The organism is Duganella rivi, assembly GCF_009857435.1.
Classification (GTDB): domain Bacteria; phylum Pseudomonadota; class Gammaproteobacteria; order Burkholderiales; family Burkholderiaceae_D; genus Rugamonas; species Rugamonas rivi.
On record NZ_WWCK01000003.1, the window covers coordinates 741,384 to 856,726 of the forward strand.

Annotated in this window: 95 protein-coding genes and 1 pseudogene (2 of these 96 cut by a window edge); 32 read left to right on the forward strand and 64 right to left on the reverse strand. The window is 61.7% G+C overall.

The features are described 5' to 3' along the window. The 7 genes from GTP45_RS11980 to GTP45_RS12010 all read right to left on the reverse strand — a co-directional run. Window positions 1-463: the 5' portion of a TonB-dependent receptor gene (locus tag GTP45_RS11980; protein ID WP_161014074.1), read on the reverse strand. The gene continues 2,429 nt to the left of window position 1, outside the view; 463 of the gene's 2,892 nt are visible here — the first part of the coding sequence; its start codon is at window positions 461-463; the stop codon falls past the left edge of the window. A 123-nt stretch (window positions 464-586) separates the two neighbouring features. Beyond that, on the reverse strand, window positions 587-1,393 hold the full coding sequence (locus tag GTP45_RS11985) for a CsgG/HfaB family protein (RefSeq protein ID WP_161014075.1): 807 nt from the start codon (window positions 1,391-1,393) through the stop codon (window positions 587-589). A 104-nt stretch (window positions 1,394-1,497) separates the two neighbouring features. Further along, window positions 1,498-2,295, reverse strand: a complete 798-nt coding sequence (locus GTP45_RS11990; RefSeq protein WP_161014076.1) for a TatD family hydrolase — start codon at window positions 2,293-2,295, stop codon at window positions 1,498-1,500. Between the two features lie 3 nt (window positions 2,296-2,298). Next, window positions 2,299-2,991 carry a lipoprotein-releasing ABC transporter ATP-binding protein LolD gene (gene lolD / locus GTP45_RS11995; protein WP_161014077.1) on the reverse strand — a complete coding sequence of 231 codons (693 nt, stop codon included), beginning with the start codon at window positions 2,989-2,991 and terminating at the stop codon, window positions 2,299-2,301. After that, window positions 2,984-4,249 (reverse strand): lipoprotein-releasing ABC transporter permease subunit, encoded by a 1,266-nt coding sequence (locus GTP45_RS12000; protein ID WP_161014078.1) that lies wholly within the window; start codon window positions 4,247-4,249, stop codon window positions 2,984-2,986. The genes lolD and GTP45_RS12000 overlap by 8 nt, the downstream gene beginning before the upstream one ends. 127 nt (window positions 4,250-4,376) lie before the next feature. Then, the gene (locus tag GTP45_RS12005; protein ID WP_217363345.1) at window positions 4,377-5,141 is read right to left on the reverse strand and encodes a PEP-CTERM sorting domain-containing protein; all 765 of its coding nucleotides are present in this window, start codon (window positions 5,139-5,141) and stop codon (window positions 4,377-4,379) included. 33 nt (window positions 5,142-5,174) lie between these two features. Beyond that, a complete protein-coding gene (locus tag GTP45_RS12010) occupies window positions 5,175-11,354 on the reverse strand; it encodes an SdrD B-like domain-containing protein (protein ID WP_161014079.1) in 6,180 nt (2,059 codons plus the stop codon). Window positions 11,355-11,614: 260 nt separating this feature from the next. Between GTP45_RS12010 and GTP45_RS12015 the strand changes: the two genes are divergently transcribed. From GTP45_RS12015 to GTP45_RS12035, 5 genes are all read left to right on the forward strand, one after another. Beyond that, window positions 11,615-12,649, forward strand: a complete 1,035-nt coding sequence (locus tag GTP45_RS12015) for a hypothetical protein (protein WP_166454591.1) — start codon at window positions 11,615-11,617, stop codon at window positions 12,647-12,649. Beyond that, window positions 12,646-14,340 (forward strand): single-stranded-DNA-specific exonuclease RecJ, encoded by a 1,695-nt coding sequence (recJ, locus tag GTP45_RS12020; protein ID WP_161014081.1) that lies wholly within the window; start codon window positions 12,646-12,648, stop codon window positions 14,338-14,340. The genes GTP45_RS12015 and recJ overlap by 4 nt, the downstream gene beginning before the upstream one ends. A 61-nt stretch (window positions 14,341-14,401) precedes the next feature. After that, window positions 14,402-14,836 carry an antitoxin Xre/MbcA/ParS toxin-binding domain-containing protein gene (locus tag GTP45_RS12025; RefSeq protein WP_161014082.1) on the forward strand — a complete coding sequence of 145 codons (435 nt, stop codon included), beginning with the start codon at window positions 14,402-14,404 and terminating at the stop codon, window positions 14,834-14,836. After that, on the forward strand, window positions 14,837-15,532 hold the full coding sequence (locus tag GTP45_RS12030) for an RES family NAD+ phosphorylase (protein ID WP_161014083.1): 696 nt from the start codon (window positions 14,837-14,839) through the stop codon (window positions 15,530-15,532). Window positions 15,533-15,534: 2 nt separating this feature from the next. Continuing rightward, window positions 15,535-15,852 (forward strand): DUF2288 domain-containing protein, encoded by a 318-nt coding sequence (locus GTP45_RS12035; protein ID WP_161014084.1) that lies wholly within the window; start codon window positions 15,535-15,537, stop codon window positions 15,850-15,852. On the opposite strand, the gene GTP45_RS12040 is transcribed toward GTP45_RS12035, so the two are convergent. From GTP45_RS12040 to GTP45_RS12085, 10 genes are all read right to left on the reverse strand, one after another. After that, entirely contained in the window at window positions 15,844-17,190 is a 1,347-nt protein-coding gene (locus GTP45_RS12040) for an 8-oxoguanine deaminase (RefSeq protein WP_161014085.1), read from the reverse strand. The two genes, GTP45_RS12035 and GTP45_RS12040, sit on opposite strands and share 9 nt — an antisense overlap. After that, complete coding sequence (locus GTP45_RS12045; RefSeq protein ID WP_161014086.1) at window positions 17,187-19,226, reverse strand: alpha/beta hydrolase domain-containing protein; 2,040 nt, start codon at window positions 19,224-19,226, stop codon at window positions 17,187-17,189. Before GTP45_RS12045 ends, GTP45_RS12040 begins: the two co-directional genes overlap by 4 nt. A gap of 42 nt (window positions 19,227-19,268) precedes the next feature. Next, window positions 19,269-19,724 carry a YbaK/EbsC family protein gene (locus GTP45_RS12050; protein ID WP_161014087.1) on the reverse strand — a complete coding sequence of 152 codons (456 nt, stop codon included), beginning with the start codon at window positions 19,722-19,724 and terminating at the stop codon, window positions 19,269-19,271. Between the two features lie 8 nt (window positions 19,725-19,732). Continuing rightward, complete coding sequence (locus GTP45_RS12055) at window positions 19,733-20,803, reverse strand: DUF4272 domain-containing protein (protein WP_161014088.1); 1,071 nt, start codon at window positions 20,801-20,803, stop codon at window positions 19,733-19,735. 208 nt (window positions 20,804-21,011) lie between these two features. Next, complete coding sequence (locus tag GTP45_RS12060; RefSeq protein WP_161014089.1) at window positions 21,012-21,734, reverse strand: ABC transporter ATP-binding protein; 723 nt, start codon at window positions 21,732-21,734, stop codon at window positions 21,012-21,014. Between the two features lie 12 nt (window positions 21,735-21,746). After that, window positions 21,747-23,684 (reverse strand): branched-chain amino acid ABC transporter ATP-binding protein/permease, encoded by a 1,938-nt coding sequence (locus GTP45_RS12065; RefSeq protein WP_161014090.1) that lies wholly within the window; start codon window positions 23,682-23,684, stop codon window positions 21,747-21,749. Window positions 23,685-23,687: 3 nt separating this feature from the next. Then, window positions 23,688-24,578, reverse strand: a complete 891-nt coding sequence (locus tag GTP45_RS12070; RefSeq protein WP_161014212.1) for a branched-chain amino acid ABC transporter permease — start codon at window positions 24,576-24,578, stop codon at window positions 23,688-23,690. Between the two features lie 75 nt (window positions 24,579-24,653). Beyond that, window positions 24,654-25,811 (reverse strand): ABC transporter substrate-binding protein, encoded by a 1,158-nt coding sequence (locus GTP45_RS12075; protein ID WP_161014091.1) that lies wholly within the window; start codon window positions 25,809-25,811, stop codon window positions 24,654-24,656. Between the two features lie 164 nt (window positions 25,812-25,975). After that, the gene (locus GTP45_RS12080) at window positions 25,976-26,491 is read right to left on the reverse strand and encodes a tetratricopeptide repeat protein (protein WP_161014092.1); all 516 of its coding nucleotides are present in this window, start codon (window positions 26,489-26,491) and stop codon (window positions 25,976-25,978) included. Then, window positions 26,488-28,500, reverse strand: a complete 2,013-nt coding sequence (locus GTP45_RS12085) for a bifunctional 2',3'-cyclic-nucleotide 2'-phosphodiesterase/3'-nucleotidase (RefSeq protein WP_161014093.1) — start codon at window positions 28,498-28,500, stop codon at window positions 26,488-26,490. Before GTP45_RS12085 ends, GTP45_RS12080 begins: the two co-directional genes overlap by 4 nt. 161 nt (window positions 28,501-28,661) lie before the next feature. Between GTP45_RS12085 and prfB the strand changes: the two genes are divergently transcribed. From prfB to lysS, 3 genes are all read left to right on the forward strand, one after another. Next, a protein-coding gene (gene prfB, locus GTP45_RS12090; protein ID WP_161014094.1) for a peptide chain release factor 2 occupies window positions 28,662-29,766 on the forward strand; the annotation gives its coding sequence in 2 pieces (ribosomal slippage) (window positions 28,662-28,742 and window positions 28,744-29,766; 1,104 coding nt in all). 3 nt (window positions 29,767-29,769) lie between these two features. Next, window positions 29,770-30,441, forward strand: coding sequence for an HAD family hydrolase (locus GTP45_RS12095; protein WP_161014095.1), 672 nt, complete (start codon window positions 29,770-29,772; stop codon window positions 30,439-30,441). A 27-nt stretch (window positions 30,442-30,468) separates the two neighbouring features. Beyond that, window positions 30,469-31,998 (forward strand): lysine--tRNA ligase, encoded by a 1,530-nt coding sequence (lysS, locus tag GTP45_RS12100; protein ID WP_161014096.1) that lies wholly within the window; start codon window positions 30,469-30,471, stop codon window positions 31,996-31,998. Window positions 31,999-32,001: 3 nt separating this feature from the next. On the opposite strand, the gene GTP45_RS12105 is transcribed toward lysS, so the two are convergent. From GTP45_RS12105 to ppnN, 3 genes are all read right to left on the reverse strand, one after another. Beyond that, complete coding sequence (locus GTP45_RS12105; protein ID WP_161014097.1) at window positions 32,002-33,069, reverse strand: GGDEF domain-containing protein; 1,068 nt, start codon at window positions 33,067-33,069, stop codon at window positions 32,002-32,004. 114 nt (window positions 33,070-33,183) lie between these two features. After that, complete coding sequence (locus GTP45_RS12110) at window positions 33,184-35,784, reverse strand: winged helix-turn-helix domain-containing protein (protein ID WP_161014098.1); 2,601 nt, start codon at window positions 35,782-35,784, stop codon at window positions 33,184-33,186. 139 nt (window positions 35,785-35,923) lie between these two features. Then, the gene (ppnN, locus tag GTP45_RS12115; RefSeq protein ID WP_161014099.1) at window positions 35,924-37,294 is read right to left on the reverse strand and encodes a nucleotide 5'-monophosphate nucleosidase PpnN; all 1,371 of its coding nucleotides are present in this window, start codon (window positions 37,292-37,294) and stop codon (window positions 35,924-35,926) included. A gap of 226 nt (window positions 37,295-37,520) precedes the next feature. On the opposite strand from ppnN, the gene GTP45_RS12120 reads away from it, so the two are divergent. Continuing rightward, complete coding sequence (locus GTP45_RS12120) at window positions 37,521-39,026, forward strand: peptide MFS transporter (RefSeq protein WP_161014100.1); 1,506 nt, start codon at window positions 37,521-37,523, stop codon at window positions 39,024-39,026. A 1,095-nt stretch (window positions 39,027-40,121) separates the two neighbouring features. Here the strand turns inward: GTP45_RS12120 and glpD are convergent. Then, window positions 40,122-41,654 carry a glycerol-3-phosphate dehydrogenase gene (gene glpD, locus GTP45_RS12125; protein ID WP_161014101.1) on the reverse strand — a complete coding sequence of 511 codons (1,533 nt, stop codon included), beginning with the start codon at window positions 41,652-41,654 and terminating at the stop codon, window positions 40,122-40,124. Between the two features lie 105 nt (window positions 41,655-41,759). Here glpD and GTP45_RS12130 point away from each other — a divergent pair, with 105 nt between their 5' ends. Continuing rightward, window positions 41,760-44,156 carry a penicillin-binding protein 1A gene (locus GTP45_RS12130; protein ID WP_161014102.1) on the forward strand — a complete coding sequence of 799 codons (2,397 nt, stop codon included), beginning with the start codon at window positions 41,760-41,762 and terminating at the stop codon, window positions 44,154-44,156. A 7-nt stretch (window positions 44,157-44,163) separates the two neighbouring features. Here the strand turns inward: GTP45_RS12130 and GTP45_RS12135 are convergent, their stop codons facing one another. Continuing rightward, window positions 44,164-44,844, reverse strand: a complete 681-nt coding sequence (locus GTP45_RS12135) for a TetR/AcrR family transcriptional regulator (protein WP_166454592.1) — start codon at window positions 44,842-44,844, stop codon at window positions 44,164-44,166. 156 nt (window positions 44,845-45,000) lie between these two features. Here GTP45_RS12135 and GTP45_RS12140 point away from each other — a divergent pair, with 156 nt between their 5' ends. Both GTP45_RS12140 and GTP45_RS12145 read left to right on the forward strand, forming a co-directional pair. Beyond that, on the forward strand, window positions 45,001-45,915 hold the full coding sequence (locus GTP45_RS12140; protein WP_161014103.1) for a lipase family alpha/beta hydrolase: 915 nt from the start codon (window positions 45,001-45,003) through the stop codon (window positions 45,913-45,915). Then, a complete protein-coding gene (locus GTP45_RS12145) occupies window positions 45,915-46,841 on the forward strand; it encodes a lipase secretion chaperone (protein ID WP_161014104.1) in 927 nt (308 codons plus the stop codon). Before GTP45_RS12140 ends, GTP45_RS12145 begins: the two co-directional genes overlap by 1 nt. Here GTP45_RS12145 and GTP45_RS12150 read toward each other — a convergent pair whose 3' ends face one another. The 3 genes from GTP45_RS12150 to GTP45_RS12160 all read right to left on the reverse strand — a co-directional run bounded on the left by GTP45_RS12150 (window position 46,842) and on the right by GTP45_RS12160 (window position 50,460). Further along, the gene (locus GTP45_RS12150; protein WP_161014105.1) at window positions 46,842-47,321 is read right to left on the reverse strand and encodes a hypothetical protein; all 480 of its coding nucleotides are present in this window, start codon (window positions 47,319-47,321) and stop codon (window positions 46,842-46,844) included. A gap of 123 nt (window positions 47,322-47,444) precedes the next feature. Next, window positions 47,445-49,202, reverse strand: coding sequence for a methyl-accepting chemotaxis protein (locus tag GTP45_RS12155; RefSeq protein ID WP_161014106.1), 1,758 nt, complete (start codon window positions 49,200-49,202; stop codon window positions 47,445-47,447). 124 nt (window positions 49,203-49,326) lie between these two features. Continuing rightward, entirely contained in the window at window positions 49,327-50,460 is a 1,134-nt protein-coding gene (locus tag GTP45_RS12160; RefSeq protein ID WP_371874439.1) for a GGDEF domain-containing protein, read from the reverse strand. Window positions 50,461-50,605: 145 nt separating this feature from the next. On the opposite strand from GTP45_RS12160, the gene GTP45_RS12165 reads away from it, so the two are divergent. From GTP45_RS12165 to serB, 3 genes are read left to right on the forward strand one after another with little or no spacing between them, the layout of a single operon-like run. Next, window positions 50,606-51,535, forward strand: coding sequence for a 5'-nucleotidase (locus GTP45_RS12165; RefSeq protein WP_161014107.1), 930 nt, complete (start codon window positions 50,606-50,608; stop codon window positions 51,533-51,535). A gap of 23 nt (window positions 51,536-51,558) precedes the next feature. After that, window positions 51,559-55,008 carry a transcription-repair coupling factor gene (mfd, locus tag GTP45_RS12170; RefSeq protein ID WP_166454593.1) on the forward strand — a complete coding sequence of 1,150 codons (3,450 nt, stop codon included), beginning with the start codon at window positions 51,559-51,561 and terminating at the stop codon, window positions 55,006-55,008. Between the two features lie 36 nt (window positions 55,009-55,044). Then, on the forward strand, window positions 55,045-55,887 hold the full coding sequence (gene serB, locus GTP45_RS12175; protein ID WP_161014216.1) for a phosphoserine phosphatase SerB: 843 nt from the start codon (window positions 55,045-55,047) through the stop codon (window positions 55,885-55,887). Here the strand turns inward: serB and GTP45_RS12180 are convergent. After that, a complete protein-coding gene (locus GTP45_RS12180; RefSeq protein ID WP_161014108.1) occupies window positions 55,884-56,852 on the reverse strand; it encodes a sensor domain-containing diguanylate cyclase in 969 nt (322 codons plus the stop codon). The genes serB and GTP45_RS12180 overlap by 4 nt on opposite strands. A 31-nt stretch (window positions 56,853-56,883) precedes the next feature. Further along, window positions 56,884-57,369 carry a low molecular weight protein-tyrosine-phosphatase gene (locus GTP45_RS12185; protein WP_161014109.1) on the reverse strand — a complete coding sequence of 162 codons (486 nt, stop codon included), beginning with the start codon at window positions 57,367-57,369 and terminating at the stop codon, window positions 56,884-56,886. A 54-nt stretch (window positions 57,370-57,423) separates the two neighbouring features. On the opposite strand from GTP45_RS12185, the gene GTP45_RS12190 reads away from it, so the two are divergent. Together GTP45_RS12190 and GTP45_RS12195 are read left to right on the forward strand one after the other, a co-directional pair. Then, the gene (locus tag GTP45_RS12190) at window positions 57,424-58,317 is read left to right on the forward strand and encodes an alpha/beta hydrolase family protein (protein ID WP_161014110.1); all 894 of its coding nucleotides are present in this window, start codon (window positions 57,424-57,426) and stop codon (window positions 58,315-58,317) included. A 33-nt stretch (window positions 58,318-58,350) separates the two neighbouring features. Further along, window positions 58,351-58,713: a DUF4870 family protein gene (locus tag GTP45_RS12195; RefSeq protein ID WP_161014111.1), complete on the forward strand. Its 363-nt coding sequence runs from the start codon at window positions 58,351-58,353 to the stop codon at window positions 58,711-58,713. Here the strand turns inward: GTP45_RS12195 and GTP45_RS12200 are convergent. The 3 genes from GTP45_RS12200 to GTP45_RS12210 are packed head-to-tail and all read right to left on the reverse strand — an operon-like array spanning window position 58,685 to window position 63,044. Further along, a complete protein-coding gene (locus GTP45_RS12200) occupies window positions 58,685-60,127 on the reverse strand; it encodes a UdgX family uracil-DNA binding protein (protein WP_161014217.1) in 1,443 nt (480 codons plus the stop codon). The two genes, GTP45_RS12195 and GTP45_RS12200, sit on opposite strands and share 29 nt — an antisense overlap. Beyond that, complete coding sequence (locus GTP45_RS12205; RefSeq protein WP_161014112.1) at window positions 60,124-61,356, reverse strand: putative DNA modification/repair radical SAM protein; 1,233 nt, start codon at window positions 61,354-61,356, stop codon at window positions 60,124-60,126. The genes GTP45_RS12200 and GTP45_RS12205 overlap by 4 nt, the downstream gene beginning before the upstream one ends. Before the next feature lie 50 nt (window positions 61,357-61,406). Beyond that, window positions 61,407-63,044, reverse strand: coding sequence for a methyl-accepting chemotaxis protein (locus GTP45_RS12210; protein WP_161014113.1), 1,638 nt, complete (start codon window positions 63,042-63,044; stop codon window positions 61,407-61,409). 99 nt (window positions 63,045-63,143) lie between these two features. On the opposite strand from GTP45_RS12210, the gene GTP45_RS12215 reads away from it, so the two are divergent. Both GTP45_RS12215 and GTP45_RS12220 read left to right on the forward strand, forming a co-directional pair. Next, window positions 63,144-64,139: a TauD/TfdA family dioxygenase gene (locus GTP45_RS12215; RefSeq protein ID WP_161014114.1), complete on the forward strand. Its 996-nt coding sequence runs from the start codon at window positions 63,144-63,146 to the stop codon at window positions 64,137-64,139. A gap of 50 nt (window positions 64,140-64,189) precedes the next feature. Next, entirely contained in the window at window positions 64,190-65,566 is a 1,377-nt protein-coding gene (locus tag GTP45_RS12220; protein WP_161014115.1) for an MFS transporter, read from the forward strand. Here GTP45_RS12220 and hisC read toward each other — a convergent pair. From hisC to rimO, 5 genes are all read right to left on the reverse strand, one after another. Then, entirely contained in the window at window positions 65,547-66,605 is a 1,059-nt protein-coding gene (gene hisC, locus GTP45_RS12225) for a histidinol-phosphate transaminase (protein ID WP_161014116.1), read from the reverse strand. The genes GTP45_RS12220 and hisC overlap by 20 nt on opposite strands. Continuing rightward, window positions 66,605-67,771, reverse strand: coding sequence for a cystathionine beta-lyase (locus GTP45_RS12230; protein ID WP_161014117.1), 1,167 nt, complete (start codon window positions 67,769-67,771; stop codon window positions 66,605-66,607). The genes hisC and GTP45_RS12230 overlap by 1 nt, the downstream gene beginning before the upstream one ends. Beyond that, a complete protein-coding gene (locus GTP45_RS12235) occupies window positions 67,768-68,997 on the reverse strand; it encodes a YncE family protein (protein WP_161014118.1) in 1,230 nt (409 codons plus the stop codon). The genes GTP45_RS12230 and GTP45_RS12235 overlap by 4 nt, the downstream gene beginning before the upstream one ends. After that, window positions 68,994-69,830: a creatininase family protein gene (locus tag GTP45_RS12240; RefSeq protein WP_161014119.1), complete on the reverse strand. Its 837-nt coding sequence runs from the start codon at window positions 69,828-69,830 to the stop codon at window positions 68,994-68,996. The genes GTP45_RS12235 and GTP45_RS12240 overlap by 4 nt, the downstream gene beginning before the upstream one ends. A 79-nt stretch (window positions 69,831-69,909) precedes the next feature. After that, window positions 69,910-71,301, reverse strand: coding sequence for a 30S ribosomal protein S12 methylthiotransferase RimO (gene rimO, locus GTP45_RS12245; protein ID WP_161014120.1), 1,392 nt, complete (start codon window positions 71,299-71,301; stop codon window positions 69,910-69,912). Between the two features lie 104 nt (window positions 71,302-71,405). On the opposite strand from rimO, the gene GTP45_RS12250 reads away from it, so the two are divergent. The 4 genes from GTP45_RS12250 to GTP45_RS12265 all read left to right on the forward strand — a co-directional run bounded on the left by GTP45_RS12250 (window position 71,406) and on the right by GTP45_RS12265 (window position 74,153). Beyond that, window positions 71,406-72,413 (forward strand): LacI family DNA-binding transcriptional regulator, encoded by a 1,008-nt coding sequence (locus tag GTP45_RS12250; RefSeq protein WP_161014121.1) that lies wholly within the window; start codon window positions 71,406-71,408, stop codon window positions 72,411-72,413. A gap of 106 nt (window positions 72,414-72,519) precedes the next feature. Next, window positions 72,520-72,993, forward strand: a complete 474-nt coding sequence (locus GTP45_RS12255) for a TspO/MBR family protein (RefSeq protein WP_161014122.1) — start codon at window positions 72,520-72,522, stop codon at window positions 72,991-72,993. Window positions 72,994-73,012: 19 nt separating this feature from the next. After that, window positions 73,013-73,717, forward strand: coding sequence for a GTP cyclohydrolase I (folE, locus tag GTP45_RS12260; RefSeq protein WP_161014123.1), 705 nt, complete (start codon window positions 73,013-73,015; stop codon window positions 73,715-73,717). Between the two features lie 13 nt (window positions 73,718-73,730). Then, complete coding sequence (locus GTP45_RS12265) at window positions 73,731-74,153, forward strand: BLUF domain-containing protein (protein ID WP_161014124.1); 423 nt, start codon at window positions 73,731-73,733, stop codon at window positions 74,151-74,153. 14 nt (window positions 74,154-74,167) lie between these two features. Here the strand turns inward: GTP45_RS12265 and GTP45_RS12270 are convergent, their stop codons facing one another. From GTP45_RS12270 to phaC, 11 genes are all read right to left on the reverse strand, one after another. Further along, the gene (locus GTP45_RS12270) at window positions 74,168-75,445 is read right to left on the reverse strand and encodes a DASH family cryptochrome (protein WP_161014125.1); all 1,278 of its coding nucleotides are present in this window, start codon (window positions 75,443-75,445) and stop codon (window positions 74,168-74,170) included. Window positions 75,446-75,552: 107 nt separating this feature from the next. Continuing rightward, the gene (locus tag GTP45_RS12275; RefSeq protein ID WP_161014126.1) at window positions 75,553-77,970 is read right to left on the reverse strand and encodes a TonB-dependent receptor; all 2,418 of its coding nucleotides are present in this window, start codon (window positions 77,968-77,970) and stop codon (window positions 75,553-75,555) included. A gap of 117 nt (window positions 77,971-78,087) precedes the next feature. Continuing rightward, complete coding sequence (locus GTP45_RS12280; protein WP_161014127.1) at window positions 78,088-79,173, reverse strand: ABC transporter ATP-binding protein; 1,086 nt, start codon at window positions 79,171-79,173, stop codon at window positions 78,088-78,090. Between the two features lie 4 nt (window positions 79,174-79,177). Continuing rightward, entirely contained in the window at window positions 79,178-80,155 is a 978-nt protein-coding gene (locus tag GTP45_RS12285; protein WP_229258422.1) for a carbohydrate ABC transporter permease, read from the reverse strand. After that, entirely contained in the window at window positions 80,152-81,036 is an 885-nt protein-coding gene (locus tag GTP45_RS12290; RefSeq protein ID WP_161014128.1) for a carbohydrate ABC transporter permease, read from the reverse strand. The genes GTP45_RS12285 and GTP45_RS12290 overlap by 4 nt, the downstream gene beginning before the upstream one ends. A 3-nt stretch (window positions 81,037-81,039) precedes the next feature. Further along, window positions 81,040-82,281, reverse strand: a complete 1,242-nt coding sequence (locus tag GTP45_RS12295; RefSeq protein ID WP_161014129.1) for an ABC transporter substrate-binding protein — start codon at window positions 82,279-82,281, stop codon at window positions 81,040-81,042. 51 nt (window positions 82,282-82,332) lie between these two features. Further along, window positions 82,333-83,691: a GH1 family beta-glucosidase gene (locus GTP45_RS12300; RefSeq protein WP_161014130.1), complete on the reverse strand. Its 1,359-nt coding sequence runs from the start codon at window positions 83,689-83,691 to the stop codon at window positions 82,333-82,335. A gap of 148 nt (window positions 83,692-83,839) precedes the next feature. Next, a complete protein-coding gene (locus GTP45_RS28665; RefSeq protein WP_229258423.1) occupies window positions 83,840-85,618 on the reverse strand; it encodes an NF038120 family PEP-CTERM protein in 1,779 nt (592 codons plus the stop codon). Between the two features lie 35 nt (window positions 85,619-85,653). Then, on the reverse strand, window positions 85,654-88,749 hold the full coding sequence (locus tag GTP45_RS12315; RefSeq protein ID WP_161014131.1) for a S8 family peptidase: 3,096 nt from the start codon (window positions 88,747-88,749) through the stop codon (window positions 85,654-85,656). Window positions 88,750-89,218: 469 nt separating this feature from the next. Further along, a complete protein-coding gene (phaR, locus tag GTP45_RS12320; RefSeq protein WP_161014132.1) occupies window positions 89,219-89,776 on the reverse strand; it encodes a polyhydroxyalkanoate synthesis repressor PhaR in 558 nt (185 codons plus the stop codon). A 214-nt stretch (window positions 89,777-89,990) separates the two neighbouring features. After that, entirely contained in the window at window positions 89,991-91,697 is a 1,707-nt protein-coding gene (gene phaC / locus GTP45_RS12325; protein ID WP_161014133.1) for a class I poly(R)-hydroxyalkanoic acid synthase, read from the reverse strand. Between the two features lie 29 nt (window positions 91,698-91,726). Between phaC and GTP45_RS12330 the strand changes: the two genes are divergently transcribed. Then, complete coding sequence (locus GTP45_RS12330) at window positions 91,727-91,912, forward strand: hypothetical protein (protein WP_308494601.1); 186 nt, start codon at window positions 91,727-91,729, stop codon at window positions 91,910-91,912. A 4-nt stretch (window positions 91,913-91,916) separates the two neighbouring features. Here the strand turns inward: GTP45_RS12330 and pgeF are convergent, their stop codons facing one another. Next, window positions 91,917-92,705, reverse strand: coding sequence for a peptidoglycan editing factor PgeF (pgeF, locus tag GTP45_RS12335; RefSeq protein ID WP_161014134.1), 789 nt, complete (start codon window positions 92,703-92,705; stop codon window positions 91,917-91,919). Then, the gene (locus GTP45_RS12340) at window positions 92,705-93,715 is read right to left on the reverse strand and encodes an RluA family pseudouridine synthase (protein WP_166454594.1); all 1,011 of its coding nucleotides are present in this window, start codon (window positions 93,713-93,715) and stop codon (window positions 92,705-92,707) included. The genes pgeF and GTP45_RS12340 overlap by 1 nt, the downstream gene beginning before the upstream one ends. Window positions 93,716-93,802: 87 nt before the next feature. Here GTP45_RS12340 and GTP45_RS12345 point away from each other — a divergent pair, with 87 nt between their 5' ends. Beyond that, window positions 93,803-94,618, forward strand: a complete 816-nt coding sequence (locus GTP45_RS12345; RefSeq protein WP_161014136.1) for an outer membrane protein assembly factor BamD — start codon at window positions 93,803-93,805, stop codon at window positions 94,616-94,618. Window positions 94,619-94,723: 105 nt separating this feature from the next. Here GTP45_RS12345 and yaaA read toward each other — a convergent pair whose 3' ends face one another. Next, window positions 94,724-95,494 (reverse strand): peroxide stress protein YaaA, encoded by a 771-nt coding sequence (gene yaaA / locus GTP45_RS12350; protein WP_161014137.1) that lies wholly within the window; start codon window positions 95,492-95,494, stop codon window positions 94,724-94,726. Between the two features lie 38 nt (window positions 95,495-95,532). Here yaaA and GTP45_RS12355 point away from each other — a divergent pair, with 38 nt between their 5' ends. Genes GTP45_RS12355 through GTP45_RS12365 form a run of 3 tightly spaced genes read left to right on the forward strand, consistent with a single transcriptional unit; the run spans window position 95,533 to window position 98,170 of the window. After that, on the forward strand, window positions 95,533-95,967 hold the full coding sequence (locus tag GTP45_RS12355; protein ID WP_161014138.1) for a putative toxin-antitoxin system toxin component, PIN family: 435 nt from the start codon (window positions 95,533-95,535) through the stop codon (window positions 95,965-95,967). Between the two features lie 26 nt (window positions 95,968-95,993). Beyond that, window positions 95,994-97,172, forward strand: a complete 1,179-nt coding sequence (locus GTP45_RS12360; protein ID WP_161014139.1) for a pyridoxal phosphate-dependent aminotransferase — start codon at window positions 95,994-95,996, stop codon at window positions 97,170-97,172. 14 nt (window positions 97,173-97,186) lie between these two features. Next, complete coding sequence (locus GTP45_RS12365; protein WP_161014140.1) at window positions 97,187-98,170, forward strand: HD-GYP domain-containing protein; 984 nt, start codon at window positions 97,187-97,189, stop codon at window positions 98,168-98,170. On the opposite strand, the gene GTP45_RS12370 is transcribed toward GTP45_RS12365, so the two are convergent. The 15 genes from GTP45_RS12370 to GTP45_RS12440 all read right to left on the reverse strand — a co-directional run bounded on the left by GTP45_RS12370 (window position 98,171) and on the right by GTP45_RS12440 (window position 111,354). Beyond that, window positions 98,171-99,184, reverse strand: coding sequence for a tetratricopeptide repeat protein (locus GTP45_RS12370; RefSeq protein WP_161014141.1), 1,014 nt, complete (start codon window positions 99,182-99,184; stop codon window positions 98,171-98,173). It lies immediately after the preceding gene. Beyond that, window positions 99,181-100,077 carry an ExeA family protein gene (locus tag GTP45_RS12375; RefSeq protein ID WP_161014142.1) on the reverse strand — a complete coding sequence of 299 codons (897 nt, stop codon included), beginning with the start codon at window positions 100,075-100,077 and terminating at the stop codon, window positions 99,181-99,183. The genes GTP45_RS12370 and GTP45_RS12375 overlap by 4 nt, the downstream gene beginning before the upstream one ends. A gap of 2 nt (window positions 100,078-100,079) precedes the next feature. Then, window positions 100,080-101,858 carry a pilus (MSHA type) biogenesis protein MshL gene (gene mshL / locus GTP45_RS12380; protein ID WP_161014143.1) on the reverse strand — a complete coding sequence of 593 codons (1,779 nt, stop codon included), beginning with the start codon at window positions 101,856-101,858 and terminating at the stop codon, window positions 100,080-100,082. A gap of 15 nt (window positions 101,859-101,873) precedes the next feature. Further along, complete coding sequence (locus tag GTP45_RS12385) at window positions 101,874-102,194, reverse strand: MSHA biogenesis protein MshK (protein ID WP_229258424.1); 321 nt, start codon at window positions 102,192-102,194, stop codon at window positions 101,874-101,876. Then, window positions 102,191-102,997 (reverse strand): type II secretion system protein M, encoded by an 807-nt coding sequence (locus GTP45_RS12390; RefSeq protein WP_161014145.1) that lies wholly within the window; start codon window positions 102,995-102,997, stop codon window positions 102,191-102,193. The genes GTP45_RS12385 and GTP45_RS12390 overlap by 4 nt, the downstream gene beginning before the upstream one ends. Further along, the gene (locus tag GTP45_RS12395) at window positions 102,994-103,650 is read right to left on the reverse strand and encodes a hypothetical protein (protein ID WP_161014146.1); all 657 of its coding nucleotides are present in this window, start codon (window positions 103,648-103,650) and stop codon (window positions 102,994-102,996) included. Before GTP45_RS12395 ends, GTP45_RS12390 begins: the two co-directional genes overlap by 4 nt. Next, entirely contained in the window at window positions 103,647-104,537 is an 891-nt protein-coding gene (gene pilM / locus GTP45_RS12400; protein ID WP_161014147.1) for a type IV pilus biogenesis protein PilM, read from the reverse strand. The genes GTP45_RS12395 and pilM overlap by 4 nt, the downstream gene beginning before the upstream one ends. A gap of 172 nt (window positions 104,538-104,709) precedes the next feature. Then, on the reverse strand, window positions 104,710-105,171 hold the full coding sequence (locus tag GTP45_RS12405; RefSeq protein ID WP_161014148.1) for an agglutinin biogenesis protein MshP: 462 nt from the start codon (window positions 105,169-105,171) through the stop codon (window positions 104,710-104,712). After that, window positions 105,168-106,064 (reverse strand): type II secretion system protein, encoded by an 897-nt coding sequence (locus GTP45_RS12410; protein ID WP_161014149.1) that lies wholly within the window; start codon window positions 106,062-106,064, stop codon window positions 105,168-105,170. The genes GTP45_RS12405 and GTP45_RS12410 overlap by 4 nt, the downstream gene beginning before the upstream one ends. Further along, the gene (locus tag GTP45_RS12415; protein WP_161014150.1) at window positions 106,061-106,711 is read right to left on the reverse strand and encodes a type II secretion system protein; all 651 of its coding nucleotides are present in this window, start codon (window positions 106,709-106,711) and stop codon (window positions 106,061-106,063) included. Before GTP45_RS12415 ends, GTP45_RS12410 begins: the two co-directional genes overlap by 4 nt. Beyond that, complete coding sequence (locus tag GTP45_RS12420; protein ID WP_161014151.1) at window positions 106,701-107,303, reverse strand: pilus assembly FimT family protein; 603 nt, start codon at window positions 107,301-107,303, stop codon at window positions 106,701-106,703. The genes GTP45_RS12415 and GTP45_RS12420 overlap by 11 nt, the downstream gene beginning before the upstream one ends. Window positions 107,304-107,330: 27 nt before the next feature. Further along, window positions 107,331-107,855, reverse strand: coding sequence for a type II secretion system protein (locus GTP45_RS29180; protein ID WP_308494602.1), 525 nt, complete (start codon window positions 107,853-107,855; stop codon window positions 107,331-107,333). 18 nt (window positions 107,856-107,873) lie between these two features. Beyond that, window positions 107,874-108,401 (reverse strand): type II secretion system protein, encoded by a 528-nt coding sequence (locus GTP45_RS12430; protein ID WP_161014152.1) that lies wholly within the window; start codon window positions 108,399-108,401, stop codon window positions 107,874-107,876. A gap of 7 nt (window positions 108,402-108,408) precedes the next feature. Continuing rightward, a complete protein-coding gene (locus GTP45_RS12435) occupies window positions 108,409-109,641 on the reverse strand; it encodes a type II secretion system F family protein (RefSeq protein ID WP_161014153.1) in 1,233 nt (410 codons plus the stop codon). 3 nt (window positions 109,642-109,644) lie between these two features. Continuing rightward, the gene (locus GTP45_RS12440; RefSeq protein WP_161014154.1) at window positions 109,645-111,354 is read right to left on the reverse strand and encodes a GspE/PulE family protein; all 1,710 of its coding nucleotides are present in this window, start codon (window positions 111,352-111,354) and stop codon (window positions 109,645-109,647) included. Window positions 111,355-111,468: 114 nt separating this feature from the next. Here GTP45_RS12440 and GTP45_RS12445 point away from each other — a divergent pair, with 114 nt between their 5' ends. From GTP45_RS12445 to GTP45_RS28175, 4 genes and pseudogenes are all read left to right on the forward strand, one after another. Then, window positions 111,469-112,185: an ABC transporter ATP-binding protein gene (locus GTP45_RS12445; RefSeq protein ID WP_161014155.1), complete on the forward strand. Its 717-nt coding sequence runs from the start codon at window positions 111,469-111,471 to the stop codon at window positions 112,183-112,185. 8 nt (window positions 112,186-112,193) lie between these two features. Next, complete coding sequence (locus GTP45_RS12450; protein ID WP_161014156.1) at window positions 112,194-113,093, forward strand: ExeA family protein; 900 nt, start codon at window positions 112,194-112,196, stop codon at window positions 113,091-113,093. 46 nt (window positions 113,094-113,139) lie between these two features. Beyond that, on the forward strand, window positions 113,140-115,023 hold the full coding sequence (mshL, locus tag GTP45_RS12455; protein ID WP_161014157.1) for a pilus (MSHA type) biogenesis protein MshL: 1,884 nt from the start codon (window positions 113,140-113,142) through the stop codon (window positions 115,021-115,023). After that, window positions 115,020-115,343: pseudogene (locus tag GTP45_RS28175) on the forward strand (tetratricopeptide repeat protein) (its annotated part continues 132 nt past the right edge of the window); the annotation flags it as partial. The gene mshL (GTP45_RS12455) and the pseudogene GTP45_RS28175, both read left to right, overlap by 4 nt.

Below are 115,343 nucleotides of genomic sequence, written 5' to 3' on the forward strand. Positions count from 1 at the left end.
GGCGCACCAGCGTCGATGGAATGTCCTGCAGCGCGACCTGGGTGCCGGATGCGGTAAAGATATTGCGGCCGTTCCAGGTGGTTTGAACGTCGGGCAGACCACGGATGGATATGGTGCCGACTTCGCCGCCGGCACGGTTGGTGACCTGGATACCCGTCACGCGCTGCAACGCTTCGACAACATTATTATCGGGAAGCTTGCCGATGTCTTCGGCAACCACCGATTCCACGACCTGATCGTTGGTGCGCTTGATCGCCAGGCTCTTGATCAGCGAGGCCTTGACGCCGGTGACGACCACGGTGGTATCAGCCGGCTCTGCGGCAACTTCCGTCTTGTCGGCAGCCGCTTGCGCCCACACCGAGGCGCTGCTGAGCAGGCCGACGCTCAGCAATGCTGTGACAGACAATTTCAGATTGAGTGGGCGTGCGAAAGTCGCCGCGCTGCGGATGGATTGGTCGTGCATGTTGTCTCCCTTGTAGTTTTTTCGATGCAGTTTTAACACCGCTCGAAAATCATCTTATGGAGATCGCAACAACCAATCCAATCAATTTATTTCGCTGTTTGATATTGTTTTACATATCACCGCTTACTTAACGCTGACGTCGGTCGCCTTCACTGCCACGTGTTCAGTGATGTTTTTCGCGGCGATAGTCTCGGTCAAAAACGAGGTCGATTTGACCAGCAGGTCACGCGCCACCTCTTCCAGCGGCGAGCCGCTGATGCTGGCGTGGCTGCCGCCCAGCGCGGTGCCGCCGCCCCAGCCCAGCGCCGAGATGCCGAAGCCGTTCTTCTCGTTATTTGCCTGGAAGGTCTTGGACGCGATGATCTTGGCGCGCTTGACGTCGACCACGCGGATATCCATGTTCATGTGCACCTTGGATTTTTTGAAGTCGACCGAGCCGGCCAGCAGACCCAGCGGGCCTTTCAGGAAACTCATGCCGCCGAGGCCGGTCGAGCTTTGCTCGAAGCCCAGCGAGGTGATCGAGCCGGTGATCATGTAGTCAGCCGCTTCGGCTTCCACCTTCTTGCCGACCAGCGCCAGTTCCTTGTTGATTTCGTCCAGCGCAGCGCGCTCTTGCACGTCGAAGCAGCCGGTCTGGGTCAGCGCCGTGGCCAGCATTTCAGTCATGCCGGTGCCAACGCCAGTGTAGGTCGGCTGCGACACTTTGCCGCTGTGTTCCCACCAGCGGTACTGGCGCGGATCCTGCTGGCCGGCGCCCGACGAGCAATCGGCCGATTTGCATTTGAATTCGGTGAACACCACCTTGGCGGCCGGTGCAGCGCACTTTGGCACGTCAATCGAGCGCTCGGAGACTTCGCTTGGTTCGGCAAAGCTGAAGGCAGGAACAAGCAAAAGGGCTGCGATGCTGCTGCTGAGGACGTGGGGTTTCATTCGGCGCTCCGTTGGTGAGGTATCAAGATTTAAGATTATGCACTGTTAGGCAATTGTTAAATCTATCCGAATCTCACAATACGGAATTTATTTCCAATAGGAAATTACATCAAAACCGGCATACGGGGCAATACAGCCTTTGCGTTGGCGCTGGTGGCAGCAGCCACCTGCTCTACCGCCATGCCGCGCAATTCAGCCAGTACGGCGCCGATGCGCGGCACTTGATCCGGGCTATTGCGGCCCGGATGCACCCACGACGGCGAAATATCGGGCGCATCGGTCTCCAGCACGATGGCTTCTAGCGGCAGCTCGGCCGCCAGGCGGCGGATTTGCAAGGCGCGCGTAAACGTCATCGCTCCGCCGAAACCGAGTTTAAAACCGAGATCGATATAGCCCTTGGCTTGCTGCTCGCTGCCATTGAAGGCGTGGGCGATGCCGCCGTTCGGACGAATCTGGCGCACGTGCTTGAGCACCACGTCCTGCGAGCGGCGCACGTGGGTCAGCACCGGCAGATCGAAATCGCGGGCGATCTTGAGCTGCTCGCGGAAGAAGTAAATCTGCTTCTCGCGCATGGCCGGCTCGGTCAGCATGGGGATGAAAAAATCGAGGCCGATTTCGCCCAGCGCCACGAAGCGCGGGTCGTCCATGGCGGCGGCCACCTGCTCGCGCAGCACGCGTAAGTGGTCTTCCTCGGCGTGCGGTACGTAGATCGGATGGATGCCCAGCGCGTAGCAGGCATTATCCACGCTGGCCGCCAGTTGCGCGACGATGGAAAAGTTGGCCACCTCCACCGCCGGCAGCACGATCATGCCGACACCCTGCTGCCTGGCCAGCGCGGCCTGCGCCACGGACTCGTTGCCGAATTCGTGCGCATCCAGGTGGCAATGGGTGTCGATCCACATGGCTTACGCCTCGTCCGGCTGCAACCCTTGATCGGTCATGCGCAGCACGCGGTCGCAGCGGCGCGCCAGTTCGATATCGTGGGTGACGATGACGAAGGCCGTGCCCAGGGTACGCGACAGCTCCAGCATCAGGTCGAAGATCTGCTGCGCGGTGGCGTGATCAAGGTTGCCGGTCGGCTCGTCGGCCAGCACACAGGCCGGCTGCGTGACCAGCGCGCGCGCCAGCGCCACACGTTGGCGCTCGCCGCCCGACAGCTCGCCCGGCACGTGCGTGATGCGCTTGCCGAGGTTGACGCGCTTGAGGATCTGCTGCGCCACCGAGGTCGCCTCGCTGCGCTTGACGCGGCGGATCATCAGCGGCATGGCGACGTTATCGAGCGCGCTGAATTCCGGCAGCAAGTGGTGGAACTGGTAGACAAAGCCCAACGCTGCGTTGCGCAAATCGCCGCGCGCCGTTTCGCTCAAGCTGGCGAAGTCCTTGCCCTGCAAGGTCACGCTGCCGCTACTTGGCGTGTCGAGCCCGCCCAGCAAGTGCAGCAGGGTCGACTTGCCGGAGCCGGAAGCGCCGACAATCGCCACGCGCTCGCCGCGATGCACATCGATATCGATCCCGGCCAATACCTTGACCGAGTACGCGCCTTGGGTGAAGGTCTTGCCGAGGTTGCGGCAGGACAGAACGACTGGTTCCTTATTCATAGCGCAGCGCCTCCGCAGGTTTCACGCGGGCGGCCCACCAGCTTGGATACAAGGTCGCAACGAAGGCCAGTACCACGGCCACGCCGCCGATCTTGAACACGTCCGGCCAGCGCAAGTCCGACGGCACGGTGCTGATGTAGTAGATATCTTTCGACAAGAACTGCACTCCCAATAAATGTTCAATAAACGGCACGATGACGTCGATGTTGAGCGCCACCAGCACGCCCAGGCTGACGCCGATCAGGGTGCCAAGAATGCCCACCAGCGCGCCCTGAATCATGAAGATCTTCATTATGGAGCGCGGCGAAGCGCCCAGCGTGCGCAGGATGGCGATGTCGGCCTGCTTGTCGGTCACGGTCATCACCAGCGTCGACACCAGGTTGAACGCGGCCACCGCGATAATCAGCGTCAGGATGATGAACATCATGCGCTTCTCGGTCTGTACGGCGGCGAACCAATTGGCGTTGAGCTTAGACCAGTCGCGCACGAACAGGTCGCCCGTCATGGAATTCTTGAGGTCTTGCGCCACTTGCGGCGCGCGGTGCATGTCTTGCAAACGCAGTCGCAGGCCGGCCGGCGCTTCAATGCGCAGCAGCTTTTCCGCGTCGGTCAGGTGGACGAAGGCCAGCGCCGAGTCGAACTCGTTATGGCCCGCTTCAAAGATGCCGACCACCGTGAACGAGCGCAAACGCGGCAGCACGCCTGCCGGCGTGGTCTGGCCTTGGGCCAGCGCCAGCGTCACCTTCTCGCCGAGGTTGACGCGCAGCGCGCGCGCCAGCTCAATCCCAAGCACGATGTTGTAAGCGCCAGGCTGCAGCGCGCTGAAGCTGCCACGCTTGGTCTGCTTGGCCACGTCCGAGACTTTCGGTTCTTCTTCCGGCAGCACGCCGCGCACGATGGACGGGCGCAGCACGTCGTCGCGCATCAGCATGCCCTGCGTTTCGGCGAACGGCGCGGTGCCGATCACTTCCGGGTTTTTGCGCGCTTGCGCGGCTTCCTGCTGCCAGTCCGGCATGGCGCCGCGGGCGTCGAAAATCTCGACGTGGGCCAGTACCGACAGCATGCGGTCGGTCACTTCTTTCTGGAAGCCGTTCATCACCGACAGCACGACAATCAGCGCCGCCACGCCGAGGCCGATGCCGGCCATCGAGATCAGCGAGATAAACGAGATAAAACTATTGCGCCCGCTACGCTTGCCGGCGCGCGTGTAGCGCAGGCCGACCAGCCATTCGAACGGTAGATTTTGGATAATGCTCATGGGCTCCCGGAGGGTTCAAACTCAACAAGCCCGCAGTGTGCCATAAAAAAGCCGCGCCGGGCAGCTTAGCTACCGGGCGCGGCGTTCATGTTTAACGATTAAGTTAGGAACAGAACTTAAGAACAAATTAAACGGCGAATTTCTCGCTCTCGTCGGATTGACGGCGGCGGCCCATGAAACCGACCAGGCCCAGGCCCACAACCATCATGGCCCAGGTATCGGCTTCCGGCACGGCCGACACGCTCAGCAGCATCTGCGATTCGTGGCCACCGCTCACGCCGGTGAACTTGGTGTAAGCGTAGCTATTGGTGCTGACCACGGTCTCGCTATTGGTCAGCATGCCTTGGGCCATGCTCAGGTCGAGATCGACCAGGTCGCCATCGTACTCAACCTGCGCGTAGCTGGCGCCGTTGACGTACTGCAGGCCGTGAGTGTTGGTCAGCGAGCCGTCGTCCGCCACCAAGTCCCACAACGCGATCTGGAACGACACGCGCTTCTGGATTTTTTGCAGATCGGTGCCGGTCGACAGGCTGGCGTAGTTCTGCTCGAACAACGAGTGGATGCGGGCGGCGCGGTCAATGCCGACATCCGCTGGGAACAGATCCGCCAGCACGACGCCGCTGTGCTGGGTGTACACGGTGTCCGGGCCTTGCGTCACGGTAGGCTGGATGCAGAATGCCAGGATGTCGGCGCCCAGCGTGGTGTTACCCAGCGTGTACACCGGCACGGTCTGCTCGCCGAACATATCGCCTGGGTTCAGCATGTGGCCGCCATCCCAGATAATGCCGACTGCAGTCGAGTTGTAGGTAATCGTATCAGCGGCGTGGCTGGCGCCGGAGAAGATCAGGGTGGCGGCAACGGCGGCGGCTTTCAGTGCGGATTTGATTTTCATGATGTATTTTCTCTTTAGTCTAAATGTGATGAATTACGCGTGTACCGTGGATTGCCCCACCAGTTCTGCGAGGGTCGCCGTGGTGATACCGGCCGCTGCTGCATCGCCTGCCGCGACGTTGAAATACACGTCGGTCATATCAGCCGTCTTGCCGTTGCTCAGCGTGACGCTGCTGCGCTCCAGGTGCAGGTTGTTGTTGGCGTCGATGAACGGCAGCTCGGTGTAAGCCACGTTCAAGCTGGCCACGCCGGCCTGTGCCAGGCTGATCAGTTCGCCCGCATCGGTCTTACCGTTGCTGTTGGCGTCCTGCCAGATCTTCAGGGTCGAGAACAGCGCGTCGCAAGCGTTGACCACGCCGTCGCCATTGCTGTCGTAGCTGGCCAGCTTGGCGAAGCCCGAACCTTTGGACACGCCGCCAAACAATTCGCTGATGTCGTCGATCTGGCCGTTGCCATTGTTGTCGACCGCGAGGAAGCCATCGGCCTTGGACAGCCAGCCGGTCTGGATCGCCTTGCCGGTGCCCAGCAGGTCGAAGCTGCCGGTCATGTCTTCGCGGGCGATGGTGTGGATGCCGTCGCCGTTCAAGTCGATCGCAATCGGCGTGATGGTGGCGTCCCAGCTCATATCGTTCTTGCCCGACGTGATGGTGATGGTGTCGGTCTTGGTGATATTAGTCAGCGCCTTGCCGTCGCCAGCCACATCCGAGTCGATCTGGTCGTTGGTGCCGGTGTTCTTCACGCCCCACTTCCAGTTGCTCATGTTGTAGGTGCCGAAGCCCGAGGCGAAGTTCACCACCACGTCGGTCTTGTCGAACTGCAGGTAGTAGGTGCCCGGCGTCAGGTCGGCAAATTTGTAGTTGCCGTAGGCGTCGGTCTTGATGGTCGAGCCCAGCTGCTTGCCGGTCACGGCGTCGAACAGCGACACACGGATGCCCGGAATGCCCTCTTCGCCCGAGTCCTGAATGCCGTTGTGGTTACCGTCGCGCCACACCTTGTCGCCGATGGCGCCCTTGCGGTACAGGCCGGCATCCTCGGTGTTGATGTTCTGGCCGTAGCCGAGCGAGATCGCGCCGGTCTTGCCGCTGCTGCCCGAGATGGTGGTGATGTCCGAGTCGGTCGCATCGGTGCCCATGCCGCCCTTGGTGAAGTAATAGCCGCTCGGGGTAATCACTTCCACCTTGTAGCTGCCGGCCGCCAGGTCGTCGAACAGATACTGGCCGCCATCGTGGGTGGTGGTGGTGCCTTTCAGCGCGCCGGTGTTGGCGTCGTACAGCTTGACGGTGACGCCATCAACGCCCTTCTCGCCGCTATCCTGCACGCCGTTGTAGTTCATGTCTTCCCACACCTTGTCGCCGATGCTGCCCAGCTTGACGAGGCCGGCATCGCGGGTCTTGTCGACTTGGCCCGAGGTGAGCGAGAACCACGAAGTCGTGCCGTTGACATCGGCATCGCTGTCCTTGGCGTCGTCGCTGCCCACGTCCTGCTTGGTGAACTGGTAGCCGTCCGGCGCGTTGAACTTGACCTGGTACTTGCCCGGCATCAGGCCGGTGAACGAGTACAGGCCGTTGGCGTCGGTGGTGTCGCTAGCAATGGCCACGCCCTTTTCGTTGTACAGGGTGACTTTGACGCCGCACACGCCGCCTTCGCCGCTTTGCTGCACGCCGTCGCCGTTCAGGTCGCACCAGACTTTGTCGCCGATTTCAGCTTTTTGAACCAGGCCGGCATCCATATTGGTGACGTTGTCGCCGGCAGCAACCGTGACCTGGCCCAGGTTGCCGCTGCTGTCGGCATCGCTGTCCTTGGCGTCGTCGCTGCCCACGTTCTTGGTGGTGGTGTAGTAGCCGCTAGGCGCCTTGACGTTGACGGCGTAGGTGCCGGCCTCCACCGAGAACTTGTAGTTGCCGTTGTTGTCGGTGGTGGTGGTCTTGATGACTTTACCGGTGCTGTCTTTCAGTTCGACGGTGACGCCGGACTTGCCGGATTCATCGCTGTCCTGCAAGCCGTTGCCGTTCTTGTCGATCCATACGCGGTCGCCGATGGTGGCGGCCGCCAGCACGCCGGCATCCACGGTCTTGTCGACCTGGCCCGAGGTCAGCGTGAAGGTATGCGACACGCCGGCGGCGCTGACGTCGGAATCAGCCGCGTCGTTGCTGCCTTGGTTGGCGCTGGTAAAGACCATGCCTTCCGGCAGCGTCGACTTGTCGAACACCACGGTGTAGCTGCCCGGCTTCAGGTTGTTGAACATGTAGTTGCCGTTGGCGTCGGTGGTCGCAATGGCGCCCACTTGCTGGCCGTTGGCGTCCAGCAGCTTGACTTTAACGCCGCCCACACCGGCTTCGCCACTGTCCTGGATGCCGTTTTTGTTGGTGTCCAGCCAGACGCGGTCGCCGACCGATGCCAGCTTGTACAGGCCGGCATCGACGCTGGTGTTGTTATCGCCGGAGGCCAGCACCACGCTGTTGCTCTGGCCGGTGGCGCCAAAGTCGCTGTCCTTGGCATCATCGCCACCCAGGTCTTTGCCGGTGAAGCTGTAGCCGGCAGGTGCGGTCACGGAGACGGTGTAGGTGCCAGGATCGGCGGTGAAGCTGTACTTGCCGTCGGCACCGGTGGTGGTGGTTTGCACCACGGCGCCGGCGGCGTTTTTCAGCTGCACGGTCACGCCCGAGATGCCGGCTTCGCCGTTATCCTGCACGCCGTTGCCGTTGGTGTCTTCCCACACGCGGTCGCCCAGCTTGGCTTGCACGACCACCAGGCCGGCGTCCAAATCGTTGTTGACAGCGCCCGACTGCAAGGTCACTTGCGAGGTCTTGCCGGTGTTGATGTCGGCGTCCGAATCCTTGGCGTCGTTGCTGCCCTGGTCGGCGTTGGTGAATACGTAGCCGGCCGGCAGCGAAGCCTTGTCGAACTGCACGCTGTAAGTGCCCGGCTTCAGGTTGGTGAAGCTGTAGTTGCCGCTGGCGTCAGTGGTGGCGGTAGCGCCGGTTGGATTGCCGCTGGCATCCAGCAGCAGTACCTTGACGCCGGCTACGCCCGCTTCGCCGCTGTCTTGCACGCCGTTGCGGTTGCTGTCGATCCAGACTTTATCGCCCAGTGCTGCGCCCTTGTAGAAGCCGGCGTCGACGTTGTTATTGGTTTGGCCGGCAGCCAGCGTCACCAGATCGCTCTGGCCGGCGCCGTTGATGTCGCTGTCCACGCCGTCCGCGCCGGTGTGCTGGCCAGTGGCGGTCATGCCGGCTGGTGCGGTAACCGAGATCGAGTACTTGCCCGGATCAACGGTGAAGCTGTATTTGCCGTCGGCGCCGGTGGTGGTGGTCTTGACGACGTTGCCGTTCTCGTCCTTCAGATCAACCTTGACGCCGACGATACCGGCTTCGCCGCTATCCTGCACGCCGTTGCCGTTCTTGTCTTCCCACACGCGGTCGCCCAGCGTGGCTTGCTGAACCACCAGGCCGGCGCGCAGCGTGATGTCGTCGCCGGAAGCCAGCGTGACTTGCGCGGTCTTGCCGGTGCCGGTGTCGGCGTCGGAACCGACGCCGCCCGGGCCGCCTTGCGCGGCGGTGGTGAAGTCGTAGCCGGCCGGCAGCGAGGTCTTATCGAACTGCACGCTGTAATTGCCCGGGGCCAGGTTGGTGAACTGGTAGTGGCCTGCGGCGTCGGTGTAAGCGACTGCGCCCGGTACAGGGTTGCCGCTGCCGTCGAGCAGGATCACCTTGACGCCCGCAGCGCCGCTTTCGCCGTTGTTCAGGCGGCCGTCGCGGTCAGCATCGAACCAGACGATCTGGCTCAGCGAGGCTGGACGATACACGCCTGCGTCGATGTTGGGATTGTTCTCGCCTGCGGCCAGCGTGACGGTGGCTTCGCCTGCGCCGTTGACATCGCTATCGAGCGCGCCGTTGCCGCCCTTGCCTGCGGCGGTGAAGCTATAGCCGGCCGGTGGTGCGACCGACACGGTGTAGGTGCCAGGATCGACGGTGAAGCTGTACTGGCCGCCGTCGTGGGTGACCACGGTGCCGACCACGTTGCCGTTGCTGTCCTTGAGCGACACGGTGGCGCCATCGACGCCCTGCTCGCCGCTATCCTGCACGCCGTTGCCGTTGCTGTCTTCCCACACGCGGTCGCCCACGGTGGCTTGCTTGATGACGATGCCGGCGTCCAGATCGTTGTTGCTGGAGCCCGAAGTCAGCGTCACTTGGCCGGTTTTGCCGTTGACGGCGTTGGCGTCCGAATCGGTAGCGCTGGTGCCTTGGCCGGTGCTGGTGAAGCTGTAGTCGGCCGGCAGCGTAGCCTTGTCGAACTGCACGCTGTAGGTGCCCGGTTTCAGGCCGTCGAACACGTAGTTGCCGTTGGCGTCGGTGGTGGCGGTAGCGCCGGTTGGAGTGCCCGAGGCATCCAGCAGGATCACTTTCACGCCGGCCACGCCGCCTTCGCCGCCGTCTTGCACGCCGTTGCGGTTGCTGTCGAACCAGACTTTGTCGCCCAGCGAGGCCAGCTTGTAGAAGCCGGCGTCAACGTTGTTATTGGTCTGGCCCGGGGTCAATACGATGGCGCCGGTGTTGCCGCTGCTGTCGATGTCGCTATCGGTGGCGCCGTTGCCGCCCTGGCCCGCGCCGGTGGCGACGTAGCCTGCCGGTGCGCTCACCGACACCGAGTAGGTACCCGGATCAACGGTGAAGCTGTACTGGCCGCCGTCATGGGTGACCACGGTGCTGACCACGTTGCCGTTGCTGTCCTTGAGCGAGACGGTGGCGCCATCGATGCCCTGCTCGCCGTTATCTTGCACGCCGTTGCCATTGGTGTCTTCCCACACGCGGTCGCCCACGGTGGCTTGCTGGATGACGATGCCGGCGTCCAGGTGCTGGCTGGTCTCGCCCGAGTTGAGCGTGACTTGCGCGGTCTTGCCGGTGTTGACGTCGGCGTCCGAGTCCTTGGTGGCGTCGCCGCCCTGGCCGGCGTTGGTGAAGTAGTAGTTGGCTGGCAGCGTGGTCTTATCGAACTGCACGCTGTAGGTGCCCGGTTTCAGGTTGCTGAACTGGTAGTGGCCGTTGGCGTCAGTGGTGGCGGTGGCGCCTGCCACTGGGTTGCCGGAGGCGTCCAGCAGCGTGACCTTGACGCCCGCCACGCCTGCTTCCGTGCCGTCTTGCACGCCGTTGCGGTTGGTGTCGTACCAGACGGTGTCGCCCAGCGAGACTGGACGATACAGGCCTGCATCGACATCGTTATTGGTCTGGCCCGGGGTCAGCACGATGGCGCCGCTGTTACCGCTGGCGTCGATATCGCTGTCGGTGGCGCCATTGCCGCCTTGGCCCGCCTGCGAAGCGGCGTAGCCGGCCGGCGGCTGCACGTTGACGGTGTAGGTGCCGGCATTGACGTCGAAGTGGTACTTGCCGCTGGCATCGGTGGTGGTGGTTTGCACCACGTGGCCGTCCGCGTCTTTCAGTTGCACGGTCACGCCAGCGATGCCGGCTTCGCCGCCGTCCTGCACGCCGTTGCCGTTGGTGTCTTCCCAGACGAAATCGCCGAGGTGCGCTTGCGGCACTTTGAAGGTCAGGTAGTTGGGCGTGACGCTGGTGTCGGCGGCATTGCAGCCGACCAGGCCGCCCGCATCACGTACCTTGAAGCCGATGTCAAAGCTGCCCGAAGTGGTCTGGCTAGGCTCGAAAGCCAGCTTGCCGGCGGCGATGTCGGCAGCGGAAATTTCCGCGCCCATGGCCACGGCCACACCGTTCAGGGTCAGCTTGCCGGCCAGCGGCAACGAGGTGATGATGATCGATTGGAAGGCATCGTGCTCTACCGCGTCGACGAAACCGAAATCGTTTTGCGCCAGCACGACCGGGGCGCCATTGTTCAGATTGAAGACCTTGTCGGCGCCAGTCGGTGCATCGTTGACAGGGTCCACCACCACTTGCAGGCTCAGCGAAATGGTATTGGAGTTGCCGTTGCCAGATTCCAGCACCAACTCAAACGTGCCGAACTGGCCGTTGTAGTTGGGCGCCCATGCGCCTGGCTTGGCGAATATGGTATCAGCGTCGATCTTGCCGAACATCGGCGTGCTGGTGGTAACGGTGCCGTCCGGCAGCGTTACGCGCATGGCAGAAATTTTCAGCGTGCTGGTGTCGGCGGGATGGCCAGCGGCAATAAGGATGTCGCGGATGTCGAAAGTACCGTAGGTATCTTCACAAATGTGAATACTGGTAGAAATACTGATAGCGCTCATACATGGGCCTTCAAAAGTCGTTTTTTGGAGTTATCAATCGGGCCGGCACGTCTGCTACGCGGATTGGGTAGACAGTGGCTGGTACAACCTGAGGCATCACGGGGACTGGAGGTGATGCCTTTAGTACATTTTAGTTGTCGCAATTATAGCGAAGATTTACTTATAATAATTAAGATTTTTCCTATTTTGTGGTGTTTTCGAAACTTTTATTTCCAGAAAGAATTTCATCGCCGATCGGCGGGATGGCCTACAATCTCGCCATGACCGAAATTTCCCTTGTACTCCCCTTTGCATTGCCTCCACCCGAGCTGGCCAACGACCTGATCCGGGCCTTGCAAACGCCTGCACTGGCCGCGTTGTTGACTCGCCACAGTCACTTCCAACATAGCATTTACGACAATGAAAGCCGCGTGCTGCCGCACGAGGCATGGCTGGCGCACGCGCTTGGTCTGGCCAGCGCTCCCAGCCAGCCGGATACCGGCGCTCCGCTAGCCACCTCCGTGATGCGCGGCTGCGGCTTGGCGGCCGAAGCCGCCGAGGGATACTGGTTCATGCTGCAGCCGGCCCATGTGCAGATTTCCCGCACCCACATGCTGCTGTCCGACTTGCGCGGATTGCAACTGAGCGAGGCCGAATCACGCGGCCTGTACGAGATCGCCCGCCCGTTTTGCGAGGAAATCGGCAAGCCGCTGCTGCATGGCGCGCCGGGCCTGTGGTTCCTGCGCGCCGATGACTGGTCCGGCCTGCGCACCGCCTCGCCGGACGCCACCAGCACTCAGAGCATGAGCGATTGGCTACCAGAGGGCGACCGCGCACGCGACTTCCGCAAGCTGCAAAATGAAATCCAGATGCTGTGGCACGAGCATCCAATCAACGAAGCGCGCCAGGCGCGCGGCCTGCAAGCGATCAACTCCTGCTGGCTGTGGGGCGGCTCCGGCCCAGCCACACCGGCCGGCCGCGTGGCGATCGCCGGCGGCACGCAGTGGATGGACGCACTGGCAGCCGGCGTGCAGCCGAACGTAGAACAACTGATCGCCCAGCCCGGCGCCGTCATGCTGGCCGACCTCATCGCCCCGGCGCAAGTAGGCGACTGGGCCGACTGGCTGGCCCGCATGCAGCGCATCGAGCAGGAATGGTTTGCACCGCTGCTGGCTGCCTTGAAGGGCGGCCGCATCGCGCGCGTTCAACTGATCCTGAGCCACCGCAACGGCTGGACCACCGTCGCCAGCACCGGCGGCGCGCAACGCAAGTTCTGGCGCAAGCCAACCCTGAATTCCCTGTTGAAGCAATCATGACCCGCATTAGCACCCGCCCCTGCCCGTTCCGCGAATCCGAAATGCTGCGCCAGAACGGCGTTCACCCGGTGCTGGCGCGCCTGTACGCGTCGCGCGGGCTGACCGATCCGAAAGAGCTGTCGAGCGAACTGGCGGCCATGATTCCGCCATCGGGCCTGCTGCACATCGACGCTGCCGCCGTGTTCCTGGCCGATTCCATCGCCGCCAACAAGCGCATGGTGATCGTGGCCGACTACGACTGCGACGGCGCCACCGCCTGCGCCGTGGCCCTGCGCGGCTTGCGCGCCATGGGGGCGAATATCGACTTCATCGTGCCGAACCGCTTCGAGTACGGCTACGGCCTGACGCCGGAAATCGTCGAACTGACAGCGCGCGAAAAGCAGCCGGACATCATCATCACGGTCGATAACGGCATCGCCAGCATCGACGGCGTGGCCGAGGCCAACCGCCGCGGCATCGAAGTGGTGGTGACCGACCACCACCTGCCGGCCGACACCCTGCCCGCCGCGCGCGTGATCGTCAATCCGAACCAGCCGGAATGCGGCTTCCCGAGCAAGCACATTGCCGGCGTGGGCGTGATGTTCTACGTGCTGCTGGCCTTGCGCGCCGAACTGCGCAAGCGCGGCGCGTACGAAACGCAACCGCAGCCGAAACTGGATAATTTGCTGGACTTGGTGGCGCTGGGTACCGTCGCCGACGTGGTGCGCCTCGACGCCAACAACCGCATCCTGGTCGCCCAAGGCCTGAAGCGCATGCGCGCTGGCCGCATGCACGCCGGTGTGGCCGCGCTGTACCGCGTGGCCGGCCGCGATCCGCGCAACGCCAATCCGTTTGACCTCGGCTTCGCGCTCGGCCCGCGCCTGAACGCGGCCGGCCGCCTGGAGGACATGTCGCTCGGGATTGAATGCCTGATCACCGACGACGAAGGCCGCGCATGGCAACTGGCGCAGCAACTGAACGACATCAACCTGAAACGGCGCGAGATCGAAGCCGATATGCAGGATACGGCCATGCTGCACCTGGACGAGTTTGAGCCGGCCGAAAGCAGCACCATTTGCGTGTTTGACGAATCGTGGCACCAGGGCGTGATCGGCATCGTCGCCTCGCGTCTGAAAGAAAAATTCTACCGCCCGACCATCACCTTCGCACCCGGCGCCGATGGCTGGATCAAGGGCTCCGGCCGCTCCATCCCCGGCTTCCACCTGCGCGACGCGCTGGACCTGGTCTACAAAAAAGCACCGTCGCTGATCGACAAATTCGGCGGCCACGCCATGGCGGCCGGCCTGACCCTGCGCGCCGACGCGTTTGACGCCTTTGCCAAGGCATTTGAAGAAGTCGGCCGCTCGTGGCTCAGCAAGCAGCAACTGGAGCGCGTGATCGAAACCGACGGCCCGCTGGAAGATGCCTACTACACCACCGCCTTCATCCAGGAGATGGACGGCCAGGTGTGGGGCCAGGGCTTTGCGCCGCCGGTATTCTGCGACGAATTCCGCGTGGTGAGCCAGCGCATCCTGAAAGAGCGCCACCTCAAACTGCTACTGGAAAAGAACGGCGCCCGCTACGACGCCATCTGGTTCGGCCACATCGACTCATTGGGCGAGCGCGCCCGCGTGGCGTTCCGGCTGGATGCCAACGAGTACAACGGCGTTACCAAAGTGCAACTCTTGGTGGAGCACGCGGAACCGGCTTAATTGAAAACGGATAGCATTTAATCCGAAATCGGAGTATATTGAATCCAACAACGGAGGATTTATGCTTACCTATGCCTACCCCCGCAGCCGCTTCGAACCAACCGTCATGGTGGATCTCAACGCCAAGGCGGAGCGCGAGCGCCTGTCCAAGTCGGCCCTGAAGGGCTTTTTCAAGCTGGTCGCCACCTGGAAGGTGCGCGATGAAGACGCGCGCCAGCTGCTCGGCGGCCTGTCCAACAGCGCCTACTACGACTGGAAAAAGAACCCGGAGCGCACGCTGGAAGTCGACTGCATCACGCGCATTTCCTACCTGCTGGGCATCTATAAGGCGCTGCACATCATCTACGGCGACAAACTGGCCGATGAATGGGTCAGCCTCCCGAACACCAATCAAATTTTTGAGGGCCGCACGCCGCTGGCCTACATGCTGGGCGGCGGCCTGCTCGCCATGCAGATCGTGCGCCAGTTACTGGACGCCCGCCGCGGAGGACTGTAAGTGCCGGTCAGCCTCGTTCCATCCCTGCCCCTCACCACGCTGCGGCAGTTCGACACCTGCCGCCTGCTGCCCTCGCGCTTTGCGGATCTGGAGGATTCGGTGCTGTCGCCGCTGGCCGATAGCGACGACCATCTGCACGACTTATTCGACCTCGATAACGCCACCAACGCGCGCCTGCGTACCCAGAACGGCGGCGCGGCCGGCATCAGCGTCGATGAACTGGTATTCGGCGTGCCCAACTTCCGCATCGTGAACGCCGCCTTTACCTACGCCCGCCCCGAGGGCAGCCGCTTTAACGACGGCTTGCGCGGCGCGTGGTATTGCGCGTTCGACGTGGAGACCGCGCTGGCCGAAGTCAGTTTTCATAAAGCCGTGGAATACGCGGAAATCAGCCGCTTCGACGACAGCGTGCAGTATCAATGCATGCTGGCCGATTTCACCGCCAGCTTCCATGACCTGCGCGAACAGCCGCACTTCGCCAACTGCCTGGCGCCGGATAGCTACGTCGCCTCGCAAACGCTGGCCGAACGGCTGCTGGACAGCGGTTCGCTGGGCGTGATCTACCCAAGCGTGCGGCACGCAGGCGGCACCAACCTCGCCTGCTTCCGCCCCGCGCTGGTGGGCAATGTTCGCAAAGGGGCGGCCTATCGGTTAACATGGCAGGGTAGCCCAGTACCGAAGATAGAAATTATTTAACCATGCAAACCAAACCAGAAAAAGATATCGAACTCCGCACCAAGGTCAATCGCGAAACGGCGCGCCTGCCGTGGACGGAGCTGCTCAAACACTTCGCGCAGGGGAACGTGGTGTGGGTCGCCAACTCGCTGGACCTGGTCGATGTCGCCGTGCGCATCTCGCACGATGACAAGGCCAACATCAGCCAGTGGATGAACTCCGGCCTGATCGCCAAGGTCAATGATCAGCAGGCGCAGTCGTGGCTTGAGGCGAACGCCGAGCTGTGGGCCTGCGTAGTCAGCCCGTTCATCCTCGTGCAGGAACAGAAAGCCTTAAACTAAGCTCGCCGCCAGTGCGTTGTGGCGCTCGATGACGACCGGCAGGTCGATCGTGCACAGTTGCCCTTCGCGCACCACCACCTTGCCGTTGATGATGCTGTAGGCGACATTCGGCGGGGTGCAGAACACCAGCGCCGCCACTGGATCGTGCAGCGCGCCGGCCATGCCGATACCATCCAGCTTGAACATCACGATGTCCGCCGACATGCCGGGCTTGATCGCGCCGATGTCGTCGCGGTTAAGCACCTTGGCGCCGCCCAGCGTGGCCACTTCCAGCGCTTGGCGCGCCGTCATCGCGTCCGGGCCAAAGCCGACGCGTTGCAGCAGCATCGCTTGACGGACTTCGCCCATCATGTGGCCAGCGTCGTTGGAGGCGCTGCCGTCCACGCCCAAACCTACTGATACGCCGCGATCCAGCATCTTGCGGATCGGCGCGATGCCGGAAGCCAGCCGCATGTTCGAGCATGGGCAATGGGCGATGCCGGTGCCGGTGCGGGCGAACAGGTAGATACCATCGTCGTCCAGTTGCACGCAGTGGGCATGCCATACGTCCGGGCCTACCCAGCCACAGTCCTCGGCGTATTCGGCCGGCGTCATATTGAATTTTTCGCGGCTATAGGCGATGTCGTTGACGTTTTCCGCCAGGTGCGTGTGCATGGAAACGCCGTAGCCGCGGGCCAGCTTGGCCGATTCCTTCATCAGATCTTGCGACACCGAGAACGGCGAGCATGGCGCCACCACGATGCGCTGCATGGCGTGGCGGCTGGCGTCATTGTAGGTTTCGATCAGGCGCTGGGTGTCCTTGAGGATGGCGCCCTCTTCTTCCACCACGCGATCCGGCGGCAAGCCGCCTTTCGACTGGCCCACGCTCATCGATCCGCGCGAGGCGTGGAAGCGCATGCCGATTTTATGCGCTGCTTCGATGCTGTCATCGAGCTTGCAGTCGTTCGGGTAGATGTAGAGGTGATCGCTGCTGGTGGTGCAGCCGGACAGGATCAGCTCCGCCATCGCCGTCAGCGTGGAGACGTGCACCATTTCGGCGGTGAGGCCGGACCACAGCGGATAGAGATTGGTCAGCCAGTTGAACAACTCGCCGTTCTGCGCGGCGGGAATCGCGCGCGTCAAGCTTTGGTACATGTGATGGTGGGTGTTGATCAGGCCCGGCATCACCACGTGGTTGCTGGCATCGATGATTTCGTCGGCGGCCTGCGGCAGGTCTGCGCTGACGCCGACTTGTTCGATCACGTTATCGCGGATGAAGACCGCGCCGTTGGCGATCTCACGGCGCGTGTCGTCCATCGTGACAAGGACGCGGGCATTCTTGATTAACAGTGTTTTCATTGTGCGAACAGGTAGTTGCAGCTTTGGTCGGATGGATCGCGGGCGAGGATGCGGTCGTACAGGCCGAGGTTTTCCTTCATCGTGCGTTCGACGTCTTCTTGCAGCAGCAGCCCGGCAGCGACCTGGCGCTCGGCGGCGGCGCGCACGGCGGCCGCGTAGGCGTCGCGATTGGCGTAGCGCGCTTCGAGGCTAGGACGCGGATCGCCCGCTGCCACGCGCTCCGCTTCGGTGCGGGCGAATGGCACGAAGCTGCCGTCGAAGCGCGAGGTGGCCCACGCGAAGCCGGTTTCCGGTGCGCGCAGGTTCCAGCCGGTGTGGGTGCCGAGTGGCGCTTGCAGCTCCACCAGACGCACGCCGCCCTTGTCGTTGCCGTCCGCGTCCGGCGTTGGCACGCGCGTTTCATAGTCGTCGCCGTGTCGTGGCGGGACGATATCGGCGATGCCTTGGGTGGCGTAGCGGCGGCCGAAGTCTAGGCGCGGCTCGCGCAGGTTCTGCTCCGGCGGAGTGAGGCCGAAGCCTTTCGGGAAGATGGCGCGATAGTCGGCCACCGTCGTCAACGTGCCGTCGGCCAGTTGCGGGTAGGCGCTGGCTGGCGGTTGCTTGCCCCTGGTGGTCCAGTCGTCCAGCGCGACGATCAGCGCGCGCATCGGCAGATAGTGGTCGCTGGTCGATACGCAAGCGGTGAACGGCGCGCGCGTCTTGGAGCGGCCAACGTAGTGCTGCGCGCCCATGAAGCCGTAGATGCGCACGTTGTCCGCTGGTGCGACGTCGCGCTCGCCGTCCGGCGTGGTGGCGATCAGCGAGGCACCGCGATTCCAGAACTCGGTGGAAGTGTTCGCGTAAATCAGCTTGGGCAGATTGCCTTGCTTGTCGCGGGCCTTGTCCAAGGTGGACGCGGTCTTGCCTGTGACCTGGTCGCGCGATGGCGCGGCAGTGAACGGGAAAGCATCGGCTGGATAATCGTGTTCCTCCATCATTGATGGATGGCGGGTCGGCTGGGCGAAGCGGCTGTTGAAGCCCGCCGAGCCGCCGGCGCCCGGCACTTGCAGGTAGGCGCCGTTGAATACCAGCTTGCCGCTTTCGTCGACGTTAAGGCCATCAGTCATCATGCGTCCAATCACGCGGCCCGACTGGCTGATGCCGAACATGAGCACATTGCGCGGCGCGGCTGCGCCTTCAAATGGATGGTCGCGGAAGTAGGACAGCAAATCGCGGATGCCAGCCAAGCCAGCGCCAGTCACGTACGGATCCTTGGCGACATAGGTAATCTCGTAAATCGTATCGGGCTTGAAGCCGCCGTCCAGCTGCACGCGGCCCGGGCCGCCCTTCAATTCAGGCTCCACGAAACGCCATGCGCTGCGCGGAATCGGCTTGCGCTTGTCGCCTTGACGCGCACGTTCAGTCAACTGGGCGTGCGGATCGTTAGGCGTTGCAGGCTCGTAGGTCAAGCCGCGCATGCCTGCGTAGGTGACGATGTCGGTTGGCGCGTTGACGGTGAACTCGTTCTGCACCTTGCCCTTCACGCCTTTCGCGACAGGCGGTGCAAACACCAGCGGGCGTCCGCCGGCAACGCCGGTCGGCGCAACGTCCCACGTCCACGCGGAGAACAGCAGCGAAAAGCCATGGCGCATCAGGAAGCCATCGCCGGCGTCGGCAGCGGTGGTTGGATCGTTGTGGGCTGGACTGCGGCCATTGACTTGGCCGAGAATAGCGATGTTGCCACGATTGTTCACATCATAGAGCAGCGTGGTTGGCTGCGCGCCGGTTGGACGCAGCAGCACAAACTCGCTGGAGAACAGTACGCGGCCTTGCTTGTCGCGCGGGGCTTTTTTAAGATCGACGATGGCGGCGTTGGCTGCGGCTTTTGGATCGAGCGCATAGTAAGCGACGCCGCGTATCTTTTCGTACGCGCCGAATTCGCCGAAGGTGACGCCGGGAGCGAACGGCACACGTTCAACTACTTGAATGCGCTCGACTGCGGCGTGCGCCGTTGTTACCGCTGCCGCCATCGCCAACAAAGCCAACTTGCGTTTCATCCCATGCCCCCGATAGCTTAAACGCCTATCGTAGCAAGCCCCTTAGCAGACGTCTACCCACTTCCCTTCGGTGACGGAGGCCAGCAACGCGGGCGTGATGCGGATCGCGCTGTTGATCGAGCCAGCGGCGGGCAGCACTTCATCAAAGTTGTTCAGCGAGTGATCGAGATAAATCGGCAGCGGCTGCGGCAGGCCGAATGGGCAAACGCCGCCGACCGGGTGGCTGGTCAGTTCCACGACTTCTTCCGGCCCGAGCATCTTGCCCTTGCCGAAAGCCTCCTTGAACTTGCGATTGTCTACGCGCGCGACGCCACTAGCGACCAGCAAAATCACCTTGCCATCGGCGACGCGGAACGCCAGCGTCTTGGCAATGCGGCCCGGCTCCACGCCGTGCGCTTCGGCCGCCAGCGCCACGGTGGCGGTGCTGGCCTCGGTCTCGATGATAGGCAGCTGGATATCGCGGGAATGGAAAAATTCACGTACCGATTGCAGGCTCATAGGATTCTTCAGGTTGGCGTATCGACATCGTCCCACTCGCGGTCTTCAAAGCGCACCAGCCAGTTCAAGGCGTGGTGGCGCTCTTGCAGCACGCCGTCGTTGAGGTTTGCCGGGACCGGCGTCTTTTTCAGGATGGCTTGGCGGCTGGCCCAGTGCTGGCGATAGTGCAGGTCCAGCGCATCGAGCAACTCCGACGCGGCGCGCGCGACCGGCTGCTTGCGCAAGCCTTCCGTGCCGCGATCGATCACCGTGCTGGAGATCGACGACACGTCGCAAATCGCATCCGCGAACGGCAGCTCCTCTTGCAAGCCAAGCGCCCATTGCAGCACGAGGATGGCCTCATAACGCCACAGGAATTGCGTGATGGTCTGTTCGTCCGGCGCTTCCTGCGCAAGGAAATCGCGCTCGGCGTCGGTGAGGCCGGCGAAGGCTGGCGGGAAGCGCTGCTGCAAATCAGCGACCGTGATCGGCGTTTTGCTATTCAAGGATTCAGCGCGGATGGCGACCACGAACAGCGCCAGCATGCGGCGCAGAATATCTTCCGGTGCGCGCTGGCGCAGCTCTGGCTCGGACACCAGCGGTGGCAAATCCGCCGGCACGATGATCTTGCGGGCGGCCAGTTGTTCCTCGCTGCGCGCCTTGCGCTGCCAGGCTTGCGGCGGATATGGCACCACAGCTTTCGGATCGCCGTCACCGGTCATGGCCAGCAGCACGCGGCCTTGCGGATCGCGCACACTGCCGTCGGCCATAAAGGCGATGACATTGGCCGCTTCCGCCCACGCATGGAACTCGGCCATGTGAGCCGGATCGATGGCGAGGCTGATGTGGTGCTGCGTGCGTTGCAGGTGGCGGATCACGTGATAGCGAGTGCGGCTCATCGTGCCTTGGCCTTGTTCGGCCAGCAAATGCATCATGCCGTTCAGGTGCGGAGCGAGTTCCCCGCCGGACAAGTCACGGCGGCCATTCACCACGTGCGGGAAGGACGGCTTGGGCACATCGCCCACCGTGCAGTAAGCGTTGAGCAGAACGTGGTTACTAATGTCCTTCGGGGAAAACAGCTGCTTGAGTCGATTTAGCATAACAATTTTGAAATTCGGGGTCAGCTCTGTCATTTGGACAGGCGCACAAGATATTTGAGAAATATCAATGCGTCATTCTACAAGATGCCATTGGAGATGGCGACCTAGCGCAGACGCCGCCCTCTAGCCACGCAGGAATGCATTGAGAAATATCAAAAGTGCTTAGCGCGTGTCCATTTGACAGAGCTGACCCCGAATTTGCTAAATTTTAATGCCCGCCTCCCAAATAGGCGGCGATGACTTTGGGGTCGGTTTTCAGGCTTTCGGCGGGGCCGTGGACGGAGATGTTGCCGTTTTCCAGGACGTAGCCGTAGTCGGCGACGTTGAGCGCGGCGGCGGCAAACTGCTCCACCAGCAGCATCGTTACACCCTCTGATTTCAGGCGCTGGATGATGCGGAAGACTTCTTCCACCAAGATTGGCGCTAGGCCCATCGATGGTTCGTCCAGCAGCACCACCTCGGGATTCAGCATGACAGCACGCGCCATTGCCAACATTTGCTGTTCGCCGCCCGATAAGGTGCCAGCCAGCTGCGTTTGGCGCTCTTTCAAACGCGGGAACAGTTCCAGCGCTTTTTCGAGATCGTGCTTGATGTCGCCCTTCGGCCGCGCGCGGGTAAAGCGCGGGAAGGCGCCTAGCAGCAGGTTGTCGGTCACGCTCATGGACGCAAACACACGCCGCCCTTCCGGCGAATGCGCCAGCCCGGCGCGGGCGATTTTGTGCGAGTCGTAGCCGGTGATGTCTTTGCCGTCCAGCGTGACTTTGCCGCCTTTCGGTTTGATCATGCCGGAGATGGCGCGCATGGTGGTGGTTTTGCCAGCGCCGTTGGAGCCGATCAGAGTCACCAGCTTCCCTTTCGGGACGTCCAGCGAGATGCCGTGCAGGACTTCGACTTTGCCGTAGGCCGCGTGCAGATTGGAGATCGATAGCATGTCGTGTCCTCGTCAATGCGCCGCCGGCGCTTTTTCATCACTGCCGCCGCCCAGGTAGGCCTCGATCACTTTCGGATCGCTTTGCACGGCGGCCGGTTTGCCTTCGGCGATTTTCTGGCCGAAGTCCAGCACAGTCACGGTGTCCGACAGCGCCATCACCACGTCCATGTGGTGCTCGATCAGGATGATGGTGATGCCGTGATCACGGATTTTGCGGATGATGGCCATCAGTTCCTTGATGTCGGGCGCAGTCAGGCCGGCCGCCGGCTCATCGAGCAGCAGCAGACGCGGACTGAGGCCCAGCGCGCGGCCTATCTCCAGCAGGCGCTGTTTGCCATACGGGAGGTTGCGCGCCTCTTCGTTCGCCAGATCCGACAGGCCGACAAATTCCAGAATGCTGGCAGCACGTTCGCGCGCTGCCTTCTCTTCACGCTTGTAGCGCGGCGTTTGCAGCATCACGTCCAGCACATTGGATTTGAAGGTGTTGTGCAGGCCGACCAGCACGTTCTCGGTCGCCGTCATCTCGCCAAACAGCTGGACGTTCTGGAAGGTACGCGCCACGCCGCCCAGCGCAATCTCCGACGGCGTACGGCCCGAGATCACCGCGCCGGAAAACGCTACCTTGCCTGCCGTCGGTTTGTAGATCCCGGTCAGCACGTTCATCATAGTGCTCTTGCCGGAACCATTGGGGCCAATCAGGCCATGCACCGAGCCTTGAATTACGTTGAGATCCACTTGGTTCAACGCTTTCAAGCCACCAAACTGCATCAGGATTTGCTCGACGTTGAGCAGGCTGTCGCCGGCCTTGCCGCCTTGCGCGCGCGGGAACGGCTCGGCGCCGCTCGACGCTACCGCCTTGGCGTGCACCGCGCCGCGCCCCATCAGCCCTTGCAGGAAGCCGACGATCCCGTCTTGCAGGTAGTAGACCACGAACAGAGTCATTAAGCCGAAGATGGTCAGCCGCCAGTCAACGATGTTCTCCAGCTTGAACGAGAACGCCGCCATGCCGATGGTCGCCACCAGCGGCACCAGCACGCCGCGCGGCGTGGAGCGCTTGCGCGCAATCGCCAGCGCGGAGCCGATCACGCCCAGCACCGCCGCCGCTACGGCAATTTTGCGGAACAGTTCAATGTCGGCCAGCAGGCTAGGAAGCATCACCACGATCAGCGCACCGATCAAGGAACCGGAGCGCGTTTTGCGCCCGCCCATAATCACGGCCAGCAGGAACAGGATGGTCAGCTCAAACGTGTAGCTGCTCGGGTTGATGTACTCTTCCGAATACGCATACAAGCTCCCCGACAGGCCGGCGAAACCGGCGCTGATGATAAACGCATATACTTTGTAGCGATACACGGATACGCCCATGCAGTCCGACGCAATCGGGCTGTCGCGCAGCGCTTCAAACGCGCGGCCGAGGTTCGATTTCAAAATCCTGTGCACCACCACCAGCGACACCACCATCAACACGGCGACCATGTAGTAGTACTGCACCTCGCTGAGCTTTTGGCCGAACAGCACCGGCTTGGCGATCTTGATGCCCATCGGCCCTTCGGTCAGCCAGGTCATTTCGTTGATCAGGATCTGGATGATGGTGCCGAAGGCCAGCGTCACCATGGCCAGGTATGGGCCGGTCACGCGCAAGGCCGGCAGCGCAAGCACGGCGCCAAACACCGCCGCGATGATCACGGAGGCAGGAATGGTGATCCAGAACGGCGCGGCCAGTTTGAATACCAGCACGCCGGTGACGTAAGCCCCGATGCCAAACAGGCCCGCGTGGCCCAGCGACACTTGCCCGGTGTAGCCGACCACGATATCCAGCCCGAACAGCAGGATCGCGTAGATCAAGATGGTTTCGAATAAATGGATGTAGTACGGATTCGGAATCAGCGCCGGATACAGCGCCAGTACCGCCAGCCCCGCCACGCTTGCTGCGATGATTGTCTTCTTCATGGGTCAGACCTTTTTAATGGCGGCTTTGCCGAATAGGCCGGACGGTTTCACTGCCAGCACCAGCAGGAGCAGCAGCAAGCCCGGTACGTCTTTGTACCCGGTGGAGATGTAGTAGCCGGCCGTGGTTTCAACCACGCCCAATATCAGGCCGCCGACGATGGCGCCGACGCCCGAAGTCAGGCCGCCGATAATCGCCACGGCGAACGCTTTCAAGCCAAGCGATGCGCCCATGGTGGCGCCGGTCAGTGTCAGCGGCGCTACCAGCACGCCCGCAAACGCGGCGACGGCAGACGACAGCGCGTACGAGAAGGTGATCACCATGCCGGTGTTTATTCCCATCAGCCCCGCCGCATCGCGGTCGTTGGCGGTGGCGACAACGGCCTTGCCGTAGATGGATTTGCGGTTGAAGATTTCGACCGCCGCCATGATGGCCAGCGCGCCCACCACCACCGCTATCTGCATCGGCTGTACATTGGCGCCAAGGATTTCAATCGGCGCGGAAGACAGCGGCGATGGGAAGGTCAGGTCGTCCTTGCCCCAGATATTTTCGGCGACGTTCTTAAAGATAATCGCCAGCGCGATGGTGGACATGATCCAGCCGAATTCGGATTTGATTTTGATCGCCGGCCGTACGCCTATCCATTCCACGAACATGCCTTGCAGCGCGCCGAACACGATCACCAGTGGGATCATCAGCAGGTAGCTCATGTAAGGGCCGCCATGGATATTGCCGACCAGGCTCAGTCCCACCAGCGCGCCCAGCATCAGCGATTCGCCTTGGCCGAAGTTCAGCGTGCCGGAGGTCGCGAACGTCAGTTGGTAGCCAAACGCGATTACCGCGTAGATCATGCCCAGCGCGATGCCGCTGAACACCAGTTGCAAAAGAATTTCCATCATTTTCCCCGACAAGAAAAATGGCCAGCTTGTCTCGATCAACAAGTCTGGCCATTATTGGCGCGCTAGGTAGCCTTACTTGGCCAGAACGACTTTGCCGTCTTTGACTTCACCGAAGACGGTGATGTCGGCGTTGATGGCTTCATGATCGTCTTTGCTATACGGCTTGGCGTAGGTGGTCACGACGCCGTCGATTTTCTCGCTCAGGTTTTCCAGCGCGGCTTTGACTTTCGGGCCGTCGGTGCTGCCGGCCTGCTTGATGGCGGCAGCCAGCAGGTAGATCGAGTCGTAACCCTGCGCCGCCGATACCGGCGACGGCATGCGGCCTTGCGGCGGGTTGTAGGCCTTGATGTAGGCGTCGATGAAGGCTTTGCGCTTGGGCGTGTTGGGATCCTGGATGAAGGTTTGCGGCATGCGGGTGCCGTTGCCGTTCTTGCCGGCGTTGTCGATGAAGTTCGCCATCGATAAAGTCCAGCTGCCGATCAGCGGCACTTTCCAGCCCAGCTTCTCCATGCCGTTGGCGATCTGCGCCAGCTCAGGGCCGATGCCGTAGGTGAGCACCACTTCAGCGCCGGCCTGCTTGGCTTTCAGCAGCTGGGCCGTCATGTCGACGTCCTTGATGTTGTACTTCTCGACGGCGACCGCTTTCAGGCTTTTTTCGGCCAGCGCTTTTTCCAGGTCTTCGCGGCCAAGCTGGCCGTAGTTGGTGGAGTCGGCCAGAATCGCGACCTTTTTGAATTTGCGATTGTCCACCGCCTCTTTGACGATCATGTGCGACTGGATCTGGTCATTGGCGGAGTTGCGGAAGATGTAGTTCTCCGGCTGATCGGCAAACTGCTTGGTGATGATGGAGCCGGTGGCGACGTTATTCATCACCGGTATTTTCGCGTCTTGATAGAAACGCTGCGAGGCCAGCGCCACGCCGGTGTTGATGTAGCCGACGGTGGCCACGACCTTCTCTTTGTTGATCAGTTCCTGCGCGATCTGCACGCCGCGTTCCGGCTTGGCTTCGTCATCGCGTTCGACCAGCTGGATTTGCCGGCCCAGGACGCCGCCCTTGGCGTTGATGTCGGCCACGGCCAGCTTGACGCCGTCGCGCATGGACACGCCCATCGGCGCAGAACCGCCGGTGAACGGGCCGGACACGCCGATCTTGATGGGATCAGCCGCCTGGGAGGAAGCTGCGAAACCGAGTGCTAAACCTGCAACGAGCAATTTCAATTTGAAATTCATGTGCCATCTCCTGTTGATACAACGTTTTTTGTAGTAGTCGTACGCTGGAAAGTCGCCCCATCGGAAAAACATTGTAGGTTAGTAAATCAACAGCGGCAACAGATACATGTGCGGCATCGCAGCAAGCGTTTGCTGAGTGGGCGTTTGTAAGCCAGGTGTAAGGATTACAAGCCGGGCGCGGCTTGTTTGAGGGCGCGGTTGGCGAAGCGCATCTGGGTTTCGGCCAGGGCTTCGTTGCGCTCGAAGCCCATGGAGCCGTCGCGCAGGCCGATGGCCATGGCCATCACGGCTTCCGGGTATTCGAGGTCGGCGGCTTTTTCGATCCAGCGGCGGGCCGCCAGTTCGTCGCGCTTGACGCCTTCGCCGCTCAGGTAAAGCTTGGCCAGCGCGAACATGGCGGCCGGGGTTTGCCGATTGGCGGAGAATTGCAGCCATTGCGCGGCGGCTTTGAGGTCGCGCGCGACGGCCATGCCGTTCTTGTACATCATGCCGAGGTAGTAGGCGGCTTGGGCGTCGCCTTTCTTGGCGGCGCTGCTGAACAGTTCAAAAGCGCGCGGCAGATTCGCAGGTGTGCCGTCGGAGCCGCGCAGGCACAGGCGCCCTTCTTCGACCGGGCCTGCGGTTGCAGCGCCGACGAAGGCCAGCATGAACGCGGCGATGGCGATGCGCAGGCGGCTCATTTGCTCAAATCGATGGCGTACAGGGCAAAGCCTTTGCCGCCGCCATCGTCCGTTTTGAGTTGCGATACGCCCGCCAATCCGGCTTCGCGCGCGAGGTTCAGCAAGCCCGGTGCGGAATGGAACACGACAGCGCCCTTGGTCGCCACCGGCGCGAAACGCCAGCTGCGCGTGGCGCCATTGTGAGCGCGGCTGAGCTGCTTGGCCTTTTGGATGTAGGCGATCAGCACATCGCGGCTGGAATCCGGCGCGGCGATCACGGTCTTGCTGCCATCCAGTCCGGGGAAGTTGCCGCCGCCGCCCGCGCGGTAGCTATTGGTCGCTACGATGAATTCCTGCGATGGCGACAACGCTGCACCTTTGTAGTGCAAGGCGACGATGCGCTGGCCGACCGGCTGGGTGACGTCGATCTGGTAGCTGACGTCCGCATTGGTCAGCATGTCGAAATTGAAGCCTGCAAAAGCAGTGTTGACCAGTTCCTGCTGCGCGCTGCTGGCCGGGTCGATGCGGTTGAAGCGTTCGGCGGATTTTTCCAGCCATGCTTTCAAGCCTGCGCCGTTCAGCTTCACGGCGTGCAGCGCGTTTGGATACAGATACAGGTCGGCGGCGTTATTCAGGGCGACCGCGCCCGGTTTGACGTCGGTGTAATCGGCCGCGCTGGCAGCGCCGGTCTTGAACGGCGACGCCATCGACAGCACCGGAAGCGCTGCGTGCTGCGACAGATTGGCCTTGACGTAATCCTGCACATAGGCGGTTTGCGCCTGGTTCACCAGCTGGATGGCGCTGATGTCGCCAACATCGGCAAAGTAGCTGCTCATGCGGAAATCGCTGGTGCCGACCGGAGTTTGCACGTAGCGGATGGTGGCCGCGTGTTCGGCCGCTATCAGTTGCGCAATGGCCGGATCGGCGGCGACGTAGCTGCCGTCCGCCTGCTTGGTGCTGCGTGCTTCGACCGTAGTGCGGCTCTTGTCCACCACCCAGCGCGCGCCGTCGTATTTCAGGTGCAGGCCGATCACACCGAGGTGCTTGCCCCACAGGTTGGCCATCACGGTCGGCACGCCGAATACCGTGCCTTTGACTTTGTCCACGCCGGGCAGGTTGAAAGCGGCGCGCTTGCTGGCGGCGTCCGGGAATGGCAGGTGTTCGTGGCCGATCAGCAGCGCGTCGATGCCCGGCACTTGCGCCAGGTGGTAGTTGGCGTTTTCCATCTCCGGCGCATAAGCCTCGCCGTCAATGCCGCCGTGCGAGATGGCGACGATCAGGTCTGCACCCTCGGCGCGCATCTGCGGGATGTACTTCTGCGCGGTCTCGCGCACGCCCTCGGCGTAGACCTTCCCGGCCAGCCATTGCTTATCCCACGACAGCACGCCCGGCGGCGTAAAGCCGATGATGCCGACCTTGATGGTGGCGGTCAGCGGCTTGCCATCCGGGCCGGTGGCGCGAATTTGGCGCGTCAGGATACGGTACGGTGCAAACAGCGGCTTGCGCGTGCGGGCGCTGTACAGGTTCGCCAGCACGATGGGGAAATTCGGGCCGGCGCAGCGTGGCGCGTCAGCCGGTACGCCGTCGACGTCGAAGTGGCTGCCGGTGACTTGGTTCAGGTAGGCCAGTCCGAAATTGAATTCGTGATTGCCGATGCCGGCGCCGTCCACGCCCAGCTGGTTCATGGCCTTGTAGATGGCCGGCGCTTCGGCACAGCTCACCGGCTTGACCAAGGCTTGGTAGTCGGCCAGCGCCGTGCCTTGCAGCGCGTCGCCATTATCGAGCAGCAGGTTGTTCGGATATTCGGCACGCGCCTGCTTAATCAGCGTGGCGGTGCGCTCAAGGCCGATGGCGGGATCGGCCTGCAATTTGTAATAATCATAACTGAGCACATTGGCGTGCAAGTCGGTGGTTTCCAGCAGCGCCAGCGTCGCCTCGGCGCCGGACGGCGTCGCGCTAACCAGCGGCGCAATGGCGCAGCCGATCAGTAAAGCGGGCAGCATGTGGCAGGCGCGGTGGTTTGGGCGCATGGACGACAGGATGAGTTGCAGGCTGCAATATTCTATACGTTTTGTGGCTTAAATGGCAGGTTTTCACCGCCGCCGGGCCGCCAGCCGCGCGGCACTGGGAGAGCGTAGCCGGTTACGGTATAATCCAAGGTTTGATTTCAGCCTTAGAAAAGAAGAAAACCATGGAAGCCGAACGCATTAACGCCCTCACCTCCCTGCTCGCCGATCTGACCACGCGCGAAGCCGAACTTCGGAGGTATCTTTGACTTCGATCGCAAAGTCGACAAGCTCGAACAAGTAAACGGCGAGCTGGAAGATCCTGCGGTCTGGAACGATCCTAAGAAAGCGCAGGATCTGGGCAAGGAGAAGAAGTCGCTGGAGGCGGTGGTTGACGCGCTGACCAAGGCTAACGCCGACCTGAAGGACATGGGCGATTTGATCGACATGGCCAAGGAAGAAGGCGACGACGACACGCTGGAAGCGCTGATCGTCGATGCAGAAGACGTCCGTAAAGTCATCGAGGGCATGGAATTCCGCCGGATGTTCAACAATCCGATGGATCCGAACAACTGCTTCGTCGACATCCAGGCCGGCGCCGGCGGCACCGAGGCGCAAGACTGGGCTTCCATGCTTCTGCGCCAGTACCTGCGCTATTGCGAACGCAAGGGCTTCAAGGTCGAAGTGATGGAAGAATCCGAGGGCGAGGTGGCAGGCATCAAGACCGCGACCCTGAAAGTGGAAGGCGAATACGCCTACGGCTTCCTGCGCACCGAGACCGGCGTGCACCGCCTGGTGCGCAAGTCGCCGTTCGACTCGGCCGGCGGCCGCCACACCTCATTCGTGTCGCTGTTCGTGTACCCGGAAGTGGACGACTCGATCGATATCGAGATCAATCCGGCCGACCTGCGTATCGATACCTACCGCGCATCGGGCGCCGGTGGTCAGCACATTAATAAAACCGACTCCGCGGTGCGTCTGACCCACGGCCCGTCGGGCATCGTGGTGCAGTGCCAGAACGACCGTTCGCAGCACCGCAACAAGGCCGAAGCGATGGAAATGCTGAAGGCGAAACTGTACGAACTGGAACTGCGCAAGCGCATGAGCGAGCAGCAAAAGCTGGAAGACTCCAAGACCGACGTGGGCTGGGGCCACCAGATTCGCTCCTACGTGCTGGATCAGTCGCGCATTAAAGACCTGCGCACCAACTACGAAACCGGCAACACCAAGGGCGTGCTGGACGGCGACCTGGACGACTTCATTTCGGCCTCGCTCAAACAAGGCGTGTAATCCATGACCCAGCGTGCATTTATCTTCGACATGGACGGCACCATTGTCGACAATATGTCCTTCCACGTGAAATCGTGGCTGGAGTTTTTCCAGCGCCGCGGCCACGTGGTCGATGCGGATGAATTCTTCCGCAACACCGCCGGCCGCCAGGGCCACGAAATCATGAGCACCTACTTTGGCAAGCAGTTGACCAAGGAAGAAAGCGCGGCGCTCGATTTCGAGAAGGAAGCCCTGTACCGCGAGATGTACGCGCCGCACCTGGCGCCGACCACCGGTTTCGTTGATTTCATCACGCGTGCCAAGGCGGCCGGCATCAAGCTGGCCGTGGCTACCGCTGCGCCGAATGAGAACATCGACTTCACGCTGGACGGCCTCGATCTGCGCAAGGAATTCCACGCCATCGCCGGCGCGGCCGACGTGGCGCGCGGCAAGCCGAATCCCGACGTATTCCTGCTGGCGGCCGAGCGCGCAGGCGCTCATCCTGCCCACAGCATCGTGTTCGAAGACGCGCCGCTGGGCGTGGAAGCGGCGCGCCGCGCAGGCATGCGCGCCGTGGTCTTGACAACCACTTTGCCGGCTGAAGCGTTTAAGGAATTCGACAACGTCATCGCCGTCGTGCGCGACTTCAGCGAGCTGGATGTGGACGAGTTGTTCGCCGCATCTGCCACCAATTAAATCATCACCTCAACAAAAGTAAAGACCATGACTACGGATCTTCAAGACCAAGCAGCCGCTCCCGACGAAAATAAAATCATTGCGGAGCGCCGTGCCAAGCTGGCCGCTATCCGCGCACAAGGCGTCGCCTTCCCGAACGACTTCAAGCCGGAACACAAGGCTGCCGATCTGCACGCGCAATACGGCGAGAAGTCGCGCGAAGAGCTGGAAGCTGCTCCGGTCACCGTCAAGCTGGCAGGCCGCATGATGCTGAAGCGCGAAGCCGGCAAGAAGGCCGCTTTCGCCACGCTGCAAGATTCGTCGGGCGCGCAGGCCGATGGCCGCATCCAGATCTACGCCACGCTGGATCTGACCGGCGAAGCGGCAATGGCCGCCCTGCACCACTACGATCTGGGCGACATCCTGGGCGTGGTTGGCACGCTGTTCAAGACCAAGACCGATGAACTGACCATCAAGGTCACCGAACTGCGTCTGATCACCAAGTCGCTGCGCCCGCTGCCGGATAAATTCCACGGCCTGGCCGACCAGGAGACCAAGTACCGCCAGCGTTACGTTGATCTGATCATGAACGAAGAAACGCGCCGCACGTTTAAAGCGCGTACCGCTGCGATGTCGTCGATCCGCCGCTTCATGGAAAAGAACGACTTCATGGAAGTGGAAACCCCGATGCTGCACCCGATTCCGGGCGGCGCTGCGGCCAAGCCTTTCATCACCCACCACAATGCGCTGGACATGCAAATGTACCTGCGTATCGCGCCTGAGCTGTACCTGAAGCGCCTGGTGGTGGGCGGCTTTGACCGCGTGTTCGAAATCAACCGCAACTTCCGTAACGAAGGCGTGTCGGTTCGTCACAATCCAGAATTCACCATGATGGAATTCTACGCGGCCTACACCGATTACCAGTGGCTGATGGACTTCACCGAGTCGGTGATCCGCCAGGCTGCGATTGACGCCAAGGGCACCGCAGTGCTGACCTACGGCGGCCGTGAGCTGGATCTGTCCAAGCCATTCCACCGCCTGACCATCGTCGGCGCCATCAACAAGTTCGCTCCGCACTACACCGACGCGCAACTGAACGATGCGGAATTCATCAAGAAAGAACTGCTGAAGTTCGGCGTGAAGCCGTTCGCCACCGCCGGCCTGGGCGCGCTGCAACTGGCGCTGTTTGAAGAAACCGCCGAAGCGCAGCTGTGGGAACCGACCTTCATCATCGACTACCCGGTCGAAGTGTCGCCGCTGGCCCGTGCTTCGGACACCCGCGAAGGCATCACCGAGCGCTTCGAACTGTTCATGGTCGGCCGCGAAATCGCCAACGGCTTCTCGGAGCTGAACGATGCAGAAGACCAGTCGGCACGCTTCCTGTCGCAAGTCGCGGCCAAGGACGCAGGCGATGAAGAGGCAATGTTCTACGACGCCGACTACATCCGCGCGCTGGAATACGGTATGCCGCCAGCCGGCGGCTGCGGCATCGGCATCGACCGCCTGATGATGCTGCTGACCGACTCGCCGAACATCCGCGACGTGCTGCTGTTCCCGCACCTGCGCCGCGAAGACTGATCGTCAGAATAGTGTGATGCTGCCGGACTCCAGTTCGTGCAGCACACCCTGTTCCAGTAATGTGTGATAGTGCCGCATGCGATTGCGGCCCTCCTTCTTGGCCTCATACATCGCGCGGTCAGCCCGCTCCAGCACAGACTTGGGTAGCACCAAGGTCGATACGGCGCAAAATCCCCCGCTCAACGTTACCTTACCTACCTGCGGGTAGCGGTAACTCTCGACGGCCTTGCGCAAGCGTTCGAACAGTTGCTCAGCCGCCTCGAGGTCGCGCGCTTCCACCACCGCGATAAACTCTTCCCCCCCATAGCGGAACAGCAGATCCGTGCGGCGCAGTGTCCTGCCCAACACCCGTGAAACCAGCAACAGAATCTCATCGCCAATCACGTGGCCAAACTGGTCGTTAATGCGCTTGAAGTGGTCGATGTCCAGTACACCCAACCAATAGCAGTCGCGCGCCGGCAGCACCGGCGCCACACCGGGGGCGTCCATCGGCGGCTGGATCGACAACTCCTCCCAAAGCCGGTCCAAACTGACTTCCATCGCATAGCGATTATGCAGCCCGGTCAGGCGGTCGCGCTGGCTCGAGTCCAGTAGCGAGTAATAGTTGGAATACACCTGCAGCACGCCGGTAATTACCGCGTCTTCCATCGCCGTCAGGAGGAATTTACGCTCGAAGATCAGGTAGCCGCTATGCAGCTCACCGCTGCGCAGCGGATAGCAGAACACTTGGTTGCCCTCGTGTGGCTGGTTGCACGGATACCCAAGCAGGCGCACGTTGTCCACCAGCAGCCCGATGTGTTCGGGAATATAGGTTTCGTTGCGGACCGCGTCGATGCGTTCGGAAATCCGCTCCGCACCGTCGCTGTCACGCGTACCCGTACGTGAGTGATGCAGCACGTGCGTGATCTGGTGTTTCGCGTTAATACGGTACAGCGAGGTTTCCAGCACGCCCAGGATCGGCGCCAACGTGCGCAGCAGGCTTTGCTCAACCAGCTGGGTGTCGCGGATCGCGGTGATGACACCCAGCTTCTTCAGCGTACCGGGCAAAGGCGGCAGTCCAGTGTTTGGCATTACATCGTCTCCAGCAAAAATCGGGGCCGGTCAACCGGCGGGCATAGGATTCTGCCCACGTCCACCAACGATGTCACCACCCCAAAGAATGGGGGGCGCAGCTTCGGTGCGCGCTCAACTGTCGAGCATGCCGGCCTGGCGGGCCAGATTTACCGCTTGCACGCGGTTGGCCGCGCCCAGCTTGCCAAAGATTTGCGCCATATGCCACTTCACTGTATTCACCGACACCCCAAGGGTGAGCGCCGCTGCGCGGTTGGTCGCGCCCTGCGCCACCAATTCCAGCAGATTGCGCTCGGCCACTGTTAGCTCAGCCAGCAGCGGCGGATCCGCGGCGCGCGCGGCATCCGCACACGCCAGCAAGGTACGCAGGTGCGCTACCGCAGCGTGCGAAAGCGTACCGGGCGGCCCATCTTGCAAGGCCTCCAACAAACACAACACGTCCTCCCCCTCGTCCAGGAAAGTGCGCACCAGGCCCGATTGCGCGCCCTGCTCCAGCGCCAGAGCCATCAGCAGCTGCGCTGCCCGACGGTCGCCGCCGCGCTCCTCCGCTAGCGCCAGCAGCACCCGAAGCTTGGCGGCGCGCCAGTGGCGACCACCTTGAACCGACTGCTCCAGCAAGCGGCGCAGCTGGCTTTTTGCCGTTTGCAGCTGGCCGGCGGCCAACGCCAGACGCGCTTGGGCGATGCCGCCGCCGTCGATCTCCTGACTGGAACCGATCCATGACGCCAACCCGTGATTGGCGTCCCCGAGCGAGGCCGCATAACCTGCGATACCGTCACGGTCACCACTGACAACCATCAACCGCGACAGTTCGCTCTCAAGGGCTAAGCGCAACTGCGGCGCATGCTTGCGGGCCTTCATAATTTCGCCCTCCAGCCAGCGTTTGGCCGCCATCGCACCGGATTGCAAAGCCATCAACTTAGCCTGCGTGACCAGTATGCCGCTGACCATATCCCACGGCATCGGAATACCCTCCATCTCGCGCGCTATCTTTATCCGCTCCTCCAACTCGCCGATACTATTGCGCTCGTACAGCAGCATTAACAGCAAGCCACCGCTGTAACTGTGCAGAAAGACGGGCGGAATGTCAGCGCTGTGCCGCTGCAGCAGCAGATCTACTCCCATCATCTGCTCCAGCGCAGCATCGTGGCGTCCCTGCATCGCATCTAGATACGCCTGCAGGAAAATCACCACCGACATCATGGTGGCGCTATTGTTTTCGGCGCACATGCGGCGCGCCTGGATCAGCATCTGCACCGTTTCCGCCAGCCGGCCGCGCACCAGATAGGAATACGCGGCTACGGTGGCCAGTGCGCCGCGTTCGTAGGCATCGGCCTGCTGCTGGAGCGGCCAGTTCCGTTCCACCAGCGTGATGCAGTAATCGATATCGGCATCCAGGAAAGCCAGCACCGGCTCGAAGGCGCGCAAGCTCTCGCCATAGAATGCGTCGGCACCGCTGGGCGTGGCGTGCTCGCGGAAGTAGGCAATCCAGCGGCGTGCCTCGTCGCGGCGCTGCAGGTACAACAGCGAAACCAGCAAGCTGCGGCAAATGCGTGGATGGCGGTGCAGCAGCACTTCTGGCAACCGCTCACAGCAGCGGATCAGACTGGGATATTGCGCCCTCTGCCGCAACGTTTCGGCTAGCTCCTCCAGCAGGGCCGCCGCAGCTTCAAATTCGGCCGCCTTAATGTGGCAGTCAAAGGCTTCCAAGCTACGCCCGTGGGCCTTGAGCCAGACAGCAGCGCGCGCATGAACCAAGGCCTGCGCGTTGCCACCCGGCGCGCCGCACCGCATGATATGGCCGGCAAACAGTGGATGATATCGATACCAGTGCTCGCCGATCGGTTGAATCGGCAGCCCAGACAAGCGGATACTCGTAATCAGTTCGCCACTGTCCGTGCTATCGCGCACGGCATCGGCCAGTGCCACGCAGAACGACGACAGCGGCGCGGTGGCAAGCAGAAAAGCTTGCACGCCCTCAGGCTGCGAACGCAGCACCTCCTCCGCCAGATAATGGTTCAAATCGCTCACGCCGTGCAGATCGCGCAGGTGCTGATCGGCGCTACCCTGTATGCGTTTCCACGCCAGCGCCAGTAGCTCGATCGCCGCTGGCCAGCCCTCGGTGGATTCATGCAGCCAGCGCATTTGCTCGTCGGCCAAGTACAGATTAGCCTGGCGCAGATAGTTTTCCGTTTCGCCAAGTTCGAAACGCAGGCTTTCCAGATTCAATTCCAGCAATATGCGCCGAGCCTTTAGCCGCGCAACGCCAACCTGGTGCAGGCTGCGGCTGCCGAGGTACACGCATACACCAGGCGGCAGCACTTCTTCGATCACCGACAGCAGCAGGCGGATAGCATCGCCATCCAAATGTTCCACGTCATCGAGGAAGAGGTGACGCACGGGCGTACTACCAAGCGTGCGAAGCGGCGCATCGGCCTCAGCACCGCCACCCAGCAATGCTGCACGCAGCGCAAGCAACAAGCGGGCCGGATCACGATCCGCAGCATCGAAGGTTAGCCAGGCGACCGGCACTTGCGATGCCGCGAAGCCGGCATGTAGCAGCTGCAGCACGCACGTCTTGCCATAGCCGGCCGGTGCGCACAGCAGCACCATGCGATGGGAGCCCGCCCTCGTCAGCCGGGCCAGAACGTCTGGTCGCGGCATCAGCGTCCCGGCGGGCGAAGGCGGCAACAGTTTTTGCGCAACAAAATCCATGGGGCAACTCTTCAAAGCCTCAAACCAGAAGAGCTTACCTTTTTGGCGTTGTCAGCGCGACAATCCATCTTAATTCATAAATTAATAGTTAATTAAAATATTATCTAATGGCTGCGCGCAAACTGCACCACTACTTTTCTTACTGGATTACGCGATAGCACGGCGTGTACGGCTTGCCCGCCAGCTTCATGCGGTGCTGCGCTACGAACGAGGCCAGCAGCGCATCCATCGGGCCCATGATCTCCTTGTCGCCATGGATTTCAAAGTGGCCGTACTTCTCGATGGCGCGGATGCCCTCTTCCTTGACGTTGCCCGCCACCACGCCCGAGAAGGCGCGGCGCAGGTGCGCGGCCAGCAGGTGCACCGGCTGGTTCTTGTGCAGGCTGAGGTTGCGCATGTTCTCGTGCGTTGGCGGGAACGGGCGCTGGAACTCGGTGTCGATCTTCAGACCCCAGTTGTAGTAATAGGCATCGCTGCGCGACTTGCGGAATTCGCGCACCGCCTTGATCCCGGCCTGCATCTCGCGCGCCACCAGTTCCGGGTCGTCGATGATGATCTTGTAGCGGCTTTGCGCTTCCGGGCCCAGCGTGTCGTGGATGAACTGGTTGATCTGCACGAAGTATTCGCGCGCCGTTTCAGGGCCGGTGAACACCAGCGGGAACGGGATGTCGGCGTTATCCGGGTGCAGCAGGATGCCGAGGATGTACAGGATTTCCTCGGCCGTGCCGGCGCCGCCCGGGAACACCACGATGCCGTGGCCGGTGCGCACAAACGCTTCCAGGCGCTTTTCAATGTCCGGCATGATCACCAGCTCATTGACGATCGGATTCGGCGACTCGGCCGCGATGATGCCCGGCTCAGTGATGCCGAGGTAACGGCCGCGGTGCAAACGCTGCTTGGCGTGGCCGATGGTGGCGCCTTTCATTGGGCCTTTCATCGCGCCGGGGCCGCAGCCGGTGCAGATATCGAGGTCGCGCAGGCCCATTTCGTAGCCCACCTTCTTCGAGTAGTTGTACTCCTCGCGGTTGATCGAGTGGCCGCCCCAGCACACCACCAGGTTCGGATTGAGCATCGGTTTCAGCACGCCGGCGTTGCGCAGAATGTGGAACACGGCGTCGGTAATGCCTTCGGTCTTGCCGAGGTCGAACTTCGGATTGTCGGTCACCTCGTTGCTGACGAAAACGATATCGCGCAGCACCGCAAACAGGTGCTCGTGGATGCCCTTGATCATCTTGCCGTCCACGAAAGCGATGGCCGGCGCGCCCTTGATATCAAGCTTGATGCCGCGCTCGCGCTGCACGATGCTGATGTCAAACGATTGATACCTTTCCAGCAACTCCTTTCCATCGTCGATAGTGCTGCCGCAATTGAGCACCGCCAGTGCACATTTGCGGAAGACGTTATAAAGGCCGCCCTGGCTAGTATCGAGCAGCTTGTTCACTTCCGCCTTCGAAAGGATTTCCAACTGGCCTTCGGGCGAAATCAGGGTATCGACAACGTCATGTTCCATGATGCTTAAGTCCTATTCAGTTACGTCAGTTTCCATTGGTCCTGCGCCACCAATATACGTCAAGTGGAAGATTTGTGCGCTGGAATTATTAACACAAATGACACAACTTTGCAGGGAGACTATCAAAAAGTGCGTCGGAAGCGATTTGTAGATTAAAATGGCGCCCAATTTGGCTGCCCCACAAGGGAAGCCAGTGCCGATTGACCATAATTACAGGAGAAGCCGCATGAGCGGTGCGACTACCCAACCTACGGAATCCGCGATTCCCGAGTTCAAGCAGATCATGGGCCACCCGGCCCCGCTGTGGATGTTGTTCATGACCGAATTCTGGGAGCGCTTCGCGTTCTACGGCATTCGCTGGGCGCTGGTGCTCTACATCGTAGCCCAGTTCTTCGGCGGCGACGCCTCCGGCCAGCAGACCGCCAGCGCCCTCTACGGCTCCTACCTGGCGCTGGTGTACGCGGCGGCCCTGTTCGGCGGCTACGTGGCTGACCGCGTGCTTGGCTACCAGCGCTCGATCCTGGTCGGCGCCGTGTTCATGGCCATCGGCCTGTTTGCGATTGCCATCCCGGACGACACCATCTTCAAGCTTGGCCTGGCCACCATCATTGTCGGTAACGGCCTGTTCAAACCGAATATCTCGACCATGGTCGGCAAGCTGTACTCGGTGGCCGACCCGCGCCGCGATTCCGGCTTCACCATCTTCTACATGGGCATTAACACCGGCGCGCTGATCGCCCCGGTCCTGACCCAGATCCTGGCCGAGCAAGTGTTTGGCGTTGGCGGCATGCCTTCGTACAAAGTGGTGTTCATGGCGGCCGGCGTCGGCATGCTGATCAGCCTGGTATGGTTCTACATCGGCCGCGCCCAGCTCAAGGGCATCGGCGCACCGGCTGCCGAGGCGACCAGCATGGCACGCGTAGCCTACGTGGTGGTCGGCTGCCTGGCCGTGATCCCGGTAGCGTACGCGCTGCTGGCGGTCGGCGCCAACACCCTGCAACTGGTGCTGACCGCGCTGTTCCTGGTGCTGGCCGCCATGCTGCTGGTAGAGGGCTTCCGCAACGGCGCCGTGGCGCGCGACAAAGTCATCGCCATGATGGTGATCTTTGCCTTCAACATCGTGTTCTGGATGTTCTTTGAACAAGCCGGTAGCTCGTTCACTTTCTTGGCTGACAACATTGTACGCCGCGACTTCGGCGGCTGGACTTTCCCGACCGCGTGGTTCCAGACCGTGAACTCGCTGGCCATCATCGGCTGCGCGCCTATCGTGGCGGCGGCATGGGTATTCCTGGCTAAACGCAACGCCAACCCGTCGATCCCGCGCAAGTTCGGCCTGGGCATCCTGTTCAACGCGGCGGCGTTCGGCCTGCTGTGGTTCTCGCTGTCGTCGCTGGTTGGCGCTGATAGCAAGATTCCGTTCTGGACTTTGTTCATGGTCTACGTGATCCAGTCGGTGGGCGAGCTGTGCTTGTCGCCGATCGGCTTGTCGATGGTGACCAAGCTAGCGCCGACCCGTCTGGTGGGCCTGGGCATGGGCGGCTGGTTCCTGTCGACCGGCATCGGTAATAACCTGTCGGGCATCTTCGCTTCGCACGCGAGTGGTGAAAGCGGCATGTCGGTAGTAACTGCATTGTCGGCCTACACCCAGGGCTTCTGGATTCTGACGATTGGCGGCGTGATTCTGTTCCTGATCGCACCATTCATTCAAAAGTTAATGCACGGTGTGAAATAAACCAAAACGGCGCCTAAGGGCGCCGTTTTTATTTTGATGCTCTGATCATCTAGCCTAGCAATCGTCGCTCCAATCCTCAGCATAAATCCGTACGTCGAACCCGAGTTTTTCGAGCTGCTGACGAAGTGGTTGCACATGATGTGCACCGCATATGAACATGATAGGCCAGCAATCCATTTCAACAATGCGTTCTATCCAGTACATTTCGCGCATTCTGTGAGCGCTTTGCACCAGAGTATGAATTTCTTCTTCATTAGGTTCTTGCTCATTTCTCCAATATCGCAGTCGAATATCTGCTTCACCCTCAATACCAAGGTCTGCTCGCTGCTGTAAATTGGGATCAACATATTTATGTTGGATTTTTAAATTTCAGCGAGCTGTCGCGCCTTCGAATCAATACCACCATTCTGCTCTATAGCTTTTGGATTCATCTCTTGGGCAATCTTACCTCTTGGGTGAGTTGCTAACCATGCCAAAAGTCAGCTCCAGCATGCTAATTTTTAGCATGGACTGCTCCGTTGCGGCGCAAAGTACGATAAAGCCATCGTCGTCAAATCATTCACGGCATATAAACCTATCTTATTACTATACTGCTGTCGGCGAAGATATCCTCAATATCTAAACCAATAGTTCCAGCCGGCGAACAGGAATTCAGGAAACGAGCTTCATCCGTATGCAATTAAAAAAAATTACGTCTTATAATTAAAATTAACATGTGCAAATTCATTATATTTTACAAAAAAATAAATTGAGTTAAATATACGAACAGAAAAATTCAAGACGGCGAACAAGGAAAATTACTGATTCGCACTATGGAAATAAAATTTAATAAGCTAGCAAAATCGACTTTAGAAGATTTATTTGATCTATGGAATAGACGCTATGGCTCGTTTAGGGCGTTGCGGCGATCGGTTGAATCCGCATTGCTATACGGATTTACCCTCAAAATCATCCTGATTTAAAGGCTACCCATTTGGATTGCTTCTGAAGCCCCAAGACGTTGGCCGCTTGAATGGCGCTATGCTCAGTGAAAGCAAATGGGAGCGCCTTGGTATATTTCAGCTTCGCGAGGTGGTCGCAATTTGCGACCACCTTTTATCGGGCTAGCGGGTGGGCATTGAGCCAGGTTTGGAGGTGGTCGGCGGTGCTGGCGGGGAGGTGCAGGCCTAGCTTGGTGCGGCGCCAGAGGATGTCTTGGGCGGTGCGCGCCCATTCGTAGCGGCGCAGGTATTCGACTTCGGTGGCGTACAGGCCGGCGGCGATTTCTTCACCCATTGACGCTACGTCGGTACGGTCGGCCAGCAAGGTGTGGATGCGGGTGCCGTAGGTGCGGCAGTAGCGCGACACCAGCGCCGATGGCAAACCGCTGTAGCGGGCGATCTGGGCCCGCATCCAGCCGTCAAACTCCAATACCGAGCGATTCTGCGGCTCGGCGCCGTACAGGTCGCCGCCCGGCAGGCAGGCGTTGTGCGTCCAGCCGCCGTGCCGGTTGTCCAGCGCCTTGGCGATCTGGTCGACCGCCTCCTCCGCCAGCTTGCGGAACGTGGTGATTTTGCCGCCGAATACGCTCAGAATCGGCGGGCCGTCGTCATCCACCTCCAGCCGGTAATCGCGGGTGACCGCCTTGGCGTCCGCGCCGTCCTCCACCAGTGGCCGCACGCCGGAATACGTCCACACCACGTCCGCCGGCGCTATCGGCTGGGCAAAATACTGGCTGGCCAGCCCGCACAGGTAGCTAATCTCATCCTCGCTGATGGCAACTTGATTGGCATCGCCCTGATAATCGAGGTCGGTGGTGCCGATCAGCGTAAAGTCGCGCTCATACGGAATGGCAAACACAATGCGCCCATCCCGGTGCTGGAAGATGTAAGCGTTGTCATGCTCGAAAATGCGCTTGACCACGATATGGCTGCCCTTAATGAGCCGCAGATGCCCGCCGCCCTCCTTCGGCAGCGCCGCATGCAGCAAATCGGCCGTCCACGGCCCCGCTGCATTCACCACGTAGCGCGCGTTGACGCGAATCTGGCCGCAACTCGGCTTAAACAGCGTGGCCTCCCAATCGGCCGTCTTGCGTTCCAGCTTGGTGCACACGGCCTGCGTCAGGATGGTCGCGCCCTTCTCGCAAGCGTCGATGGCGTTCAGCACCACCAGCCGCGCATCGTCGACCCAGCCATCGGAATAAATAAAGCCGCGCTCAAACTCCGGCTTCAAAGGTTTGCCTGCCACGTGCGAGCGCAGATTGATGCCCGACGACGCCGGCAGCAGCTCGCGCCGCGCCAGCATGTCATATAAAAACAGCCCGGCGCGGATCATCAGCGCCGGCCGCTGCCCCTGCGCATGCGGCATCACAAAGCGCAATGGCCACATAATGTGCGGCGCCGCGCGCAACAGCACTTCGCGTTCGATCAGCGCCTTGCGCACCAGGTTAAACTCGTAATATTCGAGATAGCGCAGCCCGCCGTGGATCAGCTTGGTCGAGGCCGACGAGGTATGCGCGGCCAGGTCATCCTTCTCGCACAGCACCACCGACAGCCCGCGTCCCGCCGCATCACGGGCTATCCCGGCGCCGTTGATGCCGCCGCCGATGATCAGGACATCGCAATCGAGTATGTGCTGCGGTTCCGCCATATGATCCCTCTGGAGCTGTATACCTGTACGTTACGACAAGTGACGCCAAGTAACAATAGCCTTGATCTATAATCGCGGATACTTCTGCAACTGTGAGATGACGTTTTGACAACCACCAGTTCCTCCCTGCCCGCCTGGCTGAACCGCCGCAACGTGATCCGTGGCGCCATCGCTGCCGGCCTGGCCGGCCTGATCGCCGGCGGTCTGCTGCTGGCCTACCTGCTGCTGTACGTGGCGCCCAACCTGCCGTCGCTGGAAGCGGTGACCGACTACCGTCCGAAAATCCCGTTGCGCATCTACACCGCCGACAACGCCCTGATCGGCGAGTTCGGCGAAGAGCACCGCGACTTCGTGCCGGTCAAGGACATCCCCGACCTGATGAAGAAATCCGTGCTGGCCATCGAGGACAAGCGCTTCTACGAGCACGGCGGCATCGACTGGGTGCGCGCGCTGGGCGCGGCCAAGGCCAACCTCGGCGGCGCCATGCGCCAGGGCGGCTCGACCATCACCATGCAGGTGGCGCGCAACTTCTTCCTCACCCGCGAGAAATTCTACGGCCGCAAACTCAATGAAGTGATGCTGGCCTTTAAAATTGAAGCGGCGCTGAGCAAGGATCAAATCCTTGAGCTGTACATGAACCAGATCTACCTCGGCCAGCGCTCGTTCGGTTTCGGCGCAGCGGCCCAGACTTACTTCGGCAAATCGCTGAAGGATCTGTCGATTGCCGAGATGGCAATGCTGGCCGGCCTGCCGCAGAACCCGGCGCGCCACAACCCGGCCGTCAATCCCAAGCGCGCCAAGCAACGCCAGCAACTGGTGCTGCGCGCCATGCGCGACGCCGACTTCATCACCGAGGATCAGTACATAAAGGCGGCCAAGGAAACCCTGCACATCAGCCGCAAGGGCCAGGACTTCGACGTCCACGCCGAGTACGTGGCCGAGCTGGCGCGCCAGGTGGTGTATGCGCAGTTCAAGGAAGACTCGTACACCAAGGGCATCAGCGTCTACACCACCATTCTGAAGGCCGACCAGAAAGCCGCCTATGAATCGATGCGCCGCAATGTGCTGAACTACGACCAGCGCCACGGCTACCGCGGCCCGGAAGCCGTCATCACGCTGCCGTCCGGCGAAGAAGAGCGCGACGACGCCATCGAAGACGCGCTGCAAAAACGCCCAAGCAGCGACGGCCTGATTCCGGCCGTGGTGCTGGAAGCCGGCCCGAAAGCGGTCAAAGTGCAAAATCCGGCCGGCGAAGAAATCACCATCAGCGGCGACGGTTTGAAACTGGTCGCCAACGCCCTCAGCGACAAAGCCAAGGACAGCGTGCGCCTGCGCCCCGGCGCGGTGATCCGCATCATGCAGAACGATAAAGGCGGCTGGCTCATCACCCAGGTGCCGCAAGTGTCGGCCGCGTTTGTGTCGCTGGACGCCGTCACCGGCGGCTACCACGCCATGGTCGGCGGCTTCGACTACAACCTGCAAAAGTTCAACCACGTGACGCAGGCATGGCGCCAGCCCGGCTCCTCGATCAAGCCGTTCGTGTACTCGGCGGCGCTGGAGCGCGGCTTCTCGCCGGCCACCATCATCAACGACGTGCCGCTCAACCTGACCGGCGCCGAAACCGGCAACGAAGCATGGTCGCCGCGTAATGACGACGGCAAGTATGACGGCCCGATCTCGATGCGCACCGCGCTGTCGGAATCGAAGAACGTGGTGTCGGTGCGGATTCTGCGCGCGATTACCGTGCCGTATGCGCACGGCTACCTCGGCAAGTTCGGCTTCGATCTGGCCAAGCATCCGAAAAACCTGACACTGGCGCTGGGCACGGGCTCGGTGACGCCGGCGCAGCTGGCCGGCGCTTACTCGGTATTCGCCAACGGCGGCTACTCGGTCGAGCCTTACCTGATCGCCAAAATCGTCGATGGCGAAGGCAAAGTGATCCAGGAAGCCAAGCCGCGCACCACCTTGCCGGACGAAGCGCGCGTGCTCGATCCGCGCAACGTCTTCGTGATGGACACCATGATGCGCGAAGTCACGCGCAGCGGCACCGCCGGTGCAGCAGCCCGCCTTGGCCGCCCTGACCTCGCCGGCAAAACCGGCACCTCCAGCGATGCAGTCGACGGCTGGTTCGCCGGTTACGGCGGCGGCATTGTGGCGGTATCGTGGATGGGTTATGACGACTCCAAATCGCTGGGCGGCAAGGAGTTCGGCGCCACTGTGGCGCTGCCGATCTGGATCGATTACATGCGCGTGGCAATGCAAAGCCGTCCGCCGCAAGAACGTCCAACGCCGACCGGCCTGACGCAGGTAAACGGCGAGTGGCTGTACGACGAGTTCACCGGCGACGCCGCGCGCCACTCGCTGGATATGGATGAGGAACCGTCGGGCGCCGAGAACGTGGAGCCGGGCACAGCGGCTACGCCTGCGGCGCCAGCCCCTGCGGCCCCGGCCGCGCCGAACGCTGAAAACATCAAGCCGGTGCCAACCGGCCCGGGGCGCTAAGCCGTCTTTACGCCGACAGATAGCCGCGCATCATGCGCACGGCGCTGTCGGCAAAGCGGTCGGGATCGATGTCGGCGGCGCGGTACTTCCAGCGCTTGACGTACCAGTCCTGGAACATGGCGAGAATATGCGCCGCGATCAAGTCCGGGCTGGCGTGCGGCCGTCCGGGGATCTGCGCAATCACATCGGCAAACAGCGCCTGCACATGCAGCTCCGATTCCTTGGCCGTGCTGCGCTGCTCCGCCTGCAGCACGCGCGAATCCATGAACACGAAATAAAACCACGGCTGCAAAATCTCGGACACGTAAATCGAGGCGCGGATCAGCGCTTCGGCGCGGTCGAGCGGATCGCCGAGATCCATGTAGCGCTTGGGCAGCTCGTGCGTCACATGCCGCACCACGTCCTCGATCATCTCCGCCAGCTGATCCTTGCTGCTGATGTAGCCATACAGCCCGCCCATCGACAGCCCGGTCTCGCGGCACAGGTCGCGCAAATTCATCGTGCGGAAGCCGACCTCATTGGCCAGCTTGAACGTGGCATTGAAAATTTTCTCGAGATTTTCCAGCGCCGGCTTGCGGCGCTTGACCGTAATTCGGTCGGCATAGCGGTCGAGCAGATAGGCCCAGATATTGACGCCATCGAGCGGCGTCACCGCTTGAAACTGTTGGAAGTCGAATTGCGCCGGCAAGGTGGTCCCTGTAGTGGTTTTTTGCGACGATTATAGCGCAGGTGCCTGCGCGCGCTCACCACGTCCACAGATTGGCTCCTGGGGCCGTGCGTGCGGTCTGCAAGGCCTGACCGGCGGTGCTACATTTTAAGCACAACATCATAACCGGAGACCACCATGCGACACCGCTTCTGGAACACCCTGACGTGCTGCCTTGCCCTGCTCATCGCCCTGCCCGCGCCGTCGTGGGCCGCCGGCTACACGCAAACCAAGTATCCCATCGTGCTGGTGCACGGCCTGTTCGGCTTTGACAGCGTGGGGCCGGTCGATTACTTCTACGGCATCGCCTCGGCCTTGCGCAGCGGCGGCGCCGATGTCTACGTGACCTCGGTCTCGGCCGCCAATAGCACCGAAGTGCGCGGCGAACAGTTGCTGTTGCAGGTGAAGCAGATCCTTGCCGCTACCGGCGCGAGCAAAGTCAATCTGGTCGGCCATAGCCACGGCGGCCCAACCTCGCGCTACGTCGCTTCGGTGCGGCCGGATCTGGTGGCGTCGGTGACTAGCGTGGGCGGCGTCAACAAGGGCTCGCGCGTGGCCGACGTGCTGATCGGCGCGGTGCCCGACGTGACCTACAGCGTGGCCAATGCAGTGTCGGGCTTGATCAGTTTCTTGTCCGGCAGCCCTACTTTGCCGCAGAACGCGCGCGCAGCGGCCACCTCGCTGAGCACGGCAGGCACCGCCGCCTTCAACAGCCGTCATCCGCAAGGCGTGCCGGCCTCCGCTTGCGGCGAAGGCGACTACCAAGTACGCGGCGTCTACTACTTTTCTTGGAGCGGCGCACAGCCTTACACCAATGTGCTGGACGCCAGCGATCCGGTGCTGGCGCTGACAGCGCTGGCCTTCAACGGCGCCAAGAACGACGGCTTGGTGAGCAGCTGCTCCAGCCACTTGGGCAAAGTCATCCGCGACGATTACGCGCTCAATCACCTGGACGAGGTGAACCAGCTGATCGGCATCACCAATCTGTTTGAGACCAATCCGGTAACCATCTACCGGCAACAGGCCAACCGCCTGCAAGGACTGGGGCTCTGATGCGGGCCGCGCTGCGTGTCGCCATGCTGGCGGCCCTGGCTGGCGGCGGCGCCTACCTGCTGTTGATGCAGCAGGACGCGCCGGCCGCCCAAGCCGCGCCCGCGCAGCGCGCCTCACCCGACTACTTCCCATTCGTGCGCTCGATGGCAGGCACGCAGCCGGACGGCGCCGCGCGCGCCGACGCCGCCGGCAAGCTGGAAGTCAACGCCGAATTGGCTTACCTGTTCGATTACTACCTTGCCGGCTTGGGCGAGCGGCCGCTGGACGACATCCGCAGCGAAATCATCCGCGCGCTGCAACGCCGCCTGCCCGCCGCCGCCTCAGTCGAAGCCCAGCGCTTGCTTGACGCCTACCTCGCCTACAAGCGCGCCCTGGTAGACGTGGAGCGCGCTCTGCCGCAGCAAGCCGATCCTGCCTCACGCGCGCGCCAGCGATTAGCGGCAATGCAGCAACTGCGCAGCGCCTACTTCAGTCCAGCAGAAATCACCGGCCTGTTCAGCGCCAGTGATATCTACGATCTGGACGCCATCGCCCGCCTGGAAATCAGCAGCGACACCAGCTTGACCGACGCCGAGCGCAAGCAAAATCTAGCCGCCCTCGACGCTCGCCTGTCGCCGGCCGCCCGCGCCGAAAAAGACGCGCCAACGCGCGTGCTGCGCCTGGAAGAAACCGTCGCCAGCGCCCGCGCACGCGGCGCCGACGACAACGAAATCTACCGCCTCCGGTCGGCCGCCATCTCCCCGTCCGCCGCCGCCCGCTTCGCCGACCTCGACCGCGAAGAAGCCGACTGGCAACGCCGCATCAGCGCCTACCAGTCCCAGCGCCGCCAACTCCAGCAAGCCGCCGCCAACGAAACCGCCCTGCAACAACTACGCGACGCCGGCTTCTCCCCCGAAGAACAAAAACGCCTCCCCGCCTACGAATAATCAATGCACGTAGCGCGCAATGAAATACACGCCGCCAATAACCAGCGAAGCAAAGCCGTACAACTTCAACGTATGGGAAAGTATCGCCTTGTGCAAGTCGACCTGCGTCTTGGCCAAGGCAGCATTAAAGTCTTCCCGCTGCTTTGCCAGTGCAGCATGAAGATCTTCGCGCTGCTTTGCCAGCGCTGTATGAAAATCTTCGCGCTGTTTTGCCAGGGCTGTTAGAAAATCCTCCCGCTGCTGCGCCATTGCACTTTGCATCTGCAGCTTGTGCTCGTACAGCAAGGTTAAGATGCGCTCGTGGCCAGCGTGCATTTCTGTACGCAGCAGTTGAATATCCTCCTTGGTTGCACAATTCGCGCGTATCACGGCCACGTCAACCTCCTGTGCCGCCAAGCGTGTTTCGATGGCGGCGAAACGTACATCATAGGCAGGTCGCCCGGCGTTTTCAACTCCTTCGTTTCCATTGGTGTCGGGCATGATCGCTCTCCTTGAAAGCGCTATCGATGAGTCACCAAACTAGCATTCACTGGCATCCCGAGTTTGATGCAGATCAAACGAAAAAGGCAGCCCGGAGGCTGCCTTGGCTAGAGTGGTGCGGGCTTAGAATTCTTCCCAGTCGTCCGAGGATGCGGTGGCCATTTGTTTGCCCGGTGCCTTGGCTGCTGCCGGCTTCAGGGCCGGGCGCGGTGCGGCGGTGACCGCGCGTGGCGCGGCTGCCTTCGGTGCGGTGGCGGTTTTGCGTACCGCCATCGGCTGTGGGCGTGGCGCGGACGCTTGATCCATGCGGAACACGCTCACCACTTCCGCCAGCCCTGCCGCCTGCTCTTGCAGCGACGCCGCCGCTGCTGCCGCCTGTTCCACCAGCGCCGCATTCTGCTGCGTCACCGTATCCATCTGCCCCACCGCCATATTGATCTGGTCAATGCCGGTGCTTTGCTCCTGCGTGGCCATGCTGATCTCGCCCATGATGTCGGTCACGCGCTGCACGCTGGTGACGATCTCGCCCATGGTCGCGCCGGCCTCTTCCACCAGTTTGCTGCCGGCGCCGACTTTCTCCACCGAGTCGCCGATCAGCTCCTTGATTTCCTTGGCCGCTGCCGCCGAGCGCTGCGCCAGCGTGCGCACCTCGCCCGCCACCACCGCAAAGCCGCGGCCCTGCTCACCGGCGCGCGCCGCCTCGACCGCCGCGTTCAGCGCCAGGATATTGGTCTGGAACGCAATCCCGTCAATCACCGAAATAATGTCCACGATCTTGGCCGACGAGGCATTGATCGAGTCCATGGTCTCTACCACGCGCGCCACCACGTCGCCGCCGCGCTGCGCCACGCCGGAAGCGGACGCCGCCAGCGTGTTGGCCTGGCGCGCGTTATCGGCATTCTGCTTGACCGTGCTGGTCAACTCTTCCATCGACGACGCCGTCTCTTCCAGCGAGCTTGCCTGCTCCTCGGTGCGCTGCGACAAATCCAGATTGCCGCTGGCGATTTCCGACGACGCCGTGGCAATCGTGTCGGTGCCGCTGCGCACCTGGCCGACAATGCGGATCAGGCTATCGTTCATATCCTTCAGCGCGCCCAGCAGCTGGCCGGTTTCCTCCTTGGTCGCCACCTCGATGCGGCTGGTCAAATCACCCGACGCCACCGTCTGCGCCACCCGCACCGCCTCGTTGATCGGCGTGGTAATCGCGCCGGTGATGTAGGCCGCGCAGCCGATCGCGATCAAGGCCGCGATCAGCGCCGCCGTCACCATCGCCCACTCGGCGCTGGTGACAGCCTCCTGCCCTTCCTTCACGCTATCCTCGGAAATGCCCTCGTTCAAACGCTCGATTTTCATCAGCGAAGTCTCGGCCTTCTGGAACAGCGGGCGCGAGGCGTTGTACTGGGAGTGGAAGGCGTTGAACAACTCCTTCTGTTTCTGCTCGTCCGTGTTGGACGCCAGCGCGGCGATGGTGGCGCCGATCTTCTCGTCGGCCGCCTTCCACTCGGCCCACTCGACGGTGAACTGCTTCCACAGCAAGGACTCTTCCGCCGTTTGCGGCAGCGGCTCGTAGCGTTTCCACCCGCGCTCGATATTGGCCCACGCCTTCTTGCGCATTTCCAGCGCCTCGGTGAGCTTGGCCTGGCCGTGGGTGTCGCTGGCGTAGGTGCCGGCAAACAGGTTGGCAGCCGCCACCGCCGTCTGGCCCTCGCTCATCACCAGCAAGCCCTGGATCGACGGCAAGCGCACCACGCCGATTTCATTGACCGCGCCCCCCACCTTGGCAATGCCACGGTAACCAGCCGCTCCGACCACCAGCAAGGCCACCATCATGATGGCAACCAGCGTCGCCAGCTTCCACTTAATCAGCAGATTCTTGAACATCCCGCACTCCCGTTAGTGGACCGTTTGTTAGATTTGGTGAATATTGATTATTCCCAACTAATATGCGGCCCGCGCAACGGCGGCGTCAATCAGATTCTTGAAGTTGTGGCGCGGACGCACAATGTCAGCCGACGGCCACGCGGTTGCGGCCGGCGCGCTTGGCTTCGTACATGGCGGCGTCGCCGGCCGAGATCAGGCGGATCAGGTCGTAATCATGCTGATCCGAGCACACCACGCCCATGCTGGCCGTATAGCGCACCGACAGTTTATCGAACTCCACCATCTCGTATTCAATGCGGGCGCGCAGGCGCTCGGCCACTTTCAGCGCCGACGGCAGGTCGACGCCGTCCAGCACCAGCACAAATTCCTCGCCGCCAAAGCGCGCCAGCAAATCGTGCGGACGCAGCTCCAGCCGCACCAGCCGGGCCAGATGGCGCAGCACCTCGTCGCCGACCGGATGGCCATAGGTATCGTTAATGACTTTGAAGTAATCAACATCGATCATGATCACCGCGAGACTGCGGCCGCCGCGCTGGGCGCGCAAGCCGGTGCGCTTGCCCTGCATCTCCAGCCCGGCGCGGTTGAGCGCGCCGGTCAGCGCATCGAGCGTGGACAAACGGCGCAGCCGCTCGGCGTAGCGCCACATCACCATCAAAATCAAACCGAAGGCGATGCAAATCTGCGCCAGCGGCACCACCAGCGCGCTGAGCCCGATCACCAGCGAGTTGGCGGTACCGGCCGGGTCGTCGTTGGCAAGCAAATGCGCGCCGCGCAAAAACAAGGCCAAGCCGAGCAGCACGAAGCCGGCGAAGGCAATGCCGGAGATGCGCCAGCTGCCGCGCCGCGCAATCGCCACCGCGCACATCCAGTTGAGCAGGGCGAAATAGAAACCGCTAAAGCACAGCCGCGCGCGCAGGCTCGGCGCCACCAAAGTGTAGTAAGCGGAGATCGCCAGCACAATGCCGGTGATGATGGCGATCGTCGTCCACGACAGCGTCGACTGGCAATACACGCGCAAGCCACGCAACACCAGCGCGATGCCGAACCCAATCACGCCGTAGCCGACCACGCTGTGCATCAGCAGCGGCAGGCTGTCGACATTGCACATCACCATGCCAGCCGACACCGCCACGTTGCCGGCCGCCCACCAGCGCTGTTCGGGCGGGCTGTCGGTGTAGCAGGCGGAAGCAACCAGCAACGCCGTGGTCAACAGCGTCACGCAAATTTGAACCAGCAAAAGAGTGTCGATATTGAGCACGCCAGCATCCATCGGGAGGAACCGCCAATGTAGCGCAGTGCCTGCCCAGTGGCAATCACTAAATTGCAGAAAAGAAATCAAACGAACCGCCGCGTGCGCTCAGTATCATGTACAGTGACGTTTATCACAGACTACCCACTGTCCCATGCCTTATCCGATAGAGCACAAGCTGGTGATTGGCATCGCCTCCAGCGCCCTGTTTGACCTGACCGCATCGCACCAGGTGTATTTGGAAGGCGGCGCCGAAGCCTACCGCAAGTACCAGGAGCAGCAGATCGGCACCGTGCTCGACAAGGGTGTCGCCTTCCCCTTCATCCGCCGCTTCCTGAGCATCAACAAGCTGCACCCGGACACCGCGCCGGTCGAGGTGGTGCTGTTCTCGCGCAACTCGCCGGAGACCGGGCTGCGGGTGATGAACTCGATCGCGCACTACGGGCTGGACATCTCGCGCGCCTGCTTCCTGACCGGCGGCGCCCCCTACACATACTTGCCCGCATTCAACACCTCTTTATTCTTGAGCGCCAACGAGGAAGACGTGCGGCGCGCGCTGGACGCGCAATACCCAGCAGGGCTGGTACTGCCCTCGCGCACCGAGGACGACGAAGCCGACGGCGAACTGCGCATCGCCTTCGACTTTGACGGCGTGATTGCCGACGACGAATCGGAAACCGTCTTCAAGCGCAACAACGACGTCGACGAATTCCACGCCCACGAGATTGAAAAAGTCGCCATCCCGCACCAGCCGGGGCCACTGGCCGACCTGTTCCGCAAGCTATCGCTGATGCAGCAGATGGAAGAGGACGCCCAACGGGCCGATCCTGCCTACAAGAAAATCCTGCGCATCGCCATCATCACGGCGCGCAGCGCGCCGGCGCACGAGCGCGTGGTCACCACCCTGAAAAGCTGGGGCGTATCGGCCAACGAAACCTTCTTCCTGGGCGGCATGGAAAAAGCCCGCGTGCTCGGTATCTTCAAGCCGCATATGTTCTTTGACGACCAATTGAGCCACCTGAAGTCGCCGGCCGGGAATATCCCCATGGTGCACATCCCATTCGGCGTGGCTAACCGCGTATAATGTGGCGCTTAGATAACCGTTGAATGTCTGTTGTGTCGTCAGCCTTAACTAAATCCATTCCCAAACCCGGCAACCGCTTTGCCCTGCCCGCGCTGCATGGCTCGGCGGACGCTTACGCCCTCGCGCAAATTGCGCTCGATCTCAAGTCCCGTGGCCAGATGCTGGCCATCGTGGTCGCCAACGCCAGCGACGCCCAGCGCCTGCTCGATGAAATCCCGTGGTTCGGCGGCGATCAATTGCGCTGCCACCTGCTGCCGGATTGGGAAACCCTGCCCTACGACGCCTTCTCGCCGCACCAGGATCTGGTGTCCGAGCGGCTGGCCACGCTGCACGAAATCTCCAGCGGCCAGTGCGACGTGATGCTGGTGCCGGCCACCACCGCGCTGGTGCGCATGGCGCCGCCGTCGTTCCTGGCTGCTTACACCTTCTTCTTCCAGCAAGGCGAATCGCTGGACGAGGCGCAGCTCAAGTCGCAGCTCACGCTGGCCGGCTACACCCACGTCACGCAAGTGATGTCGCCCGGCGAATACTCGGTGCGCGGCGGCTTGATCGACCTGTTCCCGATGGGTTCCGCGCTGCCGTATCGCCTCGACCTGTTTGGCGACACCATCGAAACCATCCGCACCTTCGACGCCGACACCCAGCGTTCGCTGTACCCGGTCAAGCAGGTGCGCTTGCTGCCGGGCCGCGAGTTCCCGATGGACGAAGCATCGCGCACCGCCTTCCGCAGCCGCTGGCGCGAGCATTTTGAAGGCGATCCATCGCGCGCGGTCATTTACAAGGACATCGGCGCGGGCATCGCCTCCGCCGGTATCGAGTACTACCTGCCGCTGTTCTTCGACCAAACCGCCACGCTGTTCGACTACCTGCCGCAAGGCGCGGTGGTGGCCACCGTCGGCGATATCGAGGCGTCCATCAAGCGCTTCTGGACTGATACCTCGTCGCGCTACCGTTTCATCAAGGCCGACCGCGAGCGCCCCATCATGGCGCCGGAAGACTTGTTCCTCAACGAAGAGCAGTTCTTCGTGCTGGCCAAGCCCTACCCGCAACTGGCGATCCGTAAAAACGCCGATGCCGGCGCATCCGAGCTGTCCGCGCCGGTCCCCAACATCGCCGTCAACCGCCACCTCGACGACCCGCTGACCAATTTGCGCGCCTACCTGCTGCAATCGGGCAGCCGCGTGATGATCTGCGCCGAATCGAACGGCCGCCGCGAAACGCTGCAACAGTACTTCAACGAATACGACCTGGCGCTGACGCCAGTGGAAGGCTACGACGGCTTTGCCGCCTCCGACGCCAAGCTGGCCTTGGGCGTAGCGCCGCTGCACGCGGGCTTTGAATTATCGGCCGGTGGTTCCAGCCTGATTTTCATCACCGAGACCGAGTTGTACGCAGGCTCCGGCCGCCGCGTCGGCAAGAAGAAACAGGAAGCCGTCACCCAGGTCGAATCGATGGTGCGCGACCTGTCGGAACTGAAGATCGGCGACCCGGTGGTGCACGTCAATCACGGCATCGGCCGCTACATGGGCCTGACCAGCATGGACCTAGGCGAAGGCGAGGCAGAATTCCTGCACCTCGAATATGCCAAGGAGACCAAGCTATACGTGCCGGTCTCCCAGCTGCACGTGATCTCACGCTACTCCGGCGCTTCGCCGGACGACGCACCACTGCACACGCTGGGTTCCGGCCAGTGGGAGAAAGCCAAGCGCAAAGCTGCCGAACAAGTGCGCGACACTGCCGCCGAACTGCTCAACCTCTACGCCCGCCGCGCGCTGCGCCAAGGCCACGCGTTTGAATATTCGGCGCACGACTACGAGCGCTTTGCCGACAGCTTCGGCTTTGACGAAACGCCGGATCAGCAAGAAGCCATCAACAACGTGGTACGCGATATGACCTCGGGCAAGCCGATGGATCGCCTCGTGTGCGGCGACGTCGGCTTCGGCAAAACCGAGGTGGCGCTGCGCGCTGCCTTCATCGCCGTCATGGGCGGCAAGCAGGTTGCAATTCTGGCGCCAACCACGCTGCTGGCCGAACAGCACGCGCAAACCTTTGCCGACCGCTTTGCCGATTGGCCGGTGCGCATCGCCGAGATGTCGCGCTTCCGTACCGGTAAAGAAATCGCGCAGGCGATTAAGGGCATGGCCGACGGCACGCTGGACATCATCATCGGTACTCACAAGCTGCTGTCGGATGACGTGAAGTTCACCCGCCTCGGCCTCGTCATCATCGACGAGGAGCACCGTTTCGGTGTGCGCCAGAAAGAAGCCCTGAAATCGCTGCGCGCCGAAGTCGACGTGCTGACGCTGACCGCCACGCCGATCCCGCGCACGCTGGGCATGGCGCTGGAAGGCCTGCGCGATTTCTCGGTGATCGCCACCGCGCCGCAAAAGCGCCTGGCGATCAAGACCTTCGTGCGCAGCGAACAGGAATCCGTGATCCGCGAAGCTTGCCTGCGTGAGCTCAAGCGCGGCGGCCAGGTCTACTTCCTGCACAACGAAGTCGAGACCATCCAGAACCGCCTTGCCATGCTGACCGAGCTGCTGCCGGAAGCGCGCATTGGCGTGGCCCACGGCCAGATGCACGAGCGCGACCTGGAAAAAGTGATGCGCGACTTCGTCGCCCAGCGCTTCAACATCCTGCTGTGCACCACGATTATCGAAACCGGTATCGACGTGCCGACCGCGAACACCATCATCATGCATCGCGCCGACAAATTCGGCCTGGCGCAACTGCACCAGCTGCGTGGCCGCGTCGGCCGTTCGCACCACCAGGCTTACGCCTACCTGCTGGTGCACGACGTGCAGTCGCTGACCAAGCAGGCGCAGCGCCGCCTGGACGCGATCCAGCAGATGGAAGAACTGGGCAGCGGCTTCTATCTCGCCATGCACGACCTGGAAATCCGCGGCGCCGGCGAAGTATTGGGCGACAACCAGTCCGGCGAAATGACCGAAATCGGCTTCCAGCTTTATTCGGACATGCTGAACGAAGCGGTACGTTCGCTGAAAGCGGGCAAAGAGCCGGATCTCGCCGCACCGCTGGCCACCACCACGGAAATCAACCTGCACGTGCCAGCCTTGCTGCCCGCAGACTTCTGCGGCGACGTGCACGAAAGGCTGTCGATCTACAAACGCATGGCAAATTGCGCTTCGCAGGATAAAATCGATGATATGCAGGAGGAGCTGATCGACCGCTTCGGCAAATTGCCGGACCCGGTGAAGGCGCTGATCGAAACCCACCGCCTGCGCATCGCCGCGAAAACGGTGGGTATCATCAAGATCGACGCGCACACCGAGGCCGCCAACTTGCAATTCATGCCCAAGCCGCCGATCGACCCGATGCGCATCATTGAACTGATACAGAAGAACCGCCAGATCAAGCTGAATGGCCAGGATAAACTGAAGATCACCGCCGCCATGCCCGACCTGTCCGCGCGCGTAGCGCAGATCAAGGCCGCGATTAAACAACTTACTTAAAAAGATCTACGCCACATGACTATCGCAAAAACCGCCATGAACCTCGTGCTGCAAGGTACAGGCGATTGCAAAGCGCGCCTTGAGCGCATTAGCGCCCTGACCGCGTCCGCCAACCTGACCTGGCTGGGCGAGAGCGCCGTGCGCTGCGAAGGCATCGCCTTCTCGCCGGCGCTGCGCCAGACTATCGAAGTGGCGGCGCAAGCGGCGCAGCTGGACGCCACCTATTCCATCGGCCTGCACAAGATGAGCGACTACAAGCTGGTGGCCATGGACATGGATTCGACCCTGATCACCATCGAGTGCATCGACGAAATCGCCGATATGCAGGGCTTGAAAAAACAAGTCTCGGAAATCACCGAGGCAGCCATGCGCGGCGAGCTGGATTTTTCCGAGAGCCTGAAACGCCGCGTGGCGCTGCTGGAAGGTCTGGACGCATCGGCACTGGAGCGCGTGTACGAAGAACGCCTGCAACTGTCGCCGGGCGCGGAAGTCATGCTGAAAGCCGTGCAAGCGGCCGGCCTGAAAACCCTGCTGGTGTCGGGCGGCTTCACCTTCTTCACCGAGCGCTTGAAAACGCGACTGGGCCTCGACTACACCCACGCCAATCAGCTGGAAATCGTTGACGGCAAATTGACCGGCAAAGTCGTCGGCGGCATCGTCGACGCGGAAGAAAAGAAACGCACGGTGGAGAGCGTGTGCGCAGAGCTGAACATCGATCCATCGCAAGCGATTGTGATGGGCGACGGCGCCAACGATCTGAAAATGATGGGCATCTCCGGCATGTCGGTCGCCTTCCGCGCCAAGCCGGTGGTGCGCGAACAAGCCAACGTCGCGCTCAACTTCGTCGGCCTTGATGGCATCCTGCCGCTGCTGACCTAATGCATCTCCCGCTTGGCCGCTTTGATCGCATACATATGCGCGTCACCGGCGGCCAATAGCTCGTCGATTCCGTCTCCGCTGAGCGGATCAAACTCCACCACCCCGCAGGAAAACTGCAAGCGATAGCCGCGCTGAGCCTTGTTGTTGTACTCATCGAGCTGGCGGCCGAACTTTTCCAGCACCGCGAGCGCGTCGGCCTTGTTAGCACCGGTCAGCAGCACGACAAATTCATCCCCGCCCAGGCGCGCGAACAAATCGGTGGCGCGGAAACTCGCGCACATCACGTCAGCAAACGCCGCCAGTGCAAGGTCGCCTTCCGCGTGGCCGAAGGTGTCGTTAATCGGTTTGAAGCGATCCAAATCGATGAAGGCCAGCGCCGCCGGCTGCTGATGGCGCACGCAGAAATTCAGGCCGTATTGCGCAAGATGCATAAAGCCGCGCCGGTTGGAGATCTTGGTCAGTTCATCAGTATTAGCGGTCTGGAAGGCAGCCAGTTCGTCCTCCACCATCGCGGCAAGGTCGCGCAGCGCAGTGGCATCGTCCTGATCGAACTCGCGCGGCTCGCTATCGATGATGCATAGCGTGCCAACCTTGACACCGCCGGCAGCACGCAAAGGGCAGCCGGCGTAAAAGCGGATATTCGGATGGCCCGCCACCAGCGGGTTATCGGCAAAACGCTCATCATTGAGCGCATTCTTGATCAGGAAAATGTCATCGCCAAGGATGGCGTGGCCGCAGAACGAGATATTGCGCGGGGTCTCGCACAAGCTGAGCCCCTGCGCCGATTTAAACCACTGGCGGTTTTCATCGACCATGCTCACCACTGCCGTCGGCACACGGAACATGCGCTTGGCCATGCGTGTCACGCGGTCGAAGCGCTCCTCCGGGGGCGTGTCGAGGACTTTGAGCGACTGTAGCGTTGCTAACCGAAGCGCCTCATTTTCGGGGATGCCGGGCTCTTTCAAGATATGCCTCCCTAGCTGTCATAGCATAATACTACCTTATCTTTTTGCCGCCGAGCGTAGCGATCAAGCCATCTGTCGCATCCTCGATATAGTCTAGTACGAGGTCGAAGCCTTTGCCGCCGCCGTAGTAAGGGTCGGGCACCACGTCCGAACCGCTGCGGGTGGCGTGCGACATCATCAGGCCCAGTTTGTGGCGGTGCTGCGGCGGGCAAGCCGCTTGCAGCAACTTGAGGTTATCGTGGTCCATCGCCAGCAAATGGTCGAAGTCCTCGAAGTCCTGCGCGCTGACCTTGCGCGAGCGCTGGGCCGACAGATCGTAGCCACGCTTGGCCGCGAATTCCATCGAGCGCGCGTCGGGCGGTTCGCCGACGTGGTAACCGTGCGTGCCGGCCGAATCGATGAGAAAGCGCTCGCTCAATCCCGCAGCGGCCACGCGGTGGCGGAACACGCCTTCCGCGGTCGGCGAGCGGCAGATATTCCCCATGCAGACAAACAGCACCGATACCGGCTTGGCCATGGGATACTCCTTATATAATCAACATGGTTGCATTTTATCGTTTAAGGAGCAGGAATGACATCGAGCTGCGGCTGCCGCCTCGTGAATATCAAGGATGCCGTGCAAGGCGCCGTGGTGCCGGTGGCGTTTCTCTACCCTGCTGCCGCCCAAGAAAGGCCCGAGCAGTTCGGCCCTTACACGCTGGAAGTAGCGCTCGACGCGCCGCCCGCCGACGGCGTCTATCCGCTGATCGTGATCTCGCACGGGAACTCCGGCACGCCGTGGGCCTACCGCCAATTGGCCAAGCACCTTGTACTGGCAGGCTTCGTGGTCGCCCTGCCCGCCCATACCGGCAATACGCGGCACGACAACTCGCTGGCCAACACCGCTGCCAATCTGGCCAATCGCCCGCGCCATATCACGCTGGCCATCGACGCCGCATTGGCCGATGCCGTGCTGGCCGCGCACATCGACAGCGCCAGGATCGCCGTCATCGGCCACTCCATCGGCGGCTATACCGCGCTGGCGGCGGCAGGTGGGGTTGCCTGGACTGGGCCGCGCGAAAACAAGGGCGCAGAACCAGCGCCAGTAGCCATCACGCCGGACGCGCGCATCCGCGCACTGGTGCTGCTGAATCCAGCCACGTTCTGGTTTATTGACGGCTCGCTGCGCACCCTGCGCCTGCCGATCATGATCCGCACCGGCGCCAAGGACGAACTCACGCCGATCGAGCATGCGCACAAAATTATTGAAGGCGTGGCCGATCCATCGCTGGTCGAACATAAAGACATACCCGGCGCCGGCCACTTTGCCTTCATGAGCAAGTTCCCGCCGGAGATGACGCGGCCAAACTTCAAGCCCTCGCAAGACCCGGAGGGCTTTGACCGCGAAAGCATCCAGCCCGAATTCTTCGCCGATGTGACCAGCTTCCTCAAGCGAGCACTGTGCGCCAGCCATTCGGCCAATTAGTTATACTTAAAACAAAACGACCAAGGAGAGATCATGTCGCAAGAACTGGTACTGGACAACCGGCTGGAATCGGCCAAGAGCACCGCGTGGTGGCTGTACCTGATCCACGCTGTCAGCTTCGTGTTTTCGCTGGGCGCGTTTTCCATCCTGCCGCTCATCTTCAACTACCTGCAACGGCCCAGCACCGAAGGCACTTTCGTGCACAGCCACCACACCTGGATGATCCGCTCGTTCTGGTGGTACATCGTGTGGATCGTGGTGGGCGCAGTGTTCTTCATGACCATCATCGGCATCCCGATCGCGTGGCTGATCTGGATTGGCGCGTGGCTGTGGAAGGCTTACCGGCTGATCGTCGGCGTCACCCGCATTAACCGGAACGAGCCGGCCCCAGTGTAAGCGCCTGCCGCAGGCCGGCGACGATCACGTCGTAGGCCTGGCGGCGGCTCTCCTCGTCGCGCGCGCGCAGCACAAACGACGGGTGGTAGACCGCCACCACCCAGCGGCCATCGTGCTGGAACGGCGCCTCCATCATCGCACCCATGGTCGCGCTGCCGTCTTGCAGCACCGATTTCAGCGCCGTCGCGCCCATTGCCACCACCACCTCCGGCTGCACCCGCGCCAGCTCTTCTTCCAGCCACGCGTGGCAGGCAGCCACCTCGCGCTGGGCCGGTGTCTTATGCAAGCGGCGCTTGCCGCGCAGCTCCCACTTGAAATGCTTGACGGCGTTGGTCAGGTAAACCTGGTCGCGCTCCACGCCGGCTTCGGCCAGCGCCCGATCCAGCACCGCGCCAGCGGGGCCGACAAACGGCAAGCCTTGCAAGTCTTCCTGATCACCGGGCTGCTCGCCGACCAGCATGATGCGCGCGCCCTGCGGCCCAACACCGGGCACCGCTTGCGTGGCGTCTCGCCATAGCTCGCAACGGCGGCACTGATCCAGCGTGTTCGGTGCCTCGCGCTGCGGTTGCGCGCGTTCCGGCGTAACGGCGATGGTGGTCGCGCCAGCGCGGCGGCCGACGGCGTCGACTTGCCCGCTGCGGCGTTCGCCGTTGGCGGCCGCGCTGATCATGCCCGGCACGATGGCGCCTTCCGGCAGATTTTTCCAGAAACGCGATGGAATATGGCTGCGCAGCAGGTCAGCGTTCAGGCGTGCGGGATTGAAAATGCTGCGGTAGTAAGTGAGCCACAGTGCTTCGCCGACATCCTCGATATCGGCCGCGCTGCGCATCAGCGGCGGCGCGTCGTGCAGCTGTTCGCCGTCCCACAGCACGGCGGCGGCGGGCGTGGCGATCATCCATGTTGCGTGGCCCATGCGGTCGGCGAAATGCCGGGCCACTTGCGGCAGCACCTCGTGCGTCGGCTCGAACCAGGCCACGAAGCGCGGCGCGCCGTGTTGCGGATCGCGTTCGCGGAAACGGATATAAGCGTGCATATCGTGCTCCTCGCGGCGGACGGCTTTGACCATGGCGTACAGGCGCGCACCGTCCGGGTCCGCCGCCGAGATCACATCATGCTCGCCCTGCTGCCAGCGCCATGTGACTTTGTAGAGGAAGGCCCAGCGATCCACGGCGCTGAAGCAAGCGGCACTGGCCAGCATCGCCATTAACTGGCGCGGCACGCGCAAAACTTGCGCGCCCGGAACGGCGCTGGCTGCGGGCGCCGCGCCGACGGGTTCCGACGCACCGGTAGAGAATAAATCGCCATCGGTGTCGCTGGATGCCCATTCTACGGATTCGGGCGGCACGCGGCGCGCGATTAATTCCCGCGCCGCAGCGCGCCACTCGTCGAACGATTGCACCACCTTGCGCATCATGCCGCCTGTAGCTCCGGCCACAAGTTCATCTGCCGCGGTGCATCCGCCATCGCGCGCCGCAAGTGTTCCGAGGCGCTGGCGTCGTTGGCGGGAAAATAATCTGCCGTGATAATGAAGGGCGAGATCTTCTTCATACTGCAACGCAGGCGCGATAGATCCGCGTAGCGCACTTGCCGCAAACGGCGCAGCTCAACGATACGATGCGCATTGCGCAAGCCGATGCCCGGCACGCGCGCAATCATGTGCGGCTCGGCGCGATTCAGGTCAAGAGGAAAATGCTCGCGATGCGCCAGCGCCCACGCCAGCTTGGGATCAATGTCCAGCGCCAGGTTGCCGCCGCTGGCTGGCAGCAATTCATCGGCCTGGAAACCATAACTGCGCAACAGGAAGTCGGCCTGGTATAAGCGATGCTCGCGCAGCAGCGGCGGCGGCGCCAAGGGCACGCTCTTGGGACTCTGCGGAATCGGGCTAAACGCCGAATAGTAGACGCGCTTGAGCTTATAGCTGCCGTACAGTGTTTCCGCCGTCGACAGGATTTTCTGATCATCGCTGGTGTCGGCGCCGACTATCATCTGCGTGCTCTGACCCGCCGGCGCAAAGCGCGGAGCCTTGGGCTCTTCTGCTTTTTCATCGAGCTTGCGGCGAATCGCGCCCATCGCCAGCTTGATGGTGTGGACACTCTTTTCCGGCGCCAGCCTTTGCACGCTATCCTGCGTGGGCAACTCGATGTTGACGCTCAGGCGATCCGCGTAGCGCCCAGCCGCCGCAATGAGCGCAGGATCGGCGTCCGGTATCGTCTTCAGGTGGATATAGCCGCGGAACTGGTGTACCTCGCGCAACTGGCGCGCTACCTGCACCAGCTGCTCCATGGTGTAATCGGCCGACTGGATGATGCCTGAGCTGAGGAACAAACCATCGATGTAATTGCGAAGATAAAAATCGGTCGTGAGCTTGACTACCTCGGCCACCGAAAAGCGCGCACGCGGTACATTGGACGAACGCCGGTTCACGCAATACTGGCAGTCGTACAGGCAGTAGTTCGTCATCAAGACCTTCAGCAGCGAGACACAGCGCCCGTCCGGCGTGTAACTGTGGCAGATGCCCATGCCGGTGGTGGCGCCAAAGCCTTGCTTGCCCACGGAGGTGCGCTTGGGCGCCCCGCTGCTGGCGCAGGATGCGTCATACTTGGCTGCATCGGCCAGGATTTCCAGCTTGTCCTTCAACTCCATCTCTGCCTCGCTATACTGTGTTTATATACAGTATAACAGACACCGCTCTCCTAGTGCGACGCAATCGACAGGCGCCGTTGCACCGGCGCCCGGCGCGACAGCAGTACGGCCGCAGTGCTTGGAATGCCGCGCAGCGTCCCCTCCTCCTGCGCGCTGAGACGGAACACGCTCACCAGCTGCGCCAGCGCGGTGGCCTGCTCCTGCATGCTCTGCGCCGCCGTTGTCGCTTGCTGCACCAGTTCCGCGTTCTGCTGCGTCACCGTGTCCATCTGCGTAATCGCCTCGTTGACTTGCTCGATGCCGCGGCTTTGCTCCGTGCCAGCCTGCGTAATCTCGGCGATCAAGTCGGTGACTTGCTGCACGCTGGCGACCACGCGCTCCATGGTGACGCCGGCTTCCGCCACCAGCTTGCTGCCCTCTTCCACCTGGCTGACCGAGTTGCCGATCAATTCCTTGATCTCCTTGGCCGCACCGGCCGAGCGCTGCGCGAGGTTGCGTACTTCCGACGCCACCACTGCAAAGCCGCGACCTTGCTCGCCGGCGCGCGCTGCCTCCACCGCCGCATTCAAGGCCAGGATATTGGTCTGGAAGGCGATGCCGTCGATCACCGAGATGATGTCGCCGATCTTGCGCGAAGAAGCGTTGATCGACTCCATGGTGTGTACCACGCGCCCCACCACGTCGCTGCCCGCCTGCGCCACGCCCGATGCCGAACCCGCCAGTTGATTGGCCTGCTCCGCGGCATCGGCATTCTGGCGCACGGTGGAAGTTAATTCCTCCATCGACGCCGCTGTCTCTTCCAGCGAGCTAGCCTGCTGCTCGGTGCGCGACGACAGATCGAGGTTCCCGGCCGCGATTTGATCCGAGGCCGCCGCAATCACGTGGGTCGAGCTGCGCACGTCGGTGACGATCTTGGCGAGGCTGTCGCGCATCTGCTTCATCGCATACAGCAGGCTATGCGTATCACCGGCGCGCACCTCCACGTGGGCCGACAAATCACCGGCAGCAATGCGGCTGACGATATCGGTGGCGTACGCCGGCTCGCCACCCAAGCCGCGCATCAGGCGGCGCGTAATCAGCACCGCCAGGGCCGCGCCCAGCACCATGCTGCCCAGGATCAGCGACACAATCAGCACGCGCGACGATTCGTAGCGGCGCAGCCCCTCGGCCGCCGCTTCCTTGCCGCCGTCGGAGTAGAAATTGACCAGCTTATCAACCTGCCCGCGCATGGAGACAATCAGCTTATTGGATTCGCCGCGAATCAGCTTCTTGGCGCCTTCGGAGTCGCCGGCGCGGACGGCGGCGCGGATCCTGGCGTCTTCCGCCATGTAGCGGCCCCACTGCTCGGTGAACTGGCCGTACAGCTCTTTTTCGGTTGCCGTTTCCAGCATTACCTCGTACTCGCTCTGCATTTTTTTCAGATCGTCGAGATCGGCCGCGATCACTTTGTCGTATTTATCCATCTCTGCAGGATCGGTGGAGATAATATATTGAAACTCACGCGTGCGTATTCGCGCTACTTGCGATTTTATATCCTCAATAATTCTCACACTCGGCAACCAGCGTGATGAAAGCCGCGTCGATATTTCATTCACTTTTGCAAGTTCAAATATCGAGAATACGCCTACGATAGCCGTCATCAGCAGCACGCCGCAGAATGACAGGCCTAGCTTGGTTGCTATCTTCATGATATTCCCCTTCAATCATCTTTATAGTCCTTCCTTTAAATTTATCACAGCCCATTAAAATTAATCTAGAATAATTCGTGATAACTACTGGAGGTAAACATGCTGGTATCAATTGAATATCAAGGCAAAATCGTACAAGCGCTTGGTGAAATTAACTGGGGCAGCGATTTAAATATTATCTTTAATATATTGCGCAATCGTTTTGATAGTTTCAACGACAATGGCTTTTATCCCCACCCGGACGAAGTCGCGCTGCGGCAGGAGCTGAAAGAAGTCGCCACCCTGCGCAGGCTGGCGGAGCAGATTCGCGCGCTGGACGCCCACGGCGTGGTGCTGCGCAATCTCGGCCTCCAAGGCCTGCCCGAAGAACGCCGCAACGCCGCGCTGTACGCATTGACGCTGATGCTCGGCTACCCCACCTCCACCGACCAGCGCACCGGCCGCGTCGCATGGGACGTGAAGGCGCGGCCCGAGACCGGCGCTGACGGCCGCTTCGTCACCTTCTCCGAGCGCGTGGGCAGCGCCGACATGCACACCGATTCCTCGTTCTACCCGATGCCCGAAGAGCAGTTCATACTGTACGTGGTGAACGCCGCGCAGTGCGACGGCGGCCACTCGATCCTGATCGATGCCGACGACATCTACGACGGCCTGCATCGCACGCCGGAAGGCGAAGCTGCATTCGAACTGCTGCGCACCACGCCGGTGCCGTTCCGCGTGCCCGCCGTGTACGCGGCCGGCGATGACCAGGTAGAGATTTTTGAAGCGCTGGTATTCGGCCAGCCGCAGCGCGAGGACGACCGCTTCACCATGCGCTGGCGCTACGACAGCATCACCAAGGGTCTGGCCGCGCGGCCTGACATGCGCAGCCCGGAACTGATCGAAGCGATAGAGATCATGCACTGCGTGGCCGAGCAGGAAGCCGCGCGCTTCATGGAGCAACTGCCGAATGACACGCTGATGCTGGCCGATAACCACCGCATGCTGCACGGCCGCACCACCTACACCGACGAACGCCGCCACTTGATCCGTATCCGCATGTCGGACGTACCGAACGCCGAGCGCATCGGCCCTTCCGGCGTGGTGCGGGACTAAGCCATGAGCGTGCTGAGCGCGACCATATCAGCGTGGCGCGGAGCCTGCGCATGACGGCGTTAAACGCGGCCATTCCGGCGGACGGATTGGCGGCGCAGCCGCGCTTCCGCGCCATGCTGGCGGTGATGACGGCGGTGGCGATGGCGTCGCTGGACACCGCCATCGCCAACACCGCCTTGCCTGCGATGGCGGCGCAGTTGCAGGCAACGCCTGCGGACTCGGTCTGGATCGTCAACATCTACCAGCTGGCGATGGTGGCGACGCTGCTGCCGTTTGCCGCGCTGGGTGAGATCGCAGGCTACCGGCGCGTGTTCATCGTTGGATTGGTGCTGTTCACCGCCGCCTCGCTGGGCTGTGCGCTGGCGTGGTCGCTGCCTTCCCTGGTGGTGGCGCGATTCGTGCAAGGCGTCGGCGCCAGCGCGGTGATGGCCGTGACCACGGCGCTGATGCGCACCATCTACCCAGCGCAATTGCAGGGACGCGGCTTCGGCGTGAACGCGCTGGTAGTGGCGATAGCCTTTGCGGCAGGGCCGATGGTTAGCTCCGCGATTTTGTCGGTGGCTACCTGGCCATGGCTGTTTGCGTTAAACGTGCCGTTCGGCGTGACGGCATGGCTGGTAGCGCGGCAAGCGCTGCCTGGCAACGCGCGCAGCACGCATCGTTTCGATTACCTGGCAGCCAGCTATAACGCCATCGCTTTCGGCAGCTTGGTGCTGCTGGTCGGCGAAGGCGCGCATGGCGCAGCGCCGCAGCACTGGCTGGCGGAATTAGCGATTGCCCTGCTCTGTTTCGGCTTGCTGCTGCATCGCCAGCGCAAACATCCAGCGCCGCTGCTGCCGGTGGACTTGTTCCGCATTCCGATGTTTTCGCTATCCGCGCTGACGGCGGTCTGCACCTTCGCGGTACAAGGCGCGGCTTTCGTGGCGCTGCCGTTTTATTTTGAAGCGCTGGGCCGCACGGCCATCGCCACCGGCTTCCTGATTACGCCGTGGCCTGTCATGGTTGGTGTGATGGGACCAGTCGCCGGCCGCCTCAGCGAACGCTTTACAGCGGGCGCCTTGGGCTGCACAGGGTTGGTGCTGATGTGCGCAGGCATACTGGCGCTGATCGCGCTGCCGTCCGCGCCATCGGATTGGGATATCGCATGGCGCATGGCATTGTGCGGCATCGGCTTCGGCTTATTTCAAGCGCCGAACATGAAGGCCATCATGGGCAGCGCGCCCTTGGCCCGCGCCGGTAGCGCCAGCGGCATGGTCGCCACCGCGCGGCTCACTGGGCAAGCAATTGGTGCGGCGACCGTGGCAGGCTGCTTCCTGCTGGCGGGGAGCGCAGGCCCGCGCGACGCCTTGATCGCGGCCGCCGTCTTTGCAGCAGCCGGCGCAATCATCAGCTTTGCGCGTTTGAAGATTAAGCCAGGATCAGCTTGAGCGCGTCCACCAGCTTGCTGCATTCCTCATCGGTGCCGATGGAAATGCGCAGGAACTGATTGATGCGCTCCGCCGTGAAATGGCGCACGAGGATGGCACGCTCGCGCAATCCTTTCGCCAATTGCGCACCGTCGTGCTGCGGATGGCGGGCAAAAATGAAGTTGGCCTGCGACGGCAGCACCTCGAAGCCCAGCGCCTGCAACTGCGCCGTCAGCCACGCGCGGCTGGCGATGATGGCGTTCGAGGTTTGCTCGGTGTACGCCACGTCGTCCAGCGCGGCGACCGCGCCAGCTTGCTGCACTTGGCCTAGCGGGTAGCAATTGAAGCTGTTCTTCACGCGTTCCAGGCCTGCGATCAAGTCAGGATGGCCGACCGCAAAGCCCACGCGCAGGCCGGCCAGCGAACGCGATTTCGACAGCGTCTGGATGACCAGCAGATTGTCGTAGCGGCCCAGCAGCGCCGCAGCGCTTTGGCCGCCGAAGTCCACATAAGCCTCGTCAATCACCACTACTTGCTCCGGGTGCGCCGCCACCAGCGCTTCGATCTGCTCCAATGACAGGCCAATGCCGGTCGGCGCATTCGGATTGGCGATGATGATGGCGCCGCACGGCTGGTTGTAGTCGGCGATGTTGATCTCAAAGCGCTCATTCAACGGCACCTGCAAGCACTCGATGCCATACAAGCTGCAATAAGTCGGATAGAAGCTGTAGCTGATGTCTGGCGCCAGCAGCGGCAAGTCATGCTTGAGCAAGGCGTGGAAGGTATGCGCCAGCACTTCGTCCGAGCTATTGCCGACGAAGACCTGCTCGCGGGTCAAACCGAAACGGCGCGCCACCGCATCCTTCACCACCGCGTTGGAGGGATCGGAATACTTGCGCAGGCCATCCCCGGCGGCAGCCTGCATCGCGGCGATAGCCTTGGGCGACGGGCCGTATGGATTCTCGTTGGTGTTCAACTTGACGAGGCCCGGCATCTGCACCTGCTCGCCCGGGGTGTAAGGCGTCAAGCCGTGTACCACCTTGCTCCAGAACTTACTCATTACAGCTCTCCAAATGCACGCTCTATATCCGCGATCAAATCATTCACGTCTTCCAGCCCGACGTTGAAGCGAACCAGTATCCCCTTGTCCGTCCAGTTCTTGCGCATATGCTGTATGCGGTACGGCATGACGAGGCTATTCGCACCGCCCCAGCTATAGCCGATCTTGAACAGCTTGAGCGAGTCGACAAAGCGGTCGGTTTGTTCTTCCGTGTAGCGTTCATCGAACAGCACCGAGAACAAGCCGCCCGCGCCGCTGAAGTCGCGTTTCCAGATCTCGTGGCCCGGGCAATCCGGGAAAGCCGGATGCAGCACCTTGGTGATCTCGGGCCGCAATTGCAGCCACGCCGCCAGCTTGCGGGCCGCAGCGTCGTGCGCATCAAAACGCAGGCGCATGGTCGGCAAGCCACGCGATACCAGGTAGGCGTCGTCCGCGCCCACGCCCATGCCGAGCCGCATGTGTGCGAGGCTGATGCGGTCGTGCAGATCGCGGTCGCGCGTGATCACGGCGCCCATCAGCACATCCGAACCACCGGATTGGTACTTGGTCAGCGCCTGCATGATGATGTCCACGCCGAGGTCAAAGCCGCGCAGCGCAAGGCCGGCCGCCCAGGTATTATCCAGTGCCACCAGCACGCCGCGTTCATGCGCAGCCTTGCAGATGGCAGGCAGGTCCGGCACTTCCATCGACACAGAGCCAGGCGCCTCGGTCCAAATCAGCTTGGTGTTCGGCTGGATCAGCGCCGCAATGCCCTCGCCGATCAGCGGATCGTAATAGCGTGCAGTGATGCCGTAATCGGCCGACAGCCAGCGCCCCAGTTCGCGGTTCGGGTTATAAACGTTATCGGGCAACAGCACATCATCGCCGGATTTGAGCAGCGCAAAGTCCACCATGGCGATGGCCGCCAAGCCGCTCGGAGCCAGCAAGCAGTGCTTGCCGTCTTCGATTTCAGCCAGCCGCGCTTCCAGCGTGAAAGTGGTCGGCGTGCCGTGCAGGCCGTAGGTATAGGCGTTCTTCTCTTTCCAATCACCCGAGCGCATGGCCGCCACGTTCTTGAACAGCACCGTGGAGGCATGATGAATCGCGCTCGGAAACGCAGCAAAGCCCTCCGGCGCCTGATAATCCGTGTGGATCAGCGCCGTTTGTGGAGACTTCTTCGCGCTCATCGCATATTGCCGGTGTGGCCCAGCGAGTAGCGGCCCGGTTGCGGCCACACGGTCAAGCCGTGCGGTTCCTGGCCGACCTTGACCTTCTTCACGTCGCCGTTGGCTGTGTCGATGCGGTACACCACATCGTCAAAGCGGCCCGACAGCCACAGGTACTTGCCGTCTGCGCTGACGTTGCCCATATCCGGGCTGCCGCCGCCGGGAATCGGCCACTGCGCCACTACTTTCTCGGTAGCGAAGTCGATTACCGTTACGCGGCCCTTGCCTTTCGGTTTGCCGTGGATGTTGTGCGTGCCGCGATTCGCCACATACAGCTTGGTGCCGTCGCGGCTTGGGTACAGGCCGTGCGCGCCAACGCCGGTCGGAATGAAGCCAACCTTGGTGAACGAGGCCGCATCGACAATGTGCACACCGTCTGCATCCATGTCGGCGATGTAGTAGCGCTTACCGTCCGGCGAAACGCGGATATCCTGCGGCATGCCCTTCTTCTTGCTGCACACCTCATTCGCCAGCAGCTGGTCGATCGGATCTTTTTCCGAGAAGCGCGTGGCCGGCATCGACAGCTTCAGGTAGCCCTCGACTTTGCGCGTTTGCAGATCGATGCGCGCCACCGAACCGGCGAATTCGCAGGTGAACATGGCATAGCGGCCGTCCGGCGAGAAATCGGCGTGGTTGATGCCGCCGCATTGCGGCACGTCGATGGCGTACTGCATCTGCATGGTCTTCGGATCGCGGAAGTCCAGGCGGTGCAAGGCTTCCGCCACCACGATGGCCGATTTGCCGTCCGGCGAGAAGTACATATTGTATGGATCATCGACCGGAATCTGCGTGCCCGGCTTGCCGGTGCGCGGATCGATAGGCGTCAGGCTGCCCTTGTTGGTGCGCTCGGCGTTATTCGCCACCCACAGCGATTGCAGATCCCAGCCTGGCACCACGTGCTGCGGGCCGACGCCGACCTTGAACTTGTCCACGACTTTCAAGGTCTCCGGGTCAATCACGTAGACGTCATTGGAACGCAGATTCGGTACGTACACGCGCGGCAGGTGGTCACGCACGGCCGGGCTCAGATTCGACGGCGCGATGCCGGCATACACGTTCGCCGGTGCGGCGGCAGGTACGGCGGCCGAAGCAGCCGGCGCGGTGCCCGATTGGGCCGCAAGCAAGCCTCCTGCGGCGATCAGACCGGTGGCGGCCAAGGCCGCATAGACGATATGATTAATTTTCATTTGGATTCTTTACTAGAAGTGGACGGCGCGCCATGCGCCGCAAAAGCAGAAATCGCAGCAACCGAGGTATCGACGATACGCTGCACGCCAAGCTTGCCCAATTCGGCAGTGGCGCGCCGCGCGTCGCCGCGCACGCCGTCGTTCACGGTCGGTGATGGACTACGCGCCAGCGCCTCGCTGCGGACCAGGGATTTATCAGTAGCCAGCATCAGCGACGCGTCGGCAAGGCCGGCGTGCAGGCCGATTTCGGCCTTGCTGTAGCCGCGCTTTTCAAGGTCGGCGATGAAAGGATCTTGCGTCACGTCGTAGTAGGCCAGCAGCGCCAGTGCGCCGGCCTTGCCATCCTTGGCCCAAGCCTTGTTCAAGCGCTGGGCCACGCGCGTTTCGCTTTTTTGATAACCGCCATGATCGCCCACCAAGACGATGTGGCGGAAGCCGTGCTGTCGCAGGCTCTGGCCGGCCGCGAACAGCAAATCTTCAAACGTGGATTCGGGGATGGACAAGGTGCCGGCAAACTTCATGTGGCCTGCGGGCGGCGTGATGCTGCCTTCCGGGACGTAGGCGACCACCGGAGCCACCACCGCGTTGCCCAGCTTTTGCGCGATCATCCGTGCCAGCACGGTAGCACGCACGTTGTGCTTGCCCAGCGCGATATACGGGCCGCTTTGCTCGGTGCCGCCGATGGGAATAATGGCGGTGGTCGCACCGCCGTCGATGCGCGCGCGCAGCTCGGTGCTGGTCATTTCTTCCAGCATGACCGGCGCTTCAGCCGCAGTGGCCGAGGCCATCAACATGCAAGCGGCAAGCGCCGCCAGAAATCTCAAGTCAGGCATAAGCTCATCTAACAAAAAAGGCGGACTGCCGTTACGCTAGTCCGCCTTTATTATAGAGGATGATTCGAAAATCGAACGCTTAAAGCGCCTCGCCCCACAAGTCGTGTGCATCCGATGTCGTGATTTTCACATCAACGAACTGGCCCACCGCCAGTTTCTTGTGCGGTTCAAACGGCGGCTTGACGTACACCACGCCGTCGATTTCCGGCGCATCGGCAGCCGAACGGCCTACGCCGCCGGTGCGGTTGACTTCATCGATCAACACGCGCACGGTCTTACCGACTTTCGCTTTCAGGCGCGCTTTCGAGATTTCTTCTTGCAGCAGCATGACGCGGCCGCGGCGCTCTTCGCGCACTTCTTCAGGCACTGGATTTGCCAGTTCATTGGCGGTTGCTCCTTCCACCGGCGAGTAGGCGAAGCAGCCCAGGCGGTCGATCTGCGCTTCTTTCAGGAAGTCCAGCAGGTATTCGAATTCTGCCTCGGTCTCGCCAGGGAAGCCGGCGATGAAGGTCGAGCGGATGGTCAGGTCTGGGTTCATCTTGCGCCACGCGAGGATGCGATCCAGGTTTTTCTCGCCGCTGGCCGGACGCTTCATGCGCTTCAGTACATCAGGATGCGCGTGCTGCATCGGGATATCCAGGTATGGCAGTACGTGTTCGCCCATCAGCGGGATCACTTGGTCCACGTGCGGGTATGGATAGACGTAGTGCATGCGCACCCACGCGCCGTAGGACTTGGCCAGTTCGCCCAGCGCTTCCATCAGCTGCGTCATGTGGGTCTTGATCGGGCGGCCGTTCCAGAAACCGGTGCGGAACTTGACGTCCACGCCGTAAGCCGAGGTGTCTTGCGAGATCACCAGCAGTTCTTTCACGCCCGACTTGAACAGGTTCTCGGCTTCCAGCAGTAGTTCGCCGATAGGCCGCGACACCAGGTCGCCGCGCATCGACGGGATGATGCAGAACGAGCAGCGGTGATTGCAGCCTTCCGAAATTTTCAGATAAGCGTAATGCTTAGGCGTCAGCTTGATGCCTTGCGGCGGAATCAGGTCGATGAACGGCTCATGCGGTTTCGGCAGGTGCAAGTGCACCGAGTCCATCACCTCGCCCAGCGCGTGCGGGCCGGTGACAGCCAGCACCTTCGGGTGGATCTTGGTGATCAAGTCCGAACCGTCGGTGTCCTTCTTGGCGCCGAGGCAGCCGGTCACAATCACCTTGCCGTTTTCGGCGAGCGCTTCGCCGATGGCGTCCAGCGATTCCTGCACGGCGGCGTCGATAAAGCCGCAGGTGTTGACGATCACCAGATCCGCGCCGTCGTAGGACTTGGCGGTCTCGTAACCTTCAGCGCGCAGCTGGGTCAGAATCTGTTCGGAGTCGACCAGCGCTTTAGGGCAGCCGAGCGATACGAAGCCCACTTTCGGTGCTGGCGCGCCGGCGGCTGGCTTAGGAAGACGGGAGAGTGGTTGCGATTGCATGATGGTTGCTTAAAACGTCACAAAGATTACGAGCAATCGACGATTATACCATGTTACGATAGTGGCTTAACGCCCTTTGTACATTGTTCTTCATAGGAGATTGTGTGGCAACACTGAAAGACGTCGCAATGCTCGCGGGTGTAGGCATGTCGACAGCATCGCGCGCCATTTCGGGCGCAGGCCCGGTATCGGCCGAAGCGATGAAAAAAGTCCAAGCCGCCATCGAACAGCTGAACTTCCGCCCTTCTTCCATCGGCCGCTCTTTATCGGCGCAGTCCTTGGGCATGATCGGCATTTTCGCTCCCTCCTTCTTCGGCGCCTACTACGGCACCATCCTCAAACAGACCGACATCGAACTGCGCGCCATGCGCCGCCACGTGGTGGTGGCCACCGGCTGCGGCGACGGCACGCCGCGCGAGGAGGCGATTGAAGCGGTCAAGTTCCTGATCGGCCGCGATTGCGACGGCATCGTGGTGCTGGGCCATGACCTGCTCGATGAAGACATGCAGATGCTGCATAAAATGCATCCGAAGATGGCTTTCCTGAACCGCCGCAGTCCGGCGCTGGAGACGTCGTCGTTCTGCCCCGATCACTACCACGGCGGCGAGCTGGCCGCGCGCACCTTGCTTGATGCCGGCCACCGGCAGCTGGCGGTCATCTCCGGCCCCACCGGCACCTCGGACAACGAGGAGCGCCTGCGCGGCTTCTTCGACGAACTGGCGCGGCAAGGCATAGCGCGCGACGCGGTGCGCCTGATTCCATCGGACTTCTCGCGCGAGGGCGGTTTCGCCGCCACGCAGCAGCTGATCAACGAGGGCCGCCACTTCACGGGCCTGTTCTGCGCCAACGATGAAATGGCGATAGGCTCGATGTCCTGCTTCCACCGCGCCGGCATCCGCGTGCCGCAGGACGTGTCGATCGTCGGCTACGACGATGACTACTCGGCCGAATTCTCGTCGCCGGGTTTGACCTCGGTGCACATCCCGATGCAGCAGCTGACGCAGAACGCCGTGCGCTGGCTGCTCAACATCTGCTATGGCACCCAGCACGATATCACGCGCGAGTTCCCGGTCACGGTGACAATGCGCGGCTCGGTCGCCGCACCAGCCTAACCCCGCAGGGCCGCAAAAGCGGCCCTTTTTAGCGCACGCTACTGATCAGTAGCTTTTTTTATCCATCGGTAGTAACATGGTGCATCCGCTTACCTGACCGATGCCCATGACTTTACGCTCCGCTCTCTCCCTAGTGGCCTGGATCGCTTTGACGGCCGGCTTTGCAGCACTGGGCGCCGCTGGATCAGCCAGCGCGCCAGTGTTTTACGCTCAACTCGACCAGCCTTCGTGGGCGCCGCCGGCATGGTTGTTCGGCCCCGCGTGGACGCTGCTGTATTTACTGATGGCGGTTGCTGCATGGCGCATCGCGCGCACCGAACATGCCAAACCCGCTTTGCAGTTGTACGTGGCGCAGCTGGTGCTGAACGCGCTGTGGAGTTGGCTGTTCTTTGCATGGCACCAAGGCGCGTTGGCGTTCGCGTGCATCATCGTGCTGTGGCTGATGATTGCCGCCACCATCGTGGTCTTCAAGCGCCGCGACCGAATCGCTGCGGCGCTGCTACTGCCTTACATCGGCTGGGTGAGTTTTGCGACGGCGCTGTGCTTCAGCATCTGGCAGCGCAACCCAGGCATGCTGTGAAACCCAGGGAATAATCACCATGAATGAACAGGCAATTGCCTACCGGGCCGACACCACTCCGGTGTCCGAACGCATCCGCGCGCGCCTCATGCAGCACGGCGCCCGCTTCCACGCCAACGACAACATCGCCGACTACATCGAGCCCGGCGAACTGGATGCCTTGCTCGACGAAGTGAGCCTGCGCATGCAGGGCGTACTGGAAAGCCTGGTGATCGATACCACCAACGATCACAACTCCCAGGACACCGCGCGCCGCGTCGCCAAAATGTATTTGCAGGAGGTGTTCGGCGGCCGCTATACCTCAGCGCCGTCGGTGACCGAGTTCCCCAACGTCTCGCACCTGAATGAGCTGATGATCATCGGCCCGATCACGGTACGCAGCGCCTGCTCGCATCACCTGTGTCCCGTGATGGGCAAGGTGTGGATCGGCGTGATGCCGAACCAGCATTCCAACCTGATCGGCCTGTCGAAGTATGCGCGGCTGGCTAGCTGGATCATGAGCCGCCCGCAGATTCAAGAGGAAGCGGTGGTGCAGTTGGCCGAACTGCTGCAAGAAAAGGTGCAGCCGGACGGTCTGGCGGTCATCATGGAAGCCGATCATTTTTGCATGCAGTGGCGCGGCGTCAAGGACAACGATGCGCGCATGATTAACAGCGTAATGCACGGCTCCTTCCTGAAAGATCCTGCGCTGCGGCGCGAATTCCTCGCTTTGATCAAACGTTGACCAAGGAGTTACCATGCTTGTTCGCCTACTGTATGCCAGCCGCTCCGCAGTCGAAACCGATTTCGCCGTCATCGAGATTTTGCACCAATCGCGGCACAATAACCCGCCCGCCGGCATTACCGGCGTGTTGTGTCACAGCGATCGGATGTACCTGCAAGTGCTGGAGGGTGGACGCGAGCAGGTGAACCGCCTGTATAACCGCATCATGAACGACCCGCGGCACACCGACGTGACCTTGCTGCGCTACGAGGAAATCAGCGAGCGCCGCTACGCCAGCTGGACGATGGGGCAGACCAACCTGGATAAACTCAACGCCGGCACGCTGCTGCGCTACTCTGTGCTGCCGGCGTTTGATCCGTACAGCTTGGGCGGCGAAAGTTCGCTGGCCTTGATCGATGAGCTGATGAGTGCAGCCGCTGTGCAGGGCCGCACATAACACGCACATAACATTCAGGCGGCCCAAAGACGGCGATAGGCGCCATCGGGGTCGTGCTCCGCGGCCTGCTTGTCGACATTGAAGCGGCGGCCGCCACGCGGATCGCTGCCACGGCCGGCGATGTACAGCCAGTTGCCCTGGTTGCTGTAGACATCGTAATCGATCAATTGCGATTCGAACCAGGCCGCCCCTGCGCGCCAATCACCACCCATTTCGTAGATCAGGTAACTGGCCGCCACCTGCCGCAAGCGATTGCTCATATAGCCTGTCGCCTGTAATTCGCGCATGGCGGCATCGACCAGCGGCTGGCCCGTGGCGCCGGTGCGCCAACGATCAAACATGGCGGCGTCGTGGGCAGGCTTGGGCAATGAGCTTAGGCCGCGCGCGTGATACAGGCGGATGCCGTGTTGCAGATGCAGGAAACGGAAATAGTCACGCCATAGCAATTCAAACCATAGCCAATAGCTGCCATCACTGGCGCCATGCGCCGCTTCAAACTGCCGCAACGCCGCCACAATATAGCGGGCCGACAGCGCGCCGCTGGCAAGCCATGGCGACCACTTGCTGGAGTAGTCCAATCCAGTGAGGCCATTGCGGGTCTGCTTGTAGGTGGCCGGCAGTTGGCGCTGCAGGTAACTCGCCAGGTGCGCCCTGCCCGCGGTTTCGCCGCCCGTCAGACCAGCCAGCGACGAACGCGCATCGTCCGCCCCGGGCGGCGCAAGCGGCGATGCAAGCAGGTCTTGAGGCAGCGTCACGCCGGACGGCCAAGGCGGCAAACTGGCCGGCGCCGGCAACGGCACCGGCGGCGCTAATTGCGCGCGTTCCACCGCTTGCCGGAACGGCGTAAAGGAAGCCGGCAAGGCCGCCGCTTCCCACGGCAGAACGGACGGATCGAGCAAGCTGCTCTGCCAGATAGGCTGCACCTGCAGTCCGGCGGCACGCAATGCCGCAACTTCCGCCTGCTCCTGCGGCGCGGCGATGTCCTCGCACACCACGCTGTGTGCGCCGACTGCGCGCGCCAGCCGTGGAAGCGTGATGGCGGCCGGCCCCTGGCAAATCAGCAGCGGGCAATTTAGCTGATCGAGCTGCTGCGCCAAGTCCTGCAGCGCAGCCGCCAGCCACGCGCGGCGATGCAGTCCAACACGTTCAAAGCCGAATTGACTCTGCTCGTGGAAATCGGGCAGGCAGTACACCGGCACCAGCTGGCGCGTTCCAGCCTCGCAAGCGGCGCGCAGCGCCAGTTGATCATGCAAGCGCAGGTCGTTGCGAAACCAAAATATCACGGTACTCAAGATGCGGTCTCCACGGCCAAGACATATTCGATATTAGCATGCAAAAAAAGGGCTGGCGCGGGGACGGCGCCAGCCCAAAGACACTACTACCCCCTACAACTACAACCTTAGAACTTCATCGATACGCGCGCGCCCAAGGTGCGCGGATTGTTGTAGTACGCCGCCCAGATCTGCTGCTTCGGCTGGCATGGTGCGCCAACCTGGGTGCAAACCTCGATCGCGTCGTACTTCACTTCCTTGTCGGTCGCGTTGTTCACAAACAGCTCGGCGGTGTAGGCCTTGCCGCGCGGTTCATAGCGCACGCTCAGATCCAGCGTGGTGTAAGCCTTCTGCATTTTTACACCCGGATGGCCCGGCACATCGTCCGAGAACGCGCCCGAACCAACAAACGATTCGGTCTCATAATGCGCCGAGATACGCGGCGTGATGCGGCCCTTGCCGGTGTCGAAGTCATGCTCGTACATCAGCGTGGAAGCAAACGTCGGCGCGTGTTTCAATACGCTGCCACCCACGTTGACGGTTGGCGCGGTGGTGCCGCACGACTGGCCGTTGGCGCGCGCTGCATCGACGTCGCAGGACAGGAAGTCGTCATAGCGCGCTTTCAGCCAGGTGGCGTTGCCGCTGAAGCGGTCAACACTGGTCGGGCGCCATGCCCATTCAGCTTCGATACCTTTCACCGAAGCGCCGGCCGCATTGAAGTTTTGCAGCGTGTTGTTCACCACTTGCGATTCCAGCTTGTCCTTGTACTTCATCCAGAACGCGTCGATGTTCAAGGACAGCTGGCGATCCAGCAGATCCGACTTGAAGCCGAATTCATAGCTGGTCAGCTTTTCAGGCTTGGTGGTCGCGCCGCCGTCGCCGATGGCCGGCGAGTGGAAGCCGGTGGTGACCGATGCGAAGGTCAGGATATCTTTCGATACCTTGTACTCCACGCGGCCCAGCCACGTCGCTTGGCCGTAGGCCAGATCGGCGGTGTTGTCGCCGTAGGTGTTGCCGCAGGTTGCCTGATTCACCGTTCCGCCGGGCCCGATGTTGTGGGTGTTGATGGTGCCTACGCCCGGCGTCACCAGTTGCGCGATCTGGTTTGGCGTCAGGGTCGCGCCGCGCGGCGCGTTATCGGGCCAGTTCGGGCATGCCCAGTTTTGGCCGCCGATGTCGAACTTGTGATCCTTGGTGTAGCGCGCGCCGGCGGTCAGCTTCCACACTGGATCGAGCTCATAGCTGGCTTGCGCGAAGGCGGCCTTCGAATGCAGCTGGCGATTGCCCTGGATGAAGGACATGGCCGATGCATACTGGCCCACGGTCGGCTGCACGAAGATCACGCTGCCGGTGGCAATGCTCTGCGCCAGCATCTCTTCCGAGATCTGGCTGCGGTCGATGTCGAAGCGGATCTTGTTTTTCTCCTTGAAGAAGAACAGGCCGCCCACCCATTGCAACGGCGCTTCGCTATCCGAGCGCAGTTGCAGCTCGTTCGACACGCTGTCGAATTGGCCCCATTCGGTGCGGTTCTCCGCTTTAAAGCCTGGGTAGAAACCGGCATCCGCATCGCTGGCGTTGCTGCGTTTCAGGCGGCTCCACGCGCCGAGGTACTGCGCCTCGATGCCATCAACCGGGCGCCATTGCACCTTGCCCTTGGCGGTGACGATGGATTGATCGAGCGTGCCGACCGTATCGATCAGCGCCGAGCGCAGTTCCTGACCAGCCTTTGGCTCGGCCGCCAGATAGATGTTGCCGGCGCCGGTGTCGGCGTAGTAGTCGGCGATGAAGGTCGCCTTCAAATCCGGCGTGAACTTCCACAGCAGCGACGCGCGCGCGCCCTGCTGGTTGCCGGCGCCGTACTTCTGCGCGCCCGGCATCACATTCGAACCTTTGCGGAAATCGACATAGCCGTCATGCTGGTCTTTAATCGCGGCGATGCGCAGCGCAATGTCGTCGCTCAGCGGGATGTTGATCATGGCCTGCGTTTGCAGGCGGTGGTAATCGCCGACGGTCACGCTGGCCGAGCCGAATACTTTCGAGGTGCTTGGCGCGCCCGATACCAGATTCACCGCGCCGGCAGTCGAGTTACGGCCGTTCAGCGTGCCCTGTGGGCCGCGCGCCACCTCGACGTGATTCAAGTCGTACATCAGCGCCGTGGCGCCTTGCGGACGCGCGACGTAAATGCCATCCACGTAGAACGCCACCGCCGGGTCGCCCAGCTCCGTGTGGTTGGCCGAACCCACGCCGCGCATGTAGACGTGCACACCACCCGAGTCGCTGTGCGGCTCCACCACCAGGCTAGGCACCATGGCGGTCATGGTCGCCAAATCCTTAACCTGGTTGTTGGCCAGCGTGTCCTGCGTGTACGCGGTGATGGCCAGCGGCGTGTCCTGCACCAGCGTGTCGCGGCGGGTGGCGGTGATGATGATTTTTTCGACCTCGCCGCCGGAAGCGGCCGGCGCATCGGCCGCCGCCGACTGAGCGTAAGCCGCGCCGGACGCCAGCGCGATTTGCGCAATGCTGAGAGCTAATATCGTTTTTTTCACTGGTCTATCTCCTCGTTTTCTTTTCAAGTGGAACCGCTTCCACCACGAGACGCGCGGAGGCGTCGGGCCATACCGTGGCAGACCCGGTGCTAAAGCTAACTACCAACTACGGTTTTGTCAGAGCCGCTGTTCGCTGGCTCCATCAAACAGGGAAATACGATTAGTACGAATCGAGAAGCTAATCTCCTTCTCGGGTTCAATCGGCTGCTGGTCTTGCACGATGCCCGCAACTTGCGTGCCGTGGAAGTCCAGCCATACAACGCGATGCGCGCCCATGGCTTCGATCAGCGAGACCGATGCGCGCACTGCCTGACCAACGCCGTCGCCATGACCGACGTCGATGTCTTCCGGCCGCACACCGAGCACACACGCGTGCTTGCCGGTCAGCGGCTGCTGGAATGGATAATCGGTGACATCCACCGACAGGTGTTCATTTTTGAAGATGGTGCGGCCACCTTGCTGTTCTACTTCGCCCTTGAACAAATTCATACCGGGCGAACCAAGGAAGGTGGCAACGAACAGATTGGCCGGCGTGTTGTAGATGACGTCCGGCGTATCGAACTGCTGCACCACGCCGCCCTTCATCACCGCCATGCGCTGCGCCAGCGTCATCGCTTCCACCTGGTCGTGGGTGACATAGATCATGGTGGCGCCCAGCTGCTTGTGCAGCTGCTTCAACTCGCGGCGCAATTCGGTGCGCAGCTTGGCGTCGAGGTTGGACAGCGGCTCATCGAACAGCATCACATCCGCTTCCCGCACAATCGCGCGGCCGATGGCGACGCGTTGGCGCTGGCCGCCCGACAGATTGGCCGGCTTGCGCTTCAACAGCGGGCCCAGTTGCAGCATCTCCGAAGCGCGCGAAACGCGGCGGGCGATTTCCGCCTTCGGCGTGCCGTTGATGCGCAGGCCGAACGACATATTCGATTCCACATTCATGGTCGGATACAGCGCGTACGACTGGAACACCAGCGCAATGCCGCGGTCTTTTGGATCGGCCCACGTCATATCCTTGCCGCCGATTTCAATCTGGCCGGCGCTGGTATCGATCAAGCCCGCGATACTGTGCAGCAGCGTCGATTTGCCGCAGCCCGAAGGGCCGAGCAGCACCACGAACTCCCCTGCTTTGACGTCGAGGTTGAGCGACTCGATGACCTTGTTGCCGCCCAACTGGATCTGCAAATTACGAATAGCTACGTTAGACATGTTCTTAACCCTTCACTGCGCCAGAAGCGATGCCGCGCACGAACCAGCGGCCGGAAATAAAGTAGAGCGCCAGCGGCACGACCGACGTCAAAATGGTCGCCGCCATATTCACGTTGTACAGGCGCTCGCCGGTGGTGGTGTTGATGATGTTATTCAGCTGGACGGTCATCGGCAAATGCTCGGAGCCTGCAAATACAAGGCCCAGCAGGAAGTCGTTCCAGATACCGGTCACCTGCATGATGACGGCGACCACGATCACCGGCGTCGACATCGGCAGCATCAGCTGCAAGAAGATGCGCCAGAAACCGCCGCCGTCGATACGCGCGGCCTTGAACAATTCCAGCGGCAGCGCGGCGTAGTAATTACGGAACAACAGCGTCATCACCGGCATGCCGAAGATGGTGTGGATGATGATGATGCCCGGCAGGGAGCTAAACAAATCCACCGCCGCCAGCACCCGCACCAGCGGGTAAATCATCACCTGCACCGGGATGAAAGCGCCCATCATCAGGATGGCGAACAGGAAGCCTGCACCGCGCGGACGCCAGAACGACAGCGCATAGCCATTCACCGCGCCGATGGCAATCGACAGGATGGTGCTTGGCACGACGATGGCGACCGAGTTCCAGAAGCCGCCCTTGATGCCGTTGCATTCAAGGCCGGTACACGCCGAAGACCACGCCTGTACCCACGGCTCCAGCGTGAAGTTCTGCGGCAGCGCGAACAGCGTGCCAAGGCGGATTTCTTCCATCGGCTTCACCGACGTTATCAGCATCACGTACAGCGGCAGCAGGAAGAACAGCGCCGCCACGATCAGGAAACCATACACGCCGATGCGGGCCGGCGTCCAGGCGCCGCTGCGGCGCGGGCGCGGCGTTGGGATGCTGGCGTCGTTGGCGGCGTTCGGATGCAGCGCTTCGGCAGCGGCGGCTGCGTTGGCGCCGCCGGTAGTTTTATCGAGTTTCACAACTTGTCCCATCATGCCCCCAATGCAGCGCGGCGGTTGCGCACAAAGTACAGCGGCGCGACGATGGCCAATACTGTCAACAGCAGCACGATCGAAGCAGCGGAAGCCAGGCCGATATTGGCGCGGCCGAACAGATAATCCATGATGAATTTGGCCGGCACTTCGCTGGCCGTACCCGGGCCGCCCTGCGTCATCGCAACCACGGCGTCGAACACCTTCACCACCATCACGAACAGCAGCACGAAGGCCGTCGATACGGAGGCGCCCAGCATCGGCAGCACGATGCTCAGGTAGACGCGCCAGCGCGGGATGCCGTCGATGCGGGCGGCCTTCCAGATTTCTTCATCCACGCCGCGCAGGCCGGACAGCATCAGCGCCATCACCAGGCCGGAGGCCTGCCACACGGTGGCAATCACAATCGTGTAGATCGCCATATCCTGATCGACAATCCAATCGAATTGCGCCTCCGTCCATCCCAGCTTGTGCAGCACTTCCTGGATACCGAGTTCAGGATTCAAAATCCACTGCCAGATCAAGCCGGTGGCGACAAACGACATCGCATACGGATACAGGAACACGGTGCGCAGAGCGCCTTCCGCCATCACCTTCTGATCGATGAACACCGCCAGCAGGAAGCCGATAATCAGGCACGCGGCGATAAACAGCACGCCGTAGACGGCCACGTTTTGCAGCGACAGCAGCCAGCGCTCGTTATTGAACAAGCGGATGTACTGCGACGCGCCGACAAAGTCGCTTGCCGGGAAAGTGCGCGAGCTGCTGACCGATACGCGGGCCGTCCACAGCATGGTGCCGAGGTAGGCCAGCAGCACGGTCAGCGCCATCGGCAGGATGGCAACGTAGGCCGCGAATGAAACGTTCTGGCGTTTCTTGACCATGGCTTATTCGCCCTTGATGGCGCGGGCGAAGGCTTTTTGCGCATCGTCCGCAGACTGGTTCTTGTTCCAGTAGCTGGTCAGTACATCTTGCAGCGCGCCGGTGGTATCCGGTGTGGCCAGCATCTCGGTGTTAGGCAGTTGGCGCGTCTTGTCCTTCATGATGGCTAAGCCCTGGCGGGCGCAGATATCGAGCTGCGATTCATCGACGTCGCCGCGAATCGGGATCGCCCCCTTGCGCGCGGCGAACGCCACTTGCGCCGCTGGCGACGTTACCACATTGGCCAACAGCTTCTGCGCCTTGATCGCGTTAGCGTCATTCGTTTTCGGGAACACGAAAGCGTCACCGGCAACGATGTACGGCGCCTTGGGGCCAAAGCCCGGATAGCAGCCGAAGTCCTTGCCCGCTACCTGCTTGGCGGCGGCGAATTCGCCCTTGGCCCAGTCGCCCATGATCTGCACGCCCGCCTTGCCCTGCACTACCAGCGCGGTGGCGTCGTTCCAGTTGCGGCCCGGCGAGCCGGCGTCGACGAAGGCTTTCAGCTTTTTAAACTCGACCAGCACTTGCTTAAATTGCGGCGACATCACGGCCTTCTGATCGCGGTCGCGGTACACCTTGAGGTACAGGTCAGAACCGCCGACCATGGCAAAGATGGCGTCAAAGGTGATCTTCTCTTGCCATACCTGGCCGCCGAAGGCCAGCGGCACCACGCCTGCAGCTTTCAGCTTGGCCAGCTGCGCGAGGAATTCTTCCCAGGTCTGCGGCTCGTTGGTGATGCCGGCTTTTTTATACGCGGCTTTCGAGTAGAAGAACCAGGCCGGCATGTGAATGTTGACCGGCGCGGCGTAGAAATGGCCGTTGATCTTGATCGCTTGCAGGATCGACGGCGGCATGATCTGATCCCACTTGCCGGCAATCGCCACGTCATCGACGTTATTGAGCAAGCCCTGCTCGACGAAATCGCGGAACTGCTTGGAGGTGTTGAACTGCGCGGCGGTCGGCGCATTGCCGCCGACGATGCGGTTAATCGTGGTGGCGCGCGACTGGTCGGCGCCGGCGACGGCCTGGTCTACCCATTGGCCGCCGGCCTTGTTATAGGCCTCTGCAAATTGTTTAACAGCGGCCGACTCGCCGCCCGAAGTCCACCAGTGAATCACGGTTGCTTTCAACGGCGCTTGCGCGTGCGCTGCACCGCTGACTGCCAGGGCAAGCGCCACTGCGCCGCCCAGTTTTGAGGCCTTGTACATTCTGTCTGTCTCCCTTGTGGGCGTCGAAGCGCCCTATTCTATTCGTGTAGCTTAATTTTGGGCGGCTCGCTCCGCCAAAAATTGTGTCACCAGCTTTGCACTGCGTTTCAGCGTACGCTTCTGCGTGGCGTAATCGACATGGATGATACCGAAACGGCGCTCATAACCAAAGGCCCATTCAAAATTGTCCATCAAGGACCAAATAAAGTAGCCGCGCACGTCCACGCCCTGCTTCACCGCTTGATTCACCGCTTCGAGGTGGCGGTTCAAGAACGAGATGCGCTGGTGGTCGTTGACTTCTCCATCGACCACGGCGTCGTCGGTCGCCATGCCGTTCTCGGTGATATAAATCGGCGGCAGGTTAGGATAATCGCGGTGGAAGCCGACCAGCAAGTGGCGCAGGCCTTCCGGGTAAACTTCCCAGCCCATTTGCGTGCGCTCCACGCCTTCCAGATCGACTTCAATGTAGCCGTGCTTACCGTCGCTGATCACGTTGGTGCGGAAGTAGTAATTGATGCCCAGGAAATCCAGCGGCGTGCCGATGATCTCCATGTCGCCATTCAGGATGGTCGGCGCGGCGCCCGGCCACAGCTCCCACAGCGCCGATGGATAGGACTTCTTCAGCAGCGGATCGAGGATCCAGTTATTGTGCTGGAGCTCAAACAGCCATGCGGCGCGCTGGCCTGCCTCGCTGGTGTCGGTGCTGGTGCCGCGGCCGACGTTGGCGACGATGCCGACTTGCGCCGACGGGTCGTTCTCGCGCAGATGCTTCACCGCCAGGCCGTGACCAAGCAGCAGGTGGTGCATGGCCTGGGTGGCAAACACCACGTCCTGCTTGCCCGGCGCGTGATGACCGGTGCCGTAGCCGTGCATGGCCGAGCACCATGGCTCGTTCAGCGTGGCCCACGCATCGACCAAGCCGGCCAGCTGCTTGCTGATCATGTCGGCGTATTCGGCGAACTTGTATGCAGTGTCGCGGTTGACCCAGCCGCCCTTGTCTTCCAGGTGCTGCGGCAGATCCCAGTGGTATAGCGTGACGTAGGTTTTCAGACCCTTGGCGCGCAGGGCCTTCAACAGATTGCGATAGAACGCGATGCCCTTGTCATTCGGCTTGCCGTCGATGGTCATCACGCGCGGCCACGAAATCGACAGGCGGTAAGCGCCGACGTTCAAGCTGGCCAGCAGCTCCACGTCTTGTTCCCAGCGGTGATAGTGATCACAGGCGAATTCGCCGGTGTCGCCAGCCAGCACCTTGCCCGGCGTGGCGGAGAAGGTATCCCAGATCGACGGCAAACGGCCGTCTTCATTCACTGCGCCTTCGATCTGATACGCAGCGGTGGCCGCGCCAATCAGGAAATCCTTGCGCCATAAAACCGAATCGGCCGGCGGCGAAAACGTCTGGTCTACCACGAAAACTCCTTAGTCTGAACAGGGAGTGGAAGCGCTTCCACAAGATGTCCAGATACTAACAGCGAAGAATTTCGGGTGTCAACGAGATTTCAAAAAAAATGAGGGCGGCGTTGTTGGCGCCGCCCTCATCCCTCATTGCCGCTTAGGTTTAACGGCCCTTATTCCGGCGCCGCGCGGCCACGCCGATTGCCATCAGGCCGCCCAGCAACATCAGGCTGGTCGACGGCTCGGGCACGGCGCTGATGCTGATGCCACCGGTGCCAGCGATGGTCGTGAAGTACTCTCCCCAGTCGTAGTCACCGTAGCCGGTAACGACCAGCACGTATTGCTGTCCACGCCTCAGGTAGACGGAGATAGCGCTTTCCCCCATATCGTCGGTGCCGCCCAGCGCCCTGCCGTCCAGTATGTTACGGTAGGAATCGGCCGGGTTGAAGCTGCCCTCATACAAAAAGGTTCCGCAGTTATAGCCGCAGACCGTCAGGAACGAGAACTCGCCTGCCTCGGCCGTCACACTGATGTTATAGGCACGGTACGCGACGTCCTGGCCCAGGGAGTTAGGCTCGCCGCCGTAGTTGCTGGGGCGGTGGAAGGTCGGCCCGAAGGTGGTGTCGCCGCTCACGGTAACCACGTCCGCGCTGGCTTGCTGCACGGCGCCGGCCAGCAACGCCAGCACCAGCGCCCGGCGGCCGTGGCGGCGCGCTGCGAGTCCCACAGCCAGCAAGCCGCCAAGCAGCATCAGCCAGGTCGAAGGCTCGGGAACGGCAGTGATGGTAAATGGCTTGAGCCCGACCACGCTGAGGCTGAAGTAACCGGAATCGCGCCAGCTGTCGCCAGTAACCACCAGGCTGTAATGCCCTGCCCGCAGCGGCCCGCCCAGTCCAGCGGTTTGCGGGGCGACATAGTTGTCATCGCCGGCGATGAAGTCTTGCAGCGGCGCGGCAGGGTCGAAGCTCTTGTAGAGGAACATCGAGCAGTCGAAGCCGCAGCTCAGATCGAACAGGATGCCAGCCGTGTTCTGCAGGATGTTGACATCAAACAGGCGGTACGCCGTGTAGCCCATGTAATCGGATTCATCCGGGCCGCCATACTGCATCGGGCGCAGGAAGGTAGGGGCGCCGGTCGTGTCGCCGGTGACGATGGCAATGGTGCTGGCCTGCGCCAGCGGCACCGTCCCAAGCAGCAAGGCCGACAGCGCCAGCGCAGCGCTACGGCGGCGGCGCCCCACCAGCGCCAGCCCGGCCAGACCGGCCAGCAGCAACAGCCAGGTGGAAGGCTCCGGCACCGCGCTCACGCTGATGTTATCGAGCGCGAACTGGGCCTGTCCGTAGGCCATGTCTTCCAGCGAATTGACGCAGCTGCCGCTGTCCGTGAACACGCAGGCGCTGATGTTCAAGCCGCTCAGCTGCACGCCCGAAAACGCGCCCAGCGTTGCACTGCTGAAGACGAAGTTGCCGTCGCCGTCCTGGCTCGGGAAGTCGAGCGCGAGGCTGATGGCGCCGCCGCCAACGCGGGTGCCGGACAGCACCAGTTGCCCGTAGATCCCGTTGGCCACCGGCAGCGAGGCGACGAAACCGTAATCGAGGCCGTTGAGCGTGAAGGCCAGGCCGTCGCTGCGGCCCAGGTGCAGGCCACCGTCGCCCAGGCCCGCGTAGTAGCGGCTACCGTCGCCCACCGGGCAGGCCACGAGCTCGCAGCTGAACGGATCGGACGGATCGAGAATGGCGCCGGAAGTACCGTGCAAGCCGAGCGCAGCCGTCACCGGCCCCTCGAGCACGTCCAGCACGTAGCCGGCCTCGTGCAGCACCGCGCCGCCGTCGAACACGTCCGCTTGCTGCAGGTTGAAATCGATGACGTCGGCCATGGCCGGCGCCGCGGCCAGCAGGCTGCTGCTGATGAGCAATGCCAGCACGTAGCGAAACTTTTTCATGGAAATTCCCTTTAAATTGATTGGTGTATGCGTCATCACTTGAGCTTGACCTTCTTGGCCCGGCCGCCGCGCAACAACGGCAGCGGGTCGGTGGTGTCGATTTCAATTACCGTGCTGGCCTCGTTGGCGCCGGCGTACTGGAAATTCACCATGCCCAGGAAACGCTTGCCGCTCTCCAGCCCCGACCAGCTGTAGCCGGCCACGCCGGCCTTGCCCTGGTACAGCAAGCCGGGCACGGTCAGCTTCAGGTTGCCCGCACCGCTGGCCGGCCCCACCATCCAGCTCGACAGCTTGTAACTGGCGCTGCCATCCTTGGGCGCGTAGCCGACCACGCACACCTTGTAATCGCCGGGTGGCGGGTTCAGCATGGTCAGCACCTCGTCCGAGCCGGCGACCGCGCTGGCGCCAAGCTGATTGCCCGCGCCGTCGAGCAAGTACAGATCGAGATCGCTGTCCTGGCCGCCGCTGGTGTCGGCGTTGTAGAGCGCGAAGCGGGCCAGCATGGTGCCGGGAGAGATGGTCACCGGCGTCACCTCCACGCCCTCCGTGCTGCCCCAGCAATCGGCATATTCCGACGCCTTGCCGATGGTGGAGGCGACCTGGGTGGCCGCCACCAGATTGCTGCGGACGGCGCCGACGGGCCCGGTGTAGCCAGACAGCAGCGGCACCAGCTTGCTGCCGCTGGCCGCCTCGCTGTAGACGTAAGGCAGGGTCGCCAGCGTCGCGGCGCGCGCCACCAGCGGGCTGCGCACCTGGTGGCCATGGCCGTCGCTCCAGGTCAGCTTGCCGTAGCTCCACTGGTGCATCGGCGCCGTGGTGCGGCTCAGCTTGACCGTGAAATCAGCCTTGGCGCCGGGCGCCAGCGTCAGCGTCGCCGGGCTGACCTCGACCTTGTAGCCGGGCAAGGTGGCGCTGGCCGTGTAGGTGGCGCTGTTGGCGCCCACATTGGTCACGGTACGGCGCAGGCTCTGCGAGGACAGCACCGCCTCCGCCCCCAGCGACGGCAGGTTCAGGTCGGACGCCGCCAGCGGCGTCACCCCGCCGCAGTCGATCGCCACTTTCAGCGACTGGCCGCACAGGAAGCGGCGGTAGTCCTCGGGGCCGGCGTCGTACACCAGGCCGGGGTCGGCGGCGGTGCTTGGCGCCACCTGGCCGGCGCCCTGCCCCCACGGCAGCTTGCCGGTGTTGAGCGCGCTGTTATCCCACCACTGCGCACCGGCCAGGCCATCGGACTGGGTATCGAAGGCCGTGGTCATCAGCGCCGACTTGATGGCTGCCGGGCTCCAGTCCGGGTGTACCTGCTTGAGCACGGCCGCGATGCCGGAGATGTGCGGCGTCGCCATCGAGGTGCCGGTCATGAATTCCCACGCCGGCGCCGGCATCTTGCCGCCGGTGTAGGGCGCCATGAAGTCCTCCTCGGTCGGCATGTACGGCAGGCCGGCGGCGAGGATGTCGGTGCCCGGCGCGGCCAGATCCGGCTTCAGCAGGTTGCGGTCGGCCACGTTGGGGCCGCGCGAGGACGAGCCGGCGACGATCGGCGCCGCCGCCGGATTGCTGTCGTACACCGGGTAGACGTCGCCCAGCGCGGCCGTGCCGGCTGCCCCGGCGCTTGCCACGTAGTTTTTCAGGGTCTTGCCCTCGGCCAGGCCCAGGTGCACCATCGACAAGGTGTAGGGCTGGCCCGGGAAGGTGCTGGCGCCGCCATCGACGTTGACGATCACCACCCCGGCTGCGCCGGCCGCCAGCGCATTCTTGACCTTGTCCGCCAGGTAGTTGCCGCCGCGGTCGCACACCAGGATCTTGCCCTTGACCTTCTCGACGTCGAACGGCATGCCCAGACTTTCCGCCGGCCCATAGCATTGCGCAATGCGGATGTCGTCGGGGCGGGTGCCGCGCTTGCCCGCGTCCTTGGCCAGCAGCAGCGGCGCCGACGGGGTATTGGCATTGTTCGACACGCCGTCGAGCACGACACCGCTACCGAGCTTGACGCGGGCCCGGTAACTGCGGTTGTGGGTCGAGTTGGCCACCGTGGTCACCCACGGCGCGATGTTGGTCACCGGCTGCGGCTCCTCGTTGGCTGGCCCCTCATTGCCGCCCGCCGCCGCTACGAACACGCCGGCGTTGGCCGCGCCCAGGAAGGCCAGCTCGACCGGGTCGTCGAACTCGCCGCCGCCGAGGCTGCTGCCGATGGAGTAGCTGAGCACGTTCACGCCATCCTTGACGGCTTGCTCCACCGCCGCCACGGTGCTGTCGTTCGGGCAGGAATTCTGTTCGCCGTTGCCGTAATCGGCCGTCCAGCACACCTTGTAGATCGCCAGCCGCGCACGCGGCGCCATGCCCCCTACCTTGCCCATCGGTACGCCGGCCACCGTGGCCGCCACGCCCGACACGCCGGCCGCGGTGCTGGCCGTGTGGGTGCCGTGGCCGATGCTGTCGCGCACGGAGCGGTACTCGTATTCCGAGATCGGATACTTGGGATCGGGCGGGTAGATGCGCGCGCCGATCAGCTTGTTATTGCAGTTGGCCGGCGAAAAGCCTTGTCCCGGCTGGCACACCCCTTTCCAGCGCGCGGGCGGCGCATCGAACACCTGGGTGCCGGTGAACGACGGCGCGCCGTGATCGTCGACGCGATCGGCAAAGCTGGGATTCTCGGGCCATACGCCGGTGTCCAGCATGCCGATAATCATGTCCTCGCCGGCGGCACGCTCGCCGCCGGCCTGATCCCACAGGCCGCCAGGCTTGTTCAGGCCCAGGAAGGTCGGTGTGTAGCTGGTGGTGGTGTGCCTGAGGGCGTTGGCGCTGATCTTGGCCACGCCGCCGCTTTTCTTCAGGGCCCGCACCTCGTCGTCAGTCAGCATGGCCGAAAAGCCGTTGAACACCACGTTGTAACTGTCCCGAACCTGGGCGGCAGAAATACTGTTCAGTACCGCCGCCTTCTTCTGCTCCAGGTAGGCGATATAGCCCTGCACGTGGGGCGCCTCGACGTTCAAGCGCTGCCCCGGCGCCGGCTTGGTTGCGACCAGGCCTGCCACCTCGCCGGTGTACGAAGCTGCGGGCTTGTCCGCCAACTGCACGATGTACAAGTGGCGCGCCTCTTCCTGCGCCGCCGCGGCGCCGCACAGCAGCAACATTGCCGTTGTTATCGCCGTCAACTCCAGCCCCCGCCTACTGCCCTTGATTGCTAACTGACCATGCTTCATGTTTCCCCCGAATGAACTGCGGCAGACAAAAAATGGTAGCGCTACAACACTGGCTTACTGCCGCAGCATATTTTTTAGATAAAAGAATCCCCCTCGGTAAAAAACCGATAGTCTGGAGATTGTCTATACAGAACTACTATTTCCTTGTACTAACAGCCTTGATTTAAAGGAAATAAATGCATGAACTGATTGATAGATATTTCTAAAATAGAATTAAATTCTAAAAAGAAATATATACAATTAATCACATTGCTGCATAAATAGTAATTCAATATCGACAAGAAAGTTAACGATTTTGTTAGCGTTAACAATGAAGTGTGGTGTTTTAGTTGCAAAAAAAACGGCGCAGGGACTAGCCGCTGCGCCGTTCTTCTCGTCGCCCCTTGCGGGCGAAAATAGTTTATTTTTTGTCGGTCGGCGCCGGCGGTACCGGCGCGAACGGGAAGGTGCCGAACAGGTTCTTGCTCTGGCTTTGCATCTGCTCCTGCATCTGCACGAACAGGCTCTTGCTCTGGTCGATGTAGTTGTTCATCATGCCCTGCATCATCGGGCCTTGCACGTTCATGAACTGCGTCCACATCTCCGGGCTGAACGGCTGGCCGCCCACCGCGGTGCTGGTGAACTTGCGCTGGATGTCGGTAAAGGCCTGGACGTTCTTCTCCAGGTACGAACCCATCATGCCCTGCATGGCGTGGCCGTAGAAGCGGATGATCTGTGCCAGCACGTCGCTGGAGAACATCGGCGCGCCGCTGGCCTCTTCTTCCAGGATGATCTGCAGCAGGATGCTGCGGCTCAGGTCTTCATTGGTCTTGGCGTCGACAACGGTGAATTCCTCATTGTCCAACACCAGCTGCTTCACGTCGGTCAACGTGATGTACGAGCTGGTCTGCGTATCGTACAGACGGCGGTTTGGATATTTTTTAATCAGGCGGTCAGCATTTTTTTTCGCACTACTCATCACAAGTCCGTTTATTGCGCCGCAGCGCGTGTCTCTAAAAATCGGAAAGAAAGCCGACGGGTAGTCCGCTTTCCACGTGCCATACTTTAACTATTATAGAGGGGAAAAAGCATGTCTTGCACAATCTGATATAACTTTTGGCCTTTATTGCAACGCAACCAAATTTACACTTCAACAACTTAGTGGCAACTTCGGTGCTTTTTCCCCTGCGGAATTAATCCGCTTTGACCTTCACATAGCGGCCCGGCGCGGCCTCGATCGCCTTGTATTTGGCGTTGCCCGGCTTGGCTCTGGCCTTTACTTGCTTGCCGCCGTTGTCGCTCAGGAACTTGGCCCACTCCGGCCACCAGCTGCCGGCCACCTCGGTGGCGCCGTCGAACCAGGCTTCGGCGTTCCTGGCTTTGCCGCTGTCGTTGATCCAGTAATTGCGCTTGTTCTTCACAGGCGAATTGATCACGCCGGCAATGTGGCCAGAGGCGCCCAGCACAAAGCGGGTCTTGCCTTTGAGGATGTTGAGCGAGTCGTAAGCCGACGGCCAAGGCACGATGTGGTCTTCGCGCGAGCCGTAAACAAACGCCGGCGCGTCGATCTTGCCCAGCTCAACCTTTTCGCCGGCCACCACCAGCTTGCCGGTCTTGAGCTTGTTCTCCAGATAGGTGTTGCGCAGGTACCAGCAGAACATCGGCCCCGGCAGATTGGTGCTGTCCGAGTTCCAGAACAGCAGGTCAAACGCCGCCGGGTCGTTGCCCTTCAGGTAGTTGGACTGCACGTAATTCCACACCAGGTCGTTCGGACGCAGGCTGGAGAAGGTGCTGGCCAGGTCGCGGCCCGGCATCAGGCCGCCGCCCTTGAGCTGCTGCTCGCGCATCGCCACTTGCGCCTCGTCGACAAACACGTCCAGCACGCCGGTGTCGTTGAAGTCGAGGAAGGTGGTCAGCAGGGTCAGGCTGTTGGCGACCTGCTCGCCGCGCGCCGCCAGCACCGCCAGCGCGGTCGCGACGATGGTGCCGCCGACGCAGAAGCCGAACATGTTGAGCTTTTTCTCGCCGGTGATGTCCTGCACCACGCGGATCGCTTCGATCACGCCTTTTTCGACATAGTCGTCCCAGGTGGTGTGGGCCAGCGATTTGTCCGGGTTGCTCCACGAAATCAGGAACACGGTATTGCCCTGCTCCACCGCATAGCGCACCAGCGAATTTTCCGGCTGCAAGTCCAGAATGTAGAACTTGTTGATGCATGGCGGCACCATCAGCAGCGGCACCTGGTTGACGTTGTCGGTTTTCGGCTTGTACTGGATCAACTGGAACAGCGGGTTTTCATACACCACCGTACCCTCGGTCATGGCCAGGTTGCGGCCGACCTCGAACGCCGATTCGTCCGACAGCGAGATGTGGCCCTTGCCCATATCGCCCAGCATATTGGCCAGGCCCTTGGTCAGGCTTTCGCCCTTGGTTTCGATCAGTTTTTGCTGCGCTTCGGGATTGGTGGCGAGGAAGTTGGCTGGCGACATAGCGTCGACAATCTGCTGCACGGCAAAGCGGATTTTCTGCTTTTGCTGCGGCGTGGCTTCCACCGTCTCCACCATCGCGGTCAGGAACTTGGCATTGAGCAGGTAGGCGGCCGCGTTGAAGGCCGACATCGGATTGCCCTGCCACGCCGCCGAGGCAAAGCGGCGGTCGCTGATGGCCGGGGTCTTGCCGGCCACGAAATCCTGCCACAGCTCGCCGAAATCCTTCATGTATTCGTTCTTCAGCTGCTCCATGACATCCTGCTTGATGTGGACGCCCACATCCTGCATCATGGCGGCCAGCGGATGCGCCTCCGTGGTTGGCGCCCCGCTGAACCAGGATTGCCACTGCCCGGGGTCGCTCATCTGCGACATCCACGCGTTGGCAATGACTTGAGGATCGGGCAAATTCATGTGTGGTTCCCTAAAGTGAGTTAAACACAATGCTGCTGATTGTTGCTATTGCTTGGATTTACGTCGTCGGCTTGATGGCGATAACGGAAACCTCCGTGGTTGCGGGAATTGTAACGTTTTTGTTCTATTGCGTGCTGCCCTTGGGGACTTTGATTTATATCGCCGGCTCGGGCAAGCGTAAAGCCCGCCGCCGAGAGGCCGAGCGGCAGCGTTAATCCTTTATTTGATCCAGATCAAAGTGGCTTGACGGCCGGTGACGCCGTCGCGGCGGTAGGAGTAGAAACGGCCGGAGTTGGACACGGTGCAGAATTCGCCGCCGTGCACCTCTTTCACCCCGGCGCGGTGCAGCAGGTAGCGCGCCAGTGCGTAGATATCGCACAGGAACTTGCCCGGCTTGCCGTCGATCAGGCTGAATGCCGCTTCGACGTGGCGCACGCCGGAATCATCCAGCGCGCCGTTCAGGAACGCTTGCTTGACGTCGCCACCAACCTCGAACTGGTAAGCACCTATCGCCGGCCCCATCCACGCCATCAGCTCGCCGGCGCCGGCAGCGCGCATGGTGTCCACTGTGTTTTCCAGCACGCCAGCCGCCAAACCGCGCCAGCCGGCATGGGCTGCGCCCACGGTTTTGCCTTCTTTATCGCAGAACAGCACCGGCAGGCAGTCGGCCGTCAGGATGACGCATACCTTGCCGGGCATGGTGGTGAAGCTGGCGTCGGCATCCGGCACCTGCTGCGGCTTGATATCGGCCAAATTGGCCACCGCCGTACCGTGCACCTGCGACAGCCATGCAGGCTCATTCGGCAACTGTTCGCACAGAATGGCGCGGTTGTGCGCCACATTGTGCGGCTGGTCGCCGACGTGGGTTCCCAAATTGAGGCCGCCACCGCCCATGCCATCATCGTAGGGCGCGGGGCTAACGCCGCCGCGCCGCGTGGTAGACAACACACCGATATTGACTGGCAAACCCGGCCAGTGCGGTACCAACCACTGCTGCTGTATCGACATTAAATCTGTTCCGGTTCCTCGATGCCGGCTCGCACCAGCAATTCAGCAAAATCTTGCGCCAGCGGCACCATCCACTCGCATGGTTCGCCGGTGGCCGGGTGTACCAGCCCCAGGCGGCGTGCCTGCAGCGCCTGACGTGGGAAATAATCGGCCAGGTGCTGCTTGCCGTACACCGTGTCGCCCACCAGCGGGAAGCCGATCGACTGCATGTGCACGCGGATCTGGTGGGTACGGCCGGTTTCAAGGCGGCACTGCACCAGACTGACAGGACGGCCCTCGCCCAGCTTACCGCTGGAAATCAAGGTGTAGTGCGTGATGGCCGGCTTCGAGCCCATGCCGGTCGACACCGCCATCTTGACGCGGTCGCGCGGGTGACGGCCCATCGCGGCATCAATAGTACCGCTAATGCGCGGAGTGCCCCACACCAAAGCAAAGTACTCGCGCTTGACCGTGCGCGCGGCCAGCTGGCGCACCAGGTCAGTCTGCGCGGCCAGCGTTTTGCCGACCACCATCAGGCCGCTGGTGTCCTTGTCCAGGCGGTGGACGATGCCGGCGCGCGGCACGCCGCTCAGCTGCGGGCAATAATGCAGCAGGCCATTCAGCAAGGTGCCAGACCAGTTGCCGTTACCAGGGTGAACCACCATTCCGGCCGGTTTATTGATGACAATCAGGTGCTCATCTTCAAAAACAATGTTAAGTTCAAGCGGTTCTGGCTTAAAAGCCTCGTCTTCCGGCTCCGGTTGGGGCAGAATGATGACCTTCTCGTCGCCGTAGACGGTGTCCTTGGTGCTTTTGGCGGTTTTGCCATCGACCGAGACAAAGCCGTCGGTAATCCAGGTTTGCAGGCGGCCGCGGGAAAATTGCGGAACCAAGCCGGAAATGACCTTGTCGAGGCGCTGGCCGCAGTGTTCTGGGCTCAACGCGAGTTCGATGGGGGCGAGACCGTCCTCGTCATCGTCGTGGAGGGCCAGATCGATGTCGGCATCGTGTTCGGAGGAAGATTCGGCCAAATTCGGCTTTGCGTTTAATATCACGGTAATCCTATCGGCTATAATTAGCCTCGTAAAACATTGGTTAAACAGTCTCTTGCAAAAGATATGCAAAAAAAATTATCGGTAGTCGCAGCAACGGTTGTTCTGCTTGGTTTGTCCGGTTGTGGCCTGTTCTCTGAAAAGGCCGACGAAACAAAAGGTTGGAGCGCTACGAAATTATACTCGGAGGCGAACGAAGAACTGGAAGGCCAGCACTACGAGCGCGCAATTCAGTTGTTTGAAAAGCTGGAATCGAGCTATCCATTCGGCACCTACGCCCAGCAGGCGCAGATGAATATCGCCTATGCCTATTACAAGTCGCAAGACCAGGCCCAGGCGCTGGCGCAAGTCGAGCGCTTCATCAAGCTGCACCCGAACCACGCCAACGTTGATTACATGTACTACCTGCGCGGCCTGATCAACTTCAACGACCAGGTCAGCTTCCTCAACTTTGTTTACGAGCAGGACGCCACCGAACGCGATCCGAAAGCCACGCGCGAAGCGTACGCGGCCTTCAAAGAGCTCACCACCAAGTTCCCGGAGAGTAAGTATACCCCGGATGCGCTGGCCCGCATGCGTTACTTGCTCAACGCCATGGCTTCGTATGAGATCCACGTGGCGCGCTACTACTACCGCCGTGGCGCGTACCTGGCAGCGGCTAACCGCGCGATGGGCATCATGAGCGACTTCCGCGACTCGCCGTCGATTGAAGAAGCACTGTTCATCATGATCCGCAGCTACGACAAGCTGGGCATGACCGAGCTGAAAAACGACACCGAGCGCGTGTTCAAGCTGAACTATCCAAACTCCAAATTCCTCGACGAAGGCAAACAGGCCGGCCGCAAGTGGTGGAACTTCTGGACTAGCAACGGCAAGATGTAAAACCAAGTAAAAAATCGGGGTCAGGTCCCCCATTTCTACACGAGCCCTGCCGTAGCGCAAACTACGGCAGGGCTCGTGTAGAAATGGGGGACCTGACCCCGGAGTTTATTCGGCGATTTTGCGGCGGAAGATCCAGGTTTTGTCGTCCGAGCTGGCTTTGTCGAAGGCGTAGCCGTCCACGTTGAACTTTTTCAGCTTTTGCGGATCGGTGATGCCTTTGACCGCCGCGTAGCGCGCCATCAGGCCGCGCGCGCGCTTGGCGTAGAACGAGATGATTTTGTATTTGCCGTTCTTCCAGTCCTCGAACAGCGGCGTAATCACCGGCACGTCCAGCAGCTTGGGCTTGACCGACTTGAAGTATTCCTCGGACGCGAGGTTGACCAACGTCTCGGCGCCCTGCTCTTGCGCCGTCGTGTTCAGCGCCCGCGTGATGGTTTCGCCCCAGAACGAATACAAATCCTTGCCGCGCGGGTTGCTCAGGCGCGTGCCCATTTCCAGCCGGTGCGGGTGGATCAGGTCCAGCGGGCGCAACATGCCGTACAGGCCGGACAAGATGCGGATCCGCGATTGCGCGTAATCGAGCTGCGCAGGTTTCAAGCTGCGCGCATCAAAGCCGTCATAGACGTCGCCATTGAACGTCATCACGGCTTGGCGGGCCTCGCTGGTATCCTTGCTCCAGGACGCGTAGCGCGCCACGTTCAGCGCCGACAGATTGTCGGACAAGTCCATCAGCTCGCCCAGTTCGGTCGGCGAAAATTCGCGCAGGCGGTTGATCAGCTGCTCGGAGTGATCCAGAAACGACGGTTGCGTGTGCAGCTTGGTGGTTGGCGGGGTCTCCAGATCGAGACTTTTTGCCGGGGAAAGCACTATCAGCATAAGATTCCAAAAGACATTTTTTACGTTACTAGCCCTACATGATACCTGTTCCAAAGAAAATCGTTATCGACACCAACGTTTGCCTCGACCTGTTCGTGTTCAACGATCCGCGCTGGGCCAAGCTGGTGGCCGCCATTGAAAGCGGCGCGGTGCAAGCCGTCACCCGCTCCGACTGCCGCGACGAGTACAACATCGTGCTCCACTACAAGCACCTGCCGCTGGACGACGACAGCCGCCCGCTGGCCGCCGCCCGCTTCGACCAGATGATCACGGTGGTGGCGCCGCCGGTGTCCAGCATCGTGCTGCCGGTGTGCAGCGACAAGGCCGACCAGAAATTCCTCGAAATCGCCCGCGACGCCGGCGCCGAAGTCCTCATCACCAAGGACAAAGCCCTGCTGAAACTGGCGCGCCGCCTCGCCCGCGAGGGCATGTTCAAGGTCATGTTGCCAGAGAGGTGGATTGCGCTAGAATAGGCCATCCGTCCCCTACTCTATCGCCCATGAATAGCCGCACGAACTTGCCGATCACGCCCACGCTCACCACCCGCTTGCCGGCGGTCGGCACCACTGTTTTCACCCGCATGTCGACGCTGGCCGCGCAGGCCGGCGCGGTCAATCTGGGCCAAGGCTTCCCCGATTTCGGCTGCGAGCGCAGCCTGCTCAGCGCCGTCAACGACGCCATGCTGGCCGATTTCAACCAGTATCCGATGATGAGCGGCGCGCCGGTGCTGCGGCAAGCCATCGTCGCCAAGATCGGCGCCCTCTACGGCCACCAGTACAACGTTGACAGCGAGATCACGGTCACGGCCGGCGCCACGCAGGCGCTGACCACCGCGATTTTCTGCTGCGTCCATCCCGGCGACGAGGTCATCGTCATCGAGCCGGTCTACGACAGCTACGTGCCGGCGATTACGCTGGCCGGCGGCGTGCCGGTGCCGGTCGAAATGGAGGTCGGCGAGAATGGCTACACCGTGCCGTGGGCCAAGGTCGCCTCCGCCGTCAACAGCAAGACCCGCCTGATCGTCATCAACACCCCGCACAATCCCACCAGCACCGTGCTGCGCGCCGCCGATATGCAAGCGCTGTGCGACATCGTGCGCGGCACCGACGTGCTGATTTTGTCGGACGAAGTCTACGAACACATGGTCTACGACGGCCACCGGCACGAGTCGGTCAGCCGCTACCCAGAGCTGGCCGCGCGCGCCTTCGTAGTGTCTAGCTTCGGCAAGACTTACCACGTCACTGGCTGGAAGGTCGGCTACGTGGCCGCGCCGGCCCCGCTGATGGCCGAGTTCCGCAAGGTCCACCAATACAATGTGTTCAGCGTGAACACGCCGATGCAGCACGGCCTGGCCAGCTACATGGCCGATCCCAAACCTTATTTGGAATTGCCGGCGTTTTACCAGCGCAAGCGTGATCTGTTCCGCGACGGTTTAAAAAAGTCGCGATTTGAGTTGTTGCCAGCCGACGGTACTTACTTCCAGTGCGTCCGTTACGATAAAATTTCAACACAGACCGAAGCCGAGTTTGCCGAGTGGCTGACCACCGAAATCAAGGTCGCAGCCATTCCCGTATCGGCGTTTTACCAGCAAGGCAAAGAGTCGGGCATTGTGCGCTTCTGTTTTGCTAAAAACGATGAGACCCTGGCACTCGCATTGGAGCGCCTGGGCAAAGTGTAGATCGGGATCACAAAATGTCCGAAGCTAATCAACTGCAATCGCCGCTGGAGGCGCCGGTGTTTGCAGCATCCACGCCGTCGGTACTGCATCAGCTGAACCTGTGCAACCGCGAGCTGGAGCGCCTGCTGCACAATCTGCGCAACGAGCACAATGCCGAAGCCGAAATCCGCGACATCGCGCGCGAGGTGATCCAGGCGGTGGAGATCAACCCGGACGTTGCGCTGGCCTGCATTTTCCTCAGCCAGATCAATGGCGTCTACGCGGTGCGTCACTGTATTGAGACGGCCGTGGTAACGGTGGTGATCGCGCGCGCCATGGATCTGAGCGCAGCCAGCACGCTGACCGTGACCGCCGCCGCGCTGACCATGAACGTCGGCATGCTGCGCCATCACGAAACTTTCCAGAACAAGAATACCCCGCTGACCGCCGAAGAGCAGGCCATCGTGCGCCGCCACCCGGAAGAAAGCGTGGACATGCTGCGCTGCGTCGGCATCGAAGACGACGAGTGGATTTCCTGCGTGCTGATGCACCACGAGAATGACGAAGGCAGCGGTTATCCGGCCGGCATCGCCAGCCCGGAAGTGACCTTGAACGCCAAGCTGCTCAGCCTTGCAGACCGCTACTGCGCGCAGGTGTCGGCGCGTAATTACCGCCGTTCGCTGCCGCCGCGCCAGGCCTTGCTCAATCTGGTGGAAGATAAGGTGGCGCCGGTCGATCCGCTGCTGGTGCGCTATTTCCAGAGCGAATTGGGCGACTTCCCGCCCGGTTGCGTGGTGCGCTTGACCAGCGGTGAAATCGGCGTGGTCAGCCAGCGCCTGGCCGGCGTTGACGCGCGCAATATCCACTGCCTGCGCGATCCGGCTGGCGCGGTCATGTCGCCAGCAGCGCAGCGGCGCACCGGCGATGATGGCTGCTGCATCGCCGAGTCATTGAGTGAAGATCAGGCCTCTATCCGCTTCAGCATGAAGCAAGTCTGGGGCGCGCAAGCGGCGCTGTAATCAGCGCGACAGTTTCTCAAGCTGGCGGTCGACGTAGCCGCGCAGGTCGGGCGTCAAGCCGCCGCTGCTGCGGGCGCGGTTGAAGGCTTCGCGCGCTTCCGGCAGATGCTGCTCTGCTTGCAGCGAGATGCCCAGTCCCATCCACCACACGCCGTTCTGCGGCGACAGTTGCAGCGCCGCGCGGTAGTGATCAGCAGCTTCGCTATGGCGCTGCTCGCGTTGCAGCACGCCGGCGAGGAAGCCGTGGTAGTCGGGACTGCTGGCCGCGTACGGCAAAGTCTTCAGCAACGTATCGAGCGCGGGGCCGCCCTTCTCCAACTGCAAGCGCGCCAGGATGATCGCCAGTCCCGGCTGGCGTGGATCGATGCCGAGCGCCAGGCGCAGCTGGCGTATCGCGTCGTCGGTGCGGCGGTTTTCCAGCAGCAGGCTGACGTAAGTCTGGCGCGCAGCGTCATTGCGCGGATCGATTTCGACGGCCTTGTCCAGATCCGCCAAGGCCATGCTCACGCGGCCTTCCTGCAAGGCCGACAGTGCGCGGCGATAGCTATTTTCCGACATCTGCTTAGGCGTCAACTCGCGCACCACCACGCCCTCTTGCGCATGCGGCACGACCGGCTTAGGTGCGCGCACAGGCTCCGTACGCTCTGTGTGCGCCACAATGGGAGGCTTAGGCTTAGCGGCAACGGGAGCTTGTTCCGGCTTAACCTCAGGCACGATTTCAGGAGGCTTCTCGGCAGCAGGCGGCGGCTGGAAGCGCGGTTTGTCGATTGCACGGTTATCAGCGATTTTGATCGGCGCTGGCGGCGGCGTATTCTGCGCCTGCCAGTAACGCCAGCCGTACCACCCAGCCGCAGCCAACACCAGCACGCCCAACGCCGCGCCGCCCAGCATCAGCGGCCGCCGGTCGCGCTCCGTTGACGGCACCGCCTTCACCTCATCCTGCTGCACAGCCGACGCCGCGCCGCCGCTGCGACGCGCATCAAGATCCTGCAGCATTTTGTTGATCAAGCTCATTTGCTCAACGCCCAAGTCAGACCGCACGCCGCGATCAGCAAACTCACGGCGGCCGCCATCCAGGCCCAGCGCAAGCCGTGTACCTGCGGCGTGACCGTATCGTGCGCCGCCAAATTCACATGACGCCGCGTCACCTGCTGCTTGCCCTCGCCGTAGCACAGCATCAGCGCTTTGTTGGCCATGATATTCACCAGGCGCGGAATGCCGCCGCTCGATTTATACAAGCCCGCAATCGCGCTCCGGCTGAACAAGCGCCCGCCGCCATATCCCGCCACGCGCAAGCGATGCGCCAGGTAGTATTCCATGTCATCGCGCGACAGCGGCCCAAGGTGGTAATGGAAAGTGATGCGCTGCGCCAGCTGGCGGATCGAATTCGCCTGCAAATGCTGATTCAACTCCGGCTGGCCGAACAGCACGATCTGCAGCAGCTTGCGCTTCTCAGTCTCCAGATTGGTCAGCAGCCGCAGCGCCTCCAGGCTCTCCGTTGGAATGGCCTGCGCCTCGTCCAGCAGCAACAGCACCTGCTTGCCCTGCCGCGCCAGATCCATCAAGCGATGCGTGATCGACTTCAGCAACTGGTGCTGATCGACGTCGCGCTCCAGCGCCACTTCCAGCTCATCGGCCAAGGCCAGCATCAGCGTGCGCGGTTCAAGATACGGATTCGGAATATACGCCGTCACAAAATCCGGCCCCACCGTCGCGATGAATTTACGGCACAGCAGCGTCTTGCCGGTGCCCACTTCGCCGGTGATCTTGATAAAGCCCTCGCCACTCTTGGCCGCCACCAGCAAGGTATTCAACGCCTCCTGCGAATGCGGGCTGGTGAAGAAGTAGCTGGTATCCGGCGTAATGCTGAATGGCGCCTCACGCAGGCCGAAGTGTTTGCTGTACATGATTAATTGCGCCCCTTCCCGCGGCCCGGATCCAGCTCCTTCAGGCGACGGCTGCTATCGAGCAAATCCTGATTCCAATCGGACGACGATTCAATCACCGTCGGTTTAATCAGCACCACCAGTTCGCGCTTCTGAATGATTTCGCTCTTGCTGCCGAACAGCGCACCCAGCACCGGCACGCGGCTGGCGCCCGGCACGCCGGAGCGGTCGGTGGTCGTGGCTTGACGCATCAAGCCGCCGATCGCCACCACCTGGCCGTTCTGGCCGCGCACCATGCTATCCATTTCCGAGGTCGCAGACGCCGCCAGCGGCAAGGTGAAATTGCCGAGCGAGCCCAGATTCAAGCCCTTGTTCACCGTCGACACCTGGCTCACGGATGGATGCACGTGCAAGATGATATTGCCGTCTTCATCGATCTGCGGCGTCACGTCCAGCACCACGCCGGAGAAGAACGGTTGCAGCGTCACCGTCGGCGAGGTGGTGCCGTTGCCGTTGCCATTGCTGGTGGTGGTGGTACTAACGCCGGTCACGTAAAACTCGTCGGTGCCGATTTTCAGCAGCGCCTTCTGATTATTCAGCGTCGCGATGCGCGGGCTGGACAGCACATGCACCGTGCCCTGCCCTTCAAGGAAGGAAATCAGCGCAGCGAAATTACTGGTCTGGAAAGCCAGGCCGAACAGCGAGCCCACCGCATCGCCCGATGCGCCCAAGGAGCTACCCGGCGAGGCGCTGATACCGGCAGGGCCAGTGCTGCTGATGGAAGAACCCAGCGGGCGCAAGGTGGTATCCGGTTGCAACGTGCCGGCCGAGAAGCGGTTATTGCCGCCCGCCGCGAATTTGCCGAACGCCGCCCAGTTGATACCGCTCTGGAAATTGCTGTTCAATTCCACTTCCAGAATCTTGGCTTCCAGGATCACCTGGCGATCCACCGACAACTGCGTGGCGCGCAAATACATATCGACGTTGCGCAGCTCGTCCGGCATGGCGCGGATCACGATCACGCCCGACTGCGGGCTGATGGTCACGCTGCGGCCATCTTTGCCGACATCCACCAGCGCCTCCAGCGCCATCTTCAGCTCCAGCCAGAAATCGCTTTCCGAGCGGGTGGTGACATTGGCCGAGTCGCGCTGGGTTTGCGTGCGGCTGCCGTTGGGATTGTTTGGATCCGTATCGTTGCCGCTGTTGTTATTGTTATTGTTGTTATTGTTGTTCGAACCGTTGGACTGATTGCCGCTATTGCTCACACCCGCATTGGCCACCGAGGTCGACGATACGCGCAAGCTGGAACCGCCCTTGCGCACCGCCACCAGGTAGTTCACCTTGAACATCTTGGTTTGCATGGTCAGCGGACGAATGTAGATGCGCGTGCCTTCCACCTTGTAGTCGTAGCCGTACAGTTCGCGCACGGCGTCGAGCGCCTCGAACAAGGTCACGTCTTTCAGGTTGGCGGTGATGTTGCCGTTGACCTCGGGATTGATCAGCATGTTGTAGCGCGTACCGGCCACGATCGAATTGTAGAACTGCTGCACCGGCACATTGTTGAACGATACATTGAAGCGCTCATCAAGCACCGCGCGCGCTTTCGGCAGTTGGTCGCCCAGTTGCGACACCGGCGGCAGCAAGGCGCTGGCCACGGCTTCATTCTGGGTCACGACGGCCGGCTTGGCGGCCGCTCCGCTCACCTCGCCGGCAATCTTATCGTAGGTGTCGCGCGTGGACGGCGTTTGGCAGCCGCTCAACAGCAGCGTCGTTACGATAGCGATAGTCAGAATTTTTTGCATAAGCGTTCTTCGCGTTTATTTGTGCGCCGGTTCCGGGAACAGGGTCAATACCTGTTTATTGCGGCCGTTTTGCAGCACGACTTGATTCTTGCGGACTTCCACCAGCACCGCACCGTTAAACTTCTCACCCTTGCGGATGGTCTGGCCATCAATCACCGCCACCGCGCGGCCACGCGAGCCGAGTAGCACCGATTGCAGTTGCGGGCCGGCTGGCACCGCCGGTACGTCGGACTGCGGCAGCAAGCGCGATTCCGGCGGAGGCTGGGTCGGATCGAGCAGCGTTTGCGCTTGGGCTGTGCCGGCGATCAGCAAGACTGTGCAGAGCAGGCGCTTCATAATTTCATCCATTTTGGGTCGAGGCTGAGCGTGTACAGCGTCAGCGTCAACCGCGAGTTAGGGTACTGCTGGGCGTCCAGCTTGGCCTTGCCCCAGAACAGTTGAACCGGCAAGGATTCCAGCGCGTCCATGTAGTTGATCATGTCTAGGTAACTCCCTTGCAGCACGATTTCGACGCCGTGGCGATACAGCAGCTCGCGCGGCTTCGGCGGCGGTGCCGCGCCAGTCAAGCCTGCCATGCCTGCGGCGCCGGCAGCCATGGCACCCGCAGCGGCGGCCCGATCGGCTGGCTGGCCGGGCTGCAGCGTCTGCGCTGGCTGGCCCGACGGCGTTGCCACTGCGGACTGGGCCGGCAGCAGCGCTTCGTTCATGCCGGTCACCGGCAGCGTGCGCATCGACATCAGCTTCAACTTGCCATTGCCGCGCAATAGATGATCAAGCAGCGGCGCGATCTTGTTCGGCGCCACCAAGCCTTTTTGCACCGCCATCAGGCCGGCGCTGGTCGTATCGATTTCATGCTGTAACGCTTGCAGCTTGGCGCGCGTGGCGGCATCTGGATCCACCACGAAGCCCTTCGCCATGGCCGAAATTTCGTTATCGATACCGGTGATCTGGTTTTGCTGCTGCTTGATCTGCGCGCGCAACAGCTTCTGCTTATTCAGCAGCGGCTCCACCGACACGGTGTACAACAGGAACAGCACCGACGCCACCACCGCCGCAAACACCATCGCGCGCTCGCGCAAGGTCATCGCGTCAAGCTTGGCGCTCAGCGTACTCCAACGTTGCAGAAGCTGCTGTTTCATTTGGCAGCCTCCTTCATGGTCGATTGCAGGCTGAACTCAACGAATGGCGATGCGGTAGCAGCGGACGCCGGTGCTGCCGAGGGCGCTGCTGCAGACGCCGTGCCCTCCGGCCGCGAAATATCCAGGCTGGCAAACGTTTTGCCACGCATGACGCGCTCAGCGGTCAAGCGCGCAATATAATTTGGAATCAGCGTCGCCTGCATCGCCCTGCCCTGCACGCCGATATCATTGCCCGCGCCATTGATACTCACGCCGGTCAGCCACAAGCCACTCACATTCTGGCGCGAGAACGCGCGGAAATATTCGGCGTAGCCGGCCGTATTCCCCAATTCGCCGCCCTGCAACACCGACGACACATCATGCAGCGCCTTCAACTCCGCTTCCGCCTGCACCACTTCCGCAGCCAGCGCCGGACTCTGAGGACGCGGCACAAACTGCGCGCGCGCCGCCGTCAAGTGCTGCTCGCTCTTGGCCAATAGCGCCTTGCCGGAAGCAGCCTCCTTCTCTAGCTCCTTCACGCTTTGCACCGCGTACCAGTTAAGCAGCAGCGCGCCCATAACAATGGCGCCCAGCGCCTCGGCCATCGGCAAAGCGGTAAAAATCTTCTTCTGCTTGAGGAAGATCGGATTGAAGAGATTGATCTGCTGGCTCACAGGCGCACCTCCTCGTGCCGCAGCGCCGCACCCAACGTCAGGAAGAAACGCTGCTGCTGCGCGATATCCTGCAACTCGGGTGCCTTGCTCAGGTCGAACACATCATCGAGCGTCATCGCCTCCACCGGCATGTACAGATTAGAGGCCAGGTGCTCATGCAAGCCCTGCGCGCCGGTCGGCGCCAGCAGCAGCTTAAGCACATTCACGTAATGGAATTGGCGGTCGAAGTGATCGAGCGAGCGTTGCAGCTCCAGAGTGATCTTGTCGAAATGAAGTTGCTGGCGATCCGAATCGCGCTCCAGCAACTGCTCCAGCGTGACATCGATACGGCGCGACAAATACAGTTCGGCCTTGTAGGTAATGGTCAGCAAACCGCCGTCTTCGTCAAACGACAGCATGGCGAGGCCGCGCCCATCAGTCTCCAGCTGTGCCGAGATATTCCGCTGTGCCATTTCGGGAATGTCGATGACGGTGAGATCCAGCTTGGCTTCGCTAAACAGCGTTTGCCGCGACTGGATCAGCGCGTTGCGCGCGGCAATCGCAAACATCGAGTGGCCGCGCGACGGTGCGTTGCTATCGACTGGAATATCGAGCACGTCAATAGTGGCGTCGTCGACGTGGAAGTCGAGCATATCCTTCAAGCGCCAGCGGACGGCGGTTTTCAATTCGTCTTGCGGGACGTTGGGCGCATCGACCGTCAGCATTTGATATTCGCCGCCGCTGAGCATGGTGCCGCAGTTGTAGGCGCCGGCCTTCAAGTCCTTGTTGAGCTTGTCGAGCACATCGGGCGAGAAGCTGGTGTCGGCTGGATAGAACGCCGACAGCTCGACGATAGCTTTCGCATCGCGCCGGCGCTGAACGCGGCCCGCGCAGACACCGTCCCTCAAGAAAGTGACAGTGAGCCATCCATCGGTTTTTTTAGCTCTCTTAAACAAGCCCATATATCAACACACGAAGTTTGCGCGCTAGATGATTGATTATATTCAAGTTGTGAAGCATTTCATGCTCAAACTTACAATGATTCCGTAAAAATACACACATTTCCACACAGTTGCGACTTTAAAGCTGCGCGCTGATTACGCGCTGCACATAATCAGGGCCCGGATTGGCTGCCGGACAAGCTGCCGCATTGCATGCGGTGACCGTGATGCGGAAGTGGCCGTCCGTTGGATCATTGGGCATGCCGCCGCCATACGAGTTCATCACGGCAGTACACGAGATCGACACGGTAAATCCCTGCAAAGTCGTGCCCTGCGGCAGTTGAAAGGTAATTGCGCCGGGCAGCTGCGGGCAGTTCAAATTTGCAGCCTTCGTGCCGGGGCCTTGCGTGGCCGTGAACAGCGCCCATTCCATGCCTGATCGCGCTGCGAGGTAAGCGCGCGTGCCCATTTCATCTTTGACAGCAGCGTCCTGCTGCGAGCTGCTCAGCGACACCACGGCCACAGCCAATCCAGCCAGCACCACCAGCAGGAAAATCGCCGTCACCAGTGCAACACCCGCTTGTTTTCGTAGTGTCTTCATGGCGTATTGTCCACGTGAATTTGATGAACCAGCGTCACCGTCTCCAATCCATTGGCGGCGCCACCGGCACGCGGCCGTGCCAGCGATAGCGACATGCCGATCATGGCGTTGTTCAACGCCGCCGTTTGGGTGGCGCTAAAGTCGCAGTCCTGCACATTGTTGGCGAGCAGCGGCGTGTCCGGCGCCAACCCAGGCGTCGGCTGCGCAGGAGTGAATGTTGGATTGACAATCCGCGCCAGCGTGCCGGTGCCGCTGGCATTCGGCGCGCAGCGGAAGGTCACCGGCAAGGTCACCACGCTGAAGCGATGGTCGGCGGAAGAGTTGGCGATGCCCGACGGCCCAACGGCAAACGGATTGGTGGCCATGGTCACCTGTGCCTGCGGGATCGAAACGCCGGTCACCAGCGCGCGATTACCGGTGCCGTAAGCGTCCGCATTATCGATGCCATTGCCGAGGTTATAGACGACGATGAAATCGTTGTTGGGTGTGATGGCGTCAGTCCCATCCGGCATTGGGCCAACTACATTGAATGTGCGCGCTCCCGAATCGGTAAAGCTCAGCGGCGTGCCGTTAGGCACATTGTCTTCTACCGACAGGTATTGTCCACCAGCCTTGGTCGGGATGAACTGCACCCACCACACGCCGCCGTTATTGATGACGCGGATGCTGTTGGGCAGCGCGCCGCGCAACTCGCGCGCCATGCGGCGCAGGGCCAGATCAGCGGTGTCGCTCAGCTCAGCGCGTGCCGAAGCATCGATATAGTTTTGCACCGGCGCGCGGATGAACAGCACCATAATGCCTGCCAAAATGCCGGTCAAGACCATGACGATGACAGCTTCCACCAGTGTAAATCCGCGCTGGTGTTGGGGCCGTTGTATGCGCGTGGTCATCATGGCAGCAGCTTCGGCGCGTAGCGCGTGCGGTAGGCGTCCAGCTCAACGAAGTCGTTGGGGCCGCCGCCGTAGGCGGTACGCACAGTAATGTGCAGACCACGGATGTCGTTTTCCTGCGAAGTAATGCGGCGGACATCGTCAGGCCCGAGCGCGCTATTAAAGTTCGGATCGCTGTTGTACACGAGGAAGTTCAATGTGACGGTCGTGGTAATGCCCGACAGCGACGCATTGCCTATCGTGGCAAGACCGGCATTCTGCCCCAGCGGGCGACCGTTGATATCGGCATCAACACCATTGACGATAAAGCTACGTGTTGCCATGCCGGCCGCGCCGCCATAATTGGCGACGTTGCCGAATGGCCGGCTGCCGCCAGTCAGGCCGATGGCAAGCTGCGGAGAGCAATCGCCCTGCGCGTTTGCGTCGGCGGCATTAGGATCGCTTGGATTGCAGAAAGTGAAGCGCGCCATCAAAACTTCTTCCATGAAGGCTTCCGCGATCATCAGCGCTTGCTTGCGCCGCAATGGGTCGGCGCTTTGGCTGCCGCCGATATTGAGCACGCCCATGATGCCAGCCGCCGCCGCGCCGACGATGACCATGAAGATCACCAGCTCAATCAGCGTCAGGCCGCGTTGGCGTTTAATGGACATAGCCAGTATCCGCTTCAATAACGACGGTGTTGCTGGCGCCGCTGCGCGTGAAGGTCAAGGTCATACGCGTGAAAGTAGAGTTGCCGAGTACGTCGTTAGCGTTGTAGGGACGTCCGAGCGCGTCGAAGAAAAAGCTGCCGCCGACGCCGAATTCGTTGCGGGCGGTGTCGCTGGTGACGACTACGTTGTTATTGGGCCGGCCTTCGCACATCCAGTTGGAAATGTAGGTGTTGTTGAGGGTGCAGTAACCGCGCGTGCCGGCGCTGCCGCTGTTGCGGCCGCCCGGCGCGGGGGCCAGCGCGGCGCCGTTGCCACAGCCGGCCTGGTAGCAAACTGCAAAACCGTTCGGCTCCGAGCGCACGAAGACGGCGCGGTTTTGCGTGACAGCGAGTTTTTGCGCGTAGCGGATTATCGTGCGTGCTTGATCCGAGTAGGCGCGGTTCTCAAATGACGAGGTGTCAGCAAACCGCGCATAACCAATTGCCCCCAATATGCCCATCAACACAATGACGGTGACCAGCTCAATCATGGTGAAGCCGGCCGACTGGAAGCGTAGTGGCGACGGCTTCCAGCAGGATGCAGAGCGGCTCAAAGCGGCCCCAGGCAAGAGCCTGTGAACTTAATTACCGCAGTTGCTGACGGTAATATTCGTCACAGGTGCGACGTTAGCTGCGGTGGAGGCCGCGTAAGAAACGAAGCAGGTCAGAGCGGTAGGCGTCCCGGAAATCGCACGTGGAACGACGACAAAACCATTAACAGGGATCGCTGGAGTGTTACCTGCCGCACCCGAGCCAGCAACACTAGCAGTCACCGTATAGTCGTTATCGGTCAGGCCGGCTCCCAAGGCAGTATTCTCAGTACCGCTAGGATAGCCATTCGTGACACCGATCACCACGCCTTCATTAGTAAAGGATCCAGCAGTCGGATTTATCAGTGCCTGGCCGTGCACCATGGATGCCGTGGTATTGATTGCGCCCAATGCTGCACGCAACGAAGCGGCGCGCGCATCACCGCCCAAGGTTGCAAATTTCGGCAAGGCGGTCGCCGCCAAAATGCCGAGAATAACGATCACCACAATCAATTCGATCAGCGTGAAGCCGCCTTGGGCTTGTTTGCGCATTGCGGTCGGTGCTGGCTTGTTCATTTACTTTCTCCAAATCGTCTAAGAAGGTTCATCCTTAACTTGCTCAAAGGCCACACTTTCGAGTTCGGGTGTGCCTGACGGCTTGGCGGGACTATGGGGCAAGCGAAATAATTTTACCTTGAATTTCAAACGTTTCGATTGAGCATCTTCAAAAGAGTTTCTATTATTTAACAAATAAATCACACTTTTATTGGTTCGATCGAAACACCAATTCCCTGCGCCGATGTCGCTGTCCGTAGGGCTAAACAATTCTCCGGCATAGTTGACCGGCTTATCTTTTAGCAAATTGAACGGATTTTCTTCGGCCAAAATCGTTAAATCGATGCTGCGCCCCGGCAATTTTGCCTCGGCCACCTTAATTTCTAAGGCGGTACGCACGTTCGCCACCGTCATTTGCACAGCCTTTTGCTCGGCCTCACCTTGGTAATACCAAATCCGCTGTAGCAGCAAGCCCATCAAAACACCGATCACAGCCACCGACACGGCAAATTCCAACAAGCTCGCACCGCGTTGTTTCGCCGACACAAACGTTATCAAGGATGCCACGATATTCCTATGACCGATGCAAGGCAGCCTTGCCCAAATCCCAGATCGGCAAGAAGATACCCAGCGCCAGTATCAGCACCATGATGCCGAGGAAGACAATCAAGATCGGCTCAATCTGCGCCGACAATGTCTTCAACTCGTAATCGACCTCGCGCTCATACATCTGCGCAATCTCGTCCATCAGATCATCGATAGAACCACTCTCCTCGCCCACCGCAATCATTTGCAGCACGATGGGCGTGAACACATTGCTGGCCGCAGCAGTCCGCAAAATACTCTCGCCGCGCTCCACACCGTCGCGCATTTGCTCCACGCGCGCCGTCAAATACGCGTTGTCCACCGTCTGCGCCACCACCGACAGCGCCTGCACAATCGGCACGCCGCTGCGACTGGACAGCGCAAAGCTGCGCGCAAAACGCGCCATGGTCGCTTTCAGGATGATTTTTCCGGCGACCGGGATTTTAAGTTTGAACTTGTCCCACTGGTACAGGCCTTTTGGGGTGGATATCCACGCCCTGAAGCCCCACACCGCCAGCACCAGCGCCCCCGCCATCACCGGCCAGTAGCGCACCGTGAAATTGGAAGTGCCGATCAGGATCCGCGTCATCAGCGGCAGCTCGGCATTAAACTTGGCGAACACGCCGACGAAGGCCGGGATCACGAACATATTCACCACCACCATCGCAATCACCATGGCGATCACCACGAAGGTTGGATAGCGGGTGGCAGTTTTCACCCGCTCACGCATGTCGCGGTCAAATTCCAGGTGGTCGAACAGGCGCAGGAACACTTCTTCCAGCCGCCCGGTCATCTCCCCTACCCGCACCATCGACAAATAAAACGGCGTGAACACATCCGGGTGGCGGCGCATGGCGGCCGACAGCTCGCGGCCCGCATCCAGCGACTCGCGCAAATCCTTGATCACCTTGCCGAACGACTTGCTCACCGCCGACTCCTGCAAACCCGCCAGCCCGCGCATGATCGGCACGCCGGACTTGAGCAAGGTGTACATCTGGCGGCTGAACAGCTGCACGTCCATCGACGTGACCTTCTTCTCCAGCAGCTTGGCCAGCACGCTTTCGCCATCGCCGCTGGTGGCTTTCTTCGTCACCACAATTTCAATCGGCGTGACGCCGGTATTGAATAGCTGATCGGCCACCGCGCCGCTATCGGCCGCCTCCAGCACGCCTTGCATCAGCTCGCCGCGGGCGTTACGTCCTTTATATGCGAAGAAAGGCACGGTTTAATCCTCGACCTGGTTACTGATACGCATCGCTTCCGACACCGTGGTGCGGCCCTGTATCACCAGCGCCACCGCATGACGGCGCAAGGTTTCGCCGGCCATCTGCGCTTGCGCCACCTTGAGGAAGTGCGAGGGATCGGGATCATTGGCGGCGTCCACCACCGCCCGCGTCATTTCCAGCAATTCGTAGACGCCGGTACGGCCGCGATAGCCCATACCGTTGCAATGCGAGCAGCCCTTGCCGTGGAAATAGCGGCCTTTGTCGACTTTATCCTTCAACTCAAGGCTCAGCCATTCGCGCTCGGAAGGCGTCGGATCGTAAGGCGTGGTGCAGCTTTCGCAAATCACCCGCACCAGGCGCTGGGCCAGCACCGCTTGCAGCGACGAACCCACCATGTAGCGCGGCACGCCCATGTCCATCAGGCGCAGCGGCGTGCTGACGGCGTCGTTGGTGTGCAGTGTGGACAGCACCAAGTGACCGGTCATGGCGGCGCGCAGGCCGATAGCGGCGGTTTCCTGGTCGCGCATCTCGCCGACCAGCACAATGTCCGGGTCTTGCCGCAGCGCCGAACGCAGCACGCGCGCGAAGTTCAGTTCGATCTTGTCGTTGACCTGCACCTGATTGATGCCGGCCAGCCGGTACTCGACCGGGTCTTCCACCGTGATCAGCTTTTTCTCGACCGAATTCAGCTCGGACAGCGCGCAATACAAGGTGGTGGTCTTGCCGGAGCCGGTCGGCCCGGTCACCAGCACCAGCCCGTTGGGGCGCTGGACGATGGCACGGAACTTATCGAGCACGCCGCGCGGCATGCCGATGGCGTCCAGCTTCAGCTGCGTGCCGCCCTGGTTCAGCAGACGCATCACCACCGATTCGCCGTACTGGGTCGGCATGGTTGAGATACGCACGTCGATGCGCTGGTTCTTCACGCGCACGGCAAAGCGGCCGTCTTGCGGCAGGCGCTTTTCCGAGATATCAAGATCCGACATCAGCTTCAAACGCAGCGCCAGCGACGGTGCGATCTTGATATCAGCCTCGGTCTGCAGGTGCAGCACGCCGTCGATGCGGAAGCGGATCTGCAGCCGGCCCTCCTGCGGCTCGATGTGAATATCGGACGCGCGCACCTGCGCCGCGTCGTCAAACACCGATTGCAGCAGCTTGACCACCGGCGCTTCTTCCAGATTCGGATTGGCGGCGGCCAGCGCGCCGAAGTCGACCGAGGCGGTATCGCCCAGATCCTGCTCCAGCTCGCGCGCGAGGTCGGAAATATCCTCGGTGCGGCGGTAAATGCGGTCGATGGCGGCCAGCACCTCGGTCTCGTTGACCACCGCCAGCTCGATATTCTGCTTCACGATGCGGGCAATCTCATCGTAAGCAAACAGGTCGGTCGGGTCGGACATGCCGATCAGCAGCGCGCCGTGGCGGTCTTCCAGCACCAGCGCGCGGAAGCGGCGGGCCTGGGTTTCCGGCAGCAGCCGCACGATCTCGGGATTGATGTTGAAGAACTTCAGGTTCAGGTAGGGGATGTTGAGCTGCCGCGCCAGCGCGCCGGCGATCTGTTCCTCAGTAACATAGCCGTTTTCGACAAAGACGCGGCCCAGCTTGCGCCCGCTGCGCTTTTGATCGGCCAGCGCCAGCCCCAGTTGCTCTTCCGAGAGCAGCTTTTGCTGCACCAGGATTTCCCCCAGCCGGACTTTCTCTGGCCTAGACATAAAACCGCTCCTTGAAGACTGTCACCTAAACTTGCGGCCATTCTAGTCCACAATACCGGGCAAACGCGAGCCAAGGTGTCGCTTTCTTTAGACGGATGCGCTACAGTGTCGCCCATGAACGTCCCCGCCCTGCGCCTCCAGCAAGTCACCAAACGCTACGGCGCAGCCCACGTGCTGCACGGCGTCGACCTTGAGTTGCGCGCCGGTGAGTGCTTCGGGCTGGTCGGCGTCAACGGCGCCGGCAAGACCAGCCTGATTAAATGCATGCTGGATTTCTGCGCCCTGGACGGCGGTAGCGTCGAGATCTTCGGCCAGCCGCACCACCGGCCGGCCGCCCGCCAGCCGCTGGGCTTTCTGCCCGAGCGCTTCACGCCGCCGTATTATTTAACGGGCGCCGATTTCATCCGTTACCTGCTAACCTTGCAAGGCCTGCCCTACGACCCGCAAGCCGTGGCCGCCATGCTGGCCGCGCTCGACCTCGACCGGGACGCGCTCAAGCGCACGGTGCGCAGCTATTCCAAGGGCATGACCCAAAAACTGGGCTTGGCCGCCTGCCTGCTGGCGCGCAAGCCGCTGTACGTGCTGGATGAACCGATGAGCGGACTCGACCCCAAAGCGCGCGCCCTGCTAAAAGACCAGTTGCGCAGCCTGCATCAGGCAGGCAGCACGGTATTCCTGACCTCGCACGCGCTGGCCGACGTGGATGAACTATGCGACCGCATGGCCATCCTGCACGGCGGCCAGATCCGATTTAGCGGCACGCCAGCCGAATGCCGCGCCCAGTTCGGCGCGGCGACGCTGGAACAAGCCTTCCTGACCTGTATTGCGTGAGCATGACCATGTACCAATCCCACTTCGGCCTGCGCGAGTCGCCGTTCAACATCACGCCCAATCCAGCGTTTTTCTATTCCGGCAATACGCGCGGCGATATTCTGGAGGCCATGCTGTACGCGGTCGGCCAAGGCGAAGGCATTATTAAAGTCACTGGCGAGGTCGGCACCGGCAAGACCATGCTGTGCCGCATGCTGGAAAGCCGCATGCCGCCTCACATCGACGTGATTTACCTGGTCAATCCCAACCTCAATCCGCTGGAGGTGCAGCACGCCATCGCCGCCGAGTTGGGCCTGCCGACCAGCGGCTTGCGCGCCGACGAGGTGCAGCGCAGCTTGCATGCGGAACTGATCGCCCGCCATAGCGCCGGGCGGCAGGTGGTGTTGCTGGTCGAAGAGGCGCAGGCCATGCCGCTGGACACGCTGGAGGCGATCCGCCTGCTCACTAATTTAGAGACAGCGCGCAGCAAGCTGCTGCAAATCGTGCTGTTCGGCCAGCCGGAACTGGACCAGCATCTCGAACTATCGAGCATGCGCCAATTAAAGGAACGCATCACCCACAGCTTCCAGGTGCCGCCGCTGCAAGCCGACCTGACCGGGGATTTCCTCGCCTTCCGCCTGCGCGCGGCCGGCAACGACGGCCCCTCGCTATTTAGCCCGGCCGCCGCCAAGCTGATTGCCGAGGCCTCGGAGGGCATCGTCCGCCGCATCAACATCCTGGCCGACAAGGCCCTGCTGGCCGCGTTTGCCGACGATGCCGACATGGTCGAGGCCGGCCACGCGCGGCAAGCCATCGCCGAGTCGCCATTCCGTCGCCGCGGCAGCCGCCTGAACGCCAAGGCTGTTGTTATAGCGGGCGCGGCGATCCTGATTTGCGGTCTGCTCCTTGCGGCGGCGCGGAATTTGTAAGATCATGCCATCTATAATTGCAAAAGCACAACAAAAAAGACCCGTGATGAAAAAACTCAGCTCCCCCCTCGCTCCCGTGGTGTGCAGCGTCTTGTTGAGTGCTTGCGCCAGCAAGGTCATCACGCCATCGCCGGTACACATCAGCGAGCCGCCATCGGCCGCCGGCGCCATTCCCGACACGGTGCAGCAAAGCGTAGCGCTGCCGCCGCCCAAACCCGCAGCCAAGGTCGCTACTTACAGCGTTACCGTGCACAAGGTGCCGGTGCAGTCGCTGTTGTTTGCGCTGGCGCGCGACGCCGGCCTCAACGTAGACGTCCATCCCGGCATCGAAGGCACGGTCACGCTGAATGCGCTGGATCAGACCCTGCCCCAGCTGCTGAGCCGCATCCAGCGCCAGGTCGATATGCGCTACGAGATCAACGGCGCCACCCTGACGGTGCTGCCCGATACGCCGGAATGGCGCAATTACAAAGTCGATTACGTCAATATCGCGCGCAGCACGATGAGCAGCGTGAATATTGCGACCCAGATTTCCACCACCGGCGGCGGCAGCGACAGCAGCTCGAACCCGGTGCAAGCCACCCAGCAGCAGCCGTACGGCCAGAATACCGGCGGCAACACCGGCTTCGGCCAGCAACAGCAGGCGCCGGCCAACAACGGCGCCATGGGCAATGGCAATAACAACTCCACCACGGTGGTGAACAACCGCTCGGATAACAACTTCTGGTACAACATCGAGAAGAATATCCGCGACATGCTGCGCGCCTCGAATCTGTCCGATAACCCGGTCGATCCGCTGGCCGGCTTGCAGCAGAATCAGGCGCAGCCGAGCAATGTGGCAGCGCCGGTGTTCAACGGCCTCGGCCAAGCGGCCGGCGGCGCGCTGCCGCTCTCCGATGGCGCTGCAGCGGCGGCGCCGCGCGTCAATCGCAACACCACGGGCAGCTCGGTCATTGTCAATCCCGAGGGCGGCCTGATCGCGGTGCGCGCGACCTCGCGCCAGCACGAGAAAATCCAGCAGTTCCTTGACGTGGTGCTGGGCGCGGCCAAGCGCCAGGTGCTGATTGAGGCAACCATTATCGAGGTCAAGCTGAGCAGCGCTTACCAGCAAGGGATTAACTGGTCGAACCTCGCGGGCGGCGGCTTGAAGCTGACGCAGGGCGCGGTCGGCAACCTGCCGAGCGGCGTCACGGTCGGCACCACGCCGGGCGTGTTTGTGATGAATTACGTGAATCCGACCAGCCGCATCGGCAACCTCGCCACCACCATCCAACTGCTGGAATCATTCGGCAAGGTGAAGGTGCTGTCCAGCCCGAAAATCAGCGTGCTGAATAACCAGACCGCGCTGCTCAAGGTGGTCGATAACAATGTGTTCTTCTCGATTAAGGTGACTCCGGCAATTCTCAACGCGAACGGCGTGCCGACCACGCCAGCCACCTACGAATCGCATCTTGAAACGGTGCCGGTCGGTTTCGTGATGAGCGTGACGCCGCAGATTTCCGATACCGACGAAGTCACCCTCAACGTGCGCCCGACCATCACCCGCGTGGTGGGCAAGGTGCAGGATCCGAACCCGGCGCTGGCCGCCGCCAAGGTCACCAGCGAAGTTCCGGTGATCCAGGCCCGCGAGCTGGAGTCCATCATGCGCGTCAACAGCGGCCAGATCGCCGTCATGGGCGGGCTGATGCAGGATTCGGTCGACAACGCCAAGGACAGCGTGCCGGTGCTGGGCCGCATCCCGGTGCTGGGCGACTTGTTCTCCTACCGTAACGAGAATACCACCAAGACCGAGCTGGTGATTTTCATGCGGCCGGTGGTGGTGAAGGACGCCAGCATCAACGGCGACTACAAGGATTACCGCTATATCTTGCCGGGCCAGGTGCCCGACACTGAACCGTACCCTGTTCCTGCTAAGGCCAATGGATCATGAGCCTCTTAATGCAAGCGCTCAAGAAAGCCGAGCGCGCAAAACAAAACTCGGTCTCCGACGAGGAGCTGGACAAGCCGTCGGAAGCGTTTGACGAGATCCTGGCGCTGACGCCGGAACCGGCCGCGCCCGTCGTCAAGCCGGCCCCCGCGCCGGCGCCCGCCACCCGCGAGTTCAGCCTCGAAGGCCTGAGCCTTGAGCCGATGGCCGACAGCCCGGCTGCCGCCGCACCGATAGCGGCCAGCACCGAGCCGCGCCCATCGCCCAGCCCCCTGCCCGCCGTCAGCGACCACAAGGAGCCCGGCCTCACGCTCGACCTCGCA

Bases quoted from the DNA above. Each gene is read 5' to 3' on its own strand.
- GTP45_RS12255 (WP_161014122.1), top strand. From the start codon at position 72,520: ATGACTTTACGCTCCGCTCTCTCCCTAGTGGCCTGGATCGCTTTGACG.
- GTP45_RS12210 (WP_161014113.1), bottom strand. From the start codon at position 63,044: ATGAAGATAGCAACCAAGCTAGGCCTGTCATTCTGCGGCGTGCTGCTG.
- GTP45_RS12040 (WP_161014085.1), bottom strand. From the start codon at position 17,190: ATGAAAACACTGTTAATCAAGAATGCCCGCGTCCTTGTCACGATGGAC.
- GTP45_RS12355 (WP_161014138.1), top strand. From the start codon at position 95,533: ATGATACCTGTTCCAAAGAAAATCGTTATCGACACCAACGTTTGCCTC.
- GTP45_RS12370 (WP_161014141.1), bottom strand. From the start codon at position 99,184: ATGAGCTTGATCAACAAAATGCTGCAGGATCTTGATGCGCGTCGCAGC.
- GTP45_RS12390 (WP_161014145.1), bottom strand. From the start codon at position 102,997: ATGAAACAGCAGCTTCTGCAACGTTGGAGTACGCTGAGCGCCAAGCTT.
- mshL (WP_161014157.1), top strand. From the start codon at position 113,140: ATGAAAAAACTCAGCTCCCCCCTCGCTCCCGTGGTGTGCAGCGTCTTG.
- GTP45_RS12385 (WP_229258424.1), bottom strand. From the start codon at position 102,194: ATGAAGCGCCTGCTCTGCACAGTCTTGCTGATCGCCGGCACAGCCCAA.
- GTP45_RS12150 (WP_161014105.1), bottom strand. From the start codon at position 47,321: ATGCCCGACACCAATGGAAACGAAGGAGTTGAAAACGCCGGGCGACCT.
- GTP45_RS12220 (WP_161014115.1), top strand. From the start codon at position 64,190: ATGACGGCGTTAAACGCGGCCATTCCGGCGGACGGATTGGCGGCGCAG.
- GTP45_RS12195 (WP_161014111.1), top strand. From the start codon at position 58,351: ATGTCGCAAGAACTGGTACTGGACAACCGGCTGGAATCGGCCAAGAGC.
- phaC (WP_161014133.1), bottom strand. From the start codon at position 91,697: ATGAATTTGCCCGATCCTCAAGTCATTGCCAACGCGTGGATGTCGCAG.
- GTP45_RS12265 (WP_161014124.1), top strand. From the start codon at position 73,731: ATGCTTGTTCGCCTACTGTATGCCAGCCGCTCCGCAGTCGAAACCGAT.
- GTP45_RS12060 (WP_161014089.1), bottom strand. From the start codon at position 21,734: ATGCTATCGATCTCCAATCTGCACGCGGCCTACGGCAAAGTCGAAGTC.
- GTP45_RS12065 (WP_161014090.1), bottom strand. From the start codon at position 23,684: ATGAAGAAGACAATCATCGCAGCAAGCGTGGCGGGGCTGGCGGTACTG.
- GTP45_RS12000 (WP_161014078.1), bottom strand. From the start codon at position 4,249: ATGAGCATTATCCAAAATCTACCGTTCGAATGGCTGGTCGGCCTGCGC.
- GTP45_RS12330 (WP_308494601.1), top strand. From the start codon at position 91,727: ATGCTGCTGATTGTTGCTATTGCTTGGATTTACGTCGTCGGCTTGATG.
- GTP45_RS12145 (WP_161014104.1), top strand. From the start codon at position 45,915: ATGCGGGCCGCGCTGCGTGTCGCCATGCTGGCGGCCCTGGCTGGCGGC.
- GTP45_RS12110 (WP_161014098.1), bottom strand. From the start codon at position 35,784: ATGGATTTTGTTGCGCAAAAACTGTTGCCGCCTTCGCCCGCCGGGACG.
- GTP45_RS11985 (WP_161014075.1), bottom strand. From the start codon at position 1,393: ATGAAACCCCACGTCCTCAGCAGCAGCATCGCAGCCCTTTTGCTTGTT.
- GTP45_RS12085 (WP_161014093.1), bottom strand. From the start codon at position 28,500: ATGCGCCCAAACCACCGCGCCTGCCACATGCTGCCCGCTTTACTGATC.
- ppnN (WP_161014099.1), bottom strand. From the start codon at position 37,294: ATGGAACATGACGTTGTCGATACCCTGATTTCGCCCGAAGGCCAGTTG.
- GTP45_RS12375 (WP_161014142.1), bottom strand. From the start codon at position 100,077: ATGTACAGCAAACACTTCGGCCTGCGTGAGGCGCCATTCAGCATTACG.
- GTP45_RS12120 (WP_161014100.1), top strand. From the start codon at position 37,521: ATGAGCGGTGCGACTACCCAACCTACGGAATCCGCGATTCCCGAGTTC.
- GTP45_RS12285 (WP_229258422.1), bottom strand. From the start codon at position 80,155: ATGATGGGACAAGTTGTGAAACTCGATAAAACTACCGGCGGCGCCAAC.
- GTP45_RS12365 (WP_161014140.1), top strand. From the start codon at position 97,187: ATGTCCGAAGCTAATCAACTGCAATCGCCGCTGGAGGCGCCGGTGTTT.
- folE (WP_161014123.1), top strand. From the start codon at position 73,013: ATGAATGAACAGGCAATTGCCTACCGGGCCGACACCACTCCGGTGTCC.
- phaR (WP_161014132.1), bottom strand. From the start codon at position 89,776: ATGAGTAGTGCGAAAAAAAATGCTGACCGCCTGATTAAAAAATATCCA.
- GTP45_RS12215 (WP_161014114.1), top strand. From the start codon at position 63,144: ATGCTGGTATCAATTGAATATCAAGGCAAAATCGTACAAGCGCTTGGT.
- GTP45_RS12190 (WP_161014110.1), top strand. From the start codon at position 57,424: ATGACATCGAGCTGCGGCTGCCGCCTCGTGAATATCAAGGATGCCGTG.
- GTP45_RS12440 (WP_161014154.1), bottom strand. From the start codon at position 111,354: ATGTCTAGGCCAGAGAAAGTCCGGCTGGGGGAAATCCTGGTGCAGCAA.
- GTP45_RS12200 (WP_161014217.1), bottom strand. From the start codon at position 60,127: ATGATGCGCAAGGTGGTGCAATCGTTCGACGAGTGGCGCGCTGCGGCG.
- pgeF (WP_161014134.1), bottom strand. From the start codon at position 92,705: ATGTCGATACAGCAGCAGTGGTTGGTACCGCACTGGCCGGGTTTGCCA.
- GTP45_RS12315 (WP_161014131.1), bottom strand. From the start codon at position 88,749: ATGTTGCTGCTGTGCGGCGCCGCGGCGGCGCAGGAAGAGGCGCGCCAC.
- yaaA (WP_161014137.1), bottom strand. From the start codon at position 95,494: ATGCTGATAGTGCTTTCCCCGGCAAAAAGTCTCGATCTGGAGACCCCG.
- GTP45_RS12140 (WP_161014103.1), top strand. From the start codon at position 45,001: ATGCGACACCGCTTCTGGAACACCCTGACGTGCTGCCTTGCCCTGCTC.
- GTP45_RS12015 (WP_166454591.1), top strand. From the start codon at position 11,615: ATGACCGAAATTTCCCTTGTACTCCCCTTTGCATTGCCTCCACCCGAG.
- mshL (WP_161014143.1), bottom strand. From the start codon at position 101,858: ATGCAAAAAATTCTGACTATCGCTATCGTAACGACGCTGCTGTTGAGC.
- GTP45_RS28665 (WP_229258423.1), bottom strand. From the start codon at position 85,618: ATGAAAAAGTTTCGCTACGTGCTGGCATTGCTCATCAGCAGCAGCCTG.
- GTP45_RS12050 (WP_161014087.1), bottom strand. From the start codon at position 19,724: ATGAGCCTGCAATCGGTACGTGAATTTTTCCATTCCCGCGATATCCAG.
- hisC (WP_161014116.1), bottom strand. From the start codon at position 66,605: ATGAGTAAGTTCTGGAGCAAGGTGGTACACGGCTTGACGCCTTACACC.
- GTP45_RS12185 (WP_161014109.1), bottom strand. From the start codon at position 57,369: ATGGCCAAGCCGGTATCGGTGCTGTTTGTCTGCATGGGGAATATCTGC.
- GTP45_RS12165 (WP_161014107.1), top strand. From the start codon at position 50,606: ATGCCTTATCCGATAGAGCACAAGCTGGTGATTGGCATCGCCTCCAGC.
- mfd (WP_166454593.1), top strand. From the start codon at position 51,559: ATGTCTGTTGTGTCGTCAGCCTTAACTAAATCCATTCCCAAACCCGGC.
- GTP45_RS29180 (WP_308494602.1), bottom strand. From the start codon at position 107,855: ATGAACAAGCCAGCACCGACCGCAATGCGCAAACAAGCCCAAGGCGGC.
- GTP45_RS12410 (WP_161014149.1), bottom strand. From the start codon at position 106,064: ATGATGACCACGCGCATACAACGGCCCCAACACCAGCGCGGATTTACA.
- recJ (WP_161014081.1), top strand. From the start codon at position 12,646: ATGACCCGCATTAGCACCCGCCCCTGCCCGTTCCGCGAATCCGAAATG.
- GTP45_RS12295 (WP_161014129.1), bottom strand. From the start codon at position 82,281: ATGTACAAGGCCTCAAAACTGGGCGGCGCAGTGGCGCTTGCCCTGGCA.
- GTP45_RS12055 (WP_161014088.1), bottom strand. From the start codon at position 20,803: ATGCTAAATCGACTCAAGCAGCTGTTTTCCCCGAAGGACATTAGTAAC.
- GTP45_RS12235 (WP_161014118.1), bottom strand. From the start codon at position 68,997: ATGAAAATTAATCATATCGTCTATGCGGCCTTGGCCGCCACCGGTCTG.
- GTP45_RS12415 (WP_161014150.1), bottom strand. From the start codon at position 106,711: ATGTCCATTAAACGCCAACGCGGCCTGACGCTGATTGAGCTGGTGATC.
- GTP45_RS12045 (WP_161014086.1), bottom strand. From the start codon at position 19,226: ATGAAACGCAAGTTGGCTTTGTTGGCGATGGCGGCAGCGGTAACAACG.
- GTP45_RS12035 (WP_161014084.1), top strand. From the start codon at position 15,535: ATGCAAACCAAACCAGAAAAAGATATCGAACTCCGCACCAAGGTCAAT.
- GTP45_RS12080 (WP_161014092.1), bottom strand. From the start codon at position 26,491: ATGAGCCGCCTGCGCATCGCCATCGCCGCGTTCATGCTGGCCTTCGTC.
- serB (WP_161014216.1), top strand. From the start codon at position 55,045: ATGAACCTCGTGCTGCAAGGTACAGGCGATTGCAAAGCGCGCCTTGAG.
- lolD (WP_161014077.1), bottom strand. From the start codon at position 2,991: ATGAATAAGGAACCAGTCGTTCTGTCCTGCCGCAACCTCGGCAAGACC.
- GTP45_RS12240 (WP_161014119.1), bottom strand. From the start codon at position 69,830: ATGCCTGACTTGAGATTTCTGGCGGCGCTTGCCGCTTGCATGTTGATG.
- GTP45_RS12005 (WP_217363345.1), bottom strand. From the start codon at position 5,141: ATGAAAATCAAATCCGCACTGAAAGCCGCCGCCGTTGCCGCCACCCTG.
- GTP45_RS12230 (WP_161014117.1), bottom strand. From the start codon at position 67,771: ATGAGCGCGAAGAAGTCTCCACAAACGGCGCTGATCCACACGGATTAT.
- lysS (WP_161014096.1), top strand. From the start codon at position 30,469: ATGACTACGGATCTTCAAGACCAAGCAGCCGCTCCCGACGAAAATAAA.
- GTP45_RS11990 (WP_161014076.1), bottom strand. From the start codon at position 2,295: ATGTGGATCGACACCCATTGCCACCTGGATGCGCACGAATTCGGCAAC.
- GTP45_RS12445 (WP_161014155.1), top strand. From the start codon at position 111,469: ATGAACGTCCCCGCCCTGCGCCTCCAGCAAGTCACCAAACGCTACGGC.
- rimO (WP_161014120.1), bottom strand. From the start codon at position 71,301: ATGCAATCGCAACCACTCTCCCGTCTTCCTAAGCCAGCCGCCGGCGCG.
- GTP45_RS12105 (WP_161014097.1), bottom strand. From the start codon at position 33,069: ATGCCAAACACTGGACTGCCGCCTTTGCCCGGTACGCTGAAGAAGCTG.
- GTP45_RS12405 (WP_161014148.1), bottom strand. From the start codon at position 105,171: ATGAAGACACTACGAAAACAAGCGGGTGTTGCACTGGTGACGGCGATT.
- GTP45_RS12280 (WP_161014127.1), bottom strand. From the start codon at position 79,173: ATGTCTAACGTAGCTATTCGTAATTTGCAGATCCAGTTGGGCGGCAAC.
- GTP45_RS12095 (WP_161014095.1), top strand. From the start codon at position 29,770: ATGACCCAGCGTGCATTTATCTTCGACATGGACGGCACCATTGTCGAC.
- GTP45_RS12155 (WP_161014106.1), bottom strand. From the start codon at position 49,202: ATGTTCAAGAATCTGCTGATTAAGTGGAAGCTGGCGACGCTGGTTGCC.
- GTP45_RS12075 (WP_161014091.1), bottom strand. From the start codon at position 25,811: ATGAATTTCAAATTGAAATTGCTCGTTGCAGGTTTAGCACTCGGTTTC.
- GTP45_RS12360 (WP_161014139.1), top strand. From the start codon at position 95,994: ATGAATAGCCGCACGAACTTGCCGATCACGCCCACGCTCACCACCCGC.
- GTP45_RS12025 (WP_161014082.1), top strand. From the start codon at position 14,402: ATGCTTACCTATGCCTACCCCCGCAGCCGCTTCGAACCAACCGTCATG.
- glpD (WP_161014101.1), bottom strand. From the start codon at position 41,654: ATGGCGGAACCGCAGCACATACTCGATTGCGATGTCCTGATCATCGGC.
- GTP45_RS12345 (WP_161014136.1), top strand. From the start codon at position 93,803: ATGCAAAAAAAATTATCGGTAGTCGCAGCAACGGTTGTTCTGCTTGGT.
- GTP45_RS12450 (WP_161014156.1), top strand. From the start codon at position 112,194: ATGTACCAATCCCACTTCGGCCTGCGCGAGTCGCCGTTCAACATCACG.
- GTP45_RS12290 (WP_161014128.1), bottom strand. From the start codon at position 81,036: ATGGTCAAGAAACGCCAGAACGTTTCATTCGCGGCCTACGTTGCCATC.
- GTP45_RS12010 (WP_161014079.1), bottom strand. From the start codon at position 11,354: ATGAGCGCTATCAGTATTTCTACCAGTATTCACATTTGTGAAGATACC.
- GTP45_RS12205 (WP_161014112.1), bottom strand. From the start codon at position 61,356: ATGGAGTTGAAGGACAAGCTGGAAATCCTGGCCGATGCAGCCAAGTAT.
- GTP45_RS12070 (WP_161014212.1), bottom strand. From the start codon at position 24,578: ATGGAAATTCTTTTGCAACTGGTGTTCAGCGGCATCGCGCTGGGCATG.